Source organism: Brevundimonas sp. GW821-FHT02A10 (assembly GCF_059422025.1).
In genome coordinates, this window is record NZ_JBWKWC010000004.1 from 115343 (window position 1) to 229016 (window position 113674).

Here is a 113674-nt window from a genome sequence, read left to right on the forward strand (position 1 = left end):
TACCCTCTTGATCGAGGTCGCGTTCTAGGGCTGGTCGGAGGAGATGGCTTCGATCCTGCTCCTCGCCGTACTCCAGACCGCGTACGCCGCTCCGCCCGCCCCTACCGGTACGATGGTGGTGCGGGTGCAGGTTGCGCAGACCTGCGTCCTGTCGGCGTCCGGGGCCGCCTGCCGGGGCTCGCGAGACGCTCCGCCCCGGCTCGTGCGCGAAGCCGGGCGTGTGACCTACAGCTTCTAGCCCACCGCTCCCTTCCCCACCGGCAATCCCCTGCTCCGGGCCGGGGGTTTTCCCGGATGCCTCCCTGCGGGTCACCGCCCCAGAGTGGCGACGGACAGGAAGGGACCGCGATCGTGCGCCGCAGACAGACCCGGACCAGATGGATCGCTCCCGGCGTCGCAGCCTTCGCCGGCCTCGCGGCCCAGGCGAGTTACGCCCGGGCTTCCGATCCCGACATCGCCCCTCCTCCTGTCGTGGAGACCGCGCCTGACCCGGCCCCTCAGGCCGACGCCGCAGCCGCGCCGCTCGCCGTCAAACCCGGCTTCTTCGGCCAGTTCATCGACCCGGAAGACCGCTACCTCGACTTCTCCGCCTTCCTGTCGAAGGGCGGCTTCATCCCCGTGCCGATCATCATTACCGAGCCGGCGGTCGATGGCGGCGGCGGGATCGCCCTGGCCTTCTTCAAGGTCGATCCCGAACATCCGCGTCAGGTCACCCGGCACGTCATCGCCGCCTTCAAGACCGGCAACGGCTCGAACGGCGTCGGCTATTTCCAGAGCGGCTATGCCTTCGACGGGCGGCTGAACTACCGGTTCGGCGTCGCCCATGGCGAGATTACCCTGGACACCTACCCCGCCTTCGCTCCGGGCGGCGTCGAATACACCAGCCAGTACGACTACGGCCTCCTAGGCTCGGCGCTCTGGCATTTCCGCGACGACCGCTTCTCGTTCGGTCCGACGTTCGACTTCCGCAAGCTGACGTCCTCGATCAACACCAGCTTCCTGCCGGAGGACCTCGCGGGCGACTTCGGCCAAACCCTGCAGACCGGGGCCCTGGGCCTGGGCCTTCACTTCGACAGCCGCGACAACCCCATCACCCCGACGCGCGGCGTGAATGCCTATGTCGAGGGCAAGTTCAACCGCGAGGCCTTCGGCAGCGACCGCGACTATGACGTTTACGCCGCCGACCTGTACGTCTTCGGCAAGAGCGCCGGTCCGGTTCGCTATAGCGCCAAGGTCGAGGTCGACGCCATCCGCGACGACTTCCCCTTCTTCTACGCCCCGGCTGTCAATCTGCGCGGGGTCCAGGCCGCCGAGTACCAGGGCATGACCGCCCTCAGCACCGAGGTCGAAACGACCTGGCAGGTTTCGCCGCGCTGGGCCCTGCTCGCCTTCGCGGGATATGGCTCCGCCGACAAGGGCGACCGCCGGACCTTCTCGGACTCAGGCGACATCTGGGCCGGCGGCGTCGGCTTCCGCTACCGGCTGGCGCGCAGGCTGGGTATGGACGCCGGCGCCGACTTCGCCTGGGGTCCCGACGGCTTCATCTGGTACCTGCAGTTCGGCCACGCCTGGTCGTTCGGCATGGATTGACGCCTTAGCCTGTTCCCACCCGATTGTTCTCTTGTCGGGATGGCGCCGTTCAGGCCGACAAGGCCTCGATCAGCTGACCCATGTTGTGGATGTAGGTCCCGGTCGAGATACCCTCCTTCGGATAGTCTGTCAGATAGGGAGAGGTGTCCGAGGCGTCGCCGACGCGGGTGATGCGGAACTCCCCGAGCGCGAGCGCTGCGGTGGAGTCGGCGACGTAGGGATTGCTGGTCGAGGACAGCAGCGTCGGCCAGTAGCCCTCGGCGTTCAGGCCCGAGACCAGGGCGTCGACCTGGCCGCCGCCCGACGGCGCCGAGGCCATCAGACTGCCGCTGTTGAGATCCGAAACCCGCAGGGCCCGCGTCGTATAATACTTCGGTAGCGGCACGGAGCCCGGCGCCGAGAGAATGGCCGAGCCCTCGCTGACCTTCTCGGCCGGCATCGACATCAGGGCCGCATAGCGGGCACGCAGACCGGCGATGTCGATGGTGCGGAAGCCGCCAGCGTGGACCACCGTGTCCTTGGGATCCTTGTTCACATAGTACTCGCCATTGACGACGTTCGAACCCCGGCGGTGGACGTAGATCGGCGCGTTGGTGCCGAACTCGATATAGGTCGAGTGGGTGTGCCCGTCCCTCTGCAGGGCCTGCGGAAGGGTGACGGATTCCAGCCAGTCGATGGCCTCGGCGATCCGCGCCATATACTTCCGGTCCCCGGTCAGGACGTAGAAGTCCATCATCTGTTCGAGATTGCCCGCCGTGGCGTGGGTCGCCAGGGCCCGGGGCTCATAGGTCCGGGCGCCCGCCGGCTGCAGGTCGTCGACCGTGTATTGCATGGCCCAGCCCGGCTGGGGCGCGGCCCCTTGGGTGACGATGAAACAGTCCATGGCGCGGCGGATCGGATCCAGCACCCGCCTATCGCCCATCGACTGGTAGACGAAGGTCAGGAACTTGATGTTCTCGGCCGAGACGTCGTCGTTGAAGGTGATGTAACCGCTGTAGTCGGCATGGCCGTGCAGGCCGCCGTCCGGAACGCGCGGATAGCGCTGGGGCCAGCCGCCGATGCGGTACTGGCTTTCCAGAACGAAGTTGATCGCCTTGTCGAGCGAGGCCTTGAAACGAGCGTCCTTCTTCTCCAGCCAGACGCGCAGCATGAAGTTGGCCGCGTCCTGGGTCGTGACGTCGTCGAAGGTGGCGTTCGGATAGTGGTGCTGGAATTCCTCCATCCGCCAGGCGTTCTTCGCATAGGTGGCGTACCAGCGCTCAAGCGAGGCCTCGCCGGCGGTGTCGATGACATAGTTCCAGCCGCCGCAATCGAGCTGGCCCTTCATCAGGGCGTCGGCGACCTTGCCGGCGGCGACGTAATAGTCCTCGTCGCCCGTGGCGTGGTACGCATCGAGGAACAGGTGACCCATGGTCGCCGTGCCCGGAGGCTGGACCCAGATCATGGTCGGCGACGCTTCCAACTCACCCCAGCGCCGCGACAGGTCGGGCGTGTAGGACCAGACATAGCCGTCCCCGACCGCCACGGTCTCGGTCATGAACCGGGTCGCCCGCTTCATGGTCGCGAGGATCGCCGAGCGGTCAGCCGCGAGGGCCAGACCCGGCGCCGTCAGGGCCAGACCGGCAGTGGCGGCGCCGGCGAGCAGGACGCCCCGGCGCGAGAGTTGGGAAGCGGACATGTCGGATCCTCGGGAAGGCGAACGGAAAATCACTGAAGGACGGCCGCGCCGTCGGGACGGCGGGCATGGGAAAGCCAGTCGCCGATACGGGCGCTGATCGCGGCGCTGTTGCGCTCCAGCATGACCATATGGCCGTTGCCGGTAAGGCCCCATTCGGGCAGGCGGACGAACTGCGTCTGGACCCCGGCCTGGACCAGATACCGCGCGGTGCAGTGGTCGTAGCCGGCGTGGTAGGAGGCCTCGCCCACCAGGATCAGGATCGGCATCTTCGCCAGATGGGCCAGCCGACGCGGCGTGCCACCCTGGGACCAGCAACCGGTCAGTTCGGGGTCGTCGGACGGCGTCCAGACCTTTGTCAAATCGTCCGGCGACGACAGGGCGGGCTCATAGGTCAGGGGGGGGGTGGTCAGGCCGTAAGGCCGCGTCACCCGGTCGGGCGAGCCGTCGCCCCAGGGCTGGGCCGCGCTGGCGAAGGGCGGGCCGCTGGGTTCGACGGCGACGATCGCCCGCACCAGATCAGGGCGCAATTCGCCGATGCCCCAGCCGAAGGGGCCGGACTGGGAATGGGTGATCACCACCGCCGGCCCGATCCGGTCCAGCAGGGCCGCGCCTGCCTCGGACACCAGAACGGCGGACACCGAACCCGAGGCGTATTCGACCTGTGAGGCGAAGAACTGGTCGAAAGCGGGATCGCCGGGCTTGCCCGCGCCGGGCCACTGCGTATGCCGCCGCGCCTGGGGCCATCCGTAAGCGGCGCCGGGCGCGAGGTCGAAGGCTTCCGGCGCGGTGAAGCGCTGCTCCAGCACCAAAGGCCCCTGCCGGTCGGACGGGCCATAGGCCGCGTCATAGCCGGAGGCGCCCCGTCCCGGCTGGTCCATCAGATAGACGGTGAAGCCATGACGCACGAAGTCCATGGCCCAGCCCTCGCGCCCGTCCGGCGTGCCGAGGAAGTTGGCGATGGTCTGGCCCTGCCCCGGGATCAGCACCAGCGGCGTCCGGTGGCGCGCCCGCCGCGGGGTCAGCTTCAGGACATGGGCCTGACCCGTCATCCGGCTCTGGTCGGCGTTATAGGCGCCGCCGGCGAAGGAGACGTCGACCCGCTCCAGCCCGTCGGCCGCGCAGCCGCCGAGCAGGGCAAGAGCCCCCGCAACTGCGACCAGAAGCCGTTTCACGAGGCGGCCGCCGGCACGGGCTCACCGTTCAGGACGGCGCGGGCGCGATCGCGGTCCAGCGCCCCTTCCCACCGCGCCACCGCGACGGTGGCGACGGCGTTGCCGATCAGGTTGGTGACCGCCCGGGCCTCATTGAGGAATCGGTCGACGCCCAGCAGCAGGACCAGACCGACCACGGGGATGGTCCCCACCGCCGACAGGGTCGCCGCCAGGGTGATGAAGCCGGCCCCGGCGACGCCCGCCGAACCCTTGGAGGTCAGCAGCAGGACGCCGAGGATGACCAGCTGGTCCATCAGGGTCAGGGGCGTATTGGTCGCCTGGGCCACGAAGATCGCGCCCATGGTCAGATAGATGCAGGTGCCGTCGGCATTGAAGGTGTAGCCCGCCGGCAGGACCAGACCGACCACCGTCTTCTCGCACCCCAGCCGCTCCAGCTTCTCGACCATGCGCGGCAGCACTGCTTCGGTCGAACAGGTGCCCAGCACCACGAGGATCTCCTCGCGGAAGTAGCGAAGGAACTTGATCAGGGAGAAGCCGGCCCAGTGCAGCACACCGCCCAGCACCACGACGATGAACACCCCCGTGGTCAGATACAGGCAGATCAGCAGCCGGCCGAGCGACCACAGGCTGTCCAGCCCGTAGCGGCCGACGGTGAAGGCGATGCCTGCCCCTGCCCCCAACGGCGCCAGCTTCATGACCATGGCCACGATGCGGAACAGCATGTCCATCAGCCGGTCGGCGCCGTCCAGCAGCGGCCGCGCCCGCTCGCCCATCTGGGTCAGGGCGATGCCCACCAGAACGGCCAGCAGGATGACCTGCAGCATATGCCCTTCGACGAAGGCGCCGAGGAAGGCGTTGGGGATGATGTCGAGGAGGAAGCCGGTGACGGACTCGGCCTCGGCGGCGGTGGTGTAGCTGGTGATCGCCCCGGCATCGAGGCTGGCCAGATCGACGTTCATCCCGGCGCCCGGCCGGACCAGATTGACCACGACGAGGCCGATCAGAAGCGCGATGGTCGAGGCCACCTCGAAATAGAGCAGCGCCCGCGCGCCGATGCGGCCGACCTCCTTCATATCCCCCATACGGGCGATGCCGAGGGCGACCGTGCCGAAGATGACCGGCGCCAGCATCATGCGGATCAGCTTGATGAAGCCGTCTGCGACCGGCTTCATCGCCGCCCCGATCTCGGGCGCGAAGACACCGAGCGCGACGCCCAGCGCCATGCCGACCAGAACCTGTACGTAAAGCGGCTTCAGCCAGCGCAGGCCCGGGACGGTCATGGTGTGGGTCTCTAGGCCACGGACCGGCGGGTGGTCGCCGGCTCGCCGAGTTCGCGCATCACGGCATAGAGGGCCGACTTGGCCTCGAAGCCGACGCCGGGAATGTCGGGCAGGCCGACATAGCCGTCCTGGACGGCGGTGGTGTCGGCGAAGCCGCCGAAGGGCTGGAAGACGTCCGGGTAGGATTCATTGCCGCCCAGATGCAGGCCGGCGGCGATGTTCAGCGACATCTGGTGGCCGCCGTGCGGCACGATTCGGCGCGACGACCAGCCCTGTTCGGCCAGGACGTCGAGTGTGCGCAGATATTCCACCAGCCCGTAGGACAGGGCGCAGTCGAACTGCAGGAAGTCGCGGTCCGGACGCATGCCGCCATAACGCAGCAGGTTGCGAGCGTCCTGGTGCGAGAACAGGTTCTCGCCCGTCGCCATCGGCCCGTCATAGTGGTCGGCCAGCACGGCCTGGAGGGCGTAGTCCAGCGGATCGCCCGCCTCTTCGTACCAGAACAGACCATAGGGCTTCAGCGCCTTGGCATAGGCCACGGCCGTCTGCAGATCGAAGCGTCCGTTGGCGTCCACCGCCAGCCGATCGCCGGAGCCGACGACCTCCAGCACGGACTCGATCCGGCGCAGGTCCTCGTCGAGCGAGGCGCCGCCGATCTTCATCTTCACAACGCCATAGCCGCGATCGACATAGCTCTGCATCTCGGCCTTGAGCTTGGCGTCGTCCTTGCCGGGATAGTAGTAGCCGCCGGCGGCATAGACCCAGACCTTCTCGTCGGCGACACCGCCGCGATAGCGATCGGCCAGCAGGCGATAGAGGGGCACGCCCGCGATCTTGGCCACCGCATCCCAGACCGCCATGTCCAGGGTGCCGACGGCGACCGAGCGCTCGCCGTGCCCGCCCGGCTTCTCGTTCGTCATCAGGGTCTTCCAGATGGCGAAGGGGTCGAGGTTGTCGTTGGCCTCGTCGATCAGGCTGGCCGGCGCGGCCTCCATCAGGCGCGGCAGGAAGCGATCACGCATCAGGGCGCCCTGCCCGTACCGGCCGTTGGAGTTAAAGCCGTAGCCCACCACCGGCCGCCCGTCCCGGATCACGTCGGTGACGATGGCGACGACCGAACAAGTCATCTTGGAAAAGTCGATGTAGGCGTTGGCGATCGGGGAAGCGATCGAAACGGTCTGCTCTCGGATGTCCAGGATACGCATCAATCCTCCAGAAAAACCTGGGCGTAGAACGGCGGCGCCGGACGAGGCCAATGCTGATGCGGCAGGCTGCTATGCCGGGTCAACATCAGGCGCCGTCGCGGAAAGGCGAAGAAAAAAGACGCGGGGGCCGGGCTTCGGGCCCCCGCGTAGAAAGCGTGTCCTCGGGAGGAGAACAAACGCATTCGATCCCGCCAACCTAGTAGGTATAGCGGAGGCCGAGGGTGAACTCCCGGCCGGTGTGGTGGTAGAAGGAGCTGCGCTGGGCGACGGAGTCGTTGAACTGGTCCTGATATTCGTCGGTCAGGTTGACGCCTTCCAGGGTGACGCGGAAGTTGTCGCTGATCGTGTACTGGACCGACATGTCGACGTTCAGGGTCGCCTGGGTTCCATCCGCGTCCGTTCCCGCTTCCGAACCCAGAACCCGGCTCAGATAGTTGTCGCGATACGCCGCCGAGACGCGGGCGCTCCACTTCGTATCTTCATAGTAAAGGGTGGCGTTATAGGAGGAGCGGGACAGGCCGGTCAGGTCGCGGGTCGCGACGATCGCCCCGCTTCCGTTCAGGTAATTGATCGATGATTTCACCGAGGTGTAGTTCAGCAGCACGCCGCTGTTGCCGAGCAGGCCCGGCAGGAAGCTGAACGGCTGCTGGTAGTTGATTTCGAAGCCTTCCACCGGGCCGCCGGGCGTATTGGTCGGGGCGGTGAAGGTCCATTGCGCAGAGGGGCTGCAGCCGTTGGTGTTGCCGCAGGCCGCGATGGCCACGCTGTCCGGCAGGCCGAAGGTGTTGCCGGTGAAGGTGGTGTTGGTCTGCAGCGACTGCACAAAGGTCCCGATGTCCTTGCGGAACAGGGCGACGGACAGCAGGGCCGATTTGGCGAAATACCATTCCACCGAGAAGTCGTAGGACTTGGCCCGGAACGGATCCAGGTTCGGGTTGCCCGCACTGACGCTGCGGCCGGCGCCTGAAACGCTGACTGTCGCGCCCGGCGTCAGGCTGCCAAGGTCAGGACGAGCCATGACCTTGGCGGCGCCGAAGCGCAGCAGCAGATTCTCGCGCGGCTCCAGCACCAGGTTCATCGACGGCAGGGTGTCTTCGTATTCTCGCTCGGCCGTGACCGCGACCGGCGTGCCGCTGACGTAGGTATAGCCACGCGAGGTCTGTTCAGTCTTGACGTAGCGGACGCCGAAGTTGCCGCGGAAGGGCATGTCGAACAGGGTGGTGCTGAAGTCGGCCTGCACATAGCCGCCCGAGTCGGTCTCATCGACGCCACGGTTGTTGCCCAGCGCCGGCTCCGGCCCGAGGTGGAAGGTCCCGCCATAGGCCGTCTGGTCATAGAGGCTGAGAATGGAGGCGGCGGCCCGGGTGTTGGGGATCAGGACGTTCACGCCGCCCAGGTTCACGACCTGGCCGTAGGTGTTGCGCGCGATCGCGGTCAGGGCGGCCGGAACCGTGGGCTCGAGGTTGGTCGATGTGCCGTTCGAGCGGCGCAGCTCGGTCGTCTCGAAGCTGTACTGCTTGTAGTTCAACCCGGCCGTCAGGGTGAAGATGCCGAGGTTCTCGTACTTCCCGTCCAGCTGGGCGGCGTCATAGGTGTTGATCGCCGTCTGCGGCCGGATGCGGATCTGGGTCAGTTGCCAGGCGTTCGGATCCGTCAGGGCCGCAGAGCCGTAGTTGATCGCCGGCAGGTTCCCGCCGCTGTAGTCGTACGAATAGTTCTGAACGTTGAACATGTCGAACTGGACGGTCGTCTGAAGCGGGTTCGAGAAGTCCGACTTCGAATGACCGATCAGGCCCGAGATCGAGAAGTTGTCGGTGATCTGTTGTTCGCCGGTCAGGTTGATCTGGCTGAACTTGGTGTCCAGTTCGTCGAACCGGTTCTCGACGCGCAGGTCGACGTTGTTGAACGTGCCCGAGATCAGGGTGTTGTTGGCGTCGATGACCGACGAGACGACATGGGTCTGGGCGATGCCGCAGGAGGTGGCGACGTTGGCGGCCGTACAGGCGCCGCCGACGCTGAAGGACGGCGCCTCCAGGTACTGTTCCTCGCGGTTGCCCTTGAAGTCGGCATAGAGGACGTCGAGGTTGAGCAGGGTGCGATCCGTCGGCTTCCACTGCAGCGACAGGGTGGCCCCGAGGCGTTCCTGTTCCTGCTTGAAGATGTCGTAGCGCGGGAAGCGCGGGTGGAAGGCGCGGTTGATGGTGTCCATGGCCGGATTGACGTTCGTCGGCAGGCCAGCCCCGTTCGGAAGGGCGTCGAAGCCGGGCGAGAAGGCCAGTGTTCCGGGCGTCGAACCGGGCCCGGCCCAGCGCACGGTGCTGGCGCCTTCATCAAGAATCCTGCGCTTGTTCCATGCCACCGACAGCAGGGCGCCGAAGCGGCCGTCCGCCCAGGTGTTGGAGATCAGGAAGGCGGAGCGCGGGTTGGTCGTCTCCGCGAGGTCGTTGTAGCTGGCCTGCCCCGACGCCACGAGGGTGAAGCCGCGGTAGTCAAAGGGCCGCGCGGTGCGCAGGTCGACGGTCGCGCCCAGCGAACCCTCTTCGGTCGTCGCCTCGGCGGTCTTCCTGACCGTGATCGAGTTGAAGAGATCCGAGGCGAAGACGTTGAAGTCGAATGAGCGGCCGCGGTTGGTGCCGCCGCCGGCGTCCGAGCCGCTGGCGCTGGTCAGGGCCTCCATGCCGTTGATGCGCACGCGGGTGAACTGCGGACCCAGGCCACGCACCGAGATCTGGCGCCCCTCCCCGCCGTCGCGGGCCAGGGCCACACCCGGAATGCGCTGGATCGATTCCGAGAGGTTCAGGTCGGGGAACTTGCCGATGTCCTCGGCCAGGATGGTGTCGACGGCGCCGTTCTCGGTACGCTTGACGTTCAGGGCGCGGTCGAGGCTGGAGCGGAAGCCGACCACGACGACCTCGTCGACCTGGCTGGCGTCGTCAGGCTGGGCGGCCGGGGTCTGTGGCGCGGTCTGGGCGGACGCGGCGCCCGCCATCCCGAAAGCCAGAACTGCGGCCGAGACTCCGGCCAGCCAGACGCACCTGTGATGTTGACCCATGATGTTTCTCTCCCCATCGGCCAGCGCGCCCGTGGCGTCGCCGGTCCTTGTTTATGCTGGCGAGCTAGCGCGCATTGCGTCGATGAAACCAATGCTGTTTGCTGGAGGGGCTATGCCGAACCGGCATAGCGATGATCGCGTCGCCCCCGAGCTTTCAAAGCGCCCGGGACGCCCTGGACGAAGAGACCGTCATGGAACTGATCTGGCTCGAAGACTTCCTCGCCCTCTCCAGCCTGCGCAACTTCTCGCGGGCCGCCGAGGCGCGCCATATCACCCAGCCCGCCTTCAGCCGCCGCATCCGGTCACTGGAGCTGGAGCTCGGCGTGTCCCTGTTCGACCGGGGCGCCTCGGGAGTGGATCTGACGGCGGCGGGCGAGACCCTGCGCCCGGGCGCAGAGGAGATCGTGCGCCGGGTCCGGCAGGTGTCACAGGAAGTGCGCGCCATGCGCCTCCGAACCGAGGCCACCCTCTCCTTCGCCGCGACCCACGCCCTGTCCTTCAGCTTTTTCCCCGGGTGGATGCGTGACATCGAAACCGAGCGATCGCTGGGGCCGATCCGCCTGGTGTCTGACAGCATGCAAGGCTGCGAGAACCTGATGCTTCAGGGGCAGGTCGAGTTCCTGTTGTGCCACCACCACGCCACGACCCCGGCGCGGTTCGATCCGACGCTTCTGACCTCCGTGCGGGTGGGCGAAGACTGGCTGGAGCCCTATTCGGCGCCTGCTGCGGACGGTGCGCCGGTCTGGCCCCTGTCCGACCGGCCGAAGGGCACGCCCTATCTGGCCTACAATCCGGAGTCGGGGCTGGGCCGCATCCTTGAGACCGCAGTCTTCCACGACGGACGGGCGGCGGGGCTCGAGACAGTCTTCACCTCCCATCTCGCGGCGACCCTGCTGTCGATGGCGCGGGACGGGCGCGGGGTCTGCTGGCTGCCCCGCGCCCTGGTCGCGGACGATCTGGCCATGGGGCGGCTGGTCCCGGCCAGCAAGGCCGCCGACTGGTCGACCCCGCTCGACATCCGCCTGTTCCGCCCCGTCGTCCGACAGAGCCAGGCGGCGGAAGCCTTCTGGAAGGTGGTCCGGGACCGGTTCGGCGAGGCTCCGGCCGCGGCCTGACGGGCTTCAGGTCCCCGGCTTGACGTAGGGGGTGATGGCGAACAGCTCCCGCTCGGCGCCGCGCGGATCATCCACGACGACGGGCGCCGTATCCCAGATCATCTCGGCGCGCCGCGGCACGGTGTACTGCGGCCAGGACGGGATGCCCGGATGGTTCGGGTCCCCGCCCCGCGCATGGGCGATGAAGGCGTCGCTCATCGCTGCGGCGACCGCCCGGGCCTCGGGCCCGCTTCCCGATTTCGAACCTTCCCTGTCGACGTTATCGAACACCAGAGGGATGTCGATCGTGTGCAGGGCGCGCCGGCGGCCGCCCTCCATCGGCGAGGGGAAGTTCACCTGATAGACCCAGGTCGGGGCGCCCAGCCGCGCCCGCTCCTGGGCCAGGATGACGCTGCCGCGCCACGACCGCCCGGCGGTGGAGGCCGCGAAGAAGACGTCGCTGGGCGTATAGTCCGGATACCATTCCCGATACCGCGCGACGACATAGTCCGGGTCGATATCGGCCACCATCTCGGGCGCCAGTTTCGCCGGCAGGGTCTCCCAGGTCGGGGTGTAGTTGGCCTCGTCTCCGCCCAGGAAATAGCGGGTCTCATCGTTCACCGTGCCGATGATCAGGGGCACGTCCTTCGACTGAGCCGGGGCATCGGGATAGACCGGATGACGCGGGGTCGAGCGCATGTCGAGCACCGACCAGAAGATGATCCCGTCCCCCTCGACCAGGGGATCCCGCATGCTCAGGCCCGCCACCAGCCGCTGGAACGGCGCAGTGCGAAGCTCGTCGAGCGTCGGGATCCCCACCTCGGCCATAAAGGCCTCTGCGCGCCGGGTGGCGTGCAGAGGCCCCATGACGGTCGGGTGCTGGCCGCTCATGGTCGCGGCGCGTTGGAACAGGCCTGCGGCGGGCGGCATGGCCAGAAGGGTGACGACCTTGCCTCCCCCGCCGGACTGGCCAAAGATCATCACCCGGTCCGGATCGCCGCCGAACTCGGCGATGTTGTCCCTGACCCATTGCAGGGCGAGGATCAGATCGAGATTGCCGACATTGCCGGAGTCGGCCAGCTCGGGTCCGGCGCCCGGGATCTTCGCGAAATAGCCATAGCCGAAGACGTTGAGCCGGTGGTTCAGCGTCACCACCACCACATCGCCGCGCTTGCACAGATTGACCCCGTCATAGAGCGGGCTGGAACCCGATCCGTTGGCGTGGGCGCCGCCGTGGATATAGACCATGACCGGCCGCTTCCGGCCGTCGCGAAGCCCCCGCGTCCAGACGTTGAGGAACAGGCAGTCCTCGGACTGGTTCGGTTCGGCGCTCTTCTGCGGCGACGCCGCGCCATAGGCGAGCGCGGGCCGGATCTCGGTCCAGGGCTCGGGCGGCAGCGCCGGCATGAAGCGGCGTGGCGCGGTGTCGGCGCCGTACCGCACCCCCTTGAAGACATTGACGCCGTCCTCGACCGCCCCCCGGACCGGACCGTGGCGGGTCACGGCGATAGGGCCTTCCCGCGCGAGGACAGGGCCGGCGACCGCGCCCGCGCCGAGAGCGAGCCCGGCGGCCAGAACGGTGCGGCGATCAGGCGAAACGGGATCGATCATGACGATGTCTCCGGAACGATCGGCATCGAAGAAGAAGCGCGGGCGCCGCACGAGGACGGCGCCCGCAACCGCAAGGGAGGAGAGGCAAGGCCGAAGCCTTTTCAGCGGTTTAGTAGGTGTATCTCAGGCCGACATAGAACTGCCGTCCGGTATGGGAATAGACCCATGGCCGGTCGGTCGCGTCGACGTAGCGGTTGTCGAACTCGTCCGTCAGGTTGATGCCTTCGATCGAGACCTGAAGCTGGTCGGTGATGTCATAGCTGGCCTGCATGTCGAAGTTCAGCGTCTCGTTGGTGCCGGCCTCGGTATTGCCCCTGCTGCCTGGATAGGCGGTCAGATAGCCCGAGCGATAGGCCACCGAACCGCGAAGGCTGAAGCGGTCGTCTTCGTAGTAGAGGGTGGCGTTGGCCGCGTCCTTGGACAGGCCGACCAGGGTGTTGGTCACGGTCGACGCACCGGGCGTGGTCGAGGTCAGATAGGCGATGTCCGACTGCACATGGGTGTAGTTGAACAGGCCGCCGAGATGGGAGAACGGCCCGGGCAGGAATTTGAAGTCCTGCTGGATGTTGATCTCGATCCCCTTCAGCTCCCCGCCTTCCGAATTGACGGGCCGGGTGACATCGAAATCATCGGTCGGCAGGGCGATCGTGCCGGTCAGGAGATCCAGCGGCAGCCCCAGGGTGTTATAGGGCGCCACCGTCCGCAGGGTTTGAACGAAGGTCGAGATGTCCTTGTAGAAGACGCCCACGGACACCAGGCCGCCATCAGTCGGATACCATTCAGCCGACAGGTCCAGATTGGTCGATTCCGTCGGATCCAGATCCGGGTTGCCTGTCGAGAAGGAGCGGTTGCCGCCCTGGACCGAGATGTCCCCGCCGGGGCTGAGGCTGCCGAGGCCCGGACGGGCGATCGTCTGGGCCGCGGCGAAGCGGATGATCATCTCCGGGCTCAGTTCGAACGCCAGGTTCAGCGACGGCAGAACCTTCTCGTAGGATCGTCCGGCGCCGACCAGATCGATGCTGGTCCCGACGGCGGCGTAGCCCGTGGATTCCTGTTCGGTGTGCAGATAGCGCAGGCCCGCGTCGCCGCGGACGGGCACGCCCATCAGGCTGAAGTTGAAGTCGGCCTGGATGAAGGCCCCGGTGTTCTCCTCGGTCACCTCGCCGTTGCCGCCACGCGCTTCGGACTGGGCCGTGGCGCTGACCTCGTAGAGCCCCTGATTGCTGTAGATCGGGAACAGCTGGGCATAGGCCGCGATATTGGGCACGAGCCAGGCGGTCGGGCTGGCGCCCGTCAGGCCCAGACCCTTGCCGAAGCCGGTGATGACCTCCGAGGCCTGGACGATCTGGGCCGGTGTCAGCACCGGGATATTGGTCTCGGTCTGGGCGCGCAGGCGCTGGCTCTTCTCGAAGCCGAACTTGCGATAGTCGACGCCCCCTCGCAGCGTCAGGTGCTCGCTGAAGTCCCAGGCGGCCTCGAACTTGGCCGTATCAAAGGTGTTGATCACCCGGATCTGGTCGATGTTCAGCGCCGAGTTGCCGAGCGACGTCTCCCAGTTGGCCGGGTTGGTCGGATCGAAGCCGAGGTTGATCTCCGGCACCCGGTCGTTGTTGCGATAGTCGAAGGAATAGCCGTCCGTATCAATCCGCTCGAAGGTGACGGTGATGTTGGTCGGGGCGTCGAAGTCCGACTTCGACCGGCCGACCATGCCGCTGATCCGGAAGGTGTCCGAAAAGGCGTGCTCGAACTCGCCGGTCAGTTGAGTGAAGGTCGTCTTCAGCTCGTGGTACGAGGACTGGCTGCGCATGTCGACGTTGTCGAACAGGCCGTAGACCAGGTCCTTGTTGGCGTCGACGACGCCGTCGCGGATGATGGTGTTGGGCTTGCCCGGCGCGCCGCGCGAGAAGGAGATGGCCTGCAGCAGGTGCTCGTTCCGCGTGCCGTCCAGCGTGCCGTACATGCCATTCAGCGACAGAAGCGTGCGGTCGGTCGGCCGGAACTGCAGGCTGCCGGTCACGCCCAGCCGCTCTTCCTCGTGTTCGTAGCGGTTGAACGACGGGTTGCGTGGATGGAAGAACTGCTGGGTCCCGCTGCTCGAATTGTACTGGGCCGGGGTATAGCCCGGCAGGGTCGAGGCGGTGGAGAAGCCGTTGTTGGCGCTGCTGAGGCCCCACTGGGTGGTGCCGTGCAGTTCCTCGAGCGTGTCGCGCTGGCCGTAGGCGACGCTGACCAGCGCCCCCAGTCGCCCGTCCATCCAGGTTCGCGACCCGAGGATGGCCACCCGGGGATCCGAGTTTTCAGAGAAGTCGTTGTAGCCCGTCTGGGCCGAGACCACGAAGGTGGGCTTGCGGTAGTCGAAGGGGCGGCTGGTGCGCAGGTCGACCGTGGCGCCCAGCGAGCCTTCTTCCACATCGGCCGAGGCGGACTTGCGCACCGTCAGACGGTTGAACAGCTCCGAAGCGAAGATGTTGAAGTCGAAGCCGCGGCCGCGGTTGTTGCCGACCGCTCCGCCCGAACTGGTGCCGCCCGAAGTCGCCAGGGCTTCCATGCCGTTGATACGCACCCGGGTGTAGTCGGGTCCAAGACCGCGCACCGAGATCTGACGCCCCTCCCCGCCCACGCGGGTGATGGCGACGCCAGGAATCCGCTGCAGGGATTCCGCCAGGTTCAGGTCGGGGAAGGCGGCGATGTCCTCGGCGACGATGGCGTCGACGACCCCGGATTCCCGCTTCTTGATGTTGGTCGCGCTCTGCAGACTGGCGCGGAAGCCGGTGACGACAACCTCGCCGACCTCGGTGGCGTCGTTATCCTGATCGTCTTGCGCCTCCTGGGCCATGGCGCCGCCGGCCAGCAGCGCCGAAACCATGGCGATGGCGGACGCGCCGGCGCGCAAGCCCGTCGGACGGACCCGTTGAATCATAGACATTGGTTTTCCCTTCCTCCTGCCGCCTCTTGGGTGTGCGGCGCCCCGTTTTTGCCGCCGGGGTCGTTGCCCCGGCGGGATCAGATCAGCCCCGACCTGGGCTTGCTCACATCGGCTTTGGCGCTCCCTGTTCCCACGGGAACTCGAGTGTCGGCCTGAAGGCGTAGCGGTGCAGATTGACGGTCAGGGTCTCGCTGGACCCGGGCGTCAGCCGGACATTGAAGGCGCGGCCGCTGCACGGAACCGTCGCCGACCGCGTGCGGATCGAGACGCATTCATTTTCGCCATAGGCGCCCAGCTGGACCGTCACCGTGCGGGCGACGAGCGGGCTGGTGTTGACCAGGGTCAGGACCACCGAACCGGGCTCGATCTTCTCGACCAGGGCGGCGACGTCTTGCGGCAGGCCGGCGCGACGCGCCTCGGGGTCGAAGTGACGCACCTGGGTGTGCAGCGGCAGCGGCCCGTGGCCCGACCCGCCCGGATCGGCGCCGCCCAGCGTCAGATTGACCAGGGCCTCGGTCGCGACCGGGTTGGAGCGTTCCCAGCGGGTGATCCCGGTCGGATATTGCAGGGTGGTGTCGTCGTCACGGATGCGCTGGCCGGCCTCGCGGATCTCCTCCAGCGCCTCCTGCAGGGCCTTCATCGGATAGTCGGGGACGTCGCCCTCCAGATAGCCGACCCAGCCGGTCTTCGGCAGGCGCGCGAGGTCGTGATCCTGCAGACCCCAGATGTAGATGTCGGTCTCGACCCGGCGACGGTTGCCCAGACCGCTCGAGCGGCCATTGACGTCGAAATAGCCGTACCAGCCCTGATCCCCGTAATAGTGCGGGATCTGGACGTGGCCATCGACGACCCGCTGCTGGGCATAGAGGTTGTCGAGCTGACGGCGCAGCACACCGGTATAGGCCTGGTCTCCCGTCAGCAGCAGGGCGTCGCCGAAGGCCTCGGGCGGACCGCGGAAAACGTAGTTGCGCACGCCCTCGTCCGGCGAGTTCCAGCCGAAGACGCCGCCGTACCACTTGCCGCCCCACTCGCCGCCGATCGTGCCGTCGAGGCCGATGTTGGACGGGATGTTGCCGCCGTTCTGGGCGATCCGGTCCTTCCAGGCGTTGACGTACTCCAGCGTCCAGTCGCGATACTTCTCGTCGCCCGTCACCAGATAGGCGTGGAAGGACAGGTTGGTGGCGTTCAGGTTCAGCGGATGATCGCCGACGATGTTGCCGGAGTTCAGGAACCGGGTCCGCCGGCCGGGGGCTCCGCCGGGGATCTCCGGCCCGTCCCAGTCGGTCGCATTGGGCGGGGTCATCCGCGGCCCCTTGCTGCCGTTGAACAGGCTGCGGATGATGTGGTGGACCGGGTCGTAGTTCGGCGCGGTCGGATCCTCGTTCATATAGAGACCGGCGTAGCGGCGCAGTCGGATCGCATAGCGCGGATCGTCGGGCCGGCTCAGGCCGTAGAAGTAGAACCCGGCCATCCCTTCGGAGATATGCTCCCAGTCGAACTGGGGCATGAACTCGCGATAGTAGATGCCCTCCGACACCGAGGCGACCTCGGGCACACGGGTGCGCGAATACTGGTCGAGGTGGTTTTCCCAGACCGTCGACCAGGCCTCGATGATGGCGTCGTCGCCGCCCAAGGCGTGGGCGATCGGCCAGTTGCGGATCGGCTCGACCGCATCGTCGGCGCCGTCGGTGATGCCGTAGTGCTCAAGCCCGCGCAGATAGCCGCGGCCGTCGACATAGGTCTTGAGGAAGGTCTTCACCCCCTCGGCGTTGGCTGCCATCACCGCGCGTTCCGCCAGGGCCCAGGCCGGGATCGCGCCGGGCGCATCCACGCTGATCGTCACCGAGGCCGGAACCGGCGCGGCGGTTACCGTGGCGGCCGTCTGGGCCACGGAAAATCCGGGCGCCGCCAACAGGGCGGCAAAACCCAGCATGACGCTGCGTCGACGAAAAGCCATAGATCCTCCCATGAGGCGGATTGGCTCCGTCCTCCGTTCTTGACCTAAGGTTAGGCTTGCCTCCGCAAACGAGGCCAATGCCCTTCGTCGCGTCCGCTATGCCATTTCGGCATAAATGTGGCGGATTGTCGCGGTTAGTTTCCAAGGCCTCGGACGAGCCCTGAACATCCGGCAAGACTTTGAGTAACTTTCGTCCAGGCGCTCTACCGTAGATCTACGGTCGCAAGTCTCCGGACTGTCGGTGTGAGAAGAGCATGGCCGATGCCTGCTCACTGAAGGCTACAGGGCTTGTGCAGAGGAAGTCCGCGGCCCCCGGCGCCTTCGATCGGCACGGCCATGGCGTTGGAGGTTTCCGGCGCCAACCGCCCGATGGCGGCTCGCGGCCAAGCTGTACGCTCCTTTGCCAGCGCACGGGAACGAAACCGGCAGGCCTGGAGTCTCGGACCTACTGCGTCAGGGCCAACTGCGTCGGGGCATATCCGAAGTCGATCACGCACATGTAGGAATAGACGGGGTGAGGACCGCAGGCGACGCCGGCGCGGACGTAGCCGGGCCGGAACAGGTTCACGCGGTGGCCCCGATCCGCGATGTCGTCGTCGACAACCAGCTGGATGACGATCTCCCGCGCGGTGTCGTAGCCGTAGGATATGTTCTCGCCGCCGTAGGGCTCGCCACCCCGACGCGCGACCCGACGCGAGAAGTCCCAGCCATCGGCGCCGGGATGGCCAAACGAGCCGCTCTGGCCTTGGTCGCGAACATGGTCCGAGGCCGCGAGATCGCGCAGGCTGTCGGCGTCCAGTGGCGCCATCGCCGGCTGGCTGCGCAGGAAGGCGATGGCCTCATCGACCGCCGCCACGCCCTCACGGGTCTGGATGCTGATCCCGTTCGGGCGGATGACCAGGCTGTCCCCGCGAAACTGGGCGCGGTAGGCCTGCAGGACCCGGACATAGGCGGCCGGATCGGCGCGGAGCCTGTTCACCTCCGCGAGCACCTGGTCCGCCAGTTGCGCTTCGGCGCTCACCAGCCTGAGGCTGGCGGGCATGGCGGTCGGGCGGTCAGGCTCGGAGGCCCGCGACGCCGTCCGGCGAAAGAATTCATCGTCGAGGGACCGGGTCTCCGGAAGGACATAGACCAGGCCGGGCGTGTCCTTGAACAACGGCAGGATGACCGCCGCATAGAAGGCGACGGGGACATTGATACAGCCGTATGAAATCCGGTTGTCCGAGATCGTCAGACTGTCCAGGCGCGCCTGACGGTGTTCCGAAGCCCGGGCAGTGACGACGGGATGCAGCGAGATCGCCGCATCATAGTCGACCCACAGCACCGTCTTGCCGGCCAGGTTCTCTCCGAGCTGTACGGGGAAACGGCCCGCGGGCGTGATCCGGTCTTGCGGGCCGATACTGGCCAGGGCGCGCTCGCCGATGCCGGCGGGGGAGTCGTCGCCTTTGGCGAGACCGAGGAGAACCGGGGTCGAGGCGATCATAGCCCCTGCCCGATCGAAAGCCGCGGCCTGGGCGTTGAGCTTGTCGACGATCACGAAGGGCTGACCCTGGTTGTCGCCGGTCGCCAGCACCCAGTTGCGAAGCTCCTGGACGCCCGAAGGCGTATTGGCGAAGGCGGTCCGCCGCAGGTGACCGTCATCCGCCGCCGTTGCGACCCCGGCGAGACCGAGCGCCGCCAGGCTGGCGACAAGCGCGAGACCCAGGAGAAGCACGCCTGTCCGGCGCCGCTTTCTCGTCGCCGCTTCCCGGAGAGCCAGGGGTCCTGTTTCAAACGCGGTCATGATCAGTTCCGGTCCTGCTTGCGCGGACGGATTGGCCCGGGAGTCGTCGGCTGCGGTTGCGGCCGGTCGAAATAGGGCGTCATCGTCTCTTCGGGCGCGATCACGGAGGCCGGGGCGTTCTGAGGGACCTGCGAGACTTCATTGGGTTGCAGGACCTGCGGCGCCGGCTTCACGGGGGTCGGACTGTCCACGGTCGGAAGCAGATAGACCGGCGGCCGCACGCCCATGTCCACGACCGCGAGGTTCAGGCCCGCGACGGGCGGCACGGGCTGCCCTCCGTCCAGCCCCCGGGTCGGCAGCGGCGCGACCGGAGGCGCGATCGGAGAAACCGGCGTGACGAGGGGCGGCGTCACCACCGGCGGAACCACGACAGGGGTCGTCACGATGGGCGGAACGACAACCGGCGGAACCACGACGGGCGGCGTCACGATCACCGGAGGGGTGACGACCGGCGGCGGAACCACGACCGGCGGGACAACGATGGGGGGCGTCACCACCGGCGGGGTGACGACCGGCGTCGCGGAGATGGTGCTGCGTGTCCGGAAGCCCGCCGAGCAGCAGGGACCGGCCAAAGCGTACTGGGCGGCATTGGCCCCTGACAGAGTGTAGCCGCTGTAGGTGATGCCGACGTCCGTTGCGGCCTCGGCGCTGTCGAAGGCCGCGGTGGCGCCCGGCCCTGCGACCAGATTGACCCCGGCGGGCGCGCCGGAAACAGCGGTGGTGCGGAAGCCGGTCAGGGTCGTCGCCGTCGTGCCGTCCGCCGGGCGGCCGCCCTCGGGGAACAGCAGCATATGCTGGGTCAGGGCCGCGCCTTCGGTCAGGACGAAATGGATCCCGAAGTCGGTCGGCGCGCCATAGGACACCGGATTGTAGTTGATGGTCACCGGAGCGACAGTGACTGTCGTGGGCGGCGCCAGGGGCGCATAGATGATCGTGCCGCCGTCGACGCCGGGACCGCCGGCGTTGAAGCCGGCGATCAGGGTCAGGCCAATCGGCAATCCGAGACTTTCGGCCGGTATGGTCGTTCCCCGCGTCAGGGTCACCGCGGCGTCGATATGGACGTCATGGCCGGCGCACAGGGCGATATTGCCGTCCGTGGTGGTGATGGCGTGGAAGACGCGGATGTCCTGACCGGCGTTCAGCAGCACACTGCCGCGCGTGGTCGTGATCGGGGCATTGACGTTCACATCCCGACCGCAGCAGGCGACCAGATTGCCGTTGGTCGCCGTGATCGACGCATTGATGTTGATGTCGCGGCTGGCGTTCAGCGTCAGGGTCGTGGGCGCCCCGGACGCGGTCCATGCGATCGCGTCATTGACGTTGATATCGCCATTGCCCGGCAGAGCCGCCCCGGCGCCGGTCAGGGTGCTGATCACCACATTGGTGGTCACCAGCTGGGCCGAGAGCGTCGCCCCCGAGATGTTGCCGCCGGCCCCGATGGTGAAGTCCTGGGGGTCGATGAGCCAGGTTCCAGTCGTCCCGTTGGCGGCCTCGGTGGTGATCCGGGCGCCGTCGAGGATCCTGACGGTGGCGGCCGAGGTCTCGATAAAGCCGCCGTCACCGCCGTCGGGCGCGGTGGCGTCGAGAGACCCGCCCACGGTCGCCGTGCCGCTGCTCATATCCCCGAGCAGGAGGATGACGCCCTCACGATTGCCGATGGTCCGGGCCTGGATGACGCCGGTGTTGTTCACCGCCGTGTTCAGAAGGGCGCCGGCGCCCTGGGTGGTCATGATAACCGAGCCGCCGTCTGCCTGCAGAAGCCCGCCGTTGCGCACCAGGGCGCCGAGGGCGCCGGTATCGACGGCGACCCTGAGCAGGCCGTCGCCCGCGAAATCGAGGGTGATCGCCTCGCCGGCGGCGAGGGCGATGGTCCCCAGACGCGCCTGGATCACGCCGTCATTGGCCACCTGCCCGCCGAGCAGGGCGACATACCCTCCTCCGCTCGTGATCGCGCCCTCATTGACCACCGAACCGCCCGCTCCGGAGAAGCGAAGGTTTCCGGCCATGAAGTCCGCGTCGCTGAGCCCGAGGGTGGAGGCGACCAGACCGCCGACATTCACCTGGGCGCTGCGGCCGAACAGGATGCCGTTGGGGTTGATCAGAAAGACCTGACCGTTCGCGGTCAGCCCGCCCATGATCACCGACGGATCAGCGCCCAGCACCCGGTTCAGGGCCACGGAGGCGCTGTCGGGTTGAACGAAGACCACCTGGCTGTCCTGGCCGATGGAGAAGCTCTGCCAGTTGATCGCGACGTTCTGGCTGGACTGGTTGACCGTCAGCGTATTGCCGCCAGTAACGAGCGTCGCCGCGCCGGCGGACACCGAACCGCCGACAGGCAGGGTCTGGGCGCTCGCGCCGGTCGACAGCGACAGGACTGCGGCCAGGCCAAGAGCGGCCGGCGTGATCAATCCGGTGAGGATGGTGGAGGCCGACAGGGCGTTACGACGTCCCGATGAAGGCCCCCGTCCCGTGAGGCCGGCGAGCAGGCTTTGAAGGCGTGTCATGGCGGAATCCTTGTGGGTTTGCGGGGCGGCGGTCCGGGCGAAAACGGCCATCAGAACAGCTGCACGATCTGGAAGGAGAAGCGGTCGCGCCTGTCAGGCCCGGAGGTGATCCTCTGGTCGCCGGTTCGACGGGCCCAGGTCGTCCTGACGATCAGGTTGGAACGGCTGTTCCAGACCAGTCCCAGACCCGCGCCGCTGCGGCGTTCGTGGTTGGCGCCCGAAAACCAGGGGCTGTGTGCGACATCCACCTCGCCCCAGTCGACGAAGCCGAACGCCTGCAGACGGCCCGGTAGGCCCTGCGTCCAGCGGTCGAGGGCGAGCCGGGTCTCGACGGTGGCCACATAGCCTTCGTCGCCATAGGCCTCTCCTTCCGGATAGGCCCTGACGGCGTATGCGCCGCCGAGCTCCATCTTCTCGGTGCTGTCGAGGTTGCCGGTCGCGACCTGCCCTCGCAGCGCTCCATACAGGGACAGCGGGCCGACGAGGTTCTGGCTGCGCGCGAGACTGTATTGAAGCTTTCCGAAGCCGCCCTGGGTCTCGGCAGTCCCGGCGTCCGCGGCCCGTTCGAGCGGCGAGCGGATGTCCAGGGTTCCGGCGGTCCCGATCACCGACCAGGCCGTGGCTCCGCCGCCGCCGAAGGCGTCCAGGGCGTCGCCGCGCAGGCCGAGGCCGACCGCGTTGACCGACTTGCGCGAGGACTGGGAGACCAGACCGATGTCGTCCTTCAGGCTCTTGTGGTCGAAGCCGCCGAAGACGGAGACATTGGCCCGGCGCGAGCGCAGGATCGGAGAGCTGGCGAAGACCCCGAAGATGTCAGCCGACCCGTTGGCGTCGAGGGCGGAGAACTCCTCGGCAAGAGCGTAGTCGACGTGGGTATAGGCCGCCCCGATCGTGGCTTCGCCCAATGGCCGCTGATAGCCGGCGCGACCGTAGGCGAGTCCTTCACCGGACGTCAGGAGCCTGAGGCTGACCAGATCCCCGGCGCCGGTCGGATTGTTGAGATTGACCGAGCCGCCGAACCGGTAGCGGCCTGTGTAGCGGTCGCCGACATTGTCGGCTTCCAGGCTGCCCGAGAGCATCGGGGCGTTCGCGATCTCGACGGTCAGATCCGAGGCCCCGGGCCGAGCGCCGGGCGAAAGCGTCGAGTTCACGGTGACGCCGGGGGTATCCGACAGAAGCAGCAGAGCCCGCTCAAGCGGCCGGATCGCAACCACCTCCCCCGATTGCAACGCCGGGCGATCCAGCAGCGAGGCCGCGACGCCGTCATCCAAGCGGGACTCATTGTGAACCGCGATCTCGCCGTACCGACCTTCGGCGACGGCGATGGTCACAACGCCGCCGTTGATCTCCTGTGGCGGCAGATAGGCCCGGGCAAGGAAGTAACCCTTGCGATTGTAGAAGGCGGTGATCTCCGCGGCGGCATTGCGGAGTTCCGCAAGCGTCAGATCTCTTCCGGGCGCAACACCGGTCAGGGTGGCCAGATCCGCCTCAGGGAACAAGGTGGCGCCGGTCACCCGGATCTCCGACACATGCACCCGAGCGCCCTCCACGACGGGTTCGCGGACCTGTTCGGGAGTGACGAGATCGATCCCGCTGCGGGTTTCAGGCCGCACGACCGGAGGAATCTGTTGCAGCAAACTGCCGGCGTTGGGCAGGGATTGTTGCGCGTGCACGGATCCAGCCGCCCCCAGAAGGGCAGCCGTCAAAAGGCTCAGTCTCAACATGATTGTCTCGGAGCGCCGCCGCAGGAATCAGGGCGTGGCGGTTCTCGAGCAGCGGAGAACCCTCACGTAGCCAATGAAGTTTGCAGAGCGAATCTGACCGCTGACGCGCCACACGAATGGCTCGCGCGCGTCACGGATAATGTTTGGCATTCAAGCCAATGTTCGCTGAACCCACCCGTGACGGGACCTCCCGTCACCTGAGATAAAAGCGGCAGGGCGCGAATGGTTGCGCCTCAATACAGAATTGATTGAGTCACGACGATATTATCGGAGCAATTTTACTTAAGTTTATCGATTGTATATAGAAAAAATCCATACATTACGAAACAGTAATACGCATAACTGCGACCGAAAATGACTATTACTAAAAGAACAAGAATGTCATATGATAATTGTTGCGGGCGCAGTTTAGATAGACAGAAACAGATTCTGTTGCAGATCATCAATTCGAGAGTCGTCGGCTATTGAGAAACGGCGCGAATTAGTCATGAATTTTGTATAGTGCGCAATTTTTGGCTTATGACTTACAGCCCGGTGTAATTCTTCAGAATTAGAAATCCAAAACAGGGGCCTGAAACCGACAATTACACTCTGGGGCATCATTGATAGGCCATGTCGTTTTGTAGTTTCATATCGCCGTTATGGCGAATTTGTATGACTATTGGGAGGGGCGCAGAACACGGTTTTCCGATTGCTTGAGCAAAAGTTCGGCGCCCTGAGCATTTTGCGCCGCGACGCTGAGCCTTAACGGGTCTCGGAATCGGGCTTTTCGCAGATCCGCGCCGTTTGCGAGGATCATCGATCAGGCGGGATGGGCTGTCCCCGGACCGGGGTCAGCGCGGCGTCGACCTCCGCACGGGCCGCGTCCATGTCCCGGCGAAAGATCCCGGACGCCTGTTCAGCGCCGTAGATGACCGCTCCCGACAGGATGCCCGCCTCGGCGGCGCTGTAGCTGTGCGACCCGCAGATGTAGCGGCTCTCCGCATACTCCCGCCCCCGGGCATACAGGGCGTCGGCGCGCCGGGGCGCCAGTTCGGCCAGGATCATCGCCACATGCATCCCGTGCGCCGAATGGCCGGACGGGTAGTCGGGATTGCCGGCCAGATGGTCGCTCTTCGCTTCGCAGATCGGCTGGTCCGTACCGAGATAGGGGCGCCGGGTATCCCAGTGTGTCTTGGCGTCCCCGACCACCGACCGGTCGGCGCCCGCCCGGTCCAGCAAAGCCGTCAGCACCGGCGCGCTCTCGGCCGTGAGCCGTACGCCCAGGGCGCCGGCGAAATGATCATACATGTCGCCGCTGACATCGCTGGTCGCCAGAGCCCAACGCGGCGTGCCCTGAAGCGCACGGGTCTCCAGAAACACACCCGTGTCGGCGACGGCGCGGGGCGACCCTGGAGCCGGCGGCGGCGCCAGGACGGTCGTCAGGTCGGGCCGGGCATCGGGGGCCAGATAGCCGCGTGCCGGCGCTCCGGCGGTCATCTCGACGGCCAGACCGTCGCACCGGCCCGCGGCGCGTATGGGGTTGCAGACCGCCGCCGCCCCTCCCGCCAGCCGCACCTCATAGGTCGGGAAGCGCGGGTCGGCCCAGAGGTAGTCGGTCGACACATATTGCGCCCCGCTGGACAGGGCCGCGCTTCGGCGGGCCACGGTCGCTGCGCGGGCCTCGACCGTGTCGGCGTCGGCTCGGGTGCGCACGATGAAGCCGGCGCGGACGGCCGCCCGGATGCGGTCATGGTCGGCGACAGGGTCGTTCAGCGTCAGATAGGCCGCGGCGGGCGAAGCCTCGTCGGTGTTGACGAACAGGACACGGCCTTCCAGTGAGCGTCGGGCCCCACGATAGCTGGCCACCTTTTCCGGGCCTTCATCGAGCGCGAAGAAGACCTTGCCCCTCGCCTGCCCCAGCGCCGGCCAGCCGCCGGCCAGAACCCCTTCGCGCAGGGTCGCATGCGCGCCCTGGACCTGATCGGGGGTCAGCAGATGGGCGGCGTCGAAGACGGAGCGGATTTCCGCGTCGAGGGCGTCCCAGGCGGCGGTGTCGAAATCCAGGGGTGCAACGCCGCCCGGCATCGAGGCCGAACCGGTCTTGGCGTTCAGCATGATCAGGATCGGCGCGTGATCCGGATGGGCGCGCGACCAGTCACTGATCTCACGTAGGCAGGCGACAAAGGTCAGGCACGAACTGCGGAAGTCCACGTCCGGCATATGCAGGGTCTTGAACCCGGGCCGGGACATCACTTCGACGAAGGCCGGACTGACCAGAGCGCCAGCTCCCGGATGACCCAACGCCGACAGCGGATGGGCGTAGCGGCCGCCTTCGGGATCGTTCAGCACATCGATTTCGATCTGGCGCGCCCCGGCGTCCAGCTGTTCGGCCAACGGGCGATGGGAATAGTCGAGACCGGCCGCGGCGGGATTGACGGCTGTCATCGCCTGTAGTTCGGCTTGCGGGATGGTCAGCTTGTAGCTGTTGTGGGTGCCCACGGCAGAGAGATCGTTCATCCGCAGGCTCCGGTCCATCCAGACGGCAGCGCAAGCGTCTCCGCCCGCACTGCGGAGCTCTGCGGCAGCCGGATCGCAGGTGACCGAACCGGCCTGAAGTACGGAGGCGGCCAGCAGAATGGCCAGAGGGCTGAGCATCGTCGTCTCCGTGAATCTTGTCGGCGCGGGCCTGAAAGTCACTGCGCCCGACGATCGGGATCGTCGGGCGCAGGTCGGCGGTTAAGGTCTAGAACACATAGGTGACGCCGGCGGTGAAGGTCCGCCCGCTCTTGGTCCAGGCTGTCGGACGCTCCTCGTTGATGTCCGTGTACTGGTCGATCGCCTCGTCGGTCAGGTTAATCCCTTCGACGACCAGCTTGATCGACGGGGTGACGTTCCAGTGGGCCGCCGCATCGATGTTGTTGGTGGCGTGATAGCCCGAGCCGATGTTGCCGTTGCCGCCGATGCCGTCGAGATAGTCATCGCGCCAGGCGCTGGAGACGCGCGCGCCCCAGACGTCGGTCTCGTAGTAGAGGGTGGCGTTGGACGACCATTCCGACAGGTTCGACAGCGACAGGGTCCGCTTCACACCGTCCACCAGCGCGTCGGTCTCACCCCTGGCGTAGGTGACGTTGCCGGCGAAGCCGAAGTGGCTGAACAGGCCCGGCAGGAAGTCGAAGTCGCGCTGGAACGCCACCTCGACGCCCTGGATCGAGGCGCCCTCTCCGTTCACCGGACGGCTGTAGGAGTAGATGGTGCTGGCGTCCTGCCCCGGCCCCTGTAGCGACAGCGGATAGCCGATGGTCCCGTAAGGCACCGACGCGGTTTCCGCCGTGATGAAGCTGTCCATGTTCTTGTAGAAGGCGCCGACGGCGATGAAGCCTGCGTCGCCCATATAATATTCCCACGAGGCCTCGACCGAGTCCGCCAGGAAGGGCTCCAGGTTCGGGTTGCCGGCGTTCACGCTGCCGCCGAACGGGGTGAAGCTGACCGAACCGGCCGCACGCAGATCGCCCAGGCCCGGGCGGCTGATATTGCGGCTGGCGCCGAGGCGCAGGATCATGTCCTCGCGGAACTCCAGCGACAGGTTCAGAGCGGGCAGGAAGCCGTCGTACTTGTTCTCGATCGTCGTCGGCACCAAACCGGCGTTGGTGGCGACCGTGCCGGCCGAGGACAGCTCGGTTGAATAGTAGCGCACACCCGCATTGGCGCGGAACGGCATGCCGCCGAGGGTCGTGTCCAGGTCATACTGGACATAGGCCGCCGTGGTCTTCTCGCTGAGCTGGTAGTTGGTGCCGGCCTGATCGTTGGCGCTGGTCAGGTCGCGCAGCTGGCCGGTCCGGTCGAAGGTCGCGTCCGGATTGGCCACGATATATTTGATCAGGGAGTCGTAACCGAGCACCTCGACCACCGGCAGCGGACGCGCCGGATTGTTATACCAGTCGACGCGGTTGAAGCGCTGCCAGCCTTCGTTGGTGAAATCCTTGTACTCGACGCCGAACTTCAGGGTCGAGGACGGGCCCAGATCCCAGGCGCCGTTGATTTCGGCCGTCTTGTATTCGCTGAGGATATAGTCCTCGCGCGCGTCGGCCCGCATCAGGCCCCAGATCGATGCATCCTCGGTGTTGAAGCCGTAGGTAGTCTTCGCCGGCGTGCCACCGCGGAAGTCGTAGCTGAAATTCTGGTTGGTCGCCTGGATGAAGACCTTGTCGAAGATCGGCTCCTCGAACTCCGACCGGGCATAGCCGACCAGGGCGTGGAAGCGCAGGCTGTCGCTGACCCGGTAGTCGCCGTTCCAGACCACCTGGGTGAAGGTGGTCTCGTCTTCGGAATGCTTGGCCTCGTTACGCATGTCGACGCCCGACCAGTCGGCGTAGACGATGCTGTCGCCGCGGATCTCGACAGCGTTCAGGATCTGGGTCCCACGCACGTCGCCGGTCAGGGCGTTCACCCCGGCCGGGGCCATGGCGTATTCATGCCGGCTGTTGCTGAGCGTGCCGTAGAGCAGGTCCAGGCTCATGTCGGTCTTGTCGTTGGGCTTCCACTGCAAGGCCGCCGTCAGGCCGACGCGCTCACGTTCCGCATACCAGGTCGAAGGGCTGGTGGCCTGGGGCGCCGAGACGCGGTTCAGGCCCGTGGCGTTGATCAGACGGTCGCGATCGGCCGCCGAAACGCCCGGCCCGATGTTGGCGGCGTTGAAATTGATCTTGGTCCAGTTCCAGCTGCGCATGCCGTATTCGTTGACGTCGTTGCGCGAATACGCGGCCGACAGCAGCAGTCCGACCTCGCCGGCCCCCGTGTCCCAGCGGTTGGAGACCAGGCCGACGATCCGCGGCGTGACGCTGTCGGTGTTGGAGTTGGTCTGGGCCTTGGCGCCCAGCACGCCGCGGAAGCCAGCGTAGTCGAACGGTCGGGCGGTGGTGAGGCCGACCGTGCCGCCGATGCCGCCCTCGTCTTGCTCGGCCGCGTAGGATTTCTCGACCGTGACGCGGTTGAAGAGTTCCGAGGCGAACAGGCTGTAGTCGAAGCTGCGGCTGCGGCTGACCGAGCCGCGATTGTCGAAGCCCGACGAGGTGTTGCCCAGCACTTCCATGCCGTTCAGCTGGGTGCGGGTGAAGTCCGGACCGAGGCCGCGCAGCGAGATTTGTCGGCCTTCGCCGGCGTCGCGGGTGATGGCCACACCGGGCACGCGCTGCAGCGATTCCGCGAGGTTCAGGTCGGGAAAGGCGGCGATGTCGTCAGCGACGATCGAGTCCTGGGTGCCGACGGCGCGGCGCTTCAGATCACGGGCGGCCAGCAGGCTTTCGCGAAAGCCGGTGACGACGACCTCATCCACGTCGCTGACCTGATCGGAGCTTGCGGCCTGCACGGGCGCGACGCGGGTGGCGGTCACGAGGGCGGCGGGCCGGGCGCGCATGGGCGCCGTCGCCGCCGGGGCGGCCTCGACCAGAACCGAGCGGCCGACGATGCGGGCGCGGACGCCGCTCTCGGAAGTCATCCGGGCCAGGGCGGTCTCGGCGGTGAGCCGGCCCTCGACCGGGCGGCTGCGCCGTCCGCGCAGCACGGCGGGTTGCGCCGCGACCTGCAGGCCGGTGGCGCGCGAAAAGTCGCTGAGCGCCGCGGAAAGATCCTTGGCCGGAATGGCGAAGGTGCGCTCGGCCGTCTGCGCCGAAGCGACCATCGGCGTAGCGGCGGCAAGCGCCGCGGCGAGCGTGAATGTGGACGCGCAGAGCGTCAGGTGAGATTTCATGGTCGGTCGTCCCCGGGGAGTGGTCGGCGCCTATCGCCTGCGGGGAGAGATGTTCGGGAAGGTTCGAACCCTACCGCTTTTGTTTTGAAGTGTTGGTGACGGTTTTATCTCGGATCGTGACGACTGATCAGTATGCGGTCGGGTTCTTCGGTGACATCGACGTTATAGGCGGCCTCGATCAACTCCAGAACATCTTCGGAGCGCCCCACATTGAAACGCCCGCTGACGCGGATACGCGAGGCTGGAGCCTCGATCACGATGGGTTTGGGAGAGAAGCGATCCGCCTCCTCGACAAGCTGACCCAGGGAAGCGTCACCGGCGTCGAACCAGCCATCAAACCAGTCGGGCTGACGGCCAGCGGGGGCGCCCGGCGTCCGGTTGAGACGTCCGTTCTCCAGGGTCGCGCGATCACCCGGCCGCAGGTCCAGCGTCGGGCTGCGCCAAGGCCCGAACCGCACGGCGCCGCGATAGACCGAGACCTCGGTCCGACCTGAGGCCAATCGGTCTACGTTGAAGGCCGTGCCCATAACCCGGACCTGGCCTTCCGCGGTGGCGACGGAGAACCGGCGACCGTCGTGACGGACATCAAAATACGCCTCGCCCCGTTCGAGCGAGACCGATCGAGCCAGCAAGCCCTGGCTGACCTGGAGGCGCGCTGCACCGTTCAACCGCACTGTCGATCCGTCGGCGAGCACGACCGTCCGGCTCTCGCCGCGCGCAGTCTCGATGGTCCTGTAGTCGCTCAAAGGCGCGAAGACGCCGACACAGACGGCCAGGGCGGCCGCCATCCCGGCCGGCACCAGCAGGTTCCAAGGCAGGTCTCGGCGTCGTTTCGCCGGTTCGCTCCGGGCCATTTCCGCGACGGCCTCGCCCAAAGCGTCCGATCGCCACAGGGCCGCCAGATCGGCGAAGGCTTCCCGGTGCGCCTCGCTTTCAGCCATCCAGCGTTCGAAGGCGAGCGCCTCTTCACCGCGCGTCGCCGGTCCGCCCGCCCATTCCACCCAGGCCGCCGCCTCGGTCAGGATCCGTGTCTCGTCCGCCTTCAACGTCGCGCCTCCCGCGCCGGGCCGGTCTTTCCAAACGCCTTGTTCAAGTCCAGCAGTCCCCGGGTCACATGTTTCTCGACGGCCTTGACGCTCAGGCCCAGTTCGGCCGCGATGGCGGCGCAGCTCTGATGGCGGACGCGCCGCCGCAGGATGATCTCTCGCCGCAGCCGCGGCATCTTGCGCAGCGCCGCGGTCAGGGTCTCGACAGCCTCGCGGCCCTCGACGACCCGATCCGCCGACGGATTGGGGCTCGGCAAGGCTTCGCTGAGCTCAACCCCGCCCCAGCGCCGCTCACGCCTGTAATGCTCGTTCACGAGATTCTCCGCGATGCGCAGACCCAGGGCGAACGGACTGTCGATCCGGTTGCCGCGTTCGTATTCGACCATGCGAAGCAGAGTGTCCTGGGCGATGTCGTCGGCCAGGTCGGTCCGGCCAATCCGGCGCAGGGCGAAACGGCGAACAAGGTCGCGCACGGGCGCCCACCGCTCCTCCGCCCGTCTTTCCTCGGCATCATACGCCACGACCACGCCCGCTCCCGCTCGCCAACAGGGGCTTAGCCGCCCCCGATGAAGGTTCAGTGTCGCCTGGAACCGGTTTTGGCTTCCCGCATGATCGTCGACCGAAAATCCCGATGTTGAGGAGCCCCGCGAGCCGTGTGAGGTCTATTGACGTCGACGCAGCGCGGCGAGGCCGGCCTTGTCGAGACTAAGGGCAAGCCCGGCATTCCGGCCCGCGAGTGTCACAACGCGATATTCCGCGGCGACGCCGAGGACCATGGAGCCTTCGGAGACACTGAGGCCGTAGTCCTGCGCAAGCCACTGGATCATGGCCGCCGTCGCGGCGCGTGCGGCCTCGTCCAGCGAGGATGCCTGTCCGAGGACAGTGATCCGGTCCCGGGTCTCCACGCGAGGCGCGGCTATAGGGCGGGCGGGCAGAAGATCAACGCTGAACTCCACGTCCAACGAGGTTTCCAGCGCCCATTGAGTGGTTTCACCATCGCCCTGCAGGGCATGCCCATCGCCGAGGAACAGCATGGCGCCGGGCTGGAACACGGGCAGATAGACGGTCGCGCCCTCCCCGATCTGGTTGAAATCCATGTTGCCGCCCCAGCGCCCCGTATCGCCTGCGGACTGGGCGGCAAAGCCGAAGTCAGGCGCCACGCCCAGTCCACCCAGCATCGGTCGAACCGGAACGACATAGTTCTTCAGCTTCTCGGGCGGATTTTCCAGCCGCGCGGTTCCGGCCTCGCGATCCAGCAGCCAACGGACACGGGCGCCCAGTCCGGCGGCCTGGGAGGCAAGGCCAAGGGACATCGCCCGCCCCGTCATGCCGTCCAGACTGTCGGCATAGTCCCTGTTCAGCTTCAGGCTGCGGATGTGCACCGCGATGATATCGCCCGCCTTCGCGCCGGCGACGAAGAACGGACCCGTCTGGGGATTTCCGTAAAGGGCCGCGACCTTGCCATGCTCGTCGACGCCTCCGGAGTCGATCGTTCGCGTCACGATGACGTCGCCTGGCTGGATCACCATCACCGGCGCACGGTCGGCGGTGAAGGTGTTCGAGAAGGTCTCTGGCGAATACGACCGTCTGCCGGGAGCCCCCGTGGGCATCACAAGCCTCAGGCCTTCAAAGGCGTGCCGGACACGCGGCCCCGTGTTGCTGGTGTCCGGATAGTCGGCCCATCCGGAGAGAACGTCACCACTGAGATGGCCTTCGAGCCGGTAGGGAATACCGTGCGAATCCGTTGCGACAAAGCGGAGGGCGTCCCCGTCTTTATGGCCGGTCAGAGCCCAGTCGTTGAGCCGACCTGTCAGGGCCTCTCCGTCCACCTCAAGGCTCAGGACACTGTGTTCGGCATTGCCCCAGCGGTCGACCGAGAGCCACCAGGTCTGAGGCTCCGCTGAAGCGGCTGAAGCCCAGCACAAGCCAAACAGGGCGGCGATCAGAATTTTGCGCATGGAGAATCCTTGACGGCAGCGGCTGCGCCCGAGGTTCGAACCGGGCGGGGTCAGCAGCAAAACATGAGCGAACCTTCACTTGACGACTACAGATGTAGATGCCATTCGTCTACACCTGTAGTCGGAGAGAGTCATGGAACGGATCAGCGAAGGCGAGCACGCCGTGCTTGAGGTGCTCTGGCGCAAGGCGCCCTTGTCCGCAGCCGACATCTCCGAGCAGATTGGCTCCGCGAGAGACTGGAGCGCCAGCACGGTGAAAACACTGCTCGCCCGCCTCGTCGCGAAGGGCGCCGTCACCCACGAAGGCGAAGGCCGGCGCTTCCTGTACTCTCCCCGGCTGACGCAGGAAGCTTTCCGCGCCACCGAGTCACGACGCCTGATCGATCGGCTGTTCGACGGTCGGGCTGCGCCACTGGTCGCTCATCTGGCCGAGCAGGATCAGCTGTCAGAGGCCGATATCGCCGAAATCGAAGCCTTGCTCAGGTCCCTCAAGTCATGACGGCCTGGCTCGTTCAATCGCTCACAGGGTCCGCGCTTCTTCTGGGCGCGGTGATCGTTTTGCGGCCTCTGGCGCTTCGCCGCCTCGGGGCACGGCTGACCTATGGCCTGTGGCTGTTGCCGCTCGTCAGGCTCGCTCTTCCGGCGACGCCTGTCTGGACCCTTCCCGAAAGCGCCGTCCTCCACGGGATGGGGCAAGGCCTCCCGGTGTCGGCGACGGTGGCCGGCGTTTCCGACGCGGTCGCCACTCATGCGATTCCGGCCGATGAGATCGCCGGAGTCCTCCTTCTTGCGTGGGCGGTCGGAGCGATCGTTCACCTCGGGTGGCGACTGGCCGCCTATGTTCGTTTTGTCCAACGGGCGGAAGCCGCATCGACAGGATCGCAGACCGTCCGCGAAGGCGTCGCCATTCGAACAAGCGCCTTCGTGTCTGGCCTCTCAGCCAGCTGGGCGGCGAGTTTCTGCCCAATATGGACGAGGGCGACCTGCTCTACATGCCGTCGGCCTTGCCCGGCCTTTCGGCGGCCAAGGCGTCTGAGCTGCTGCAGCAGACCGACCGGATGATTCTGACGGTGCCGGAGGTCGAGACGGTGTTCGGCAAGGCCGGACGGGCGGAGACGGCGACCGATCCAGCGCCGCTGGAGATGTTCGAGACCACCATCCAGTTCAAGCCGCGCGATCAGTGGCGTCCAGGCATGACGCCGGACAAGCTGGTCGAGGAACTCGACCGCGCCGTCCAGGTCCCGGGACTGGCCAATGTCTGGGTGCCGCCGATCCGCAACCGCATCGACATGCTGGCGACCGGGATCAAGAGCCCGATCGGGGTCAAGGTTTCGGGCGCCGACCTCGCCCAGATCGACCGGATCGCTGCGGAGGTGGAGCGAACGGCCAAGGCCGTGCCCGGCGTGAGCTCGGCCCTGGCCGAGCGACTGACCGGCGGGCGATATGTCGATGTCGACATCGATCGCGCTGCCGCCGCCCGCTACGGCCTCAACATCGCCGATGTGCAGGCCATCGTCGCCGGCGCCATCGGCGGCGAGACCATCGGCCAGACCGTCGAGGGTCTGGCCCGCTATCCGATCAATGTCCGCTATCCGCGCGAGCTGCGCGACAGCCTTGAAGGCCTGCGCGCACTGCCCATACTGACGCCTTCGGGGCAGCAGATCACCCTGGGCGCGGTGGCTGATGTCCGGATCGCCGACGGCCCGCCCATGCTCAAGACCGAGAACGGCAGGCCGTCCACCTGGGTGTATATCGATGTGCGTGGCCGCGACCTCGCTTCGGTCGTCGCCGACCTCAAGACGGCGGTGACGCGCGACGTGCGGCTCGCGCCGGGCGTCAGCATCGCCTACGCGGGTCAGTTCGAATATCTGCAGCGGGCCGAAGCGCGGCTGATGATCGTCGTTCCGGCGACCCTGCTGATCATCTTTTTCCTGCTCTATCTGACCTTCGGTCGGCTCGACGAGGCCGCCCTGATCATGGGCACCCTGCCCTTCGCCCTGACCGGCGGCGTCTGGATCCTCTATCTGCTGGACTACCACCAGTCGGTGGCGACCGGGGTTGGGTTCATCGCCCTCGCCGGGGTTTCGGCCGAGTTCGGGGTGGTGATGCTGATCTATCTCAAACACGCCCTGGCCGACCGGGGCGCGTCGCCGTCGCCGGACCAGGTCGCTGATGCCGTGCGCGAAGGCGCGCTTCTGCGGGTTCGCCCCAAGGCCATGACGGTCGCGGTGATCCTCGCCGGCCTCTTCCCCATTCTGGTCGGCCACGGCGCCGGCTCGGAGGTCATGAGCCGCATCGCCGCGCCCATGATCGGCGGCATGCTGACCGCCCCCCTGCTCTCGATGCTGGTGATCCCCGCGGCCTACCTGCTCCTGAGACGTCGACGCTCCCCCTCCACCGCTTCAATCCAAGGAGACACACCATGAAGCCCCACCTGACCCTGACCGCCCTCATTTCAACGACCCTGCTCGCCGCCTGCGGCCAGCCCGCCGAGAAGGCCGCCGCGCCGGCGTCCGACGTCGCCGCACCGACCGAAGCGGCGGCGATGGCGCCCATGGCGCCGACCGCAGCAACGGAGACGACCGGCCACGGAACCGGCGTCGTGACCGCCGTCGACCCGGCGGCCGGAACCGTGACGCTGGACCATGGTCCGATCCCCGAGGTCGGCTGGCCGGCCATGACGATGGGCTTCAAGGCGGATCCGGCGCTGCTGGCGGCGGTGAAGACCGGCGACCGCGTCAGGTTCGACCTGGTGATGAAGGACGGCTCAAGCGAGATCACCGCCATCAGCCCGCAATAGGGCCGGCCGGTCCGCTCGCGCCGCGACATCACGGACGTCGCGGCGCGAGCGCGCCCAGCCTAGGGTCGTTCGTCTCAATCGCTCAAGGTATGCTCATGTCATCCGCCGTCGTCCTGTCGCGTCGGGCGCTGCTGGCCGTTGCGCCGGCCCTCGCTGTCGCCGGCGCCGCCCGGGCCGCGCCCCAACGCCGCCTGACCGCCTACAAGACCCCCTGGTGCGGCTGCTGCGGCGGCTGGATCGCGCACATGCGTCAGGCCGGCTGGACGGTCGAGGTGATTGAGCGCGAGGACCTCGCGCCGATCCGGGCGCAGCATGGCGTTCCGGATCGTCTGGCCTCCTGCCATACGGCGATCGCGGGCGCCTATGCGATCGAGGGCCATGTCCCGGCCGCCGACGTCGACCGTCTACTGCGCGAACGGCCCGCCGCCCGGGCTCTGAGCGCGCCCGGCATGCCCGCCGGATCGCCGGGCATGGAGGCCGCGGGGCGCGAACCGTACACCACGGTGCTGATCCTCAACGACGGCTCAACCCGCGTGTTCGGCCGTCACAACGGCGCCTGACGCCGGGGGTGTCCGGGAGGGATTGAGCCAAGTCTGAACGGGACGGTCGAAGCCGTAGCGGAAGACGGCGGCGGCGGCGAAGGCGCCCACGAAGCCGACCGACCAGAGCGCCCAACGGGCTCCAGACGACAACGCGTCCTGACCCAGGGCGTCGAGCAGGCCGAACCAGACGATGCGCGTCACCTCATTGGTGAGGAACATCGAGAAGGACATCAGCGCCAGATGCTCGATCAGGCGCGAAGGCCGGGTCACCGGCACGGCGCCCGCGGCCCAGATGATCACCGTCATCAGGCCCAGGGTCGGAAGGCTGAAGGCGCCGAAGGCCTGAAGCCCGAAGAGCCCGACGGCGGCGCCGAGGCCGATCACGCCCGCCAGGCGCGGCCCGACATAGACGCGCGAGCCATAGAAGGCCGCCGCCACCCCGAGGAGGAACAGCGGCAGGGCGCGCAGGATGCCGTAGCGCATCGGCAGGCGATAGATCGGATCCCCGAGCCAGAGCGAGGCGGCGACATCGGCGGCCAGCACAAGCGCCGTCGCGCCGATGACCACCACGACCGGCGGCCAGCGCCAGAGGGCCCGGCAGATCCAGGGCAGGAGCAGATAGCAGCCGATCAGGGCCGAGAGGGTCCAGGTCGGGGCGTTCCACCCCTGCCCGCCCGGCACGCCATAGGCCTGCACCAGCAGAACCTGCGCCGGCAGTTGCGACCAGTCGAACCAACGCGGATTGCTGGGCGTGACTCCCGCCAGGGCGGCCCCGCCGACGATGAGCACCAGCACCAGGCTGACGGCCAGATGCGCCGGAATGACCCTCAGCAGCCTCTGACGGGCATAGGCGCGGAGCGACGCCTGGCGGGCCGCGAGGCGATCGCCGTAGATGCGGGCCAGGACGTAGCCGGAGTCGATGATGAAGAAGTCGGTGAGCAGATAGCCCCGGTCGAACACCGGATGCAGTTGCGGCAGCGGGACCGGCGCGGCCTCGCGGAAATGGTAGAGGATGATCAGCGCCCCGACGATGAAACGCAGCGCGTCGAGCCAGCCGCCCCGGGCGATCCTGGCGGGACGGGGCGGCGGCGCGAGCGCGGCAGGCGCCGCCATTCAGGACGGCTCCCGACCGAAGACCATAGCCGCAGGCTTCCCGTGCTCGTGGGGGCGCAGATGAATATCGTCCCGAACGACGTAGAGGCTCGCCGTTCCCAAGACCCAGACGAGAGCCAGACCGGCCGTGATCATCACCCCTCCCCGGTCGCGCGGGCCCATCAGCAGGCTGCAGAGGGTCACGCCGGCCAGGATGACGCCATACCCCAGATGAAGGGGCAAGCCATGGGAGCCGAACAGCAGGAGGGCCATGCACAGGACGAGTCCCCCTGCGATCAGACCGGCGACGACCGCGATCACCCCATCAAGGACGGGCCGCGGCCTCGGCGGGCGGCTCAGCAGTTGCGATCGCCGTCGCTTGCCGTAGCGGCCTTCCCGCCAGCGAATGTCGCGGCTCCGGACGGTGAGGCGCTTGCCGGCCATAGTTTCAGGGCCTCCCCGCGGGGGTCGGCGCGTCCTCGTGGCGGGCGAGCATCACCTTCATCCGGACGATCTCGGCGTCCTGCGCGGCGATGATCTCCTCGGCGAGACTGCGGACGTCCCGGGCCTCGCCATGCTCGACGGCGATCTTCGCCATGGCGAGCGCGCCCTCATGGTGAGCGATCATGCCCCGCAGGAAGTCGACATCGGGATCGCCCGTGTAGTCGATGCTCATGGCCCCGTGCATCTGCGCGTTCGCCGCACGATAGGCCGCCGTCGAGGGGCTGTCGGTCGGACCGCCGGCGTGGCTCGTCCCGGTGTCGATCGGACGAGCGTCGACGGCCGGGCCCCTATCGGGAACCTCGCGGGCCTGCCGCGAGATCATGCCGAAGGCGAAGGCCGACAGGGCCAGAAAGACGGCGATAGCGGAGACCCATCCGATCCGTTTCATGTCGATGTCCTCGAGAGCGCCGGAGAGGCCGCGGGGCCCGCCGGGATTGCGGGTGAGACGGCCGTCCGGGCCGGGTCGCGGTAGGCGAGCAGACGCAGGGCGTTGAACACCACCAGCAGCGTCGAGCCTTCGTGGAGCGCCACGGCCGGACCGATGCCGAGGCCGAGGATGGTCGCCGGCACCAGGAAGGCGACGACGCCGAGGCTGACGTACAGGTTCTGGAGGATGATCCGGCGGGTTTGCCGGCTGAGGCCGACCGTGAACGGCAACTGCGACAGGTCGTCGGACATCAGGGCGACGTCGGCGGTCTCAAGAGCGACATCGGACCCGGCGGCGCCCATGGCGATGCCGACGGTCGCGGTGGCCATGGCGGGCGCGTCGTTCACGCCGTCGCCGACCATGGCGATCTTGCCGTCCGTGCGCAGCTTCTTGATGGCGTCGACCTTGTCCTCGGGCATGAGATCGCCCCACGCCTCGGTCAGACCGACCTGCTCAGCGATGGCCTGGGCCGCCTTCTGGTGATCGCCCGAGATCATGATCATGCGCCGGACGCCGAGGGCCCGCAGCGCCGCGAGCGCCGGCCCGGCCGCAGCCCGCGGCGTGTCGAGCAGGCCGATGACCCCGAGGTCCTCCGTCCCGCGCCGCACCACCATCAGGGTCCGCCCCTGCTCCCGCAGTCGCGCGACGACGGCCATCGTCTCGTCGTCGAGATCCGCCACGCCGTCGGCCCCGAACATCTCGGGCTTTCCGATCCAGATCGTCTCGTCGCCGAGCTGGGCCGTCACACCCTTGCCCGTCAGGCTCTTGAGGTCGGTCGCACTGGCCAAAGCCGTGTCGCCCAACCGTTCGGCGCCGTCCCGGGCGATCGCTTCCGCGAGCGGGTGGTCGCTGAGCCGCTCGACGGCGACGGCGGTCGCCAGGAGGTCGGCCTCCGTCGTCCCGCGCACGGGCATGACGTCCGTGATCCGGGGCCGACCCTCGGTCAGGGTGCCGGTCTTGTCGAAGGCGATGGCGTTGAGCGAGCCGAGATTCTCCAACGGCGCGCCGCCCTTGATCAGAACGCCGGCGCGCGCCGCACGGGCGACGCCGGACAGGACGGCGCTCGGGGTGGCGATGGCGAGCGCGCAAGGACTCGCGGCGACCAGCACGGCCATGGCGCGATAGAAGCTGTCGCGGAACGGCTCATCGACCACGACCCAGGCGAACAGCAGGACAAAGGCGAGCGCCAGGACCACAGGCACGAAGATGCGCTCGAACCGGTCCGTGAATCGCTGGGTCGGCGACTTCTGCGTCTCGGCCTCGCTCACCATCCGGACCACTTTGGCCAGGGTGGTGTCGCTCGATTTGCGGGTGGTCTCGATCTCGATGGCGCCCGCGCCGTTGATGGTGCCCGCGAAGACGAGGGAGGCCGATCCAACCTGGGCCGGCCGCTCGCGCGCCGCGGCGGCGTCCGGGACCGGCTGCTTGTCCACCGGCATGCTCTCGCCGGTCACCGGGGCCTGATTGATGCTCGTCGTTCCCACCACGACGAAGCCGTCGGCCGGAAGGCGCTCGTTCGGACGCACCACCACGGTGTCGCCGACCAGCAGATCCTCGACCGGCAGTTCGACGACCTGCCCGTCACGCCGCACATGGGCGGTCCGGGGGGCCAGATCGGCCAGGGCCTCGATCGCCCGTTTGGCCCGCCCCATGGCGTAGTGCTCAAGGGCATGGCCGATGCTGAACAGGAACAGCAAGAGCGCGCCTTCGGCCCAGGCGCCGAGCGCCGCCGCGCCAGCGGCGGCGACGAGCATCAGGGTGTCGATCTCGAACCGCTTCTGCAGGAGGTTCTGGACGGCCTCGCGGACGGTGAAGAAGCCGCCGAACGCGTAGGCGACGAGATAGAGCGCGAGCGGGACCCAGGTCGGGACGCCCGGCGCGAGCTTCTCCAGCGCGAACCCCAGGCCCAGGGCTGCGCCCGACGAGAACGCGAAGATCACCTCGGTGTTGGGACCGAGGATGCCGCCATGGCCGTGATCGTGGCCGTCACCGGGACCGTGGTCTGCCGCCTTGGGCTGCTCTTCGGACGAATGTGTCGACGTCATGCGCCGCTCTCCTTGTCGGATGTGGCGCGAGCAGCGTCGCGCAGGATTTCGACGCCGCCCTTGGCGGCGATGGCGGCGACGAGAACGCCGACGACCAGGTCGGGCCAGGCCTGGTCCAGCCACATGACCAGTCCTCCGGCGACGAGAATGCCGCCGTTCGAGGCGAAGTCGTTGAAGCTGAAGGTCTCCGCCGCCTTCATGTTGACGTCGCCGCTGTCCTGGCGACGGATCAGGTGCAGGCAGATGAGGTTGACGAGGGCGGCGACCACGGCCAGCCCCATCATGGTCGGGCCGATCGGCTCGGTTCCGACGAGGAACCGGCGCCCGGCGTCGAGCAGGACGCCGGCGGCGAAGATCAGCAGCATGATCCCGGACAGACGAGCCGCGCCCCGTTTCCACGACCCGGCCCGACCGATCGCCAGGAAGCTGATCAGATAGACGGCGGCGTCGGACGCATTGTCCACCGCATTGGCGAGCAAGGCGCTGGAGTCAGCCGTCACGCCGCCGACGCCGAGCGCGCCCGCCAGTCCGGCGTTGAGCGCGAGAACTGTCAGCAGGGTTCGACGCTGCTGACGGTCGGTCTGATCACGAGCCGTCAAAACCGCACTCCTAGCCGGCGTCCGCCGACGCCGGCTGGGGCCAGCGGAGAACCTCGACCGCCTCGAGCGTGACCGGCCCAAGATGTTCGAGGTCGGACAAGGTCTCCAGGAAGGCCCTCAGCCGGGACTCGTGATCGAGCAGTTCGACGATCAAGGACTGGTCGTCGTCGAGCACATGACGGCGATGTAGATGCGGCGTATGGCCGAAGCCGACGAGGGCCTGCAGAACCGTCGCCCCGGCGAGACCGGCAGCGCGGGCGCGTTCGGCCACGATTTCGAACACCTTGCGGTCGCCGAAATAGGCGGCCTCGTCGGTGTAGATGCGCATCAATTTGATGGGGTCGGACATGGACGCCTCCAAAAAAAGGATGTCCCCGCCGCCCGTCCGACGGCGGGGACCGGGACTATTCCGCCGGCAGTGGCTCCGCAGCCGGCGTGTCGACGGGTTTGGGCCGCCGTCCCTCGGTCAGGCCGAGGACCAGCCGGCTCATGGCCGGCAGGACGAGCAGCGTGAGCAGGGTGGCGGTGATCAGTCCCCCGATGACGACCATGGCCAGGGGCTTCTGCACCTCGGCGCCGGTGCCGTGGGCCAGGGCCATGGGCACGAAGCCGATGGCCGGGACCAGGCCGGTCATGATGACTGGCCGCACCCGCTCCATGCAGCCCTCGATGATGGAGCGAGAGAGCTCCATCCCGGCGTCGAGCCGTTGCCGGATCGAGGACATGACGACCAGGCCGTTCAAGACCGCGACCCCGGCCAGGCAGATGAAGCCCACCGCCGCCGAAACCGAGAAGGAGATGCCGGTCAGGGCCAGGGCGAAGACCCCGCCCGCCAGACCGAGCGGCACGGTGAGGAAGACCGCCACCGCCCGGCCCAAGGTCCCCACGGCCAGGAAGAGCACCGCGAAGATGGCCAGGAAGCAGATCGGCACGACCAGAGACAGACGGTCCGAGGCCGCCTTGAGGTTCTGGAACTGGCCGCCCCATTCGATCCAGGATCCCGCCGGCAGGACGACGGTCTCGACCTTGGGCATGGCCTCCCGGACGAACGAACCCACGTCGCGACCGCGGACATTGGCCTGGACGACGACGCGACGCTTGCCGTTCTCGCGGCTGATCTGGTTCAGCCCCTCGGCGAAGCGGAACGACGCCACTTGCCGCAAGGGCACGGACGCCCGGGTGCGGCCCTCTGCTTCCGGCAACATCACAGGGATGGCGCCGAGCGCATCGAGATCGTGCCGGCTGGCGTTGGGCACGCGCACCACCACGTCGAAGCGGCGGTCGCCCTCGAAGAGCTGCCCGGCCTCGCGTCCGCCCATGGCGGCGGCCACGGTATCCGCCACCTCCTCCACGGTCAGGCCGAAGCGCGCGATGGCGGCCCGGTCGAAGGTCACGTCCAGCGACGGCGCGCCGTCGGTCTGTTCGACCTTGACGTCGGCCGCCCCCGGGGTGGCGTTGAGCTGGGCCGCGATCCGGTTGGCCGTGGCGGTCAGCTTGTCGAGGTCGTCGCCGTAGATCTTGATGGCGACGTCCCCGCGGACCCCGGCGATCAGTTCGTTGAACCGCAGCTCGATCGGCTGGCTGAGCTCATAGCCCTGACCGACCTGGCCCGCGGCCGCGGCCTCCACCCGTTCGATCACGTCCTCCTTGGTGTTCACCCCGTCGGGCCACTCACTCTGCGGCTTCAGGATGATGAAGCCGTCAGAGATGTTGGGCGGCATCGGATCGGTGGCGACCTCGGCGGTGCCGGTCTTGGAGAACATCACCTCCACCTCCGGCAGGGCCGCAATGGCGGTCTCGACGCCGCGCTGCATGCGGATGGACTGCTCCACCGCCGTCGACGGCACCCGTTGGGAGGCCATGGCGAGGTTGCGTTCGTCCAGGGTGGGGATGAACTCCTGGCCGAGCATGGTGAAAATCACCCCGGCCACGGCGAACAAGGCCAGACCGCCGCCGACGAAGGGCCAGGGTCGGGCCACGGCCTGACGCAGCACCGGTTCGTACTTCGCCTTGATCCAGCGAATGACGAACACGTCCTTCTCCGAGACCTTGTTGCGCATCACCAGGGCGACCATGGCCGGGATGAAGGTGATGGACAGGATGAAGGCCGCGATCAGGGCCAGCATCAGGGTGATCGCCATGGGCGAGAAGGTCTTGCCCTCTACGCCCTGGAAGGTCAGCAGCGGGGCGAAGACCAGCAGGATGATCGCCTGGCCGTAGACGGTCGGCTTGATCATCTCCTGGGTGGCGATGGTGGTCTCCTCGAGCCGCTCGCGCAGGCTCAGCAGACGCCCCTCAAGATGCTGTCGTTCGGCCAGCCGCCTCAGACAGTTCTCGATGATGATCACCGAGCCGTCGACGATCAGGCCGAAGTCGAGCGCCCCCAGGCTCATCAGATTGCCCGACACCCCCATGAAATTCATGCCGATGGCGGTCATGAAGAAGGAGATCGGGATGATCGCCACCGCGATCAGGGCGGCGCGGACGTTGCCGAGCAGCAGGAACAGGGCGACGGCGACCAGGATGGCGCCCTCGATCAGGTTGCGCTGGACGGTCGAGATGGTGGCGTTGACGAGTTTGGACCGATCGAGGACGGGCGTGACCTTGATCCCCGGCGGGAGAGACCGAACGGTCGTCTCCAACTGTTCGCCGACCGAACGGGCGACCGTGCGGCTGTTCTCGCCGATCAGCATCAGGGTGGTGCCGATGACGACCTCGTGGCCGTTCATGGTCGCCCCGCCGGTGCGCAGGTCGCCGCCGAGACGGACGGTGGCCACGTCGCGCACGGCCACGGGGACGCCGCCGCGCGTCGCGACGATGGCCTCCTCGATCTGGCTCAGGCTGCGGATGCGGGCGTCGGCCCGCACCAGATAGGCCTCGCCGCCTCGCTCGACGAAGTTGGCGCCGACGGAGAGGTTGGCCGCTTCCAGGCCGGCGGCCAGTTCGCTGAACGAGACGCCGTACTGGGCCAGACGCGTGGCGTCGGGCTCGACGACATACTGTTTCTCGAAGCCGCCGATGGTGTCGACGCCGGCCACGCCGTTCACCGACCGCAGCTGCGGCGCGATGATCCAGTCCTGCACTGTCCTGAGATAGGCAGCGCGGGAGATGTCGTCGGTCAGGCGGTCGCCTTCAGGGGTGAGGAAGGACCCGTCCGACTGCCAGCCCGGCTGGCCGTTGCGCACCGTCGCGCCCCGCCCGCCCGGGTTAGTGAAGTCGATGGCGTACATGAAGACTTCGCCCAGACCGGTGGTGACGGGTCCGATCTGGGGCTGGACGCCCTCGGGCAGGCTTTCCTGGGCCTGGACGAGGCGTTCGCTCACCTGCTGGCGCGCGAAATAGAGGTCGACGTTCTCCTCGAAGATCACCGTGACCTGCGAGAAGCCGTTGCGCGACAGGGACCGGGTGGACTGCAGGCCGGGGATGCCGGCCATGGCGGTCTCGACCGGGAAGGTGACGCGCTTCTCGATCTCGACGGGCGAGAGCGAGGCGTCGGATGTGTTGATCTGCACCTGGTTGTTGGTGATGTCGGGCACGGCGTCGATCGGCAGCTGTGTCAGCTGCCAGGCGCCGTAGGTGGAGACGAGCAGCACGAGCGCGATGATCATCCATCGCGCGCGCACCGACAGGGCCATGAGGTTGGCGATCATGGGCTAGTGCTCCACTTCGCCAGCGCCGAGCGCGGCCTTCAGCAGGAAGGCGTTGCGGGTGGCGACGATCTGCCCCGCCGTCAGGCCGGAGGTGATCTGGGCCCGACCGGCGCTACGCTGGCCGACGATGACCAGCGCCGGGTTGAAGCCCGTCGCCGTCCTGACGAAGACCACTTCGCGGCCTTCGACGGTCTGGATGGCTTCCTCGGGCACCGAAACGCCGGCGGAGGTCTGAGCGTCGCGGGTGTAGATCCGCACGGCGATGGCCTGGCCGGGACGCAAGCCTCCCACGCCGGACACGGTGAGCAGAACGGTGGCGGCGCGGCTTTCCGCATCCACCCCCGGGGTGATCGACCGCACCGTGGCCTGGACCTCGCCTTCCGGCAGGGTGATGCTGGCCCGGTCGCCCGGAGCGATCCGGCCCGCGTCGTCGGCGGAGACCGAGGCCTGGACCTCGATCTGGCTGGCGTTGGCGACGCGGAACAGTTCGGTCCCGGCCGTCACGAAGGCGCCGAGCGTCGCATTGGACACGGTCACCCGCCCGCTGATCGGGCTGACGACCCCCGTGCTGCGGCCGTCTCCGGAGACCCGGGCGGCGGCGGCGGCGGACGAGGTCCGCCGCGCTTCCGCCTCCGCTTCCGCCATCACGGTCTGGGCGGCTTCGAGGTCCTGTCGCGCGGTGATCTGCGAGTCGAACAGCCGCTGCTCACGGGCGAGCGCCTGCCGGGCCGCGGTCAACCGGGCCTGGGCGGTCGCCCGTTCGGCGGCGATGGAGGAGGCTTCGCGGCTCTCGATCAGGGCCACGGTCTGGCCGGCGCGAACGCTGTCGCCGAGGCGCAGCGAGACGCCGGTGATGACGCCGTCGGCGCGGGCCGCGAGCACGGCCTCGCCCTGGGGCGTGCCCACGACGGTGCCCTGGGCCACGATCTCGGCGCTCAGCGAGCCACTGCCGACGGGCGCCAAGGTGATGCCGGCCGCCTGAATGCGGGCGGCGTCCATCTCCAGGGCCTCGCCGGCGCCGTGTTCTTCTTCGGCTTCCGCAGCGGCTTCCGTCGGCGCTTCCGGACCGCGCGTCATGCTCCAGACGGCGAACCCGCCGCCGAGGACGATCACGGCCGCCGCCGCGCCGCCGAGGAGGCGTTGCTGGTTGGTCAATCTCTTCATTGGGCGGATCCTTCGGTTTCGGTGGCGCGAGTCAGGGCGGCGACGGCTTGGGCGCGCTCCAGCTCGGCGGTGATCATGTCGGCCTGGACCGTGTTGAGCGCCTCTTCGGCGTCGAGCACGTCCAGCAGGGTGAAGCGGCCGGCCGAGAAGCCTTCGCGCGCGATGCGCACGGCCTCGATCGCTTCGGGTTCGGCCTGGGTTTCAAGGAAGGCCAGTTGAGCTTCGGCCGTGCGCAGCGCGGCCTGGGCGTCGCGGGTCCGCCGGATCGCGCCGGCAAGGGCCGCGTTGCGGCGAGCCTCGGCTCCGGTCCGCTCGGCGTTGGCGGCGGCGATATTGCCCTGGTTCCGGTCGAACAGACCGATCGGCATGGAGGCGCCGAACACCAGAGCCGTGTCGTCCGTGCCCCGGAACTGGCGGGCGCCGACGCTGACGGTCACATCGGGGCGGGACAGGGTCCGTTCCCGCTCGACGACGGCGATGGAGGTCGCAACCTCGGCTTCGGCGAGGCGCACGTCGAGCGCGCTGGCCGGGTCGATGACGGCGCCGGACGCCGTCGGGGTTTCAGCGGCGGTCGGTTCGGGCAGGTCTTCGCCGCCGCCCCACAGGGCGGCGAGCGCCCGCTGGGCTTCAGCGTATTCGGCTTCGGCCGCGCGAACTCGTCCGACCGCTTCCAGGGCGGCGGTGCGCGCCCGCAGAGCCCGCAAGGGCGGTTCGCGACCGGCGTCCACCAGTTCGGTGGCGATGGTCTGAAGGTTATCGGCGCGCAGGAACTGATCGCGGGCCAGTTCGACCCGGCGGCTGTCCGCATAGGCCTCGGCGTAGGCGTCCCGCACCTGTTGTTCCAGGTCCGCCCGCGCGACCGCGAGGCGCAACCGGGCGGCGTCCACCTCGGCCTGGGCGGCGCGCTCGCGTGCGGGCCGCTTGCCGCCGAGTTCGAACCGCTGGCCGACGCTCAGGGTGCTTTCGGCGTCATCGACGCCGGAGAAGCCGCCTGTGCCGGCGAAATTCTCGACCTCCAGGCCGAGTTCGGGGTTGGGCCGGAAACCGGCCTGCTGGGCGCGGCCGACGGCGGCGGCGACGTCGGCTTCGGCGGCTGCCAAGGTCGGCGAGGAGGCCGCGGCGCGAGACAGCGCGTCGGCCAGGGTGACGGGTTCGGCGAAGGCTGACCCTGGGGCCAGCATGGCCAGGATCGCCGCGAGGGTGATCGCGGCTCCGCCGGCCGCAGGGTGCGGCAGACGGCGTTTAGGGGATGGCATAGGTCCTGTTTCCCAGATGGTTGACGTGAAGGCGCGCGGTCGCGCGCAGTCCCGTCAGCCTCTGGGAGGGCGGTCTGGTCCGGCGGGCATGCGGGACGGCAAGCCGTCCGCAAGCGGCAGGGCGGTCAGGTCGGTCCCGGCATGGGTCACGACCGGAGCCTCAGGGCTCTGGGGCACGGCGACGCCGCCGTGGTGACAGTGACCGTGCGAACAGATGGCGTGGTTGTCCGGAGCGCCGCTGTCGCCCTGATCGACGGGAACGTCGACGATGGCGCTGGACGCCGGCGACGTCATCGCTTCGGGGCTGCAGGTCGCAGCATCGACGGCGGAGACCAGGACGAACAGGGACAGGAACGCCGCGAGCAGCGCCGTCATCAGTCCATGTCTGACCGCAGGGAATCCCATGCGGTCCCATACCATGCGTCGGCGCGACATCAATCGTCTCATCGTCGCACCGCGCGATAGAGGGAGATGGAGCCGGTCGGCGTCGGGATCACCGCGATCTCCCGCACATCTGAAAAGCCGGCCTCTGCGATCAGGACGGGGATCACGCCGTCGGCGTTCGGCTGGGTGTCTTCCCGACCGTCGAGCGTCTGGATGATGCGGAACAGGGATCGCATCGCTGCCGTGCGTTGCAGGCCGTAGTCGGCGATATGCAGGGTCCCGCCCGGCCTGAGCGCCCGCAGGCAGGCGGCGAAGCCGCTGCGCTTCTCCGCCATGGGCAACTGATGGAAGACCAGACTGGACACGATCTTGTCCGCCCCCGCGTCGCCGGCCAGCCGGTCGGCGTCCCGCGCGAACCCCTCGGCGAAGACGACCTCGAGGCCGAGCGTGCCGGTCTTGGCGCGGGCCCGCCCGAGGATGTCGGCGTCGGGATCGATCCCGAGAACCTCCGCCCCCGGCGCGCGACGCTTGATCTTGGCGGCGAGCGTGCCGGTGCCGCAGCCGATGTCGACGATGCGCTCGCCGGGTCCCGGATCCAGGTCGTCCAGCAACGCCTCGCGCCAGGTCCGCTCCCGCGTCAGCAGGGCGATCGCCGGGTCATAGAGATCGCTCAGCCAACTGTGGCCAAGGGCGGGAGTGAAGGTCGTCGTCATCCGGCGGCCTTCAACTCGGCCTGCGACTGGCGAATGATCGACCAGGCGGACTGCAGGAACACCAGGGCCAGGATGGCCCCGGCGATCAGGTCGGGCCACCGGGAGGCCGTCAGCCAGACCAGCCCGCCGGCCGCGGCCACGACGAGGCTCTCGATCAGGTCGTTGCGCGTGCACAGCCAGACAGAGCGGACATTGGCGTCGCCGTCCCGATGGCGCACCAGCAGAAGGGCCGCCACCGCATTGGCGGCGAAGCCGAACAGGCCGAGCCCGGTGATCACCGTGCCTTCCGGCGGCGCGCCGGACACGGCGCGCCAGACGGCGAAGCCGAGGATGAATACGGCCAGGAGCGCCAGGCTCGCCCCCTTCAGAAGGGCTGCGCCCGAGCGCACCTGAACCGACTTGCCGATGGCCCAAAGGCTGATGGCGTAGGTCGCGCTGTCGGCCAGGAAGTCGAGCGCGTTGGCCCCGAGGGACGCGGAGCCTTGGACCAGGGCGCCGCCCGCGACCGCGACGAACGCGACCGCATTGATGGCGATCACCGCGACCAGGATGCGACGATAGGCCGGCGAGGCGCCGTCGAACTTCACCGGCGCGCCGCAGCCGCAGCCCGAGGCGGTGGGGTTCTCCTGGATCAGAGGTTCGGTCATCAGGGGCTCCGGCGATCGTCCTGAGCCTCTTGTGCATCCTCTAGCCGCTAGAGGATCAAGCGGTTATTTTGCGATCATGTCCGCAACCCCGTCCTTCCCTGCCCCGCGCACCATCGGCAAGCTCGCCGCGGCCACCGGCGTGAAGGTGCCGACGATCCGGTTCTACGAGCAGATCGGCCTGCTGCCCGCTGCGCCGCGGACCGCCAGCGACCGCCGTCTCTATGACGACGTCGCCCTGCGTCGCCTGTCCTTCATCCGCCATGCGCGTCAGCTCGGCTTCGACATCGACTCGATCCGGTCCCTGCTCGACCTGTCGGACCATCCTGACCGACCGTGCGGCGAGGCCAATGCGATCGCCGAGCGCCACCTTCGCGAGGTCACCGAGAAGATCGCGCAGCTCCAGGCGCTGAAAACTGAGTTGTCGCGCATGACCGCGGAGTGCGCCGGCGGGCGGGTCTCCGCGTGCAAGGTCATCGAGGTGCTGCACGACCACGATCTCTGCGGCCCGGGACATGGCGGCGCGGCGGCCACGTCGATTTCGACCGCGACACCCTGACGCACCAGTGATAATGCGAGCCGTTCACAATCAGGCTCGCCATGCGTCTCCTCGTCCGACTGTTCCTTCTGACCCTGGTTCTCGGCGTCTCGACGCCGGCTTTCGCCCAAACTTCGGCCGCCTCCGAGGCCCAGGTCGCCTGGCGTCTGCTGGACTATGTCTCCGTCGACTACGCCGGTGCGGTCGCTGACGGAAAGGTGGTCAATCCGGCCGAGTACGGCGAGATGACGGAGTTCGCAGGTCAGATCCGGACCCGGATCGACGCCCTGCCGCCGAGCGCGGCCAAGGCCAACCTGAGCCGCAGCGCCGCCGCCCTTGCGGACCGCATCCGGGACAAGGCGTCGCCTGAGATCGTCGGCGCCGAAGCCAAGGCCCTCGCCGGTGCCCTGCTCGCCGCCTATCCCAGCCCGCTGGCCCCGTCGTTCCCGCCGGACCTCGCCAAAGGCCAGGCTCTCTATGAAACGCAATGTTCCGTCTGCCATGGCGCCGCCGGACAGGCCGACGGACCCGCGGCGCAAGGCCTCGATCCGGCCCCGATCGCCTTCGCTGACGTTGAGCGGGCGCGCCAACGCAGTGTGTTCGGTCTTTACCAGGTGATCGAACAGGGCCTGGACGGCACGGCCATGGCCAGCTTCTCGGACCTGCCGGCGGGCGACCGCTGGGCCCTGGCCTTCTATGTCGGGCGCTTCGCCTTCACGGACGCCGAGGCGGCCGACGGCGAACGCCTTTGGAAAAGCGATTCCTCTATCCGCACCCTCTTCCCGACCCTGGCGGCGGTGACGCAAACCTCGCCCGCCGACCTGGCGGCGCGGATCGGCGAGCCCAAGGCCCGGGCCGTCACCGCCTACCTGCGGCGTCATCCCGAAGCCGTGTCCCAACAGGCGTCCGACGGGGCGCTGACGCTCGCGCGCTCGCGTCTGGGGGAAAGTCTGACCGCCTATCGGAACGGCGACCGCAAGCAGGCGACGGATCTGGCGCTGTCGGCCTATCTCGACGGCTTTGAGCCGGTCGAACCGGCCCTGGGCGCGCGGGACGGCGCCCTGTTGCGGCGTATCGAGACGGCGATGACGGAACTGCGGGCGGCGATCGCGCGCGGGGCGCCCGTCGACGAGGTCGGATCCCAGGTCTCGCGGCTCACGGCCCTTCTCGACACCGCCGAGCGGGCGATGGCTCCGCAAGAGGCGGACAATGTCGCCAGCTTTGCCGGCGCCTTCACCATCCTCCTGCGGGAGGGTCTGGAGGCGCTGCTGATCGTCGTCGCCATGATCGCCTTCCTGCGCAAGGCCGAGCGTCCCGACGTCCTGCGCTATGTCCATGGCGGATGGGTCGCAGCTCTCCTGGCCGGCGGGGCGACCTGGGCCGCCGCCACCTTCTTCATCTCCATCAGCGGCGCGAGCCGCGAACTCACCGAAGGCTTCGGCTCACTGCTGGCGGTCGTGGTGCTGGTGTCGGTCGGCATCTGGATGCACGGCAAGTCGCACGCCGACGCCTGGCAGATCTACATCCGCGACAAGCTCACCAAGGCCCTGTCGGGCCGCTCGGCCTGGCTGCTGTTTCTGCTCGCCTTCGTGGTGGTCTATCGCGAGGTGTTCGAGACCATCCTGTTCTACGCGGCCATCTGGAGCCAGGGCGGTCACGTCGGCATGCTGACCGGCGCCCTCGCGGCGGTCGCAGTGCTCGCGGTCGTCGCGTGGGCCCTGCTGACCTACAGCAAGCGCTTGCCGATCGGTCGGTTCTTCTCGCTCAGTTCGATCCTGATGGCCGTCCTCTCGGTCATCCTCGTCGGCAAGGGGATCGCGGCTCTGCAGGAAGCGGGCTGGATCGACGTCCACCCCGTCGCCTGGCTTCCCCGGATCGAAATCCTCGGTTTCTATCCGACCCTCGAGGGCGTCGGGGTGCAGGTCCTGACCGTCGTCATCCTCGCGATCGGCTTTGCACGGGCGTCAGGGCCGAAGGCGACGGTCGCCTAACCCGACCGCCGCGCCGGGGCCGCCTGTCTCCGGGCCGTTCAAACCGACCGCGGCGCGCAGCAGGGCTCCCGCGGGGCAATGGCGATGGAAGACAGATCGGTCGCAGCGTCGACCGGGATCCCGGCCGCCTTGCGTTCGGAATAGCGGTCGACCAGCTGGACGGCGTGGGGCCGGGTCAGGATGGTGAAGCGGACCAGTTCCTCCATCACGTCGACGATGCGCTCATAGTAGGCGGAGGGCTTCATCCGCCCGGCCTCGTCGAACTCCTGGAACGCCTTGGCCACGCTCGACTGGTTGGGGATGGTGATCATCCGCATCCAGCGGCCGAGCAGCCGCAGGGTGTTGACCGCGTTGAAGCTCTGCGAGCCGCCGGAGACCTGCATGACGGCGAGGGTTCGGCCCTGGGTCGGACGCACCCCGCCCATGCTCAGGGGCAGATGGTCGATCTGCAGCTTTAGCAGACCGGAGACCTGGCCGTGCCGCTCAGGACTGCACCACACCATCCCTTCCGACCACAGGGCGTGGGCGCGCAGCTCGCGCACCGCCGGGTGGTCCTCGTCGCCCGGCGAGCCCGGAAGGGGCAGGCCCGACGGATCGAAGATACGGGTTTCGCAGCCCATCCATTGCAGGAGGCGGGCGGCCTCCTCGACGCAGAAGCGCGAATACGACCGCTCGCGCAGTGATCCGTAGAGCAGGAGGATGCGCGGCGGGTGATCGTTCGGCCCCAGACCCCGGGCCGGATCGGCCGCCAGATAGGCCTTGTCCAAGGCCGGCAGATGATCGGGATCGGACAGGGTTCGCAGGCGGTCGTAGGTCATCAGAGGTCCTTGGTCAGATAAGCCGCCGACGCCGGGCACAGACCCGCGAACTCGCGGGTCAGCCGGATCGCCTCCGGCGCCGCCTGCCGATCCGCGGCCCGATAGCCGTTGCGGGTGAAGAAGGGCTCGGCGGTGGTCGTGAGCAGATGCAGCCGCGCGGCGCCCAGGTCGCCGGCGGCGGTCTCGGCGGCGGCCAGCACCCGGCCGCCCAGGCCGCGCGCCTTCCGGTCGGCGAGCACGACCAGGGAGCGCAGCAGCAGGTCGCGCCCCTCCCCTTCCAGCCCAACGTAGCCGACGACCGCGCCGTAGTGATCGGCGCGGAAGTAGCGGCCGGCGTCGGGCGCGGGCAGGCCCTCGGCCCTCAGGGCCGCGATCAGGCCGGCGTCGCCGGCATCGATCAGATACAGGACCACCATCAACGGGCGTCCGCCGGGGGCGCCGTATCCGGGAACCAGCGGCGGCCCATCCAGAGGGCGACCGACACCAGCAGGATCAGCACCGGCACCTCGACCAGGGGACCAATGACGGCCGCGAAGGCGACCGGCGAGGTCAGGCCGAAGGCCGCGATGGCCACCGCGATGGCCAGCTCGAAATTGTTCGAGGCGGCGGTGAAGGCCAGGGCGGTGGTGCGCGGATAGTCGGCTTCGATCAGCTTGCCCATGAGGAAGCTGACCACGAACATGACGAGGAAATAGATCGTCAGCGGGAGGGCGATGCGCAGGGCGTCGAGCGGCAGGGCCACGACCTCCCCGCCCTTGAGGCTGAACATGACCACGATGGTGAACAGCAGGGCGATCAGGGTGACCGGCCCGATGCGCGGCAGGAACCGACGCTCGTACCAGTCCGCGCCCTTGCGGGCGATCAGGCTGCGCCGCGTCAGGAAGCCGGCCAGGAACGGCAGGCCGAGATAGACGAGGACGGCGCCGGCGATGGTCCAGACGCTGACGTCGACGACGCTGCCCTGCAGCCCGAACAGGGGCGGCAGCACGGTCAGGAAAAGCCAGGCGTAGAGGCTGAAGAACAGGATCTGGAAGATCGAGTTGAAGGCGACCAGGCCGGCGACATACTGGTTGTCGCCCCGCGCCAGCTGGTTCCAGACCAGCACCATGGCGATGCAACGGGCCAGGCCGATCAGGATCACGCCGGTCATGTACTCCGGCTGATCGCGCAGGAAGATCACCGCCAGGGCGAACATCAGCACCGGCCCCAGCACCCAGTTCTGAAACAGGGACAGGGCCAGCACGCGTTTGTCGGCGAAGACGCGCGGCAGCTCCTCGTACCGGACCCGGGCCAGCGGCGGGTACATCATCAGGATCAGCCCGATGGCGATCGGGATGTTGGTCGTGCCGACGGACAGGCCGTCGACCCAGGCGGACAGGCCCGGCGCGAAGGTCCCGAGCGCGACGCCCAAAGCCATGGCGGCGAAGATCCAGCCCGTCAGCCAGCGGTCGAGGAAGGACAGGCGGCGCGACGGCTCCGCAGCCGTGACGGGCGCCTCGGTCACCGGCCCACCCGCCGGCCGTCGGCGTCGATGACGACCTCGCCGTCCTCCTTGGTGAAGGGCTTGAGATCGTCGGCAGGCAGCAGGTCCAGCACGGCCTCCGACGGGCGGCAAAGCCGGACGCCCAGGGGGCTTACGACGATGGGCCGATTGAGCAGGATCGGGTGAGCCTCGATCGCGTCGAGCAACTGGTCGTCGGTCAGGTCGGGATCATCGAGGCCCAGTTCGGCGAAGGGCGTGCCCTTCTCCCGCAGCAGGTCCCGAAGCGGCGCGCCAGTGCGCTCGGCCAGCCAGGCGACCATGGCGCGCGATGGCGGGAACTTCAGATATTCGATGACGTGAGGCTCGATCCCGACATGGCGGATCAGCTCGAGGGCGTTGCGCGACGTCCCGCAGGCGGGGTTGTGATAGATGACGATGTCCACGGGATTCTCAGGGGCAGCAGGGCGCGAGTTCGGCCAGCAAGGGCTCGCAGAGGTCCGCCCTGCCCCCGCAGCAGTCCTTGAGCAGGAACAGGACCAGGTCGCGAAACCGGTCCAGGTCGGCCCGATAGATGATCGAACGGCTGCGCCGCTCTGACTTGATCAGACCCGCACGGGTCAGGACGCCGAGATGAGACGACAGGGTGTTTGCCGGAATCGCCAGATGGTTGGAGATGTCACCGGCCGGCAGACCGTCGGGTTCGTGACGCACGAGGAGACGAAACGCCTCCAGCCGCGTCGATTGCGCCAAGGCGGCGAGAGCGAGAATCGAGGCTTCGGTTTCCATAGTTCCGAAATAGTCGAACTATGGAAATGTTCAAGCCCCTCGCCCGTTCGCGCCGCAAGCCTACGGTGGAGAGGTTGCGGCTAGGCCTTCCGCAGTCTTTCGAGTTCGATTCCCCACAGCAATGTGGAGATGTCCGATGGCCCAGGCCGACCCGCCGCTGAGGCGCACGATCAAGAAGCCGCAACTCCGTCAGATGGTGCCGCTGGCCGACAGCACCATCTGGGAGATGGAGCAGCGCGGCCAGTTCCCGAGGCGGTTCCTGTTGACGCCCCGATGCGTCGTCTGGGACCTGGCCGAGATCGAAGCCTGGCTGGTTCTACGCCGCGCCAAGCCGATCAAGCGGGCTCCCGCGCCAGACGTCCGCAAGCGGATCACCCGGCCGGTCAGAGCCGGGGATCGAACCGAGGACCGGCCGTCTCCGGGATGACCAGCCCGGGCGTGAACGCCCGTCCGGCCTCCCAGGCGTCGACGGCGTTCGACCACTCCTGAGCCATATGGCGCCGCTGGGCCTCGAACTCGGCCTTGTTGTAGACGCCGCGGGACGAGCGCTCCTCGTGGGCGAGGCCCTTCTCGATCCAGTCCGAGTTGAACCCCATCTCGTGCAGCAAGGTCGAGGCGGTCCGGCGCAGGTCGTGGACCGTGAACGGCTCCAGCGGCAGATCGCGCTCCCGGGCGCGCTCGGCGATGGCGCTGGTCACCCGGTTGAAGGTGGCCCGCGACATCGGGGCGTCGGCGTCGTAGCGGGACGGCAGGATGTAGCGAGAGTTTCCGGCGCAGGTCTTCAGCGCGATCAGGATGTCGAGCATCTGGGTCGAGAGGTAGACGTTGTGCGGTCGCGACCGCTTCATCCGCTCCTTCGGGATCGACCAGACGGCGTTCTCGAAATCGACCTCCTCCCAGACCCCGTCCTGGAGCTCGCTTTTTCGGACCATGCTCAACAGGATGAACTTCAGGCCGAGGCGGATGGTCGGCAGCGTCGCCACCTCGCCGAGCAGCCCGAGCATAATCCGGATTTCCGTCGGCGACAGCGCCCGGTCCCGCGGGCGGAAGGTGGCGATCGAGGCCGGGCCGACCCCGTCCGCCGGGTTGTCGATCTTCTCCCCGTGCAGGATGGCGAAGGCGTAGATCTGTTTGACGATGTCGCGGACGTGGATCGCCGTCGCCGGCGCGCCGCGCTCGACGATCGTCTGGCAGTGGGCCCTCAGATCGCCGGGCGTGATCTCATTCAGCAACCGGTTCTCCCAGTGCGGCAGGACCTCCCGATTGAAGATAGACCGCCGCATGTTGCGGGTGCTGTCCGCCATGGGGGCATGGTCCATCCAGCGCTGGGCGACATGACCAAAGCTCCGGGCTTCTTTCAGCCGCCGCTTGGCCCGCTGCTTTTCCAGGGCGGGCGAGACGCCTTCAGCGATCAGCCGCTTGGCGTCGAGGACCTTCTCGCGGGCCTTGGCCAGCGACAGGCCGGCCGGTCCGTACGAACCCAGCGTCACCGACTCCCGCCGCCCGTTGAAGCGGTAGTCGTACTTGAACGCGATGCCGCCTTTCGGCGAAATCAGCAGGTACAGGCCGTCCCTGTCGGTCATTTTGTAAGACCTTGATTTAGGGCGGATATTTCGTAATGCGGCGTCGGTAAGCATGCCGTTTTGACTCCAAAAGACCGTCAGGCGCTTTCGGGGTCTTTCGGGGTCATTTTTCTCAAACAAGTCAGATGCTTGGTCCAAAAAAAGACCGTCAGGACCCTCCAGGCCCTCTGACGGTATGGAGCAGAATCCCGAGAGGCAACGGCGGCGGGACCGTCAGACCGACCGACACAGCCGTACGCAGCCCCTCGAAAGGTATCGAGAGACTGCGACAGCATTTTTCTTATAAGTCAGTGTTTTGGTGGGCGTTTCGGAAGCGATCTGGAAAGTTTCAGAAGGCCCAGAATTATTCCCACTCGATGGTGCCGGGGGGCTTGGAGGTGACGTCGTAGACGACGCGGTTCACGCCGCGGACCTCGTTGACGATGCGGGTCGCGCATTTGCCCAGCACGTCCCACGGGAACTCGAAGAAGTCGGCGGTCATGCCGTCGGTGGAGCTCACCGCGCGCAGGGCCAGAACCTTTTCATAGGTGCGGGCGTCGCCCATGACGCCGACCGTCTTGACCGGCAGCAGGACGGCGAAGGCCTGCCAGATCTTGTCGTAGAGGCCCGCCTTGCGGATCTCGTCGAGATAGATGGCGTCGGCTTCCTGCAGGGTCGCCACGGCTTCCGGCGTGATCTCGCCGGGGATGCGGATGGCCAGACCCGGTCCGGGGAACGGATGGCGTCCGACGAAGGCGTCGGTCAGACCCAGTTCGCGCCCCAGGGCCCGGACCTCGTCCTTGAACAGTTCCCGCAGCGGCTCGACCAGCTTGAGCTTCATATAATCGGGCAGGCCGCCGACGTTATGGTGGCTCTTGATCACATGGGCCTTGCCGCTGGACGACGACACGCTCTCGATCACGTCGGGATAGAGGGTGCCCTGGGCCAGGAACTCGGCGCCCTCGATCTTCGAGGCCTCGCGGTCGAAGATCTCGATGAAGACCCGGCCGATGGTCTTGCGCTTGGTCTCCGGGTCCGACTGACCCGCCAGCTCGCCGAGGAATTCCTTCGACGCATCAACGTGGATCAGGGGGATGTTGTAGTGCTCCCTGAACAGGGTCGTGACCTGGCTGGCCTCGTCCTTGCGCAGCAGGCCGGTGTCGACGAAGACGCAGGTCAGCTGGTCGCCGATGGCCTCGTGGATCAGCACCGCCGCCACCGAGCTGTCGACCCCGCCCGACAGGCCGCAGATGACCTTGGCCGAGCCGACCTGTTCGCGGATCTGGGCGATCTTCTCGTCGCGATAGGCGGCCATGGTCCAGTCACCCTTCAGCCCGGCGATGCCGTGGGTGAAGTTCTTCAGCATCTGATGGCCGCGCGGGGTGTGCATCACCTCGGGGTGGAACTGGACGCCGTAGAAGCGGCGAGTCTCGTCGGCGATCACCGCATAGGGCGACCCGGCCGAGGAAGCGACGACGTCGAAGCCCTCGGGGATCGCGACGATCTTGTCGCCGTGGCTCATCCAGACGGTCTCTTCCTCACCGACCGGGGCCAGGTCGGCCAGCAGGGGCGAGGCCTTCTCGACGGTGATCTCGGCGCGGCCGAACTCGCGGGTGTGGCCGCCCTCGACCTTGCCGCCCAGCTGTTCGCACATGGTCATCTCGCCGTAGCAGATGCCCAGCACCGGCACGCCCGCCTCGAACACGCCCTGCGGCGCGCGGGGGCTGCCCTCTTCATGGACGCTCTCGGGACCGCCCGACAGGATGATCGCCGCCGGCTTCATCGCCTCCAGCGCGGCTTGCGCCTTCTGGAACGGATGGATCTCGCAATAGACGCTGGCCTCGCGCAGGCGGCGCGCGATCAGCTGGGTCACCTGGCTGCCGAAGTCGACGATGAGGACCTTCTGGTGGTCGGTAGTCTGGGTCATGGCGAATCCGGGGAGAGCGAATGGGTGGGGACTTGGCTGGCCGAGCCAGCAATATCAAGCGCGGAGAGGCCGCGTTCGGTCAGAACCGCGATCAGAGCGTCGAGCGCCGCCGCCAGGTTCTCGTCAACATGGTGCAGGGTCGAGGTCCAGTCCTCCAGCGCCTTCAGCTCGACCTTGCCGTCCGAGACGCCGCGCAGGGCGATCAGGGGCACGCCGAAGGTCTGGGCCGCGCGCAGCAGGGCGAAGGTCTCCATATCGACCATCTGCGCCTCGATGAGGTCATAGGCGGCGCCCGAGATCACCCCGCCCCCGGTCGACAGGGTTGCGGTCGGCACGCCCGGGATCGGGCACGACAGGTCGAGAACGGCGGGCAGGTCCAGTAGCGGCGTGATCCCCTTGGGGAAGCCCAGCGGACTGGCGTCCATGTCGCGGTAGCTGACCGAAGAGGCCTGATAGACCGCCGCATGCTCCAGTTCGCGCGAACCGCACGAGCCCAGCGACACGATCAGGTCCGGCAGGCCGTTCGCCGCCTCCAGCCGGGCCAGGGCCGCGGTCAGGGCGACCGCCCCCTCCACCGGACCGATGCCGGTCATCAGCGGCTGGATCCGCGCCTGCAGATGGACGCCGTACTCCGCCGGAGCCGCCATGACACACAGGACCGAGACGTCGCCGTATCGTTCCATGCGCCAGGCTTGGCTCATTGCGCCTTCTCGTAGATGGCGGCGAAGAACCCGTCGGTGCCGGCGGTGGCGGGCGACAGACGCAGGCGATGACCGCCGGCGGCCAGTTCGGCCAGCTTCTCACGGCCCGCTTGGGTCAGGTCGGCGGTGTCCAGGGCCTCGGCGATGGCCACCGGGCGGAAGGACGGATGATCCTCCTCGAAGGCGGCGACGCTCATCTCGTTCTCGGCCGTCAGCATCGAGCAGGTGACATAGACCAGACGTCCGCCCGGCTTCACCAGCTTGGCGGCGCGGGCGACGACGGCCGTCTGCAGGCTGTGCATCCGGTCGACGTCCTCGGGCTTCAGCCGCCAGGCGTCCTCGGGGCGACGCCGCCAGGTGCCCGAGCCGGTGCAGGGCGCGTCGACCAGGACCACATCGGCCTGACCGACCATGTCCTCGACCCCGCCGCCGTTGGGGCCGAGCTGGTGCAATTCCGCTGCGACGCCCGCGCGTTGCAGGCGCGGCTTGATGTTGTCGAGCCGCTTCTGAACGACGTCATAGGCGACCAGCTTTCCGTCCGTCTGGACGACAGTCGCGGCCTTGGTCGTCGGTCCATCGACCCAGCCGGTCGGCGTCCAGATCTTCGCGTCTTCCGGCGCGGCCGGTTGCAGGCCCGTGGCCACGCGCATCTGCATGGCCAGACCCAGGGTCTTGCCCCCACCCCCGGCGCAATAGTCGACGACGGTCATGCCGGGCCGGGCGCCGGTCAGCCAGCAGACGATCTGGCTGCCCTCGTCCTGGATCTCGATCCGGCCCTCCTTGAAGGCTTCCAGCGCCTGGACATTCGGCGGCGGCTCGGCCGACAGGCGCAGACCCCAGGCGGACCAGGGCGTGCGTTGCGGCTCCAGACCGGCGGCGCGGAGTTCAGCCTCGACATCGGCGACGGTGGCCTTGGCCGCATTGACGCGCAGGTCGATCGGCGCGCGCGGCACCATCAGAGCCTCGGCCTCGACCGCCCAGCTGTCGCCATAGGTGGACTTGAAGTCCTCCATCACGAACTCGGGCAGGCCCGCCGCGACCCAGCCGGGCAGTTCATCTTCCGTGGCGGTGAGGCGGCTGCGCTCCTGCTTCGACAGCGGCTTGGGCCCATAGGCGTCGCCCGAGTGCAGGGCCTCGATCTCTTCCAGCGACAGGCCGTCGATCAGGCTCAGCGAGCCGATGACCAGGGCCCGGCCGTCCTCGCGCCCGCCCATGGCCCAGACCAGACGGCCACGGGCGCGCAGGACGCGATAGACGCGGTCGGCGACGGCGCGGCGGTCCTTGGAGCCGGCGTAGCGGTTCTCGGTCCCCCAGGTCTTGAGCACGGCCTCGGCCGGTTGGCGGCCCTGGGCGATGGAGTCCAGGACGGAGGCGGCGGCGGCGAGACGGGCGGCTGGGGTCAACTCAGGCTTTCAGACAAACAGGGCCCAGATGACCATGATCAAACCGGCCAGCGAGACGATGAAGGCCAGCGAGCGCAGGCCGGTCACGCCGAAGGCGTAGAGCGGCACGTACACGACGCGGGCGAGGAGGTAGAGGTGCGTGCCCCACAGGGTGAGCGCGCCGCCGTCCTTACCGGCCACATGGGCCATGATTACGGCGGCGGCGAACAGCGGCAGGGTTTCGAACAGATTGGACTGGGCCCGCATCAGACGCCCGGCCAGCTTGCCGGGCGGCGGAACGGCCTCGTCGCGCGGCCCCGCGTTCCATTTCGCCCCCAGCTCCGCCGTCCGCGCGATGGCGGCGGCGGAGATCTGGACAATGGCCAGGATCAGAACGAAGGCCAGTGCGATGAACTCGGGCGTCATGTCCATGGTCGTGTCCCCCGCGATCAGCCCTGCCGGTAGTTCGGCGCTTCCCGCGTGATCATGACGTCATGGACGTGGCTCTCGCGCAATCCCGCCCCGGTGATGCGCACGAAGCGGGCGCGTTCCTGGAACTCGGCGATGCTCGGCGCGCCTACATAGCCCATGGCGGCGCGAAGCCCCCCGACCATCTGGTGCAGAACCGGCGAGATCGGACCCTTGTAGGGGGTCTGGCCCTCGATGCCCTCGGGCACCAGCTTCTGGGTGTCCTGGACGTCTTTCTGGAAGTAACGATCGGCCGAGCCGGCGCCCATGGCCCCGACCGAGCCCATGCCGCGGTACGACTTGTAGCTGCGCCCCTGGTAAAGGAAGACCTCGCCCGGGCTTTCGTCGGTGCCGGCGAACATCGAGCCCATCATGGCGACCGAGGCGCCCGCGGCGATGGCCTTGGCCAGGTCGCCCGAGTATTTGATCCCGCCGTCGGCGATGACCGGGGTGCCCGAGGCCTTCGCCGCGCGAACCGCGTCGATGATGGCGGTCAGCTGGGGCACGCCCACGCCCGCGACGATGCGGGTGGTGCAGATGCTGCCCGGGCCGATCCCGACCTTCACGGCGTCGGCGCCGGCGTCGATCAGGGCGCGCGCGGCGTCATAGGTGGCGATATTGCCGGCGATGATCTGCAGCCGGTTGTTCTCGCGCTTGATGCGCTCGACCACGCGAGAGACCTGGGCCGAGTGGCCGTGGGCGGTGTCGATGACCACCACGTCGCAACCGGCGTCGGCCAGGGCCATGGCCCGCTCATAGCCCGCGTCGCCCACGGTCGAGGCGGCGCCGACCAGCAGCCGGCCCTGATCGTCCTTGGCGGCGTTGGGGTGGGCCTGGGCCTTCTCGATGTCCTTCATCGTGATCAGGCCGGTGGCGCGATAGGCCTCGTCGACGACGATGACGCGTTCGATCTTGCGGTCCCGCAGCAGGGCCCGGGCCTCGTCACGGCCGGCGCCTTCGCGCACCGTGATCAGGTCGCCCTGGGTCATCAGCTCGGCGGCCTTGCGGCTCGGATCGGTGTCGAACCGCATGTCGCGGTTGGTCAGGATGCCGACCAGCTTGCCTGAGGCCGGATCCACCACCGGGAAGCCCGAGATCTTGCGCTCGGCGACGATGGCGCGGATTTCGCCCAGCGTCGTGTCGGGGTTGATGGTCACCGGATTGATGACCATGCCGCTTTCATAGCGCTTCACCTGACGGACCTGATCGGCCTGTTCGGCGATAGTCATGTTGCGGTGAAGCACCCCAAGGCCGCCGGCCTGGGCCATGGCGATCGCCAGACGGCTCTCGGTCACGGTGTCCATCGCCGAGGAGGCGAGCGGGATGTTCAGTCGGATGTCGCGTGTCAGTCGTGTCGAGACATCCGCGTCTGCGGGCATGGTCTCGGACGGGCCGGGTTCAAGCAAAACATCGTCGAAGGTAAGGCCTTCGCGAATCTCCATGGGAGTCTCCGTTTTGCGGGCCGCCTATCCTCTTTCGCGGTTGCGAAGTCAACCGTTCTGAGCCCGCCGACGAGGTTCGTCACAAAGGTTTATCGCCGGACGCGCCCTGGCTCTTGCGATTTCTGCGAACGATTATCATGTTCAACGCATGGTACAGGTCATCGTCCAGTCCGTCCGCCGCCTCGCCCTCAAGATCGCCAGCTATGGCGTGATGCATCTGGTCGTCGCGATCCTTGTGGCCTTCGCCATCACCCGCGACTGGCGGCTGGCCCTTGCGGTCGGTGTGGTCGAACCCCTGTTCCAGACCGTCGCCTATTCGATCCACGACCGCGTCTGGCACCGGATCGAGCGGCGCGGGACTCTGTCCCTGCCCGAGGAGACGGTCGAGGCCGTCGGGGCCCGGCTGGACCTCATGGATCCGCAGGAGCAGACGCGTAGCCACGGCCATCCCGGACACAGCCACACCCTGCCCCGCTCGCTCGGTCGTGTCGCACTCAAGACCGTCACCTACGGCGTCATGCATTTCACCGTGGCGGTCAGCGTCGCCTTTGCCCTGACCCGCGATATCCGCGTCGCCCTGACCATCGGCACGCTGGAGCCCTTCGTCCAGACGGGCTTCTTCGCCATCCACGACCGCATCTGGAGTCGCATTGAGGCCCGCCGCGCCCGCCGTCAGGCGCTTCTGATCGCCTGATCCAACGCCGCGCTGCCAAACGCCGTCTGCGGCGTTATGGTGCGACATGCACGCCTTCGAGACGATTCTGGCGGTTCTGCTCGGCGCCGTCCTGCTGTCGCTGGTCGCCCGCAAGCTGAAGGCGCCCTTCCCGCCCTTCCTCGCGCTGGGCGGCGCGGCGGTCGCTTTCCTGCCCTTCGCGCCCGAGATGACCCTGGACCCGGAGCTGGTCCTGGCCCTGTTCGTGGCTCCGGTCCTGCTCGACTCGTCGTTCGACAGCTCCCCGCGGGACCTGAAGCGCAACATTGTGCCCATCACCTTCATGACCCTGGCCGCAGTCGGGCTGACGGTCGTCGCCGTCGCCTTCACCGCCAGACACCTGGAGCCCGAGATGGGTTGGGCCGTGGCCATCGCGCTCGGCGCCATCGTCGCCCCGCCGGACGCTGCGGCCGCCACCGCCGTCCTGCGCGCCGTGCCCGTCCCCTATCGCATCCGCACCATCCTCGAGGGCGAAAGCCTGTTCAATGACGCCAGTTCCCTGCTGACCTACCGGCTGGCGGTGACGGCGGCCGTCGGCGGCATGGCGACCGGCTGGGCCCTGGCGGCGACGATCGCCTGGGCCCTGCTCGGCAGCGTCATCTTCGCCGTCAGCGCAGCCTGGCTGATCAGCCGCCTGACCCGCGGCATCACCGACGCCCCGGCCAGTATCCTGATCCAGTTCATCTCGACCTTCGGTCTGTGGATCGCGGCGGAGAAACTCGGCCTGTCCGCCATCGTCACCGTGGTCATCTACGGCCTGACCATCGCCCGGTTCGCGGCGCGCAACGCCGCCAGCCTGCGCGCCCCGGCCTATACGGTGTGGGAGACGACGGTCTTCGCTCTCAACGCCACCGCCTTTGCCCTCGTCGGCCTGCAGATCGGCCCGATCTGGCGGCATCTCGAACCGGCCCAGCGCGGGGAATACGCCCTGTTCGCCGTCGCCGTCCTGATCGTCGCCGTCCTTGCCCGGCTGGGCTGGGTCATGGGCTACAACACCTTCCTGCGGCTCAAGAACCACTGGTTCGGTATCAACCTGCCGGAAGGCGTCAGCCCACCGACCGCCGCCAGTGGTCTGATCATCGGCTGGGCCGGGATGCGCGGCGTGGTCAGCCTCGCCGCCGCCTACGCCCTGCCGATGAGCTTCCCGCACCGCGACCTGCTGCTGCTCTCGACCTTCGCGGTGGTGATGGGGACACTGGTGGTTCAGGGACTGACGCTGGGCCCCTTGATCAAACTGCTGCGCGTCAAGGACGACGGCCTTCTGGAGCATGAGATCAAACACGCCCGTCAGGTCGTGACCCAGGCCGCCTTCGACCACCTGAAGGGCTGCAAGGGGCGCGTCGCCGACCGCCTGAAGGACGAATACGGCGAACGCCTCGACGCCGTCATGAGCGATGAAGCCGACGACGGCCGGGTCGAGCTGGAATCCGACCAGATCCGCGCCGATCTGCTGGTCACCAAGCGCGACGCCCTGATGACCCTGCGCACCTCCGGCGAGATCGGTGAAGCCGCCTATTACCAGATCGAGGAAGAGCTGGACCGCTACGAGCTCAGCTGGACGCCGGTCGTCCGCTAAGGGCTGTAGAAGCCGAAATCGGTGCAGCCCGAGCGGAGGGCCCGGCTACGTCTCCGGCCGTCGATACACAGGGCGCTGACCAGACCGAGCCCTCCGGCCGCATTGCCGTTGGCGAGCCAGACCACCCGACCGTCGCGAACCCCGATCAGGGCCGTCCGGTTTTGCCGCGACAGGTTGTTGCTCGGCTCGTCCCCCAGATTGATCGCCAGGACCTCATAACCCGGATCGACCACATCGGCGTAGCGGCGCACGCCCCGGTTCGCCCGCGCGAACCCTTGCCCGCCGCCGGGCAGGACCTGCCCCAGTTGCATCCGGGCGTACAGCGCCGGGCCGGCGACCAGGGCCTCGCGCCGTTCGGCGTTCAAACCGTTCAGCTGCCAGGCGAACGGCAACAGGGCCAGTCCCTGCATCAGGCCGGCGCTGTCGAACCCGGCCGGGTCCCTGCGTCCGGTGAACGTCGGCAAGGGAGGCATAGGCTGGCAGGCGTGAGTCAGGACGGCGTCCGCCGGGATCTTCAAATCCGGCCGGCGGCTCAGGAAGCCGTCTGCGTCGGAGAGCGGCAGGCGGCCCGGCGTGACCGAAAGCACGGGATCGTGCCCCTCGACGATGGAAGCGCGGAGATGGGCGCTAAAGCTCTCGCCGGGCGCGCGAGCGCGGCTCTCGGGCCGCCGCGCAGTGATCCAGTCGCTGACCTGACCGTTTCGAGCCACAGCAAAGACGCCGGCGATACGCTGCAGGGGCTCGCCGTCGGAGCCGACGAACCGGGTGCCGCAGCTCCAGCCCTCGGGCGTCGGCGGCATCAGTTCTTCAACGGGGTAGATGTCCATCCGCCCCTCGGCGGTCTGGAGTGTGATCGCCGGGGCGGGATCGCGGGTCGCGCCGAGCCGGGCCAGCACCTCGCCCAGCGGTCGCCCCTGCACGGCGCCGATGGGCGTCACCGCAGGATCGGCCGCCACCGCCTGAAGCGGGACGCCGGCGAAGGCGAGGACAATGGCGAGCATCGGCTTCATCACGCACCCCCTGACATCCAATCATAGCGTGCACCGTGGGGCTGACCTCGCGTCAATGCAACCGCTTCCTCGGGGCCCGGCCAGCTCCGCAGGCGCAGCATCGGGCGGCGCTCGAACCCGTCCTCCTCGGCCTCGAAGGTCAGCCAGGCCAGCGGCGCCTCGGCTGACGCCCCCGCCCCGACGGCGGCCATATGGGCGCGGATACGGTCCTGAACCTGCGGCGGGAAATACTGGAAGGCGATGGTGTGCATCACCACGCGGCAGACGCCGGGAACGGGCTCGACCGACAGCCGTGCCTCCAGCCAGTCGGCGGCGTCGGCGGCGGCGATCTCCGGCGGGCTCAGAGCGGCAAGGTCCAGCGCCGCATTCAGCCGGGCCAGCCGGTCGCGCTGATCGGTCCAGACATAGGCCGACAGGGTCCGGCGGGTTGCCGGATCGGCAGCGTCCAGCGGGCTCCGATCCACGGCCTGTCGCGAGACCACCCGCACCTCGGCCGAGGGCGGCGGCGCTCCGGTCCAGACCGGCTTCAACTGCACTGGCGAAGCCGGGTCGCCGGCCAGGGTCCCCCCGAGATCGAAACCGTAGCGGTCCAGCAGGCTGTTCAGCCCGGCGCTGGCGCCCAGCTCATAGAGGTCGAACGGCAGGCCGAAGCGGTCGGCCAGCACCAGCAGCCCGGCCATCAACCCCGCCGAGCGGCCCACCTCATTGGTCTGGGGCGGCCCATCGAGCCAAGGATCGAGGGCCTCGGCATAGGCGGCGATGGCGTCAGCCAGCACGGCCCAGACCGCATCGTCGTCTTCGGGGGCAGCGTTCGGCGGATAGATGGCGGTCAGAGCCGGATCCACGCCCGACCGCGCCAGATCGTGCAGGCCGCCGCAGAACCGCAACGGCAAGGCGTCGCCCTCGTGCGAGGCATTGCCGGGCCATTCCAGCACTCGCCGACCGATGGCTCCGGATCGATCCAGCCGCATCCCGACCAGGTCGCAGACCCGCCCCGTGAACGGCGCCCCGGCGGCGGTGCAGATCGCCGCCTGTTTGGCGAAGGCCTCGCGGACGGCGGCTTCGCTCATCGCTCAGCCAACCGGATCGGGCGAATGTACGAACATCAAGGTGCCGTCCTCACGCGCGAGGGCGATCTCGATCCCCGCCCTACTGCATCGCGTAGAGAGCCGTTTCGCCAGTTCCAGCGCTTGCGACGTGAACGGCCGAACGGCCCATTGCCTCGCACCGTCTTCCGGAAGGACCATCAACTGTCCTATCAGCTCCGAAAGGCCGCTCCGGGTGCGCGATTTGATTCCGCCATGTGTGCTGTTGATGACGCCCCCCTTGCATTCCACGATGACATTGCGCCCCCCGACAGCGGCGACGACATCCCCCATCCCCGACTTGGGATTGACGACTGCTGTGTCCGCACCGCGAGAGTAGACGCCGCCATAGGCCGTTGTTCCGACAGGGCTCGTCCGCGTGAACCCAAGCCCCATCAGGCAGCTCACTATGTCGAACTGCTTGGCGTGTTCGCCGTCCGGATGGATGGACACTTTGCCGGGCGAACCCTCTAGATGTTGCTGGGCCATCAAGTGCATGGCAACCGCGATCATCACTGCGGCCTCCGTCATCCGACGCTCGACTCCACCTTCGGCCTTGGCCGCGCGCTTCTCGGTGGTGACGAAGTCGGTGACATACACCTCGCTATCGTTTCAGCTTGTTCAGCGCCACCAGATAGACCTCCGAGGAGCCCTTCCGGCTGGCCTCGGGCTTGACGTACTTCACGTCCTGGAAGTGGGCGCGCAGGTCGGCGAGGACGTGGCCGGCGTCGCCGCCTTGGAAATTCTTGGTCACGAAGGCCCCGCCGGGACGCAGGGTCCGGATGGCGAAATCGGCCGCGATCTCGATCAGGGCGATGATCTTCAGGTGGTCCGTCTGGCGGTGACCGACGGTATTGTGCGCCATGTCCGAGATGACGAGGTCCGGCGGACCGCCGAGCGCGTCGATCAGCTGCTGGTCCACGCCGGGATCGGTGAAGTCGGCCTGGATCAGGGTCGAACCCGGAATCGGTTCGATCGGCAAGAGGTCGACCCCGACCACCGAGGCCGCGCCCCGATTGACGCAGACCTGGACCCAGCCGCCCGGCGCGGCGCCCAGGTCGATGACCCGCGAGCCCCGCTTCACCAGATTGAAGCGGTCGTCGATCTCGGCGAATTTGAAGGCGGCGCGGCTGCGCCAGCCCTCGGCGCGCGCCTTCTCCGACCAGGGATCGGCCAGCTGGCGCTTGATCCACTGGATGGAGGACATCGACTTCTTGTCCGCCGTCTTGATCTGGGTCCCCATGCCGCGGCCCTGGGCCGTGCCGCCGGTCGGCGGGCGCACCATCTTTCGACGCGCGGGGGCCGCTTCGGAGCCTTGGGGGGTCTTTTCGTCCTTACTCATGCTTCCCACATAGCCCCGACGGACTTCCCGGGCTATGACCCCCGACCGGATTAGAAGAACCGGACCAGAATAAAGGAGCGCGCCCATGGCCGACGAAACCCTGACCCTTTCCCTCGACACCGGCGACGTCGTCATCAAGCTGCGGCCCGATCTGGCGCCCGGCCATGTCGCCCGCATCACCGAACTGGCCAAGGAAGGCTTCTACGACGGCGTTGTCTTCCACCGCGTCATCCCGGGCTTCATGGCCCAGGGCGGCGACCCGACCGGCACCGGCACCTCGGGCTCCAAAAAGCCGAACCTGAAGCAGGAGTTCTCCTCCGAGCCCCACGTCCGCGGCGTCTGCTCCATGGCCCGTACCTCGGATCCGAACAGCGCCAACTCGCAGTTCTTCATCGTCTTCGACGACGCCACCTTCCTGGACCGCCAGTACACCGTCTGGGGCCAGGTGATCGAAGGCATGGAAAACGTCGACGCCCTGCCCAAGGGCGAGCCGCCCCGCGAGCCGGGCAAGATCCTCAAGGCCACCGTGGCCTGAGACTGAAAGGGCGGGTCGCAGGACCCGCCCTTTTTCGTTTCAGTCGCCCCCGTACCAGCGGAACTTCTGACCACCGAAGGCCGAGCCCCCGGCGCGGACCGTCCCGGTCAGGACCGGCGCCTCCTCGCCCAGATTGCGACGGGCCGTCGCCAGGGCGCCCTGATCCAGCGTCCCGTTGAAGGCGACATTGCCCAGACGCGGATCGGTCGCCTCGAACCGCACCCGGCCGTCGGTGACTTCATAGGTCTTCGGCAGGACGCGAATGGTCTCGGCGCCGTCCTTCTCGAACTCGATCATGACGGGGGCGAAGGTCGCGGACTTCGATCCACCCTCCCAGGCCGCGAAGTCGGCCGACTGGCCGAGGAACAGGGCCTTGACCCGATAGCCGTCCACCGAGATCGGCGCGGCGGGGATGTAATAGCCCGACAGATCGCCCGAAATCTGGTGCTTGAAGTCTGCCGCGGCCGGGGCCGAAGCCTGTCCCTTGGCCGCCGGAGCGGGCTTGAAGTCATCACAGGCCGCCAGGGCCAGCACCGCCAGCAGAATCGCACCGGATCGTTTCATCATGTCTCTCACGGCAGGTGCAGCAGCGGAGCGAGCCAGCCGATATCCTGAAGATGCTCGATCCCCTCGAAGATTGGGATCGCCAGCAGGAAGACCAGACCGTCACGCAGGGTGGTCAGGAAGAACTGGGGGCGGACTTCAAGCGACGGATTGTCCCGCCAGCGCGAGAAGTCCGGTCCGTTGCGCGGCACGCGCTGCATGTAGTCGGCATAGGGGGCGCCGAATTCGTTCAGCAGCCAGGCCTCTTCCCGCCGGACGGTGAAGTGGAAAACCAGCACCGAGATTGCGACGAACAGCAGGGCCAGGGTCAGGCTGCCTGTCTGGGCGCCGATGCCGAAGGCGCCGAGGTGGCTGAAGAGGTAGAGTGGGTTGCGGCTGATCGAATAGGGGCCGGTGTCGACGATCTCGGCCTTCTTGCGCCCGCCGATGTAGAGCGAGCACCAGGCGCGCCCGACGATGGCCACGACGATGGCGCCCAGACCGAGGCTCTCCATCCCCTCGTGGACGGCGCCGTCGCCCCATTCGGTGACAGTCACCATCGACAGGCCGACCGCGGCCAGCAGACAGCCCCCGATCGCCCATTTCCGCAGCCGCTGGATATGCTGGAGATCAAACCCCGTCGTAATCGCCATGCCCTTACCTCCCGTTTTTTCCGAGGTGAACGCCCGTGGCCGTCCGGACGCAAGGCCGAATGTTCGCTCCCGGACGAAAGTTAGCGATCCAGCGACTGGTCCAGCGCCCGGAAGGCGGCGATGGCCAGCTCGGTCGAGGAGATGAAGGCCGAGGGAGTGATCTTCTCGAAATCGTCGGACGGACGGTGATAGTCGGCGTGATCGACGACGCCCATGTAGATGAATGGCAGGCCCGCCTTGAAGAAGGGCCCATGGTCCGAGGCGTCGGTCCAGTTGTCCGAACCAGTGTCCTGGGGCGTGTCGTGGCCGAAGGCCAGCGAGATCGCGCCATTGGGGGCGACGGTGTCGAGGATGGGGCGGAAGGCCGGGTTCTGGTAGGTGCCCGAGACCCACAGATGGCCGTCGGTCTCGGCGCGCGAGGTCATGTCGAAATTCAGGTTCAGGGCGATGGACGACAGGGGCACCGGCGGCGCCTGGACGAAATGCTTCGCCCCGATCAGCCCCCGCTCCTCTCCGTCGAAGGCGACGATCAGGACGGAATGCTCGGGCGCCTGGGCCTTCAGGCGCCGCGCCAGCTCCAGCATGGTCGCCACGCCCGAGGCGTTGTCGTCGGCGCCGTTGTAGATCAGGCCGCCCGACATCCCGACGTGGTCATAGTGGGCGGTGACGACAATGTAGCGATCCGTCGCCCGCGTTCCCGGGATCAGGCCGATGATATTGGTCCCCTTGTAGCGGACCAGACCCGAACGGCTCGGAACCTCGGCCTCGAACGGCTGCAGCCGGCCGACCGGCGGGGCGGCGATGCCCATCGCCTCCAGCCGCGACACGATATAGGCCCGCGCCCGCTCGCCGCCGGGAGAGCCCGTGTCGCGCCCCTCCATGTCGTCGGCCGACAGGATGCGGACGTCGTCCAGCAGCTGTTGCGAGGCGGCCGGGATGGCGGGCGGGGTCGTGACGGGAGGCGCGGCCGGGGTCTGACAGCTCGCCAACAGGACAGCAGAGGCGAGAAGGACGAGGCGACGCGACATGACAGGCTCCGAAGGACTGGCTCGACCCTAGCCTCCGTCTCCGGGCGGGTCAGCATACGGTTCTGTCATCAGCCGCAAAAAACCGTCGCCGGGAGTGCAGTCCTCGCCTTCGCGGGTGGTATGAAACGCGCGATGGCCCAGACGAATCCGAACGCATCCCTTCCGGTCGACGACCTGAGCGAAGACCAGGCGGCCGCCGAACTGGCCCGACTGGCGGCGGAGATGCGCCGCGCCGACTTCCTCTACAACGAGGCCGCGCCCGAGCTGAGCGACGCCGAATATGACGCCCTCAAGGCCCGCAACCTGGCCATCGAGACCCGGTTCCCGGCCCTGATCCGGGCGGATTCGCCGTCGCTGAAGGTCGGCTCGCCGGCCTCCAGCCAGTTCTCGGAGGTGCGCCACGGCGTCCCCATGCTGTCGCTCGACAACGCCTTCGACGAAGGCGACGTCGCCGACTTCGTGGCCCGCATCCAGCGTTTCCTCAAGCTCCCGCACGCCGATCCGGTCGCCTTCGTCGCCGAGCCCAAGATCGACGGCCTGTCCGCCAATATCCGCTATGAGAAGGGCGTGCTCGTTCAGGGCGCCACGCGCGGCGACGGCCGCACCGGCGAGGACATCACCGCCAATCTGAAGACCATCGCCGACATTCCGGTGAAACTCTCCGGCTCCGGCTGGCCCGACCTGATCGAAGTCCGCGGCGAGGTCTATGCGCCCAACGAGGGCTTCGCGGCCTTCAACGCGGCGGCCGAGGCCGAAGGCAAGCGCACCTACGCCAACCCCCGCAATTTCGCCGCCGGCTCCCTGCGCCAGATCGATCCCAAGGTGACGGCGGCCCGCCCCCTCGCCTATTTCGCCTATGCCTGGGGCGAGACCTCCGCGCCGTTCGCCAGGACTCAGGAAGAGGCGCTGGCCGCCTTCAAATCCTGGGGCTTCAAGGTCAATCCGCGCTCGGTCCGGGTCGAGGGCGTCGACGGGCTGATGGACGTCTATCGCGGGCTGGAGACCGACCGCGCGGGCCTCGGCTATGACATCGACGGCGTGGTCTACAAGGTCGACCGGCTGGACTGGCAGGAGCGGCTCGGCTTCGTCTCGCGCAGCCCGCGCTGGGCCATCGCTCACAAATTCCCGGCCCAACAGGCGACGACCGTGCTGGAAGGCATCGACATCCAGGTCGGCCGCACCGGCTCCCTGACCCCCGTGGCCCGACTGCATCCGGTGACCGTCGGCGGGGTCGTGGTCCGCAACGCCACCCTGCACAATGAAGACGAGATCGCGCGCAAGGACGTCCGTATCGGCGACACCGTCGTCCTGCAACGCGCCGGCGACGTCATCCCCCAGATCGTCGAGGTGGTGCTCGACCGCCGCCCCACAGATGCTGTCCCCTACGTCTTCCCCACCCACTGTCCGGTCTGCGGATCGGAGGCGGTGCGGCCCGAGGGCGAGGTGCGCCGGCGCTGCACCGGCGGCCTGATCTGCAACGCCCAGCTGGTCGAGCGATTGAAGCATTTCGTCTCGCGCCGCGCCTTTGACATCGAGGGTCTGGGCGAGAAGCAGTTGATCGCCTTCCATGAGCGCGGCTGGATCCACGAGCCCGCCGACATCTTCCGTCTGGCCCGCGACGCCGAGAAGCTGGACCTGCTCCGCGCCGAGGACGGCTATGGCGACACCAGCGTCAGGAACCTGATCGCGGGCATCGATGCGCGCCGGACCATCGCCCTCGAACGGCTGATCTTCGGCTTGGGCATCCGCGACATCGGCGACCAGACCTCCCTGCTGCTGGCCCGGCATTTCGGCGGCTGGACCGAATTCCACAAGGCCGGGCTGGAAGCCGCATCGGGCATTCCGTCGCCTGAGTGGACCCGACTGGCCGATGGCCACGGCGTTTCCCAGCGGACCCTGTCGGTGATGGCCGCCGCCGAGCTGTCGCCCGCCGATCCCTGGCCCGAGGCCCCGATCGACCAGAAGCTGGCCCTCGCCTTCCCCGGCGTCGCCACCCCTGCCCGCCGCGCCTTGGCTGAACTAGCGCCCGACTGGTCCGCCGTGCTGGAGCTGGCCCGCATCGCCCGCGAGGACGGGCCGTCGGAGACATTGGGCCAGATCGCCGGGATCGCCGGGGTCGGCCCCGTCGCCGCCCGCGCCGTCGCCGAGTTCTTCCATGAGGCCCACAACCGCACGGTCGTGGACGCCCTCATCAATGAGTTGACCGAGGTCGTCGACGCCGAGAAGCCGAAGACCGACAGCCCGGTCGCCGGCAAGACCGTCGTCTTCACCGGCTCGCTGGAGAAATTCACCCGCGACGAGGCCAAGGCCCGCGCCGAGAGCCTGGGCGCCAAGGTCAGCGGATCGGTGTCGAAGAAGACCGACTATGTCGTCGCCGGTCCCGGCGCCGGCTCCAAGCTGAAAGACGCGGAAAAGCACGGGGTTACGGTCCTCAGTGAGGACGACTGGCTGGAGATGATCGGATGAAAACTTGACCTAAGGTCCGGTTTTTTATCGACAATCAAGGAACCGTGATCGACGGATCGGCCTTGTTTCCAACGGAAACGCGGGTCAGTCTGACCTCAACGGGCCGACACGGCCCGAACCAAGGAAACGACCATGAAAGCCTCCCTGTTCGCCGCCGCCGCATTGGCGGTCTCCGCCCTCGCCGCCGCTGCCGTCGCCGCGCCGCCTCCCGGCGACCCGACCGGCCTGTGGCAGACCCCGACCAACGGCGGTCAGGTGCGCATCAGCCACTGCGGCCAGGCCCTGTGCGGCGTGCTGGTGACCTCGGACCACATCCGGGCCAACCCGAACATGACCGACAGCCACAACCGTGATCAGGCCCAGCGCGGCCGCACCCTGCGCAACCTGCCGATGCTGAACGGCTTCACCGGCGGCCCGACCGAATGGCGCAACGGCTCGGTCTACAATCCCGATGACGGCGGCACCTATCGCGGCACCATCACCCTGACGAGCCCCAACACCCTGCGCCTGCGCGGCTGCATCGTCGCGCCCCTGTGCAAGACGCAAACCTGGACGCGGGTTCAGTAGTCAAAGAATCTCCTCCCCCTTCTGGGGGAGGTGTCGCGGCGTCCTTCGCGCCGTGACGGAGGGGGAGCCGCAGATCGCATCTGCTTCACCCCCTCCACCCCTTCGGGGTCCCCCTCCCCCAAGAGGGGGAGGAGATTTTCTCTAGCGATTCAACGCCGCCTGCCCTGCCGGGGCGTAGCGGTCGCCGGACGCCGCATCCTTCGGGAAGACCGCCTCGATGGCGGCGAGGTCTTCCGGCGTCAGGACCACATCGGCCGCCGCCGTATTGTCCTCCAGCGTCGCGATCCGGCGCGTGCCAGGGATCGGAATCAGATCGTCTCCCTGCGCCAGCACCCAGGCCAGGGCCAGTTGCGCCGCCGTCAGCCCCTTGGTCGCGGCCAGCGCCTTCACCGCCTCGACCAGATCGAGGTTCTTCTGGAAATTGTCACCGAGGAAGCGCGGGTTCGAGCGGCGGAAGTCGTCGGGCGCCAGGTCGTCGATCGACCTGATCTCGCCCGACAGAAAGCCCCGGCCCAGCGGGCTGTAGGGCACGAACCCGATGCCGAGTTCGCGCACGGTCGGCAGGATTTCCGCCTCGGGCTCCCGGCTCCACAGGGAGTATTCGGTCTGCAGGGCGGTGATCGGATGGGTGGCGTGGGCCTTGCGGATGGTCGCCGGCGCGGCTTCCGACAGGCCGAGGAAGCGGACCTTGCCCTCCTTGACCAGCTCGGCCATCGCCCCGACCGTCTCCTCGATCGGCGTGTCCGGATCGACCCGATGCAGATAGTAGAGGTCGACGTGGTCCATGTTCAGCCGTTTCAGGCTGCCCTCGATGGCGCGGCGGACATTGGCGGGTGAGCCGTCGATCTTCAGCGCCGTGCGGTCCTCGTTCCAGTTGATGCCGAACTTCGTGGCGACGAAGGCCTTGTCGCGTTTGCCGGCGAGGGCTTTCCCGACCTGGATCTCATTGGTGTGGGGGCCGTACATCTCGGCCGTGTCGAACAGGGTGACGCCGAGCTCGAGCGCGCGGTGGATCACCGTTGTCGCCTGATCCTCGTCGAGGCCCTGCCCGTAGAAGGCGGCCATCCCCATGCAGCCGAGACCGACGGCGCCGACCTCCGGGCCGGACTTTCCAAGCGTACGGGTCTTCATGGGGCGCTCCTTTTCGGTGGGAGCCTCAATTCGTCACGACGCCGCCGAACCGCAAGGCTGGATCAGAGCGGCGCTGCCTGATTTTTCAGCCACTCCAGGGCCTCGCCATCCAGCAGCGGCCCGACCTTGGCCAGGGTCTCGGCGTGGTAGGCGTCGACATATTCGCGCTCGGCCTCGGTCAGCATCGTCACGTCGATCAGGCGGCGGTCCAGAGGCGCGAAGGTCAGCTGTTCGAAGCCGTGCATCGGCCGCTCGCCGCCCGGGATGGGCTCAGGCGCGGTGACGACCTGCAGGGTCTCGATGCGGATGCCCCAGTGGCCCTCGCGGTAATAGCCGGGCTCGTTGGACAGGATCATGCCGGTCAGCAGAGGCTGGGTGTTCACCGCCTTGGCGATGCGCTGCGGGCCTTCGTGGACGCCCAGATAGCTGCCCACGCCGTGGCCGGTGCCGTGATCATAGTCGAGGCCCGCCATCCACATCGGAGCCCGCGCGACGGCGTCCAGCTGGTGCCCCGTGGTGCCGACCGGGAAACGGATCACGGCCATGGCGATATGGGCCTTGAGCACCAGGGTGAACATGCGGATCTGGTCCGCCGTCGGCTCGCCGATGGCCATGGTCCGGGTCACGTCAGTAGTGCCGTCCAGATACTGGCCGCCGCCGTCGACCAGCAGCAGGGAGCCCTTCTCGATGCGGCGGATCTTGTCGCCGACGGGCTTGTAGTGCGGCAGGGCGCCGTTGGGGCCGGCCCCGGCGATGGTGTCGAACGACAGGTCCTTGAGCGCGCCCGTGGCCTCGCGGAAGCCTTCCAGAACGCCCGCGATCTCGCGCTCGTCCGGCAGGGTGTTCTGGGCGGTCGTCCCGACCCAGTGCAGGAAGCGGGTCAGGGCCGCGCCGTCGCGGATATGGGCCTGACGCGTGCCCTCGATCTCGACCGGATTCTTGGCCGCACGCGGCAGGGCGCAGGGGTCCATGGCGCGCACGATGCTCGCTCCCGCCCCTTCCAGCCGGTCGAAATACCAGGCGGACGATTGCGCCGGATCGATCAGGACCTTCCGACCCGACAGCTCACCCAGCGCCTCGTCGAGGTGACCAGAGGGCTTGAGCGCGACGTCGTCGCCGAGCCAGCCGGGCAGTTCGTTGGTGACCTTGGCCGGGTCGAGGAACAGCTGGGCCGAGCCGTCGGCGGCCACGATGGCCTGGCCCAGCGGCAGGGGCGAACGGATCACGTCGCCGCCGCGCACATTGAACAGCCAGGCGATGGAGGACGGATCGGTCAGGACGGCGACGTCCGCGCCGGCGTCGGCGATGGCCCGGCCAATGCGGGCGCGCTTGGACGCACTGCTCTCGCCGGAATAGCGGTCTTCATGCGGGACCACCGGCGCCTGGGGCTGGCCCGGGCGGGCGTCGCCCCAGGCCTGGTCCAGCGGATTGACGTCGACCGGCTTGAGTTCGGCGCCCGCGCGCGCGGCCGCGCGGCTCAGGCTCGCCAGGGCGTCGGGGCTATGCAGCCGGGCGTCATAGCCGATGACCGCCCCCTTCGGCGCACCGGCCAGATAGGCCGGCACCCCGCCTTCGACCAGATCCAGGATCTCGAACTGGCCCGGATCCACCTGGGCGCGGACCTGCACCGTATAGCGGCCGTCGGCGAAGACGGCGGCGCGGTCCGTCAGCACGACGGCGGCCCCGGCCGAGCCGGTGAAGCCGGTCAGCCAGGCCAGACGGTCGTTGGCCTCGGGCAGATATTCGTTCTGGTGCTCATCCTCGTGCGGGACCAGCAGGCCGTCGAGACCCTGTTCAGCCAGACGGGCGCGAACGAGCGGAAGGTGCTTGGCCCCGAAGGACGGATCGGTGGTTTCATCGAAGGACTGGCGCATGGCGCAGACCTAAGCCCGGACGGGCGTCGGCTCAAGGCTCGCGTTTGCCGCTTTGGCCGTGTCCGTAACCCTGAGGATGTCCTTTGCCAGCGCCTTCCTGCTTGGCCGCCAGGGCCTCGGCCCGCTCGCCCCATTCTGTCAGCCGGGTTCCGAACGCCATCATCTCGCCGGCGCAGCGTTCGCCCTGGGTCTTGAACTCTTCCTCGATATCACCCTCGGCATAGGCCTGCATCTGGTCCAGCCAGTTGACCTCGGGCGCGCGCGTTTCGAGCCGGCCGAGATAATAGGTCATGGCAGCGACCAGACCCAATTGCTCGACGCTGCCTTCCTCGACCTGCCCCACAGCAGCCGCCGCCACCGTCATACAGGCCAGATCGGCGCGATTGACCGGATCGCGAGCCGATGAGGCCGACTGGGCCGAGGCGGCCCCGGCCATGGCGAACAATACAAGGCCGGACAGGGCTGGAAGACAGCGGAAGACGCGCATCCTCAATGCCCCGCCATCTCGTTGAAGGCCAGGTAGAGCCACAGCAGGGCCAGCATGCTGAAGGTGAAGGTGGTCATGATGAACAGGGCGGTCATCCGCATGATGGTGCCGAACCGGCTGCGCTCATAGGCGCCCTTCATGTGCTTGTAGAGATGAACCGGCATGATCAGGATCAGCCACCAGGCCCAGCCGCCGATCAGCATCGACAGCAGCAGGATCACCGTCACCAGCAACATCTGGAACGATAGCGAATGCATCGAGAAGACCAGGTGATCGAAGACGTAGAAGCGCCGGTTGAAGATGAACAGCAGGGTCAGCATCAGGGCGGACACCGGCAGGGCCAGGATGGCGACGCGGTGCAGCCAGATTTCCATGATCAGGGCGAAGCGTTCCGGGTCCTCGCGGATCGCCTTCACCCGGACCTCGGCCCAATGCTTGAACGACTTCATCCGGGCGCTGTCCCCGTCCCCGACATCAATCAGGTGGTCCTCGCCGTCGCCCTGGGCCGCCTTCTGTTCAGCGACCGCCTGACCGAATTTCGCCCAGTCGCCGTTGACCGCCAGCAGCGCCGTCCGCTTCTCCGCGGCGGTCATGGTCGGATCCATCGCGATCTCGGCCCGCGCCTCGTCCAGCGCGGCCCGGGTATGCGGGGTATTCGGCAAGCCGGTCAGACCCGTGGGGCGCACGACCGAGGCAGGGGCCGCCGAGCCGGGGGCGGCCGAACCGGGGGCGGCTGTATCGTGAGCGGCCGAGGTCCCCTCAGCGCCCGCGACATTCACCGCTTCGTGGTGTTCGGCCTTCTTCGAAGCCAGATGGCTGACGAACAGCACGACCAGCAGGATCACCAGGAACATCCGGAACGGCTGCACCTGCGAGGCGCGCTTGCCGTCCAGGAAGTCGCGGGTCAGCTGCCCGGGGCGCCGGAGCAGGTTGGGCAGGGTCTTGAACAGCCGGCCGTCGAGGTGAAGCAGGCTCTCCACCGCCTCGACCAGCAGATGCCAGGAGTTGCGGTGGAAGTCCTCGGCCAGCTGGCCGCAGTTGTGGCAGTAGGTGCCCTGCAGCGGCGTCTCGCAGTTGGCGCAGGGCGTACCGATCGGAATGTCAGCGTGCTTGCGCTTCCACTTCAACCATCCCCCGGTCGAGGCCAGCGCCGCGACTTCGAGTTCTCCTGACATCACGCGCCCCCGCGTCTAGAATCTACACAGCCCAGACGGGTTTACGTTTTTCGAGGAAGGCGCGCACCCCCTCCTGCCCTTCTTCGGAAACACGAGCACGTGCGATGCGCTTGGCCGTGTCTTCCATGAGACTGTTGTCCAGCTTGTGAGCGGCCACATGGTGCACCAGGGCCTTGGCGTCGCCCATGGCGCCCGGGGCGCTGCCGGACAGGCTGTCGGTCAGCATGCTGACGAAGGCGTCGATCGATGCCGTGTCCGGCAGGACCATGTCGATCAACCCCAGATGGGCGGCATAGTCGGCGTCGAAGGTGTTTCCGGTCAGGAACAGGGCCCGGGCCCGGCGCGCGCCCACGGCCTCGACCACATAGGGGGCGATGGTCGCGGGGATCAGGCCCAGCTTGACCTCGGAGAAGGCGAACTTCGCGCCGTCCACGCCCACGGCCATGTCACAGGCGGCGACGATGCCCGCCCCACCGCCCATGGCCGCGCCCTCGACCACAGCGACCGTCAGGGCCGGAACGTCGTGCAGGGCCTTCAGCATCTTCGCCAGACCCATGGCGTCGTCGCGGTTGTCGCTCTCGGACCAGTCGGCGGCCGAACGCATCCACGACAGGTCGGCGCCCGCGCTGAACGTTCCGCCCGCGCCACGGATGAAGACCACCCGAACCGTGTCGGCGCCGTGCAGGGTCAGGAAGGCCTCGTGCAGGGCGGCGATGGTCTCGGCGTTGAAGGCGTTCTTCTTCGCCGGCCGGTTGATGGTCAGGAAGACCACGCCGTCGGTCGTCGACTCGATCAGGACCAGATCGTTGTCCGCGTCCGGCGCCGGATCGATGACCAGGGGCTGGGCGATCGGATTGGAATCGGCGACGGCATTGGCCGCGTCGCTGGCGTTGAGGTCGGTCTGGGGGGAGTTGGCGTCGGTCATTGCAGGTCCTCGTTCTCCCGGTCTGAACGCCCGGGCGCGGCTTTGGTCCGCCTTAGTCCCAAAGATCGCGACGGCAAAGCTCCTCAGGCGCCGCACCCGTCTGCTATCACGGGGCGGCACACAGAATCCGCCGACGGAGACGACCATGAGCCTGACGGGCGCCTATGACCCCGAGAACATCTTCGCGAAGATCCTGTCGGGCGGCATTCCCTCGGTGAAGGTGTGGGAGGACGAAGACGTCCTCGCCTTTATGGACGTCTTCCCCCAGTCCGAGGGCCATGTGCTGGTGATCTCGAAAACCTCGCACGCCCGCAACCTGCTGGAAGTCGAGCCCGAGGTGCTGGCCAAACTGACTGCCGCCGTCCAGCGCACCGCCAAGGCGGTCACGAAGGCGCTCGATCCCGAAGGCTTCAGCGTCATGCAGTTCAACGGCGAGGCCGGCGGCCAGACCGTCTACCACCTGCATTTCCACATCATCCCCCGCTGGGCGGATCGTCAGATGAAGGGCCACGGCCATGCGCCGATGGCCGACGCGGCAGTGCTCAGGGGGCTGGCCAAGCGGATCGCGGCGGCGCTGGAGTAGTAGCCGGATCCGCCTGAACGTCACGAAACAGTGGTTTGGCCGCTCCATTCACGCATAGGATGAGTCATCCGAACGGTGTGGAGTGGGGACTATGATTCTGGCGATCCTGTTGCTGGCGGCCCAAACCGACGAAGTGGTTGTCTCCATCCGCGAGCCCCGCCCGGCCAATCCCTGGGCGGAAACCTTCACCGCGACCTGCGGCCGTCAGCGGCTGGAGATCACGCGGTCGATGCGCCCCCTTGAGACTCCGCCGCGGGTGACTATCAACGGTCGGCCCGCGCGCGGCGACCTGCAAGCCTTGCAGCGGGACCTGGGTGAGGTGCGCGCAGCCTACCGGATGTCCTTCCGGTGCGCGGCCGGCCTGGAAACGCTGCAGCTGATCTGGGTCAGCGGTCTGGCGGACGAACAGGATCAGGTTCGCTATCGCGCAGGCTCGGCAATGTTTCAGGGCGGCGCGCTTCTGGAGTCCCGCTCGGAAGACGCCACCGAAGAGACCTTCTGGTATCGCTGACCGGCCCGGTCAGAAAATCCCCACTGCCCCCTGCGCCCAGAAGAACAGCACCACCGCCAGAATGCCGAGGCCGATGGCCACCCGGGCCTGAAGGCCGCGCACGCGCCAGAAGACCAGCTCGAAGGCCAGACCCGCGCCGATCAGCAGGACCCCGGCGTAGATGAAGTCCAGCGCCGTCCAGTTGACCTCATGTGTGAAGCGCATGGCGATCGCCGGGGTCAGCATCAGGGCGGCGATCACACCCCAGCCGACCAGCCGCACGGGGTTGAGGAAGGGCTTTCCGGCTTTGGAGCCGGCGGTTTGCGAAGAGAGGTGGGTCATGGGGTTCGTCCCTGTTCGTCTGTCCCCTCCCCTATGCCGCGCCGCCGTCGGAAAGGCATGTGGAGGTTCGAAGGATTTTCCCTGCACGGAAAATCCTTACGCCCCGAACGGCCCGCGGAAGATGAACCAGGCGCCGCCGAAGATCATGGCGAAGCCGACCGCATGGTTCATGGTCAGCTTCTCGCCCAGCACCGTCACCGAGAAGACGGCGAAGACCAGAAGGGTGATCACCTCCTGCATCGTCTTCAGCTCGGCCGCCGAATAGACCGTATGGCCGATGCGGTTGGCGGGCACGGCCAGGCAGTATTCGAAGAAGGCGATGGCCCAGCTGACCCCGACCACGATCCACAACGGCTTGGAGCCGAACTTCAGGTGGCCGTACCAGGCGAAGGTCATGAAGACGTTCGACAGCACCAGCATCAGGACGGGGGCGATATAGGGAAAAGACAGTCGCATCGCGTCAGGATGCTTGCCCGCGACGCTTTCCGCCAGCATAACCCGCGCCGGACGCGGCCCGACCGCGTGCTCCTTCGCTGAAGGGCCGGCTTAGCTCAGTTGGTAGAGCGCCAGTTTTGTAAACTGGATGTCGCGGGTTCGATTCCTGCAGCCGGCACCAGCCCCTCCACCGACAGGCCAGATGTCCCGTTCACCGGTGCGATCGAGGTCCACTGGAAGCCCGGCACGATCGGGTCGGCGCGACTTCACAGGGTCGCAGGCAGCGAAAACACGCAACCGGCCCCTGCGCGGTTCGTTGATGCGACCCTCGCAACAAGCCGGAGCTACCGATGAAACTTCCCAAAGGCGCCCTCGTGGCTGTCGTCGACGGCGAGAAGATCGCCCTGTTCGAGAACTCTGGTCAGCAAGACGTTCAGCTGACCGCCCGGCCGACACCGGCCATCGAGGAGCGGGCGTCGGGCGCGGCGGGCCGCATCTCGAGCGAAGCCAATCCCGACAACGACACCCAGGCGGAAGACGGCTTCGCGATGGGCGTGGCTGACGTGCTCAACAAGATGGTTTTGACCAACAAGGTCGAGCATCTGCTCGTCATCGCGGCGCCCAAGACCCTGGGTCAGCTGCGCAAGGGCTGGCACAAGGAAACCGAAGCCAGACTGGTCGGCGAGATCGCCAAGGACCTGACGGGCCATTCAACGGATCAGATCGCCGCCGCCATCGACAAGGCCTGACCGGTCACAGCGGTATGCCGCCAAAACGAAAACGGCCGGTGCGTTTCCGCACCGGCCGTCGTCGTTTCGAGCCTTGCGGCCTTGAGGCTTAGAAGCTGACGGTGGCTTCCAGGCCGAAGGTGCGCGGGGCGTTGAAGTTGCCGTAGTCGCCCATGACGTTGCCGATGCTGCCCGTGGTCAGGCTGGTGGTCGGCGCGGCGGGCAGGCTGTTGGACGGGTCGCGGCGGAAGACGTACTGTTCGTCGAACAGGTTGCGGCCCCAGATGCTGACCGTCAGGTCCTGGGTGTCGCCGACGCGGATGTCGGCGAGCGAGATGCGACCGTTGAAGATCAGCGACGAGTCGTTCTTCGTTTCGAACTGGTCGAACGCCTGGGTGGCGTCGGCGTAGTTGCCGTCGAAGTGGAAGCGCAGGTTGGCCGCGCCGCCGAACACGCCGTGCTCATAGTCGATCGAGGCGCTGACAGCGTTCTTCGGCGTGAAGACGATGTAGAAGCGCTGGTCGACCGGGGCGCCGCAGGTGGTGACCGGCGGGGTGCCCGTGGTGATGCAGTTGGTGATCGGCACCAGCGGGATTTCCGTGTCCGTATAGGCGTAGGACGCGTTCAGGGTCAGGCCTTCGATCGGGCGCAGGGTGAACTCGGCCTCGAAACCACGGATTTTCGTGGTGCCGGGGGCGTTGATCGTGACCAGGTTGTTGAAGCTGGTCGCCGAGCCGCCCGACGACGCGAACTGGATGTTCGAGATGTCGACCTGGCTGTCGTCGCGATCCATGGCGTAGGCGGCCAGGTTCACGCGAGCGCGGTGATCCATGAAGTCGCCCTTGAAGCCGGCTTCATACGAACGGACGTCTTCCGGACCGAAGGCCTGGTAGTTGGCCGTCCGCGAGCTGGCGCCGCCCGAGCGGTAGCCCGTAGCGTATTTGGCGTAGACGTGAACGTCGTCCGAGACGTCATAGGCGACGGTTGCGGTCGGGTTGAAGCGCTCCCAGGTCTCGTCCAGCGGCGTGTAGCCGTTCAGGGCGGCGATGGCCGGGTTGGCGGCGTAGTTGACGTTACGCGAGATCGTCAGGGCGCCGTCCTTGTGGTCGCGGGTGTAGCGACCGCCGGCCGTCAGGTGCAGCTGGTCGGTCACGTTCCAGGTCACCTGGCCGTAAGCGGCGTAGCTGGTCGATTCGACTTCCGAGGCGCGGTCGATCGAGCGGCAGCCCGGTTGCGAGCCGAAGCCGCCCGAACCCGTGCAGGGGTCGATCACGACGTAGGAGTAGCCCGTGGTCTGACCGGCGGTGGTGTAGCCCTGGATGGCCATCGAAGCCGGGGTCGCGGCGTCGTCCTCGACGTTTTCCTTGAAGTAGAAGAGGCCGGCGACGAAGTCGAACGAACCGGCCGAACCCACAGCCTGGAACTCCTGGCTGAACTGGGTCTGGTGCAGGTCGGCCAGCGAGTAGCGGCTGAAGTTACAGGCGGTTCCGGTGCAGCCCGGGACCACGACCGGCGGACGGTGGGCGCCGCCCGAGTTGTCCCACTGGGTCGCATCGACGCCGCGGTAGGCGGTGATCGAACGCAGCTGGATGTCGTCGGTGATGTCGTAGCGCAGGGTGTTGGTATAGCCGAAGGTCTCATCGACGCTGGGCTGTTGCGGCACGCCGATGTCAGCGACCTTCATGCGGCTGTCGCCATTGACGACCACGCCGGGGAGCAGCGGGCGCACGGTGCCGGTCAGGCCGGTGTAGCTGGTGCCCGGCAGGGTGCAGGCCGGTTGCGAGGCCTGGGTGCCGGTGGCGCAGCCGTTCGGGTTGTAGTTCAGCAGCTGGCTGTAGAACGGCGTGTTCTCATCCGTCGCGGTGTCGTACGAGAAGATGTTCGTCAGCTTCGCGGTCGGGGTCCAGCGCAGGGCGGCGCGGATGCCTTGACGGTCGTAGTAGTTCCAGCCCGTCTGACCCGCGAGCGGGTTCTTGGTGGTGGCGTCCTGGTGCTGGATCACGCCGTCGATCTTGAAGGCGAAGTTGTTGTATTCCGGCAGGTCCAGGTGGACTTCCTGGCTGTAGGAGCCGTAGTTGCCGACGCCGCCGCCGACCCGGCCGCCGAACACGCCGGTGGGCTCGCGGGTGACAATGTTGAGGGCGCCGCCCTCGGTGTTACGGCCGAACAGGGTGCCTTGCGGACCGCGCAGGACTTCGATGCGCTGGGTGTCGAACAGGGCGGCGTTCAGGCCGTGCTGGCGAGCCAGATAGACGCCGTCGACATAGATGCCGACGCCCTGCTCACGGGCGGGCTGGTTGGCGTCGAGGGGCACGATGCCGCGGATGCCGACGGTCAGGGCCGACTGGCGGGCTTCGAAGGTGGCGACGCGCAGCGAGGGGACGGCGCCGTCGGCCAGGTCGTACAGGCTCTGGACGTGGCGGTCCTTCAGGATTTCCGCGCTGACCACCGAGACGGCGATCGGGGTGTCCTGCAGGTTGGTCTCGCGACGCGTGGCGGTGACGACGATGTCGTCCAGGGCCGTCGACTGCTCTTCGGGAGCGACCGGAGCGACGGTTTGGGCCTGGGCCAGAGCCGGCATGGCGGCAGCCATGATAGCGCTCCCCAGCAGCAGCTGGAGGCGCAGTTTGTTTTGGCGGTTCATTATTGTCCCCTGAGTGAGGACCCGGAACCTAGGACCGAATTGTATTGGTCAGTTCACAGCATTGATACGGCCAAATGTATTCTGCGTGACGCAAGAATGTAGGCTGAGTGACACCGACATGTCCCGATCATGTCGGTTTTGATACATGGCGCGACACCTGTCCGCCACGGCCGCCCGACTTTCCCCGACGGCGCCTGCGCGGTCAAATCCAGTGGCGACCGGACTTTCACCGACCCTACGGCGAGTTCATGTCGCCGCCTCAATCCCGACCCAATTCGCTACGCATGTAGCGCTACATATGTAGCGACACTTGCCGAGGAACCGTCATGATCGAGGCTCTCCCCCGCCGGGAACGCGAGGTGTTTGAGACACTGTGCCGACTCGAAACGGCGGCCGTCGCCGATGTTCGCGACGCCCTGGCCGATCCGATCAGTGATTCCGCCGTCCGCACCCTGCTGGCGCGGCTCGAAGCCAAGGGTCTCGTGGCCCGCGGTCAGGGCGCTTCGGGGGTGACCTATCGCCCCGTCCCCCGCACCGATACGGTCGCGGCCGGCGCGCTGCAGAAGATGATCGACACCTTCTTCGCCGGGTCGGCGGCCAGCGCCGCCACGGCCCTGCTGGGCCTTGGCCAGAGGCTGACCCCGGATGAGGCCGCCGCCCTTGAGCGCGCCATCGACGACGCGACCGAACGGGCCACCGGGCGCAAGGACGACCGCCGATGACCCTCGCCCTCTTCCTGTCCCTGCTGATCAAGTCTGGCCTGGTCGCCGGAGCCGGTCTGGCGGCAGCCCATTGGGTCGCGCGTCGGGCCGCCGACCGCGTCGACATCCTGCGCGCCACGGTCTGCGTGCTGCTTCTGCTGCCCGTGATCGCCGCCCTGCTGCCGTCGCTGCAACTGGCCATCCTGCCGGCGGCGCCCGTTCCCGCCGTCGCCGCAGATCCCTTGTGGGCCGGCGAGATCGGCCCCGTCGCCGGGATGGAGGTCTCGGGCGCCCTGCCCCCGCCCTCGCTCGCCCTGATCGCCGCCGTGGTCTGGATCTTCGGCGCCGTGGCCATCGTCGGCCGGTTCATCGTCGGCCTGGTCACCCTCGATCGCTGGACCCGTGAGGGTCGGGCCGTGACCACTCCGGCCTGGCTGACGCCCCTGGCCCGGCTGTCGCCCACGCCCCGCCCGCGACTGGTCAGCAGCGACCGCCTGTCCAGCCCGCTGAGCTGGGGCGTCTCGCCCGGTGTCATCGTCGTCGATCCCGCCAGCCTGAGTGCGCCCGACACCGCCCCGGCCGTCCTCGCCCACGAACTCGCCCATCTGCGGCGGCGCGACTGGGTCTTCCTGATCCTCTCGCGGCTGGCGGTGGCCCTGTTCTGGTTCAACCCGCTGGTCTGGCGGCTGCACATCGTCCTGGCCGCCCGCTCAGAGGAAGCCGCCGACGCCGCCGCGGTCGAGACCATCGACGCCTCGACCTACGCCCGCGCCCTGGTTCGCCTCGCCGCCTGCCCGCCGTCTCTCTCGCACGCCGCCACCCCTATGGCCGCGAACGCCCGCACTCTCAAAAGAAGGATCGCCTGCATCATGAGCGCCTCTCCCAACCGCCGCCCTCTCACCGTCGCCCTGACCGTTGCCGCCCTGGCTGTCGTCGCCACCCCTCTGGCCGCGCTGGAAATCCGCGAGCATGGTTTCGAAGCCGCGCCCCTGCCGCCGCTGCCTCCGATCCCGGCGATGAGCGCCGTCATCGCCCCCCTCGCTCCTCTGGCTCCGCTCCCGCCTCAGGCGTCTTGGTCGGATCAGGACGGCGACCTGCCGGCCCCGCCCGCGCCCCCGGCTCCTCCGGCTCCCCCGGCGCCGCCCCCGACTCCGGCGGCGTCCGACGACTGGTCGATGAGCGCGCCCCCGGCCCCGCCGGCGCCGCCTGCCCCCGCGGCCATGCCCGCCCCGCCTGCGCCGCCTGCGACCACCACCTACAGCTACGGCTACGGCTATACGGTCACCCGCGAGGCCACGCCCGAGGAGCAGCGCGCCGCCGCCGCCGCCCGCGCCGAGGCCGCACAGGCTCGCCAACAGGCCAATGTCGCGCGTCAGGCCGCCGCCTCCGCCCGCGCCAGCGCCGCGCCCCGGGCCGAGGCTCGCGCCCAGGCCGACGCCGCGCGCGTTCAGGCCGATCAGGCCCGCGCTCAAGCCGAGGTTTCTCGCCAACAGGCCACCCGCGCCCGCGCCGATGCCCGTGTTCAGATGGGCAACGGCGCGCGCCAGATGCACAACGGCGCCGACCAGATGCGTGCAGAGGCCGCGCGTCTGCGCGACCCCGCCTACCGCGCTCGCCAGATCGCCGAGGCTCGCGCACAGGGCCGCACGGTCACCGACGAACAGCTTCAGGAGGTGTCGCGCACCCTTCCGGGTCGCGCCGATGAACTGGACCGCCGCGCCGACGAGCTTCAGCGCCGTGCGGCTGAACCGGCCTGATCAGCCCCGTCTGACTAGAAGGCCGTCGGAGAACGGTCGGAGATCGCGTTGCGGGCCTGGGTCTGGGCCAGGTCCTGGTTCGGCGCCAGGCCCGTGACGATCTTGCGCCCGTCCTCGTCGATCACCGCCCAGACCCAGGGCCCGACGCCGGGCGAACCCGCGTCCTCGGGCTGGATCGAATAGGACAGCGGGGTATCGACGGGCAGATCCATCGCTCAGCCTCTTTCGAGCGCAGACGGCGAGGTCGCCGCCGGAGACGGCGGGCACGATAGCGCCGGTCCGCAGCCGTTACCAAGTCGTAAATATCTGCAGGCCGCCGCTTCGCGACTGCAACCACATCATACGCTGCGCGTTGACGCGCCGCAGCAAATCTGGCGAAACAACTGGAAGGTCCGCAAACGGCCCATTTCCCGCGCTTCGCCAGACGACACCTCCCCATGGCCCCGACCAATATCAACAAGCTGGGACACCGGATCGGCGCCCGCGGCGGCCGCACCCGGTCCTCCATCCTGGCCGCGACGCGCCGCCTGCTGGACAGCCGGCATCTGGGAGAGATCCGGGTCGCCGACGTCGCCGCCGAGGCCGGTCTGTCGCCGTCGAATTTCTACACCTACTTCAAGACCGTGGAGGAGCCGGTTCTGGCCCTGTGCGAGGACTGCGCCACCGACTTCCAGGTTCTGGCCCGTCATCTGGACGGCGACTGGTCGGGCGAACAGGCGTTCAACGCCGCCCGCGCCTATGTCGTCGACGTCCTGGCCTTCTGGCAGGCGCACGGGCCGGTGCTGCGCATCGAGCACATGCTGGCCGACAAGGGCGAGGCGGGCTTCATCGAGAGCCGGGTCAAGCGCCTGCGCCGCGTCCACCTGGCCTTCGAACGTCGCATCGCCCAGGCCCACGCCACCGGCTATCACGCCAAGGGGCTGGACCCGCGCCTGACCTCCTATCAGGTCGCCAACCTGGTCGAGGCCATGGCCGACGGCTTCGAACTGCTGCGGCGCGGCGACACCGCGCCCGAGGCCATCATCGACACGACCGCCCATATCGTCGTGAAGGTCGTCACCGGCCGCTAGTTCTGGCCGCTAGAGGCCCAGCGGTCCGTACAGCCAGGTCAGCCAGACGCCCAGCGCCAGCAGGGTTCCGAACGGCATCCGGTCCTCGCCGCGCACCGGACGGCGCCGCAGCAGCCGCCACAACACCATGCAGAGCCCTGTCGCACAGGCCCACAGCAGCACACTGGGCAGGCCGGTCCAGCCGACCCACGCCCCCGCCCCCGCGAACAGGATGGGATCGCCGCCGCCCAGGCCGTTGCGCCCGCGCACCCGCCGGTACAGCCAGGCCAGCAGCCACAGCAGGCCGAACCCCATGACGGCGCCGAAAATCTGCAGCCACGGCAGGCCGCCCGCCAGCAGACCCGTAGCGACCAGCCCGGTCCCGATCAGCGGCAGGGTCAGGATATCCGGCAGCCAGAAATGTTCGGCGTCGATGACCGCGATCAGCAGCAGTTGCCAGCCCAGCAGGGCGCTCACAACGGCGAACAGCCAGCCCTGCCCGGTCAAGCCGCCGGCCAGCGCCGCCCACACCCCGATCCCGGCCGCGGCCAGGCTGAAGAGAAGATGCCGACGCGACAGGCCCCGTCGTAACCACGGGGCGGCCTCGACGGCGACGCCCTCCTCCCGCGGCAACCGCACGCTGATCACGGCCAACGCCTGTCCAACGGCCAGTCCGAGAAGACCCAGCAGAACGGCCGTGACGACGGGAAGCGGCATGGACGAATCCGGCGCCGCGCCCTGTGCGGCCGTCCGGGCTTAGCCCCCGACCGCGCCGCCGCCAAGGGCGACCGCCACGTGGTAGGTGATGAAGGAGGCCAGATAGGCCAGGCCGAACATGTAGGCGACCATCACCCACATCCAGCCCCAGCTGTTGGTCTCGCGCTTGACCACGCCCAGGGTCGCCACGCATTGGGGCGCAAAGATGTACCAGGCCAGGAAGCTGAGCCCCGTCGCCAGCGACCATTGGGCGGCCAGGGTCGCACCCAGCAGGCTGCCCGCGCTGTCGGCGTCGGCGATGGCGTAGACGGTGCCGAGCGCAGCCACCGCCACCTCGCGCGCGGCCATGCCGGGCACCAGGGCGATGACCATCTGCCAGTTGAAGCCGATGGGCCGGAAGATCGGCTCCAGCGCATGGCCCACCATCCCTGCGAAGGAATAGTCGATGGCCGGCCCGGTCGCGCCCTCGGGCGGATAGGGGAAGGTCCCCAGCACCCAGATCAGGATCATCAACGGCAGGATGATCCGCGCCGCCCGCTCCATGAAGATCCGCGCCCGGACCCACAGGTTGAACAGGACGCTCTTCAGATCGGGCATCTTGTAGGTCGGCAGCTCCATCATGAAGGGCTCGACCGCGCCCCTCCAGAAGATCTTGCGGATGACGAAGGAGACGATCAGGGCCGACAGAATCCCGGCGGCGTAGAGGCCGAACATCACCAGACCCTGCAGATTCACGAAGCCCCAGACGGTTTCCTGCGGAATGAAGGCGCCGATGATCAAGGTGTAGACCGGGATGCGCGCCGAACAGGTCATCAGGGGCGCGACCAGAATGGTGGTCATCCGGTCGCGCTTGGCGTCGATCACCCGCGCGGCCATGACCCCGGGAATGGCGCAGGCGAAGCTGGACAGCAGCGGAATGAAGGCCCGGCCGTGCAGGCCGGCGCCGCCCATGATCTTGTCCATCAGGAAGGCGGCCCGGGCCATATAGCCGAAGTCTTCCAGCAGGATGATGAAGGCGAACAGGATCACGATCTGCGGCAGGAAGACCATTACGGCGCCGACCCCGGCGATGACGCCGTCGACCAGCAGGCTCTGCAGCAGGCCCCAGGAGCCCTCGTCCGGGATCACCGCCCCGACCAGGCCGCCCAGCGCCGCGAAGCCCGCGTCGATGCCGTCCATCAGGGGCGTGGCCCAGCTGAACACGGCCTGGAACATCACGAACAGAATGGCCAGCAGGATGACGAGACCGGCGACCGGGTTCAGCAGCACCGCGTCGATCTTGCCCGTCAGGGTGTCGGGCCGCTCGGGCGGACGCACGCAATCGCGCATGATCTGCTCGGCCCGGCGGTGGGCGGCGCGAATTTCCGACGCATCGGGGGCGTGCCAGCCGCCGGTCGCCGTTTCGTCACGCGCGGCGCTCAGGGTCAGGCTCTCGACCTGCGAAATCAGTTCGTCGACGCCCCTCTTGCGCGTCGCGACCGTGGTCACGATCGGCAGGCCCAACTCGGCCTGGAGCTTCTCCAGATCGATGCGCAGCCCCTGACGCTGGGCGATGTCGTACATGTTGAGGGCCAGCACCATCGGCCGCCCGACCTGCTTCAGCTCCAGCACCAGACGCAGCACGAGGCGCAGATTAGTGGCGTCGGCGACGCAGATGATGGCGTCCGGCTCGGCCTCTCCGGCCAGCTTGCCGAGGACGGCGTCGCGGGTGACCTCCTCGTCCGGGCTGCGGGCGCGCAGGGAATAGGTGCCCGGCAGGTCCAGCACCGACAGGCTGCGGCCCGAGGCGGAGCGGATGATCCCCTCCTTCCGCTCGACGGTGACGCCGGCGTAGTTGGCGACCTTCTGATGGGCGCCGGTCAGGGCGTTGAACAGGGCGGTCTTGCCCGAGTTGGGATTACCGACCAGGGCGACCCGGGCCGGACGAACGGCGATGTCCATTATTCAGCGGCTTCCGCGATGTCGTCGCCGAGGCGAAGGGTCAGGCTGGCGGCCTCTTTCCGGCGCAGGGCCACGCGCATGTCGTCGACCTTGACCGCGATCGGGTCGCGCCCGAACAGGCCCTGATGGATCAGCTCGATCCGCGCCCCCTCGACCAGCCCCAGCTCCAGCAGGCGGCGCTCCAGCTCGGTCTCCGCCGCCTCGTGATGGTCGTGGGTCCCCACGGAGGTGATGACGCCGCGATCGCCCAACCGGGCCTCGCTCAGCTTGATGACATTTGAGGGCATTCAGGATCACTCGGACGCGAAGGCTGGCGACAGGGTAAAGGTCGCCGTAGCTGTGACTGATTATCAGGTGCGATACGGCCCCGTCCAGAGTGAAGCCCCGTTTCAGCCCGCGATTGCACCCGGCCGCGCTTGCGCTATCAGGGTTTCCGACAGGCGGGAGACGGCGATGCGGCGATGGGTCTTGGCGGGAATGGCGGTCGCGACGCTCTCAGGCTGCGGATCGGGCGAAAGCACGCCCGCAGCGCCGCCTGTGCCGGTCCCGCCGCCCCTGACCGACGCCCAGCGCGCGACCATGCTGGCCGCCCTGCCCGCCCCCTACAACACCGCCGATCTCGAACACGGGGCGAAGGTCTTCGCCCGCTGCAAGGCCTGCCATACGGCGACCGCCAACGGCCCGAACATGACCGGACCCAACCTCTATGGCGTCATCGGCCGGGTCGCCGGGACCCATCCGGGCTACAACTATTCCAAGGCCGTGAAGGGCGCCGGCTTCGCCTGGGACGACGACCATATCGACCACTGGCTGGCCAATCCGCGCAACTTCCTGCCCGGCAACAAGATGACCTTCCCCGGCCTGCCCGACGCCACGGACCGCCGCGACGTCATCGCGTACCTCAGCGTCGAGGCGGCCAGGAGATAGTGGCCGCCCATCCCGCGAAAGCGGGGACTATTCCGCTGCGTGCGGGACCTTGTCGTTGGCCGTGGCTTCCTGGGCTTCCCACTGTTCGATCTTGCGGGCCGTCCATTCGGGCGACTTGGTGAAGCGGGCGAGCGCGCCGTAGATCACCGGCACCACGAACAGGGTCAGCAGGGTCGAGAACATCGCCCCGGTGAAGATCACCACCCCGATGGTCTGGCGGCTGCCCGCCCCCGCCCCGTGCCACAGCACCAGCGGCAGGGCGCCGAAGGCCGTGGCGATCGAGGTCATGATGATCGGGCGCAGACGCAGGGTCGAGCTTTCGATGATCGCCTCGCGGATCGACCGGCCCTGATCGCGCAACTGGTTGGCGAACTCGACGATCAGGATGCCGTTCTTGGCCGCGACCCCGATCAGGATGATCAGGCCGATCTGCGAATAGATGTTCAGGCTGGACCCGGCCATCAGCAGGCCGAACAGACCGCCGGCCGCCGCCAGAGGCACCGTCAGCATGATCACCGCCGGGGTGATCCAGCTTTCGAACTGGGCCGCCAGGACGAGGAAGACCAGCAGCAGCGCCAGACCGAAGGCCGCGCCCACAGCGCCGCCGGCTTCCGCCTGATCGCGCGCCGCCCCGCCCCACTGGATCGCCACCACGCCCTGCGGCTGCTTGGCGGCTTCCGCGTTCAGGAAGGCCACGGCGTCGGCGATGGTTTCGCCAGGGTTCAGGTCGGCCTGAAGGCTGATCGACCGCTGCCGGTCCAGACGACGACGGTCCGGGGTGTCGCCCGAGGTCTTGGTGTCGACCACCGACGACAGGGGCACCAGCGTCCCCGATCCGGTCGAGACATACAGCCCCTCCAGATCGGTCACGCCGGCCCGGTTGGCGCGGTCCGTCTGCAGGATGACGTCATACTCCTGACCACCGCGGATATAGGTCGTGGCGCGGCGTGAGCCGAACATGGTCTCTAGCGTGCGGCCGATCTCTTGCGAGGAGACGCCCAGAGCCGCCGCCTTCTCCGGATCCACATCGACCAGCAGACGCGGGGCGTTGGGCTCGTAGTTCAGGCGCGGACGCGAAAAGCCCGGATGCTCCAGCGCGGCGGCCAGCACAGGCTGCAGCCAGCGATAGATGTCCTCGTATTCCGGTCCGGTGACGATCATCTCGACCGAGTTGGAGTTACCGCCGCCCCCGCCGCCGCCGCGCTGGAAGGCGCCGGGGATCGAGGCGTTGACCTGGGCGCCCGTCTGGCCGCGCAGCTTGCCGTTCAGCTCCTGGGCGATCTGGTCGGCGGCGCGCTTGCGCTCGGACCAGTCCTTGAGGATCAGGGTGGCGTTGCCGGAGTTATAGCTGCCGCCGCCGAAGCCGGGCGAGGAGATCAGATAGCTCTCGACCTCGCCGTCTTCCTTGTACTGGGCCAGGATCGGCTCGAGGCCGAGCATGATCTTCTTCGTATAGTCGAAGCCTGCGCCTTCCGGCCCCTGCACCCGCACCTGCACCCGGCCACGGTCTTCCTGGGGCACCAGCTCATTGGGCAGGACGAAGAACATCCCGACGGCCCCGCCCCCGACCACGAGGATCAGGGCGACCACGCCGATGACCGCGACGCGGCTGCCGACCAGCAGGTCCAGCGAGGCGCCGTAGCTGTTCTTGAGCCCGTCCATCGCCTTGTCGACATTGCGGGCCACCCAGCCCGAACCGGACGCGGGCTTGAGGATCTTGGACGCCAGCATCGGCGACAGGCTCAGCGCCAGGAAGGCCGAGAAGGCCACGGCCGCCGCGATCGCCGCCGCCAGTTCGACGAACAGACGGCCGACGTATCCGGGAAGGAACAGCAGCGGCGCGAACACCGCCAGCAGCACGATGGTCGTGGCCACGACGGCGAAGAAGACCTGACGGGCGCCGCGCTCGGCGGCGACCAGCGGCGGTTCGCCATGGTCCAGACGGCGCTGGATGTTCTCGGTCACCACGATGGCGTCATCGACCACCAGGCCGATGGCCAGAACCAGCGCCAGCAGGGTCAGCAGGTTCAGCGAAAAGCCCAGCGGCGCCAGAACGATGAAGGTCGCCAGCAGACAGATCGGCGCCACGATCGACGGGATCAGGGCCGCGCGAAGGCTGCCGAGGAAGATGAAGTTCACCAGCGCCACCAGCGCCAGCGAAATCCCGATGGTGATCCAGACCTCGGAAATGGCGTGGGAGGTGAAGACCGAGTTGTCGGAGCCGACGACCAGTTCGGTCCCCGGCGGCAGGCTGGCCTGCATCTCGACCAGGGCCTTGCGCACGCCGTCGGAGATGGCGAGGTCGTTCGACTGGGCCTGACGGGTGACGCCCAGACCGATCTGGTCCAGGCCGTTGCCGCGGAACAGGCGCCGCGCCTCGGCGGGGGCTTCCTCAACCCGCGCGATGTCGCCCAGACGGGTGACATAGCGGTTGGCGCCGATGATCGCCCCCGTCGTGCCCGAGGTCGAAGGCTGGGTGGTGTTCGTATTGGTGTTGGTCGCCGCCGTCGGGGCCGAACCCGCCGTGCCGATGGGCAGCAGGGCGAAGTCCTCGGCCCGGGCGTAGGTGCGGGCCACCCGGACCGTATAGTCCTTGTCGGTCGATTCCAGCGACCCGGCCGGCAGTTCGACGTTCTGGGCGTTCAGGGCGTTCTCGACCTGGGTCACGGTGATGCCGCGCGCGGCCATGGCGCCGGCATTGAGCCAGATGCGCATGGCGTAGCGCTGCTCGCCGAAGATCTGGGCCTGGGCCACGCCGGGCACGGTCGCCAGACGGTCCAGCAGATAGCGGTCGGCGTAGTCGGTCAGCTCCAGCCGGTTCATCGTCGACGACCGCAGGAACAGGATCATGATCGGCGAGCTGTCGCTGTCCGCCTTGGACACTTCCGGCGGGTCGGCCTGTTCGGGCAGACGGCCGACGACCCGGGCGACGCGGTCGCGCACGTCATTGGCGGCGTCGTCGATATTGCGGTCCAGCGAGAACTCGATGGTCACGTTCGACCGGCCGTCGCGGCTGGACGAGGTGATGCGATCGACGCCCTGGATGCCGGCGATCTGCTGCTCCACCGGTTCGGTGATGCGGTTCTCGATGACCTCGGCCGAGGCCCCGGCATAGCTGGTGCTGATCGAGACGACCGGCGGATCGACGTCCGGCAGTTCGCGCACCGGCAGGAAGAAGAAGGCCGCCGCGCCGATGACGCACAGCACGATGGCGGCCACCGCCGCGAAGACGGGCCGCCGGACCGCGACGTCGGAGAGCATCATCGTGCGGCGCCCTGACCAGCAGCTTGGGCGGGAGCCTGACCGCCCGCGCCGCGACCGCCGCCACGTCCGCCGCCCACGGTGACCGGGGCGTTGGGCTGGATGCGGTTCAGACCGCCGCCGACGACCTTGTCGCCGACGCTCAGGCCCGAGACGATCTCGACGAAGCCGCCCTCGACGGCGCCGGTCTCAACCTCGACGCGCTGGGCAGTGGAGCCCTTCTCGCCCCTGGCGATGCGATAGACGAAGGCGCCCTGGCCTTCATACTGGATGGCGGCCTCGGGCACGGCGGCGCTCTGACGCTGGCCCTGGGCCACCGCGACGCGCATCAGCATGCCGGGGCGGATACGGCCGCCGGGATTGGGGAACTCGGCCCGGGCGGTGACGGCGCGGGTGGTCTCGTTGATGCGGGTGTCGATCAGGGCGATCCGGCCCTGGAAGGCCTCGCCGCCGAAGGCGTCGGCGGTGGCGGTCAGGGGCAGACCCGTCCGCAGCACGCCCAGATACCGCTCCGGCACCGGGAAATCGACGCGGATGACGTCGGTGTCGTCCAGGGTCGCGATCACCGCGCCCGGGTTGATCAGGGTGCCCGCCGTGACCGTGGTCAGGCCCAGGACGCCGGCGAAGGGCGCGCGGATCATCCGGTCGCCGCGACGCGCCTCGGCCGCCGCCAGCGAGGCGCGCGCCGTCGCCAGCGCCGTCTCGGACTGTTCGGCGGTCACGCGCGGCGCGATGCCCTTCTCGGCCAGGGCGCTGTAGCGTTCGTATTCGCGCTGGGCCTGGGTCACCTGGGCCCGGGCCTCAATGATCCCGGCGTCTTCCTCGCGCGCCTGCAGCTGCACCAGAGGCGCGCCGGCGGCGACGCGCTGGCCGTCGCGGAACAGGACGGCGGTGATCAGTTCGGTCGAGTTGGAGGTGATGTTCACCGACTTCAGGCCCCGGGCCACGCCCAGCACCCGGATATTGTCGCTGAACGACCGCGAGGCGACCGTCGCTTCCGACACCTGCTGGCCCCGTCCGCCGCGACCGCCGCCGGGGGCGGCCTTGGCCGATCCCTCGTCCTTGGCGAAAGCGATATGCAGCACCGCCGCCAGGACCATGAGGCCGAGCATGACGCCTGCGGCGACAAGGAAGAAGTGGCGTTTGATCACGCGGGTACTCTCGGGAGCCGTGGGGGACGGACGTCTGAAGACTTTTCAGGCGGGGTCGGACATAGCCGGTCCTGCCGTCGAGGCAACTAAAGTCTCTGTAACGCTCGCCGTTCGTAACTCCGTCGGTCGCGAATGTCGCAGTCGCGGCTTTTTCCGGGCGATTTCAGAACCGGCGCCAGACCGCCAGAACCGGTCCGCCCGAGATCGGCGTCTCCCGCCCTGCCGCCGTCTGTCGCCAGCCCGCCTGCAGGCTCCAGTCGCCCAGCCGACGCACGACGGAGGTCTCCACCGACAGCCAGCGCGCGCCGTCTCCGCCGGCCCCGTCGTGGTCCGCCGCCCCGCCGAAGGCCTGGGCCAGCACCATCCAGTCTTCGCCGAAATGCCCGCCGACGGTGAAGTCCACCCGGGTCTCGTCCGGCAGGCCGTCCCGCATCCGCCGCGCCGCCTGAAGCTCGACGAACGACCGGTCGGGCCCCCATCGCACAGGGACGCCGCCGAACGACCGCCCGACCGAGACCCGGGCCTCGAAATCATGGTCGCCGACGCCGGGAGCCGCATATCCGGCATTCCTCCCCTCCCCCGCCGACGCATAGCCGCCGTAGAGGCTGACGGCGGTCTTGTCGTCGCGCCAGACCTGCCAGGTCAGACCCACCTCCAGCGGCCCTCGCCCCTCATAGTCGACGAACTGGTCCGCTCCGTCCTGCCAATCGCCCTTGAGCTGCACCGTCAGCCGGTCGGTCAGTCCGTATTCGGCGAAGACGCCCGCGGAACCGTCGCGCCACTCCTGGGGCAGGTCGACGCGATCGCCGTTCGGGTCGAAGCCCTGATCGGCGCGCATATCCTCATATTTGACAATGACCTGACCCTTGCCCTTCGGCTGGGTCCAGGCGCCCCCAAAGGCCGGAGTGACGGCCACGGAAGGCAGAAGGACCGCGACGCCTGCGAGAAGCGTCGCGGCCGACTTCAAGCGTCGTAGCCCGGGGATTTGCGGTCCAGCAGGCGCAGCGCGCCCGGCCAGGCCAGGGCCGCGACGAAGGGCAGACCCCCGCCCTGCTGTTTCGTCTCTTCCTGCGCCGCATCAGGGGCGATCAGCACATGCTCGCGGCCGCCCGACAGGGCCGCCACCTGCTGTGCGCAGGCCCGCTCGAGGAAGAACATGCCGATCCAGGCCGCCGCCGCCGTCTGACCGACCGCCAGCGTCCCGTGATTGCGCAGCAGCATCAGCGGTTTGTCGCCCAGATCCGCCACCAGCCGCTCGCGCTCGTCGTGGTTCAGGGCGAGGCCCTCATAGCCGTGATAGGCGACCTGGTGCTGCAGCAGGCAGGCGTTCTGGCCGATCGGCAGCAGACCCTCCTGCTGCGCCGCCACGCCCACGCCTGCCGTGGTGTGCAGGTGGATGACGTAGTGGGCGTCCTCGCGCGCCGCATGAACGGCCGAGTGGATGGTGAAGCCCGCCGGATTGATGAAGCTCTGGGTCTCCTGAACGATGTTGCCGTCCAGATCGACCTTCACCAGCGCCGAGGCCGTCATCTCCTCGAAATACCAGCCGTACGGATTGATCAGGAAATGATGTTCGGGTCCCGGCACACGCGCCGAGATATGGGTGAAGATCATGTCGTCCCAGCCGTGCAGGGCGACCAGCCGGTAGAGGGCGGCCAGATCGACCCGGGCCTGCCATTCGGCCTCGGAAACGCGGGACTTCAGACTTTGCGGGGCGGCGCCGTCGGCCATGGGGGATATCCTTCCTGTCGCCTCTCCGGGCGTGAAGGCCACCGTCCTCCCGCGACGAAGGCCCGTCAAGCATCACGCAAGGTAAGGTTGATGGCCGGTTAACCGAGTTTTCATGACCGGTACCGCACCTTGCGATCCAGAATCGGACCTGATCCGACCGGAGTTCGCCGTGACCGCTGTCGCCTCGTTGCAAACCTTCGCGCCCACGCGGCCCGCGAGCTTCTCGCCCGCCGACCTGCTGACGCTGGCGAAGAGTCGGACGACGGACGACCGGCAACGACTTCTTCTGGGCATCGCCGCACTGTGCGACTCGACTCCGGCCGGCGCCGAGGTGTCGCCGGTCCTGACCGAAATCTTCCTGACCCTGGCCCGTCAGGCCGAACACGACATTCGCAAATCCCTGGCCGAGAGCCTGGCCGGCGCCGAATGGGCGCCACTTGCCCTCGTCAACATGCTGGCGCTCGACGAGATCGAGATCGCCCGTCCGATCATCGCCAACAGCCCCCTGCTCAAGGATCACGACCTGATCCGCATCCTGGTCGAGGCCACGGTCGAGCATCATATCGAGGTCGCCCGCCGCCCGATGCTGAGCGGCGCCGTCGCCGACGCCATCATCGACGCCGCCGAGCCCGCGACCATGACGGCGCTGGCCTCCAACCGCACTGCCGAGATCAGCGAGAGCGGCCTCAGCCGGCTGGTCGAACAGTCGCGCCGCGTCGCCGCCCTGCGCGCGCCCCTGACCCGCCACCCGCGCCTCAATGACGTCCTGGCCCGCGAGCTCTACGGCCTGGTCGGCCAGGCCCTGCGTCAGGCCATCGGCGAACGCTTCCGCGTCGACGACGCCTATCTGGCCAAGGCGATCGAAACGGCCGTGATCAACGTCGGCCCCGGCCGCGCCCCCAGCCCCTCGACACCCCAGCCCAGCCACTCCGAGCGTGAGGAGATGGAGCGCCGCCTGGTCGCCAAGCTGCAGAGCGCGGGCCAGCTGCGCCCCGGCTTCCTGATCCGCGCCATCCGCGAAAAGCGCCTGAGCCTGTTCGAACATTCGCTGGCGGCGCTCGGCGGCTTCAGCGTGACCCAGATCCGCAGCGCTGTCTCGCGCCCTTCGCCCCAACCCCTGTTCCTGGCCTGCAGCGCCGTCGGCATCGACCGCGCCGTCTTCCCGGCCGTTCTGGACGAGATCCGCAAACTGACCAACGGCCTGCCCGGCTGGGGCGGAGACTGGGGCATGGGCAGCCTGTCACAGGCCGACGCCGCCCGCGAATTCCGCGCCATGGTCGCCGACGTCGCCGCCTGACGTCACACTTCGGTATTTGACTTCGCGGCCCGGCTCGGCTTGCGTGCCGCCGTGACTGAAACCGCCCCCTCCCCCCAGATGGCTCTCGCCTTCACCGCCAGCGAGCGGCCCGAGGCCCAGTTCGCGCGCGCCCTGCTGGCCAAACGCTACGGCTCGGTCCCGATCGAGGAAGCGGACGTCATCGTGGCCCTGGGCGGCGACGGCTTCATGCTGGAGACCCTGCACAGCGATCTGACCCGCCGCACGCCCGTCTACGGCATGAATCGCGGCTCTGTCGGCTTCCTGATGAACGACTACGAGGAGGACGACCTGCCGGCCCGCATCGCCGCCGCCGGCCGCGCCGTCATCCACCCGCTGCAGATGGACGCCTGGAACGAGGCCGGCGAGGTCTCCAGCGGTCTGGCCATCAACGAAGTCTCCCTGCTGCGCCAGACGCGCCAGAGCGCCAAGCTCAGGATCACCATCGACGGCAAGGTGCGGCTGGACGAGCTGACCTGCGACGGCTGCATGGTCGCCACCCCGGCCGGCTCGACCGCCTACAACCTCTCGGCCCACGGCCCGATCATTCCCCTCGACGCCCGGATGCTGGCCCTCACCCCGATCAGCGCCTTCCGTCCCCGCCGCTGGCGCGGGGCCCTGCTCTCGCACGAGGCCAAGGTGACCTTCGAGGTGCTGGAGCACGACAAACGCCCGGTCAGCGCCGTCGCCGACAATCTGGAAATCCGCCGCGTCGCCCGGGTCGATGTGCGCGAGCGCCGCGACATCAGCCTGACCATGCTGTTCGAGGCCGGCCGTTCGTTCGAGGAACGCGTCCTGCTGGAACAATTTACAGGTTAACCCGAAAGGTCACCGTTCCTTAAGCAGGTCCGGCGCAAGCTGAGCCTGCACGTCCCGAGGAGTCACCGTGAGCAACCCGGCCCAGGTCATTCGCCCGCCCAACACCCTGCGCCTCAAGGTCGGCGGCGGGTTCGGCGGTATCGACGCCAACGCCATCGCCAAGGCCGAAGAGGCCCTGAAGGCGATGTCGGCCCAGTTCGGCCAGTGGCTGCAGGACGAAATCAACAAGCTGGACGCCGCCCAGGCCGCCATCCGCGCCGAAGGCCTGAACGCCCAGACCGCCGAGGGCCTGTACTTCCGCGCCCACGACCTCAAGGGTCTCGGCGCCACCTATCAATATCCGCTGGTCACCCGCCTGGCCGGTTCGCTGTGCAAGCTCTTGGACGACCCGGCAAAGCGCGCCAGCGCTCCGGTCCGTCTGCTCGACGCCCACATCGACGCCATCAAGGCCGTGGTCCGCGACCAGATCCAGACCGACGACCATCCGGTCGGTCGCGCCCTGGCCGAGACCCTCGAAGCCGAGGTCGCCGCCTACCGCGCCTGAGCCAGCACTCAAGCCGCGAGGCTTCGCGAGCCGAGCATAGCGCTCAAAACAACAACGCCCGCTCTCTCGAGCGGGCGTTTTTCGTTTCCGGAAGGCCTCAGGCCGCCGAGGCGTTGCGGCCCGCGGCCGGCAGCGGCGGCTGGTCCAGCCGCTCCATCAGATAGGCCAGGTCGTCGCGCGGGGTGTTGGGACGCTGGGTCAGGAACCGCTCCAGCATGCGCTCGCGGAACTCCTCGCCCGAGGTGTCGGCGCCCTCGGCCTGCAGCGCACGCCAGGTGTCGACCCCGGCGCGGAAGGCCTGGAACAGACGCGGCGGCAGGCCGGCCCGGTCATAGATGGCCTTGAGCCCCAGCGGACCGGCGTCGTGCACCATCAGCCAGGCGCGAGAATGCGGCGTCGAGGCCAGTTCGGCGACGGCGTGCTCGAACAGCACCATCTGACCCCGCGCCAGCGCCCGCAGCAGCAGGGAGGCAGTCAGGGCCTTGCGGGTGTTCAACTGGGCCACGAAGCGCGGCAGGTCGGCGCTGGCCGCCGCCTGATCGACCAGATCGATGGTCGAACGCTCGCGGGCGAAGGTGGCCAGTCGGATCGCGGTCTCGGGCGCCACGGCGTGACGGCTGATCAGATGCTCGCGCACCGCGTCGCTGGCCAGGGCGATGAGCTTCTCGGTGACGTCCAGCGGCAGGACCTGACGATAGGACAGGGCCGCGACCACTTCCGGCGTGTCGCCGAACCGGTCGATCGAGCGCAGCATCGCCTGTTCGGAGAGGTCGGCGTTGTCATTCGAGGCCAGGGTGCGCACGGCCATCTCGCAGCCGTCGATGCTCAGGGCGTCGGCGACGTCGCGCGACACCTTGGGGCGACCGGCGATGGCCACCTGACGCACGGCCGAGCCGGCGCGGACGATCTCGATCAGGTCGTCATCGGTGAAGACCGGCGAGGCGCCGATGATGGGCAGGGCCACGCTGTCGACGTCCGCCGCCAGCCGGCGCGCCACGTCGTGCGGCAGAAGGTCCGAAGACTTCAGCGTTACGGCCAGCGACCGGCGCACCAGTTCGGCGGCGTCATTGGCCAGGACGCGCAGTATCTTCTGGGCCGCCTCGCGGTCAGCCTCGTCCAGCTCGGCCCGATCCATGCTGCGGCACAGTTTGTGGGCGGCCGAGGCGCGCTCATCCTCGTCCGACGCCTTGATCAGACGGCGGATGTCGAACTCGGTCAGGCGGGCGCGAAAGGCGGTCATGCGGCGGCTCTTGAGAAGGGCGGACAGAGAATCGGCCCCCGGTTCATCCTCAGCTTGCCATGCTTAACGTCTGGTTTACCAACCCTGCCTTCGCCTGCCCCGGCCTCGCATTCCCCTCGCCCCTTTCGCGTTGAAATCACGCGCCCTTCCGGTCGCGATCGCGGCTCGATCCAGCAGGCGGTCGGGCGGGTGTAGACTGGCTTCGGGTCTTTGACATCGCAGACGACGAACGACACGCGGCGGCTCCGGTTTGGCGCCCGGGTGCACGCGCGAGTGCAACGGGACGTCGCGGCGTCTCAGCCGTCAAATCAATGACTTGCCCGCCACCTCTTCAACCAGCACTTTCAGAATTGCACTTTTTGCACTCGCCTTTTTTCGGGTGCACACCGGCCTCAGACGGAGTCAGGCTCCGGTCCATAGGCGCCGCCGAAGCCGCTGCTCGATCCCTTGCCGTCCTGCCCCAGCAGCAGGGCCAGCAGGCTCTCGTTCTGCTTCAGCCGGTCCAGCCGCGCAGCCATCATGATGTCCCGCTCCTGATCCGTCGGCGGCGCCATCGGCGTGCGGCTGATCGAGGCCGGAGAACCCTCCCCCGCGGTCTTCTGCAGGTTGGCGTGGACCTCGGCGACCGTCGCCGGACGGCCGTCGCGATAGAAGATCGAGCGATTGGCCTGGGCCGCGTCGGGGAACATGGCCGCCGCGCTGCCGCCGGGGTGCGAGACCATGGCCTCCATCAGCCGGGCCGCGCCTGCGGGGCCGAGGAAGTGGGCGGCGTACAGGTCGCCGGCGCCCGGCTCCTGCCCCGTGCGGCCGCGCAGATAGGCGGCGTTGGACGCCGTCAGCTCCGCCGCCATGCTTGAGGCCGCCTGCGGGTCGAACCTCAGGTCCATGACCACATTGCGGGCCGAGCCCTCGACGTGCCAGCGCCCGTCCCGGCCCTGATGGATCAGGTCGGCGTACTGGCCATAGCCGTGCTTGGCGCCCGACTGTTTGACCGTCGACAGCCAGGTCTGTTCGATGAACTGGAACAGACCTGCCGCCGACGACGTCCGGGCCTGGGCCGAGGGGTTGAAGGCGCTCTCCCGTCGGGCCGTCTTCATCAGGAAGTCGAAGTCCACGCCGGTCGCCGTCGAGGCGCGCCGGATGGCCGCCTCCACGCCGCCAGATGAGGGAATCGATCCAACTGTCATAACGTCCGGGACGCTGGCGGAACGTGGTTAACGAAAGGTAAATCCGCCACCTTCGCGCGTGTCGCGGCCAGGTGAGCATTGATAAGCTTGGCCTTGCCCCAAAGCCGACACAAGCCTGGCGCGAACTTCATCTGTGGGCGGCTGGGGAGCGGCCACGGGAGTGACTGCCATGATGATGAAGACAGCCGGCGGACCGGGTCTGGTCAGCCCTCTGGACTACGGCGAACGCAAGAAGCCACTTCCGCGCGCGACAGTGATCGCGGTCGGGGTGGTGGTCCTGGCCCACGTCGGGGTCGGCGCCGCCCTCTACTATCAGAAGTTCGAACTGACGCCGACCGAGACCGCGCCCGAAGACCGCAGGATCATCCTGACGATGGAACGGCCGATCATCCCGCCCGAGCCGCAGAAGCCGCAGCCCGACCAGCCACGGCCGGCGACCAACACCCTCCATCCGACGCCGACGCCGACCCAGCCGACCGACACCTTCACGGCCGAGACCGCGATCAAGCCGCTCGGCGAGCAGGGTCTGGTGATCAACTTCAATGAGCCCAAACCCGTCGAACAGCCGGGCACGGCGGTGGAGCCGCCGCGTCCTCCGGCGGTGATCACCCGCCCGCAGTGGGCCAGCCAGCCCTCGGCGGCGCAGATGAGCCGGGCCTATCCGGAGCGGGCGCTGGATGTCGGCGTCTCGGGCTCGGCCGCCCTGCTCTGCACGGTCAGCGCGGCGGGCACTCTGAGCAACTGCTCGGTCACGTCGGAGACGCCTTCCAACCGCCGCTTCGGCAATGCGGCCATGGGCCTGACCCGCTACTTCCGGATGCAGCCCGGCGCGGTCAACGGCCAGGCGATCGACGGTGCCCGGGTCTCCTTCACCGTCCGCTTCAACGCAGGGGAATAGGCTTCAGGCGAACCTGAGCGGGTTCAGGGCGGCGGCGTGCTCCAGTGCGTCGCCGCCCGCTACTGCATCGGCCACGACCCGCCCGACCAGCGGCCCCAGCAGCCAGCCGTTCCGCCGCGGGGCCAGAGCCAGATACAGCCCCGTCTCCCCGCTCGCCCCGGCCATGGGCAGGCCGTCCGGCGTCGCCCCGCGCACCCCGACGCGCCAGTAGACGCCATCCTCGATCTCGCACTCGATCAGCGCCGCCGCCATGGCCGCCAGCTGCGCCCCGACGTCGGCGTCGGGCTCCAGATCGCGCCGCCCCGGCTCCATGGTCGCCCCGATCAGGGTCCCGCCCTCGGTCGGCGCCACATAGCCCCCTGCCCCGCGCGTCACCGTCTCCGCCAGGGTCTGGGCGGTGAAGCCGATCTGGCCCCGGATGGGCGCGATCTGGCGGACCAGTCCAGCAACCGTCTCCGGCAGGCCCGCGAGAGGTTCGGCCGCGCCGGTGGCCAGGACCACGGTCGTCGCCGTGATCCGCCCCACGTCGGTCTCCACGGCCCAACCCGTGTCCGTCCGCTCGATACGTCGGGCCGAGGCCGCGACCGGCGATGTCTTCAGCAGGGCGCGCAGTCCCGCCAACGCAGCGACGGGATCGACCTGAACGTCATCGGCCGCATGCACCTGCCCCCGGTCGTCCAGCGACGCCTCGAAGCCCAGCGCCCGCAGCGTCGCCACCGTCCGCTCGCCGTCGGCGCCGCGCCAGATGGCGGGCGCGGGCTTCAGCCGGATCTCGGGAATGTCCGCCCACAGCCGCCCCGCCTCGCGCAGCAGACGCGCGTGCTCCGGCGTCGCCCCGTCGACGAAGGACTCGATCGCGGGCGCGATCATCCCGGCCGCCACGGAAGAGGCATTGCCGCCGCCTGGATCGAGCACCAGCACCTGCCGGCCGCGCCGGGTCAGCTCCACGGCGGTGCAGAGGCCCAGTACGCCGGCGCCGATGACGATCACGTCGGGGGGGATGTCGGTAGTCAGGGGAGGAAACGAAGAAGGCACGGACCGTCCTTCGACCGCCCGCGCCTCCTTTTCAAGTCGTCAGAGGCGTGACTTACGCCGAAACGGCCAGTCCGCCCTCGGCGTTCAGACGCTCGACCAGCGCCTCACGCTGGGCCCACAGGGCCTTGGGCAGGCGGTCGCCGAACCTGTCGTAGAAGGCCGGGATCAGCGAGGCTTCCTCGCTCCACACCTGGGTGTCGACGTCCAGCAGCAGCTGCAGGTCGGCGTCCGACAGGTCGAGACCTTCGAGGTCCAGTGCGGACGCCGGGGGCACGCGGCCGACCGGGGTCTCCGTCGCCGTCGCCTTACCGTCCAGACGCTCGGAGATCCACTTCAGGACGCGGGCGTTCTCGCCGAACCCCGGCCAGACGAACTGGCCGTCCTCGTTCTTGCGGAACCAGTTGACGAAGTAGATGCGCGGCAGCTTCGACGCGTCGGCGGCCTTCTCGCCCAGGCCCAGCCAGTGCTTGAAGTAGTCGCCCATGTTGTAGCCGCAGAAGGGCAGCATGGCGAACGGATCGCGGCGCAGCTCGCCGATGGCGTTCTCGGCGGCGGCGGTGCCTTCCGAGGCGACGGTCGAGCCGAGGAAGACCCCGTGCTCCCAGTCGAAGGCCTCGGTCACCAGCGGCACGGCCGAGGCGCGGCGGCCGCCGAACAGGATGGCCGAGATCGGCACGCCCTTCGGGTCTTCCCACTCGGGCGCGATGGTCGGGCACTGCGACGCCGGCGAAGCGAAGCGGGCGTTTGGATGGGCCGCGGGCTCGCCCGAGGCGGCGTCATAAGCCGCGCCCTTCCAGGTCGTCATGCCTTCCGGGGCGTCCTTCGACATCCCTTCCCACCAGACGTCGCCGTCGGCGGTCAGGGCGGTGTTGGTGAAGACCGTGTTGGTCGCCAGGGTCGCCATGGCGTTGGTGTTCGATGAATGGCTCGTGCCCGGCGCGACGCCGAAGAAGCCGGCCTCGGGGTTCACGGCGTACAGGCGGCCGTCGTCGCCGAAGCGCATCCAGGCGATGTCGTCGCCGATGGTCTCGGCCTTCCAGCCCGCCAGCGTCGGCTGCAGCATGGCCAGGTTGGTCTTGCCGCAGGCGCTCGGGAAGGCGGCGGCGACGTACTTCGCTTGCCCTTCCGGGTTGGTCAGCTTGAGGATCAGCATGTGCTCGGCCAGCCAGCCCTCGTCGCGGGCCATGACCGAGGCGATCCGCAGGGCGTAGCACTTCTTGCCCAGCAGGGCGTTGCCGCCGTAGCCCGAGCCGTAGGACCAGATCTCGCGCGTCTCCGGGAAGTGGACGATCCACTTGTCGGCGTTGCAGGGCCAGGCCACGTCCGACTGGCCGGGCGCGAGCGGGGCGCCCAGGGTGTGGACCGCCGGCACGAAGACGCCGTCGTCGCCCAGCACGTCCAGCGCCGGCTTGCCCATCCGGGTCATGATACCCATCGACACGGCGACATAGCCGCTGTCGGTGATCTCGACGCCCAGGGCCGAGATTTTCGAGCCCAGCGGGCCCATCGAGAACGGCACGACATACATCGTCCGGCCGACCATGCAGCCGTCGAACAGGCCGTCCAGCCGTTCGCGCATCTCGATCGGATCGGACCAGTTGTTGGTCGGACCGGCGTCGGCCTCGTCTTCCGAGCAGATGAAGGTGCGGCTCTCGACCCGGGCCACATCGCGCGGATCGGAGGCGGCGTAGTAGCTGCCGGGGCGTTTGACCGGGTCCAGCGCCTTCAGCGTGCCCTTGTCGATCAGGTCGGCGACGATGGCGGCCTTCTCTGCCTCCGAGCCGTCGCACCAGTGCACCCGGTCCGGCCGCGTCAGCGCCGCGATCTGCTCCACCCAGGCGACCAGCCGGGCGTGACGTGTTGGCGCAGGGTGAAGGCCCGGTACAGATACCGGTTCGATCTCGAGTGCGGACATGGGATAGCTCCTGAACCACCGGCCGCGGCGCTCATTTCGAAGCGGCGCCGCTGACCTCTAGACGTAACATGACGTGATGTTTCAGTTACAAAGACAGCCTGCGGACCCTGCGTCAACTGTGGCAAGTTTCCACCGCGCGCGCCCGCTATGTTGTTCATCATGAAGTGATTTTTGACCTCTGCGATGACACCGGTATCATTCGAATGAAGACGATGGATACGCTTGAAAACCTTCCGTCCGGAGCGATTTCCTCGCCGGCGGCGCGACGCAATATTGAACCTATCCGACAGGTGCTTTGCGCGCACTTTCCGACCCGTGGACGGGTCTTGGAGATCGCAGCGGGCTCCGGAGAACACGCCGTAGCCTTCGCCGAGTCGTTCCCGGGCCTCGACTGGACCCCGGCCGACCCCAGCGAGGAGGCGCGGATCAGCATCGGCGCCTGGATCGGCCTGCACGGCCCGCAGAACCTGCGCCCGCCTCTCGATCTGGACGCCTCCGAGCCAGACAGCTGGCCTGAAGGCCCGTTCGACGCGGTCGTCTGCATCAACATGATCCACATCAGCCCCTGGTCCGCGACCGAGGGGCTGATGGCCGGCGCCGGGCGGGTTCTGGCCAATCCCGGCGGCCTTCTGGCCCTCTACGGCCCATATCGCGAGGCCGACGTCCCGCTGGCCCCGTCCAACGCCGCCTTCGACGACAACCTGAAGTCCCGTAACCCCGCCTGGGGCCTGCGTGATCGCGACGCCGTCGCCGCCGAGGCCCGCAAACACGGCCTGCATCTGACCCTCAGGGTCGCCATGCCAGCCAACAACCTGATGCTCCTGTTCCGCCGCGCCTGACCCACAACCAAGATCAAGGAAACGCCCATGAAGACCGCTCTCGTCGCCCTCGCCTGCCTGGCCCTCGCCGGTCCCGCCCTCGCCCAGACCGCAGCACCTGCACCCGCCCCTGCCCCCTCGCCGCAGGCCCCAGCCTATGGCGCGCCGATCGGCATGGAAGCCGCACAGGCCCTGATCGCCCGCGCGGTCGCCGCCGCCGAGGCCCGTCACTTCCGCATGGCCGTGGCCATCGTCGAGCCCTCGGGCGAACTGGTCGCCTTCGTGCGCATGGACGACACCCAGTACGGCTCGATCTTCGTGGCCCAGAAGAAGGCCACCACAGCGGCGCGCTACCGGCTGGCGACCTCGGTAATGGAGGAACGCACTTTGGCCGGCCGCACGGTGACCCTCGCCAACGAGGACAGCCTGCCCATCGCCGGCGGCATCCCGATCGTGGTGGACGGCAGGATCGTCGGGGCCATCGGCGTCTCAGGCGCGGCGGCGTCCGAGGACAATGAGATCGCGAAGGCCGCGCTTGGTCAGTAGTTGGGGCCAGTAAGCCTTTGCGGTCCGGGAGCCATGGCCTAGAGGAGCGCCATGGCTTTCACCCGCACCTATGACGGCGACGAACCGATCCGGCTCAACAAGTGGATGGGCCAGACCGGAGTCTGCTCCCGCCGCGAGGCCGACGCCCTGATCGCACAAGGTCTGGTGTCCATCGACGGGACCGTAGTCACCGATGCCGGACGCAAGATCGAGACCGGCCAGACCCTGACCCTCGCGGATCAGGCCACCGACGCCCTGGCCGCCGGGGTGACGATCCTGATCCACAAACCGGTCGGCTATGTCTCGGGCCAGCCCGAACCGGACAAGCGCCCGGCCGTGCGCCTGATCACCGAGGGCAACCGCATCGGTGAGGGCGAAGTCCCGGCGGACGACGTCTCCCTGCCCCCGATCGGCCGGCTGGACGAGGACTCGCGCGGGCTGCTGATCCTGTCTTCGGACGGGGTGGTGGCCAAAGCGGTGATCGGGCCCGACAGCGACCTCGACAAGGAATACCTCGTCCGGGTCGTCGGCGACGTGACCGAGAAGAAGCTCAAGATCCTGCGCCACGGCCTGATGCTGGACGGGCGTCAGCTTCGGCCCGCCTATGTCAGCCGGATGGAGTCCTTCCGGCTCAAGTTCATCCTGCGCGAGGGCCGCAATCGCCAGATCCGCCGGATGTGCGAGATGGTGGACCTCGAGGTCGTCGATCTGATCCGCGTCCGCATCGGCCCGATCCGGCTGGACGGCATCCCCGAGGGCAAATGGCGGATGGCGACGGCGGAGGAACGCGCCGCCCTGCTGGGCCAGACGCCCGCCGCCTAGCGCCTGAACACCCCGACCAGTTCGACGTGGGCCGACCACAGGAACTGGTCGACCGGGGTCACCGTCTCCAGCCGGAAGCCGGCGTCGATCAGGACCCTGGCGTCGCGGGCGAAGGTGGTCGGATTGCAGGACACGCCGACCACGACCGAGGCCTTGGTCCCGGCGATCTGCTGGACCTGATCAATGGCCCCGGCGCGGGGCGGGTCGAAGACGATGGCGTCGCAGCCCTTGAGGTCGAACGGTGAAAGGGGGCGGCGGAACAGGTCGCGGGCCTCGGCCGTGATCTGGCGCAGGCCCGAGGTCGAGCTGATCCCCGCCTTGAGGGCCGCGATCCCCGGCGCCGAGGCGTCGGCGGCCAGCACCGGAGCCACGGTCGCCAGAGGGAAGGTGAAGCTGCCCGAACCACAGAACAGGTCGGCGACCTTCCTGGCGCCTTTCACGGCGGCGACGGCGCGGGAGGTCATGGCAGCTTCCGCCTCCGGCACGGCCTGAAGGAAGCCGCCGGGCGGCAGGGGCACGTTGGCCGGGCCGAACATGACGCGGGGCTGGCGGGCCATGACCAGGGTCTCGCCGGCCATGCTCAGTCGGGCCAGATCGGCCTCGCCGGCGGCGCGGATGGCCTGCATCTGGCGATCGCGCGACAGGCCGCCCGACTTGCGCTCCACCCCGGTCACATCGACGTCGAGGCCGGCGTCGGTCCAGGTCACATGCAGCGTGGGCGCCGACTTGGGGTGTTCGAGGAAGGCCCCGGCGACCCTGGCCAGCGAGGGGAAGGCGCGGACCAGACGCGGATCGGCGACCGGGCATTCGGTGATCTCGACCAGCCGCCAGCTCTTCCTCGCCTTGAAACCGAGGATAACCTTGCCCTCTGGCGTGCGGCGGGCGTGCAGGGCCACGCGGCGGCGCGAGGCCATGGGCACGGCGACCGTCGCCTCGATCTCGGTCTCGATGCCTTCGCGGGCCAGGGCCAGCCGGACCTGCTCTTGCTTCCACTCCAGATAGGGGCCGGTCGCCCAGTGCTGCAGCGAACAGCCGCCGCAGTCGCCGTACTGGGGCGAGACGGGCGCGATGCGGTCGGGGCTCGCGGTCAGGATTTCCACGCCCTCGGCGCGACCTTCCTTGATCGTCTCGGCGCGGATGGTCTCGCCCGGCAGGGTCAGGGGCGCGAACACCAGTCCGCCCGGCGTCTGGGCGATCCCGTCGCCCTGTCCGCCGACACGGGCGATCGTCAATGTTTCCATCAGCGGGTCTCTATCCTCTAAAGCCCCCGGCGCTCAAGCCACGCGCTTCTTCCAAACCTGAACGAAGATGAACGGCGCGCTCAAAGGCCGTTCAGCTTCGGGGTCGTAAACCCTGATGCAACAGACAGGGAGCTGATCCGTTCAGCGGCCAGATCTGCAACAGGGACCAAGGTACACACGATGTTCGCCTCCATCTCCAAACCCGTTCTGGCCGCCGTCGCCGTTGCGACCGCCGCCGCTTCGCTGCCCGCCGCGGCCAGCGCCCAGACCTATGTCCAGGGCTATGGCGGCGCGACCTACGGCCAGCCGCAGTACGACTACGGCTCGCAACGCTACTACGATCCCTGCGACCGTGAGCGTCAGGGCCGCACCGGAGCCGGGGCCGTGATCGGCGCGGGCGCGGGCGCCGTCGTCGGCTCCCAGCTGGCGGCGCGTGGCCGCCGCACCGAGGGCTCGATCCTCGGTGGGGTGCTCGGCGCCGTCATCGGCGGCAGCGTCGGCCGCAGCTCGAGCGACCAGTGCTACCAGAACCAGGGCTACGGCCAGCCGGCCTACAGCAACCAGGGCTATGGTCAGCCGGTCTATCAGGGCTACGACCAGCGCGGTTACGACAACCGCAGCTACTCGCAGTCGTCGTCGGTCTATTACGACGAAAACGGCTACGGCCCGTACAGCACCGCCCCCTCCTACTCGGGTCCGTCCAGCAGCTACGGCTCCTATAACCAGGGCTACACCGACGGCCGTCAGGACGCTCGCCGCGACCGTCGGGACGGCTATGACCGTCGCGACGACGCCCGTGGCGTCCAGTACAGCGCCGACGGCCGGTACTGGTACGACCCCCAATACGGCTGGCGCCCGCGCTAAGCCGAACAGAGATCGCGGCGTCGATTCTTTTCAGCCCCCCTGTCGGTCGACGACGTGACGGGAGCCCCCGGTGGAGCAATCCATCGGGGGCTTTCTTTTTGGTGTCGCTAACGCTCGCCGCGCGGCGGCTCGCTGCTTGAGCGACGTCGGTTGGTGTCGCTAACCCTCGCGACGGTCGCTCGCTGCTTGAGCGACATTGGCTGGTGTCGCTAACGCTCGCGACGGGTTGGTTCAGCCTCCCTTTGTGGCCCAGAGCAGGAACTCGACATTGCCGTCGCCGCCGGTGATGGGGCTTTCCGTGGTTTCCCTGACGGTCCAGCCGATGCCTTCGAGCCAGTCGCGAACACCGGTCACGGCGGCGGCGTGGGCCTCGGGATCCTTGACCACCCCCTTCTTGCCGGCGCTGGAGGGGCCGGAGCCTTCGAACTGGGGTTTCACCAGCGCGATCAGGTCGGCCCCCTGCCCCGCCAGATCCAGCGCAACCGGCAGGACCTTGGCCAGGCCGATGAAGCTGGCGTCACAGACGATCAGGCCGGGCGCCTCGGGGATCAGGTCGGTGTCGAGGGTGCGGGCGTCGGTCTTCTCGAGATTGATCACACGCGAGTCGCCCGCGATCCGCTCATGCATCTGACCAGAGCCGACATCGACGGCGAAGACCTTCACGGCGCCCCGCTCCAGACAGACCTCGGTGAAGCCGCCGGTCGAGGCGCCGACGTCCAGAGCCACCCTGCCCTCGACCGTCACCGGCCACAGGGTCAGGGCGTGATCCAGCTTGAGGGCGCCACGGCCGACGAAGCGGTGGGCGTCGACGGCGGTGACCACGGCGTCGCGATCCACCTTCTGCGAGGCGGATTTCGCGGGCTGGCCGTTGACGGTGACCCCGCCCGCCTCGATCGCCGCCCGCGCCCGCGAGCGGCTCTCGGACAGGCCACGATCGACGAGGAGTTGGTCCAGCCGGTCTCTCATCATCGTCTCAACTCCAGGCCGGACGGGTCCGACGAAAAACACACTGACAGACTGCCAAAAACTGCCAAACGCCCCGAAGCGGCCGTTTGAAAACAGGGCGCCAAACCGTGCCAAACCGTGCCACTTCGAATGAGGCGGCCGGGCGCGATCAGCCGTTCAGGCAGTCTAGCACGGGCGCGGACGGCGCCGGGTTGGAGAGGCGAAACAGGGCGCCGGGTCAGGCTTGGCCGCGTTCAGCCATGCTGACCCGGATGTCCCGGGCGCCCTTCAGCCCATCGCCTCGATCCGCTCCAGAGCGGCGACCAGCTTGGCGTGGGCCTCTTCGGCCTCGGCCAGTTTGGCGCGCTGTTCGTCGATGACGGCGGGGGCCGCCTTGGCGACGAAATTGGGGTTGCCGAGCTTCTTGTTGATGTGGGCGACGTCGTCGACGGCGGCCTTGATCGCCTTGGCCAGACGCGCCTTCTCGGCGGCGACGTCGATGGTCCCGGCGAGCGAGATCGCGGCCGTGGCGCCGCCGATGACGAAGCTGACGGCGCCCGCGGGCGCGGCCTCGGCCGTCGCGACCTCGGACACCCGGGCGAGGGTCAGGATCAGCGGCTGATGCAGGGCGATGCGGCCGGCGGTGACGGCGTCTGGCGTGACGAAGGACAGCGGCGGCTTGGCGGCCGGCGGGACGTTCATCTCGGCCTTCAGCTGGCGCACCTCGGTGACCAGATCGACCAGCCAGCCGATCTCGGCCTCAGCCTCGGCATCGACGAAGGCGTCGGGCAGGACCGGCCATTTCGAGCCGATCAGCATGGGCTCGTCACGGGCGGGGCCTTCCTTGCCCAGCTCGTCCCACAGCTCTTCGGTGATGAAGGGCATCACCGGATGCAGCAGCTTCAGTGTCTGGTCGAGCGTCCAGGCGGTCATGGCGCGGGTCTCGGCCTTCGCCGCCTCGTCCGAGCCCTGCAGGACGGGCTTGGACAGTTCGACATACCAGTCGCAGAAGACGTTCCAGACGAAGCGGTAGAGGGCCGAGGCGGCGTCGTCGAAACGGCCGCCCTCGATGGCTTCCGAGACCTGACGCTCGGCTTTGGTCAGCTCGCCACGGATCCAGCGATTGATGGTCTGGGTCACGGTCGCGGGATCGAAGCCCTCGACACGGACGGCCTCGTTCATCTGGCTGAAGCGCGCGGCGTTCCACAGCTTGGTGCCGAAATTGCGATAGCCTTCAATGCGCTCCTTCGACAACTTGATGTCGCGGGTGCCCGACAGAATGGCCATGGTGAAGCGCAGCGGGTCGGCGCCCAGCTCGTCAATGATGACCAGGGGGTCGATGACGTTCCCCTTGGACTTCGACATCTTCTGCCCCTTCTCGTCGCGAACGAGGCCGTTGATGATGACACGCTTGAACGGGACCTCGTCCATGAAGTGCAGACCCATCATCATCATCCGGGCGACCCAGAAGAAGATGATGTCGGCCGCGGTAACCAGGTCCGAGGTCGGGTAGAATTTCTCCAGATCCGCCGTCTTCTCGGGCCAGCCCATGGTCGAGAAGGGCCACAGGGCCGAGGAGAACCAGGTGTCGAGGACGTCCTCGTCCTGGGTGATGGGCTTGTTGCCGGCGAGGGCGCGGGCTTCAGCCTCGGTCTCGGCGACATAGATCTGGCCGTCGGCGTCATACCAGGCCGGGATGCGGTGCCCCCACCAGAGCTGGCGCGAGATGCACCAGGGCTCGATGTTGCGCAGCCATTCGAAATAGATCTTGGAATAGCTGGCGGGCTCGAAGACCGTCGCGCCGGTCTCGACCGCCTTGATCGCCGGTTGCGCGAGCGTGTGGGCGTCGACGTACCACTGGTCCGTCAACCAGGGCTCGATGACAACGCCCGAACGGTCCCCGTGCGGGACCACATGCTTCGTCTTCTCGATCTCTTTCAGCCAGCCTTCGGCCTCGGCGCGGGCGACGATGGCCTTGCGCGCAACGAAGCGGTCCTGACCGGCGTATTCGGCAGGGACGTCGGGGGTGTCGACGTCGGTGATACGGGCGAAGGCGTCGAGGATGTTCAGCGACGGCAGACCGGCGCGCTTGCCGACCTGGAAGTCGTTGAAGTCGTGGGCGGGCGTGATCTTGACCGCGCCCGAGCCCTTGGTCGGGTCGGCGTACTCATCAGCGACGATGGGGATGCGGCGGCCGGTGATGGGCAGGATGACCGACTTGCCGACGATGGACGCATAGCGTTCGTCGGTCGGGTGGACCGCGACGCCGGTGTCGCCCAGCATGGTCTCGGGCCGGGTGGTGGCGACAACGATATAGTCGCGGGTTTCGAACTCGGTGGCCTTGCCATCTTCGTTGAAGGCGGTCGGGTATTCGAAGGTGACGCCGTCAGCCAGCGGATAGGCGAAATGCCAGTAGGCGCCGTCGACCTCGCGCTGCTCGACCTCGAGGTCCGAGATGGCCGTCTGGAACTGCGGGTCCCAGTTGACCAGCCGCTTGTCGCGGTAGATCAGCCCTTCCCTGTGCAGCTGGACGAAGACCTTGCGAACGGCGGCGTTCAGCCCCTCGTCGAGGGTGAAGCGTTCGCGCGACCAGTCGCAGGAGGCGCCGAGGCGACGCAGCTGCTGAACGATGGCGCCGCCGCTCTCGGCCTTCCATTCCCAGACCTTATCGACGAAGGCGTCGCGGCCCATGT

98 protein-coding genes, 1 tRNA gene and 2 pseudogenes (2 of these 101 cut by a window edge) are annotated in these 113674 nt (G+C 68.1%); 32 read left to right on the top strand and 69 right to left on the bottom strand.

What is annotated here, in order from left to right:
• Both AC07U0_RS12650 and AC07U0_RS12655 read left to right on the top strand, forming a co-directional pair.
• Nucleotides 1-28: the 3' end of a spore coat protein U domain-containing protein gene (locus AC07U0_RS12650; RefSeq protein ID WP_494720367.1), read on the top strand. Its footprint begins 434 nt before the window's first position; 28 of the gene's 462 nt are visible here — the last part of the coding sequence; its start codon lies beyond the left edge, outside the window; it ends in the stop codon at nucleotides 26-28.
• A 323-nt stretch (nucleotides 29-351) separates the two neighbouring features.
• A complete protein-coding gene (locus AC07U0_RS12655; RefSeq protein ID WP_494720368.1) occupies nucleotides 352-1590 on the top strand; it encodes a BamA/TamA family outer membrane protein in 1239 nt (412 codons plus the stop codon).
• Nucleotides 1591-1639: 49 nt separating this feature from the next.
• Here AC07U0_RS12655 and AC07U0_RS12660 read toward each other — a convergent pair whose 3' ends face one another.
• The 5 genes from AC07U0_RS12660 to AC07U0_RS12680 form a co-directional block, all read right to left on the bottom strand.
• Nucleotides 1640-3268, bottom strand: coding sequence for a pectate lyase (locus tag AC07U0_RS12660; RefSeq protein ID WP_494720369.1), 1629 nt, complete (start codon nucleotides 3266-3268; stop codon nucleotides 1640-1642).
• 29 nt (nucleotides 3269-3297) lie between these two features.
• Nucleotides 3298-4440, bottom strand: coding sequence for an alpha/beta hydrolase (locus AC07U0_RS12665; RefSeq protein ID WP_494720370.1), 1143 nt, complete (start codon nucleotides 4438-4440; stop codon nucleotides 3298-3300).
• Nucleotides 4437-5705, bottom strand: a complete 1269-nt coding sequence (dctA, locus tag AC07U0_RS12670) for a C4-dicarboxylate transporter DctA (RefSeq protein ID WP_494720585.1) — start codon at nucleotides 5703-5705, stop codon at nucleotides 4437-4439. The genes AC07U0_RS12665 and dctA overlap by 4 nt, the downstream gene beginning before the upstream one ends.
• 26 nt (nucleotides 5706-5731) lie before the next feature.
• Complete coding sequence (locus AC07U0_RS12675; protein ID WP_494720371.1) at nucleotides 5732-6925, bottom strand: mandelate racemase/muconate lactonizing enzyme family protein; 1194 nt, start codon at nucleotides 6923-6925, stop codon at nucleotides 5732-5734.
• A 196-nt stretch (nucleotides 6926-7121) separates the two neighbouring features.
• Nucleotides 7122-9977 carry a TonB-dependent receptor gene (locus AC07U0_RS12680; RefSeq protein WP_494720372.1) on the bottom strand — a complete coding sequence of 952 codons (2856 nt, stop codon included), beginning with the start codon at nucleotides 9975-9977 and terminating at the stop codon, nucleotides 7122-7124.
• 191 nt (nucleotides 9978-10168) lie between these two features.
• On the opposite strand from AC07U0_RS12680, the gene AC07U0_RS12685 reads away from it, so the two are divergent.
• Nucleotides 10169-11092 (top strand): LysR family transcriptional regulator, encoded by a 924-nt coding sequence (locus AC07U0_RS12685; protein WP_494720373.1) that lies wholly within the window; start codon nucleotides 10169-10171, stop codon nucleotides 11090-11092.
• Nucleotides 11093-11098: 6 nt separating this feature from the next.
• On the opposite strand, the gene AC07U0_RS12690 is transcribed toward AC07U0_RS12685, so the two are convergent.
• From AC07U0_RS12690 to AC07U0_RS12740, 11 genes are all read right to left on the bottom strand, one after another.
• Complete coding sequence (locus AC07U0_RS12690; RefSeq protein ID WP_494720374.1) at nucleotides 11099-12682, bottom strand: carboxylesterase/lipase family protein; 1584 nt, start codon at nucleotides 12680-12682, stop codon at nucleotides 11099-11101.
• A gap of 109 nt (nucleotides 12683-12791) precedes the next feature.
• Nucleotides 12792-15608, bottom strand: a complete 2817-nt coding sequence (locus AC07U0_RS12695) for a TonB-dependent receptor (protein ID WP_494720375.1) — start codon at nucleotides 15606-15608, stop codon at nucleotides 12792-12794.
• A gap of 103 nt (nucleotides 15609-15711) precedes the next feature.
• Entirely contained in the window at nucleotides 15712-17565 is a 1854-nt protein-coding gene (locus tag AC07U0_RS12700; protein WP_494720376.1) for a DUF8034 domain-containing protein, read from the bottom strand.
• Nucleotides 17566-18010: 445 nt separating this feature from the next.
• Complete coding sequence (locus tag AC07U0_RS12705; protein ID WP_494720377.1) at nucleotides 18011-19279, bottom strand: CAP domain-containing protein; 1269 nt, start codon at nucleotides 19277-19279, stop codon at nucleotides 18011-18013.
• A gap of 71 nt (nucleotides 19280-19350) precedes the next feature.
• Nucleotides 19351-21852 carry a two-partner secretion domain-containing protein gene (locus AC07U0_RS12710; protein WP_494720378.1) on the bottom strand — a complete coding sequence of 834 codons (2502 nt, stop codon included), beginning with the start codon at nucleotides 21850-21852 and terminating at the stop codon, nucleotides 19351-19353.
• Nucleotides 21853-21902: 50 nt separating this feature from the next.
• Complete coding sequence (locus AC07U0_RS12715) at nucleotides 21903-23525, bottom strand: ShlB/FhaC/HecB family hemolysin secretion/activation protein (protein WP_494720379.1); 1623 nt, start codon at nucleotides 23523-23525, stop codon at nucleotides 21903-21905.
• Nucleotides 23526-24371: 846 nt separating this feature from the next.
• Nucleotides 24372-26213, bottom strand: coding sequence for a Ca2+-dependent phosphoinositide-specific phospholipase C (locus AC07U0_RS12720; RefSeq protein ID WP_494720380.1), 1842 nt, complete (start codon nucleotides 26211-26213; stop codon nucleotides 24372-24374).
• 88 nt (nucleotides 26214-26301) lie between these two features.
• A complete protein-coding gene (locus AC07U0_RS12725; RefSeq protein ID WP_494720381.1) occupies nucleotides 26302-29304 on the bottom strand; it encodes a TonB-dependent receptor in 3003 nt (1000 codons plus the stop codon).
• 104 nt (nucleotides 29305-29408) lie between these two features.
• A complete protein-coding gene (locus tag AC07U0_RS12730) occupies nucleotides 29409-30350 on the bottom strand; it encodes a FecR family protein (protein ID WP_494720382.1) in 942 nt (313 codons plus the stop codon).
• Complete coding sequence (locus AC07U0_RS12735) at nucleotides 30347-30823, bottom strand: RNA polymerase sigma factor (RefSeq protein ID WP_494720383.1); 477 nt, start codon at nucleotides 30821-30823, stop codon at nucleotides 30347-30349. The genes AC07U0_RS12730 and AC07U0_RS12735 overlap by 4 nt, the downstream gene beginning before the upstream one ends.
• A gap of 189 nt (nucleotides 30824-31012) precedes the next feature.
• Nucleotides 31013-32368 carry an acetamidase/formamidase family protein gene (locus AC07U0_RS12740; RefSeq protein WP_494720384.1) on the bottom strand — a complete coding sequence of 452 codons (1356 nt, stop codon included), beginning with the start codon at nucleotides 32366-32368 and terminating at the stop codon, nucleotides 31013-31015.
• Nucleotides 32369-32441: 73 nt separating this feature from the next.
• Between AC07U0_RS12740 and AC07U0_RS12745 the strand changes: the two genes are divergently transcribed.
• The 5 genes and pseudogenes from AC07U0_RS12745 to AC07U0_RS12765 all read left to right on the top strand — a co-directional run bounded on the left by AC07U0_RS12745 (nucleotide 32442) and on the right by AC07U0_RS12765 (nucleotide 35668).
• A complete protein-coding gene (locus AC07U0_RS12745; RefSeq protein ID WP_494720385.1) occupies nucleotides 32442-32807 on the top strand; it encodes a BlaI/MecI/CopY family transcriptional regulator in 366 nt (121 codons plus the stop codon).
• Nucleotides 32804-33160 (top strand): annotated as a pseudogene (locus AC07U0_RS12750) (M56 family metallopeptidase); the annotation flags it as partial. The gene AC07U0_RS12745 and the pseudogene AC07U0_RS12750, both read left to right, overlap by 4 nt.
• A 77-nt stretch (nucleotides 33161-33237) precedes the next feature.
• A pseudogene (locus AC07U0_RS12755) lies at nucleotides 33238-34734 on the top strand (efflux RND transporter permease subunit); the annotation flags it as partial.
• A complete protein-coding gene (locus AC07U0_RS12760) occupies nucleotides 34731-35108 on the top strand; it encodes a copper-binding protein (RefSeq protein ID WP_494720386.1) in 378 nt (125 codons plus the stop codon). The pseudogene AC07U0_RS12755 and the gene AC07U0_RS12760, both read left to right, overlap by 4 nt.
• A 95-nt stretch (nucleotides 35109-35203) precedes the next feature.
• Nucleotides 35204-35668, top strand: coding sequence for a DUF411 domain-containing protein (locus AC07U0_RS12765; RefSeq protein WP_494720387.1), 465 nt, complete (start codon nucleotides 35204-35206; stop codon nucleotides 35666-35668).
• On the opposite strand, the gene AC07U0_RS12770 is transcribed toward AC07U0_RS12765, so the two are convergent.
• The 12 genes from AC07U0_RS12770 to AC07U0_RS12825 form a co-directional block, all read right to left on the bottom strand.
• A complete protein-coding gene (locus AC07U0_RS12770) occupies nucleotides 35633-36763 on the bottom strand; it encodes an acyltransferase family protein (RefSeq protein ID WP_494720388.1) in 1131 nt (376 codons plus the stop codon). The genes AC07U0_RS12765 and AC07U0_RS12770 overlap by 36 nt on opposite strands.
• Nucleotides 36764-37186, bottom strand: a complete 423-nt coding sequence (locus AC07U0_RS12775; RefSeq protein ID WP_494720389.1) for a hypothetical protein — start codon at nucleotides 37184-37186, stop codon at nucleotides 36764-36766.
• A gap of 4 nt (nucleotides 37187-37190) precedes the next feature.
• Nucleotides 37191-37634 carry a CopM family metallochaperone gene (gene copM, locus AC07U0_RS12780; protein ID WP_494720390.1) on the bottom strand — a complete coding sequence of 148 codons (444 nt, stop codon included), beginning with the start codon at nucleotides 37632-37634 and terminating at the stop codon, nucleotides 37191-37193.
• Entirely contained in the window at nucleotides 37631-39718 is a 2088-nt protein-coding gene (locus tag AC07U0_RS12785) for a heavy metal translocating P-type ATPase (RefSeq protein ID WP_494720391.1), read from the bottom strand. Before AC07U0_RS12785 ends, copM begins: the two co-directional genes overlap by 4 nt.
• On the bottom strand, nucleotides 39715-40317 hold the full coding sequence (locus tag AC07U0_RS12790; RefSeq protein ID WP_494720392.1) for a cation efflux transmembrane domain-containing protein: 603 nt from the start codon (nucleotides 40315-40317) through the stop codon (nucleotides 39715-39717). Before AC07U0_RS12790 ends, AC07U0_RS12785 begins: the two co-directional genes overlap by 4 nt.
• A 10-nt stretch (nucleotides 40318-40327) precedes the next feature.
• Complete coding sequence (locus AC07U0_RS12795) at nucleotides 40328-40666, bottom strand: DUF190 domain-containing protein (RefSeq protein ID WP_494720393.1); 339 nt, start codon at nucleotides 40664-40666, stop codon at nucleotides 40328-40330.
• 55 nt (nucleotides 40667-40721) lie between these two features.
• Nucleotides 40722-43967, bottom strand: coding sequence for an efflux RND transporter permease subunit (locus AC07U0_RS12800; protein ID WP_494720394.1), 3246 nt, complete (start codon nucleotides 43965-43967; stop codon nucleotides 40722-40724).
• Nucleotides 43968-43970: 3 nt separating this feature from the next.
• Entirely contained in the window at nucleotides 43971-45131 is a 1161-nt protein-coding gene (locus AC07U0_RS12805) for an efflux RND transporter periplasmic adaptor subunit (protein ID WP_494720395.1), read from the bottom strand.
• Entirely contained in the window at nucleotides 45128-46387 is a 1260-nt protein-coding gene (locus AC07U0_RS12810) for a TolC family protein (protein WP_494720396.1), read from the bottom strand. The genes AC07U0_RS12805 and AC07U0_RS12810 overlap by 4 nt, the downstream gene beginning before the upstream one ends.
• Nucleotides 46388-46441: 54 nt before the next feature.
• Nucleotides 46442-46762 (bottom strand): hypothetical protein, encoded by a 321-nt coding sequence (locus AC07U0_RS12815; protein ID WP_494720397.1) that lies wholly within the window; start codon nucleotides 46760-46762, stop codon nucleotides 46442-46444.
• 68 nt (nucleotides 46763-46830) lie between these two features.
• Entirely contained in the window at nucleotides 46831-47484 is a 654-nt protein-coding gene (locus AC07U0_RS12820) for a class I SAM-dependent methyltransferase (protein ID WP_494720398.1), read from the bottom strand.
• Nucleotides 47481-48131, bottom strand: coding sequence for a cation efflux transmembrane domain-containing protein (locus AC07U0_RS12825; RefSeq protein WP_494720399.1), 651 nt, complete (start codon nucleotides 48129-48131; stop codon nucleotides 47481-47483). The genes AC07U0_RS12820 and AC07U0_RS12825 overlap by 4 nt, the downstream gene beginning before the upstream one ends.
• Nucleotides 48132-48207: 76 nt before the next feature.
• Here AC07U0_RS12825 and AC07U0_RS12830 point away from each other — a divergent pair, with 76 nt between their 5' ends.
• Nucleotides 48208-48687: a MerR family transcriptional regulator gene (locus AC07U0_RS12830; RefSeq protein ID WP_494720400.1), complete on the top strand. Its 480-nt coding sequence runs from the start codon at nucleotides 48208-48210 to the stop codon at nucleotides 48685-48687.
• A gap of 41 nt (nucleotides 48688-48728) precedes the next feature.
• Complete coding sequence (locus AC07U0_RS12835; protein ID WP_494720401.1) at nucleotides 48729-50657, top strand: FTR1 family protein; 1929 nt, start codon at nucleotides 48729-48731, stop codon at nucleotides 50655-50657.
• 38 nt (nucleotides 50658-50695) lie between these two features.
• On the opposite strand, the gene arsH is transcribed toward AC07U0_RS12835, so the two are convergent.
• Genes arsH through AC07U0_RS12860 form a run of 5 tightly spaced genes read right to left on the bottom strand, consistent with a single transcriptional unit; the run spans nucleotide 50696 to nucleotide 53744 of the window.
• Nucleotides 50696-51475 (bottom strand): arsenical resistance protein ArsH, encoded by a 780-nt coding sequence (gene arsH / locus AC07U0_RS12840; protein ID WP_494720402.1) that lies wholly within the window; start codon nucleotides 51473-51475, stop codon nucleotides 50696-50698.
• Nucleotides 51475-51891, bottom strand: coding sequence for a GNAT family N-acetyltransferase (locus AC07U0_RS12845; RefSeq protein WP_494720403.1), 417 nt, complete (start codon nucleotides 51889-51891; stop codon nucleotides 51475-51477). Before AC07U0_RS12845 ends, arsH begins: the two co-directional genes overlap by 1 nt.
• Nucleotides 51891-52979: an ACR3 family arsenite efflux transporter gene (gene arsB, locus AC07U0_RS12850; protein ID WP_494720404.1), complete on the bottom strand. Its 1089-nt coding sequence runs from the start codon at nucleotides 52977-52979 to the stop codon at nucleotides 51891-51893. The genes AC07U0_RS12845 and arsB overlap by 1 nt, the downstream gene beginning before the upstream one ends.
• The gene (gene arsC, locus AC07U0_RS12855) at nucleotides 52976-53401 is read right to left on the bottom strand and encodes an arsenate reductase (glutaredoxin) (RefSeq protein WP_494720405.1); all 426 of its coding nucleotides are present in this window, start codon (nucleotides 53399-53401) and stop codon (nucleotides 52976-52978) included. Before arsC ends, arsB begins: the two co-directional genes overlap by 4 nt.
• Nucleotides 53402-53408: 7 nt before the next feature.
• Nucleotides 53409-53744 carry an ArsR/SmtB family transcription factor gene (locus AC07U0_RS12860; RefSeq protein ID WP_494720406.1) on the bottom strand — a complete coding sequence of 112 codons (336 nt, stop codon included), beginning with the start codon at nucleotides 53742-53744 and terminating at the stop codon, nucleotides 53409-53411.
• Nucleotides 53745-53880: 136 nt separating this feature from the next.
• Here AC07U0_RS12860 and AC07U0_RS12865 point away from each other — a divergent pair, with 136 nt between their 5' ends.
• A complete protein-coding gene (locus AC07U0_RS12865) occupies nucleotides 53881-54171 on the top strand; it encodes a helix-turn-helix transcriptional regulator (RefSeq protein ID WP_494720407.1) in 291 nt (96 codons plus the stop codon).
• Here AC07U0_RS12865 and AC07U0_RS12870 read toward each other — a convergent pair.
• From AC07U0_RS12870 to guaB, 6 genes are all read right to left on the bottom strand, one after another.
• Nucleotides 54128-55381: a tyrosine-type recombinase/integrase gene (locus AC07U0_RS12870; RefSeq protein WP_494720408.1), complete on the bottom strand. Its 1254-nt coding sequence runs from the start codon at nucleotides 55379-55381 to the stop codon at nucleotides 54128-54130. The genes AC07U0_RS12865 and AC07U0_RS12870 overlap by 44 nt on opposite strands.
• 289 nt (nucleotides 55382-55670) lie before the next feature.
• Entirely contained in the window at nucleotides 55671-57233 is a 1563-nt protein-coding gene (guaA, locus tag AC07U0_RS12875; protein ID WP_494720409.1) for a glutamine-hydrolyzing GMP synthase, read from the bottom strand.
• Nucleotides 57230-57934, bottom strand: a complete 705-nt coding sequence (locus tag AC07U0_RS12880) for a 5'-methylthioadenosine/S-adenosylhomocysteine nucleosidase (RefSeq protein WP_494720410.1) — start codon at nucleotides 57932-57934, stop codon at nucleotides 57230-57232. Before AC07U0_RS12880 ends, guaA begins: the two co-directional genes overlap by 4 nt.
• Nucleotides 57931-59337, bottom strand: coding sequence for an RsmB/NOP family class I SAM-dependent RNA methyltransferase (locus AC07U0_RS12885; protein ID WP_494720411.1), 1407 nt, complete (start codon nucleotides 59335-59337; stop codon nucleotides 57931-57933). The genes AC07U0_RS12880 and AC07U0_RS12885 overlap by 4 nt, the downstream gene beginning before the upstream one ends.
• A 9-nt stretch (nucleotides 59338-59346) precedes the next feature.
• Nucleotides 59347-59748 (bottom strand): MAPEG family protein, encoded by a 402-nt coding sequence (locus AC07U0_RS12890; protein ID WP_494720412.1) that lies wholly within the window; start codon nucleotides 59746-59748, stop codon nucleotides 59347-59349.
• A gap of 17 nt (nucleotides 59749-59765) precedes the next feature.
• Nucleotides 59766-61226, bottom strand: coding sequence for an IMP dehydrogenase (guaB, locus tag AC07U0_RS12895; protein WP_494720413.1), 1461 nt, complete (start codon nucleotides 61224-61226; stop codon nucleotides 59766-59768).
• A 148-nt stretch (nucleotides 61227-61374) separates the two neighbouring features.
• On the opposite strand from guaB, the gene AC07U0_RS12900 reads away from it, so the two are divergent.
• A complete protein-coding gene (locus AC07U0_RS12900) occupies nucleotides 61375-61920 on the top strand; it encodes a DUF2061 domain-containing protein (protein ID WP_494720414.1) in 546 nt (181 codons plus the stop codon).
• Between the two features lie 46 nt (nucleotides 61921-61966).
• Entirely contained in the window at nucleotides 61967-63514 is a 1548-nt protein-coding gene (locus AC07U0_RS12905) for a cation:proton antiporter (RefSeq protein ID WP_494720415.1), read from the top strand.
• On the opposite strand, the gene AC07U0_RS12910 is transcribed toward AC07U0_RS12905, so the two are convergent.
• The 4 genes from AC07U0_RS12910 to AC07U0_RS12925 are packed head-to-tail and all read right to left on the bottom strand — an operon-like array spanning nucleotide 63511 to nucleotide 66951.
• Nucleotides 63511-64524, bottom strand: a complete 1014-nt coding sequence (locus AC07U0_RS12910) for a hypothetical protein (RefSeq protein WP_494720416.1) — start codon at nucleotides 64522-64524, stop codon at nucleotides 63511-63513. The two genes, AC07U0_RS12905 and AC07U0_RS12910, sit on opposite strands and share 4 nt — an antisense overlap.
• Nucleotides 64524-65594, bottom strand: coding sequence for a DUF2332 domain-containing protein (locus AC07U0_RS12915; protein WP_494720417.1), 1071 nt, complete (start codon nucleotides 65592-65594; stop codon nucleotides 64524-64526). Before AC07U0_RS12915 ends, AC07U0_RS12910 begins: the two co-directional genes overlap by 1 nt.
• A gap of 3 nt (nucleotides 65595-65597) precedes the next feature.
• Complete coding sequence (locus tag AC07U0_RS12920; protein WP_494720418.1) at nucleotides 65598-66209, bottom strand: hypothetical protein; 612 nt, start codon at nucleotides 66207-66209, stop codon at nucleotides 65598-65600.
• 4 nt (nucleotides 66210-66213) lie between these two features.
• On the bottom strand, nucleotides 66214-66951 hold the full coding sequence (locus tag AC07U0_RS12925) for an RlmE family RNA methyltransferase (RefSeq protein WP_494720419.1): 738 nt from the start codon (nucleotides 66949-66951) through the stop codon (nucleotides 66214-66216).
• Between the two features lie 85 nt (nucleotides 66952-67036).
• On the opposite strand from AC07U0_RS12925, the gene AC07U0_RS12930 reads away from it, so the two are divergent.
• Nucleotides 67037-67486, top strand: a complete 450-nt coding sequence (locus AC07U0_RS12930) for a peptidylprolyl isomerase (RefSeq protein WP_494720420.1) — start codon at nucleotides 67037-67039, stop codon at nucleotides 67484-67486.
• Nucleotides 67487-67525: 39 nt separating this feature from the next.
• Here the strand turns inward: AC07U0_RS12930 and AC07U0_RS12935 are convergent, their stop codons facing one another.
• The 3 genes from AC07U0_RS12935 to AC07U0_RS12945 all read right to left on the bottom strand — a co-directional run bounded on the left by AC07U0_RS12935 (nucleotide 67526) and on the right by AC07U0_RS12945 (nucleotide 69710).
• Entirely contained in the window at nucleotides 67526-68053 is a 528-nt protein-coding gene (locus tag AC07U0_RS12935; RefSeq protein WP_494720421.1) for a hypothetical protein, read from the bottom strand.
• Nucleotides 68054-68058: 5 nt separating this feature from the next.
• Nucleotides 68059-68682 (bottom strand): methyltransferase family protein, encoded by a 624-nt coding sequence (locus tag AC07U0_RS12940; RefSeq protein WP_494720422.1) that lies wholly within the window; start codon nucleotides 68680-68682, stop codon nucleotides 68059-68061.
• A gap of 80 nt (nucleotides 68683-68762) precedes the next feature.
• Nucleotides 68763-69710, bottom strand: a complete 948-nt coding sequence (locus tag AC07U0_RS12945; RefSeq protein WP_494720423.1) for a M28 family peptidase — start codon at nucleotides 69708-69710, stop codon at nucleotides 68763-68765.
• Between the two features lie 132 nt (nucleotides 69711-69842).
• Between AC07U0_RS12945 and ligA the strand changes: the two genes are divergently transcribed.
• Complete coding sequence (gene ligA / locus AC07U0_RS12950; RefSeq protein WP_494720424.1) at nucleotides 69843-72176, top strand: NAD-dependent DNA ligase LigA; 2334 nt, start codon at nucleotides 69843-69845, stop codon at nucleotides 72174-72176.
• A 132-nt stretch (nucleotides 72177-72308) separates the two neighbouring features.
• On the top strand, nucleotides 72309-72743 hold the full coding sequence (locus tag AC07U0_RS12955) for a DUF2147 domain-containing protein (RefSeq protein ID WP_494720425.1): 435 nt from the start codon (nucleotides 72309-72311) through the stop codon (nucleotides 72741-72743).
• Between the two features lie 141 nt (nucleotides 72744-72884).
• On the opposite strand, the gene AC07U0_RS12960 is transcribed toward AC07U0_RS12955, so the two are convergent.
• From AC07U0_RS12960 to AC07U0_RS12980, 5 genes are all read right to left on the bottom strand, one after another.
• The gene (locus AC07U0_RS12960; protein WP_494720426.1) at nucleotides 72885-73874 is read right to left on the bottom strand and encodes an aldo/keto reductase; all 990 of its coding nucleotides are present in this window, start codon (nucleotides 73872-73874) and stop codon (nucleotides 72885-72887) included.
• A 62-nt stretch (nucleotides 73875-73936) separates the two neighbouring features.
• Nucleotides 73937-75748 (bottom strand): aminopeptidase P family protein, encoded by a 1812-nt coding sequence (locus AC07U0_RS12965; protein WP_494720427.1) that lies wholly within the window; start codon nucleotides 75746-75748, stop codon nucleotides 73937-73939.
• A 31-nt stretch (nucleotides 75749-75779) separates the two neighbouring features.
• On the bottom strand, nucleotides 75780-76235 hold the full coding sequence (locus tag AC07U0_RS12970; RefSeq protein WP_494720428.1) for a hypothetical protein: 456 nt from the start codon (nucleotides 76233-76235) through the stop codon (nucleotides 75780-75782).
• Nucleotides 76236-76237: 2 nt separating this feature from the next.
• Nucleotides 76238-77410 (bottom strand): DUF3667 domain-containing protein, encoded by a 1173-nt coding sequence (locus AC07U0_RS12975; RefSeq protein ID WP_494720429.1) that lies wholly within the window; start codon nucleotides 77408-77410, stop codon nucleotides 76238-76240.
• A 22-nt stretch (nucleotides 77411-77432) separates the two neighbouring features.
• Nucleotides 77433-78335, bottom strand: a complete 903-nt coding sequence (locus AC07U0_RS12980) for an enoyl-CoA hydratase-related protein (RefSeq protein WP_494720430.1) — start codon at nucleotides 78333-78335, stop codon at nucleotides 77433-77435.
• Nucleotides 78336-78480: 145 nt separating this feature from the next.
• Here AC07U0_RS12980 and AC07U0_RS12985 point away from each other — a divergent pair, with 145 nt between their 5' ends.
• Both AC07U0_RS12985 and AC07U0_RS12990 read left to right on the top strand, forming a co-directional pair.
• Nucleotides 78481-78918, top strand: coding sequence for an HIT family protein (locus AC07U0_RS12985; RefSeq protein ID WP_494720431.1), 438 nt, complete (start codon nucleotides 78481-78483; stop codon nucleotides 78916-78918).
• Nucleotides 78919-79009: 91 nt separating this feature from the next.
• A complete protein-coding gene (locus AC07U0_RS12990) occupies nucleotides 79010-79429 on the top strand; it encodes a hypothetical protein (protein ID WP_494720432.1) in 420 nt (139 codons plus the stop codon).
• Between the two features lie 9 nt (nucleotides 79430-79438).
• Here AC07U0_RS12990 and AC07U0_RS12995 read toward each other — a convergent pair whose 3' ends face one another.
• Both AC07U0_RS12995 and AC07U0_RS13000 read right to left on the bottom strand, forming a co-directional pair.
• Nucleotides 79439-79750, bottom strand: coding sequence for a hypothetical protein (locus AC07U0_RS12995; RefSeq protein ID WP_494720433.1), 312 nt, complete (start codon nucleotides 79748-79750; stop codon nucleotides 79439-79441).
• Between the two features lie 96 nt (nucleotides 79751-79846).
• Nucleotides 79847-80206 (bottom strand): DMT family protein, encoded by a 360-nt coding sequence (locus tag AC07U0_RS13000; protein WP_494720434.1) that lies wholly within the window; start codon nucleotides 80204-80206, stop codon nucleotides 79847-79849.
• Nucleotides 80207-80290: 84 nt separating this feature from the next.
• Here AC07U0_RS13000 and AC07U0_RS13005 point away from each other — a divergent pair.
• Together AC07U0_RS13005 and AC07U0_RS13010 are read left to right on the top strand one after the other, a co-directional pair.
• A tRNA-Thr gene (locus tag AC07U0_RS13005) sits at nucleotides 80291-80366 on the top strand.
• Between the two features lie 169 nt (nucleotides 80367-80535).
• Complete coding sequence (locus AC07U0_RS13010; protein WP_494720435.1) at nucleotides 80536-80934, top strand: host attachment family protein; 399 nt, start codon at nucleotides 80536-80538, stop codon at nucleotides 80932-80934.
• A gap of 88 nt (nucleotides 80935-81022) precedes the next feature.
• Here AC07U0_RS13010 and AC07U0_RS13015 read toward each other — a convergent pair whose 3' ends face one another.
• Nucleotides 81023-83557, bottom strand: coding sequence for a TonB-dependent receptor (locus AC07U0_RS13015; RefSeq protein ID WP_494720436.1), 2535 nt, complete (start codon nucleotides 83555-83557; stop codon nucleotides 81023-81025).
• Nucleotides 83558-83883: 326 nt separating this feature from the next.
• On the opposite strand from AC07U0_RS13015, the gene AC07U0_RS13020 reads away from it, so the two are divergent.
• A complete protein-coding gene (locus AC07U0_RS13020) occupies nucleotides 83884-84279 on the top strand; it encodes a BlaI/MecI/CopY family transcriptional regulator (RefSeq protein ID WP_494720437.1) in 396 nt (131 codons plus the stop codon).
• A complete protein-coding gene (locus tag AC07U0_RS13025; RefSeq protein WP_494720438.1) occupies nucleotides 84276-86015 on the top strand; it encodes a M56 family metallopeptidase in 1740 nt (579 codons plus the stop codon). Before AC07U0_RS13020 ends, AC07U0_RS13025 begins: the two co-directional genes overlap by 4 nt.
• A gap of 14 nt (nucleotides 86016-86029) precedes the next feature.
• Here the strand turns inward: AC07U0_RS13025 and AC07U0_RS13030 are convergent, their stop codons facing one another.
• Nucleotides 86030-86227, bottom strand: coding sequence for a hypothetical protein (locus AC07U0_RS13030; protein ID WP_494720439.1), 198 nt, complete (start codon nucleotides 86225-86227; stop codon nucleotides 86030-86032).
• 225 nt (nucleotides 86228-86452) lie between these two features.
• On the opposite strand from AC07U0_RS13030, the gene AC07U0_RS13035 reads away from it, so the two are divergent.
• Nucleotides 86453-87085, top strand: a complete 633-nt coding sequence (locus AC07U0_RS13035) for a TetR/AcrR family transcriptional regulator (protein WP_494720440.1) — start codon at nucleotides 86453-86455, stop codon at nucleotides 87083-87085.
• Nucleotides 87086-87094: 9 nt separating this feature from the next.
• Here the strand turns inward: AC07U0_RS13035 and AC07U0_RS13040 are convergent, their stop codons facing one another.
• Genes AC07U0_RS13040 through AC07U0_RS13050 form a run of 3 tightly spaced genes read right to left on the bottom strand, consistent with a single transcriptional unit; the run spans nucleotide 87095 to nucleotide 90009 of the window.
• Nucleotides 87095-87781, bottom strand: coding sequence for a prepilin peptidase (locus tag AC07U0_RS13040; protein WP_494720441.1), 687 nt, complete (start codon nucleotides 87779-87781; stop codon nucleotides 87095-87097).
• Nucleotides 87782-87820: 39 nt separating this feature from the next.
• Complete coding sequence (gene feoB, locus AC07U0_RS13045) at nucleotides 87821-89722, bottom strand: ferrous iron transporter B (RefSeq protein WP_494720442.1); 1902 nt, start codon at nucleotides 89720-89722, stop codon at nucleotides 87821-87823.
• Nucleotides 89722-90009: a FeoA family protein gene (locus AC07U0_RS13050; protein ID WP_494720443.1), complete on the bottom strand. Its 288-nt coding sequence runs from the start codon at nucleotides 90007-90009 to the stop codon at nucleotides 89722-89724. Before AC07U0_RS13050 ends, feoB begins: the two co-directional genes overlap by 1 nt.
• A 166-nt stretch (nucleotides 90010-90175) precedes the next feature.
• Here AC07U0_RS13050 and AC07U0_RS13055 point away from each other — a divergent pair, with 166 nt between their 5' ends.
• Nucleotides 90176-90649, top strand: coding sequence for a c-type cytochrome (locus tag AC07U0_RS13055; RefSeq protein ID WP_494720444.1), 474 nt, complete (start codon nucleotides 90176-90178; stop codon nucleotides 90647-90649).
• Nucleotides 90650-90676: 27 nt separating this feature from the next.
• Here the strand turns inward: AC07U0_RS13055 and AC07U0_RS13060 are convergent, their stop codons facing one another.
• The 4 genes from AC07U0_RS13060 to AC07U0_RS13075 all read right to left on the bottom strand — a co-directional run bounded on the left by AC07U0_RS13060 (nucleotide 90677) and on the right by AC07U0_RS13075 (nucleotide 96792).
• A complete protein-coding gene (locus AC07U0_RS13060; RefSeq protein ID WP_494720586.1) occupies nucleotides 90677-93910 on the bottom strand; it encodes an efflux RND transporter permease subunit in 3234 nt (1077 codons plus the stop codon).
• Nucleotides 93910-95061 carry an efflux RND transporter periplasmic adaptor subunit gene (locus AC07U0_RS13065; RefSeq protein ID WP_494720445.1) on the bottom strand — a complete coding sequence of 384 codons (1152 nt, stop codon included), beginning with the start codon at nucleotides 95059-95061 and terminating at the stop codon, nucleotides 93910-93912. The genes AC07U0_RS13060 and AC07U0_RS13065 overlap by 1 nt, the downstream gene beginning before the upstream one ends.
• A gap of 163 nt (nucleotides 95062-95224) precedes the next feature.
• On the bottom strand, nucleotides 95225-96028 hold the full coding sequence (locus tag AC07U0_RS13070; protein WP_494720446.1) for a hypothetical protein: 804 nt from the start codon (nucleotides 96026-96028) through the stop codon (nucleotides 95225-95227).
• Nucleotides 96025-96792, bottom strand: a complete 768-nt coding sequence (locus AC07U0_RS13075; protein WP_494720447.1) for a class II aldolase/adducin family protein — start codon at nucleotides 96790-96792, stop codon at nucleotides 96025-96027. Before AC07U0_RS13075 ends, AC07U0_RS13070 begins: the two co-directional genes overlap by 4 nt.
• A 169-nt stretch (nucleotides 96793-96961) precedes the next feature.
• On the opposite strand from AC07U0_RS13075, the gene AC07U0_RS13080 reads away from it, so the two are divergent.
• The 3 genes from AC07U0_RS13080 to AC07U0_RS13090 all read left to right on the top strand — a co-directional run bounded on the left by AC07U0_RS13080 (nucleotide 96962) and on the right by AC07U0_RS13090 (nucleotide 99470).
• The gene (locus AC07U0_RS13080) at nucleotides 96962-98089 is read left to right on the top strand and encodes a DUF2336 domain-containing protein (protein ID WP_494720448.1); all 1128 of its coding nucleotides are present in this window, start codon (nucleotides 96962-96964) and stop codon (nucleotides 98087-98089) included.
• Nucleotides 98090-98167: 78 nt separating this feature from the next.
• Entirely contained in the window at nucleotides 98168-98926 is a 759-nt protein-coding gene (locus AC07U0_RS13085) for an NAD kinase (protein WP_494720587.1), read from the top strand.
• A gap of 67 nt (nucleotides 98927-98993) precedes the next feature.
• The gene (locus tag AC07U0_RS13090; RefSeq protein ID WP_494720449.1) at nucleotides 98994-99470 is read left to right on the top strand and encodes an Hpt domain-containing protein; all 477 of its coding nucleotides are present in this window, start codon (nucleotides 98994-98996) and stop codon (nucleotides 99468-99470) included.
• Between the two features lie 97 nt (nucleotides 99471-99567).
• On the opposite strand, the gene spbR is transcribed toward AC07U0_RS13090, so the two are convergent.
• Both spbR and AC07U0_RS13100 read right to left on the bottom strand, forming a co-directional pair.
• On the bottom strand, nucleotides 99568-100710 hold the full coding sequence (gene spbR, locus AC07U0_RS13095) for a SpbR family protein (RefSeq protein WP_494720450.1): 1143 nt from the start codon (nucleotides 100708-100710) through the stop codon (nucleotides 99568-99570).
• Nucleotides 100711-101102: 392 nt separating this feature from the next.
• Entirely contained in the window at nucleotides 101103-101897 is a 795-nt protein-coding gene (locus AC07U0_RS13100; protein ID WP_494720451.1) for a transglycosylase SLT domain-containing protein, read from the bottom strand.
• Nucleotides 101898-102066: 169 nt separating this feature from the next.
• Between AC07U0_RS13100 and AC07U0_RS13105 the strand changes: the two genes are divergently transcribed.
• Nucleotides 102067-102795, top strand: a complete 729-nt coding sequence (locus tag AC07U0_RS13105; RefSeq protein WP_494720452.1) for a TonB family protein — start codon at nucleotides 102067-102069, stop codon at nucleotides 102793-102795.
• 3 nt (nucleotides 102796-102798) lie between these two features.
• Here the strand turns inward: AC07U0_RS13105 and AC07U0_RS13110 are convergent, their stop codons facing one another.
• Both AC07U0_RS13110 and AC07U0_RS13115 read right to left on the bottom strand, forming a co-directional pair.
• Nucleotides 102799-103830 carry an NAD(P)/FAD-dependent oxidoreductase gene (locus AC07U0_RS13110; protein WP_494720453.1) on the bottom strand — a complete coding sequence of 344 codons (1032 nt, stop codon included), beginning with the start codon at nucleotides 103828-103830 and terminating at the stop codon, nucleotides 102799-102801.
• Between the two features lie 52 nt (nucleotides 103831-103882).
• Entirely contained in the window at nucleotides 103883-105745 is a 1863-nt protein-coding gene (locus AC07U0_RS13115) for a phosphoenolpyruvate carboxykinase (GTP) (protein WP_494720454.1), read from the bottom strand.
• A gap of 212 nt (nucleotides 105746-105957) precedes the next feature.
• Here AC07U0_RS13115 and AC07U0_RS13120 point away from each other — a divergent pair, with 212 nt between their 5' ends.
• Genes AC07U0_RS13120 through AC07U0_RS13130 form a run of 3 tightly spaced genes read left to right on the top strand, consistent with a single transcriptional unit; the run spans nucleotide 105958 to nucleotide 107931 of the window.
• The gene (locus tag AC07U0_RS13120; RefSeq protein ID WP_494720588.1) at nucleotides 105958-106584 is read left to right on the top strand and encodes a DUF938 domain-containing protein; all 627 of its coding nucleotides are present in this window, start codon (nucleotides 105958-105960) and stop codon (nucleotides 106582-106584) included.
• A gap of 27 nt (nucleotides 106585-106611) precedes the next feature.
• Nucleotides 106612-107109, top strand: a complete 498-nt coding sequence (locus AC07U0_RS13125; protein WP_494720455.1) for a GlcG/HbpS family heme-binding protein — start codon at nucleotides 106612-106614, stop codon at nucleotides 107107-107109.
• 51 nt (nucleotides 107110-107160) lie between these two features.
• Nucleotides 107161-107931 (top strand): pseudouridine synthase, encoded by a 771-nt coding sequence (locus AC07U0_RS13130; RefSeq protein WP_494720456.1) that lies wholly within the window; start codon nucleotides 107161-107163, stop codon nucleotides 107929-107931.
• Here AC07U0_RS13130 and AC07U0_RS13135 read toward each other — a convergent pair.
• Nucleotides 107928-109172 (bottom strand): class I SAM-dependent RNA methyltransferase, encoded by a 1245-nt coding sequence (locus AC07U0_RS13135; RefSeq protein WP_494720457.1) that lies wholly within the window; start codon nucleotides 109170-109172, stop codon nucleotides 107928-107930. The two genes, AC07U0_RS13130 and AC07U0_RS13135, sit on opposite strands and share 4 nt — an antisense overlap.
• 180 nt (nucleotides 109173-109352) lie before the next feature.
• Between AC07U0_RS13135 and AC07U0_RS13140 the strand changes: the two genes are divergently transcribed.
• The gene (locus tag AC07U0_RS13140; RefSeq protein WP_494720458.1) at nucleotides 109353-110036 is read left to right on the top strand and encodes a YMGG-like glycine zipper-containing protein; all 684 of its coding nucleotides are present in this window, start codon (nucleotides 109353-109355) and stop codon (nucleotides 110034-110036) included.
• Between the two features lie 231 nt (nucleotides 110037-110267).
• Here the strand turns inward: AC07U0_RS13140 and AC07U0_RS13145 are convergent, their stop codons facing one another.
• The gene (locus tag AC07U0_RS13145; RefSeq protein WP_494720459.1) at nucleotides 110268-111005 is read right to left on the bottom strand and encodes a TlyA family RNA methyltransferase; all 738 of its coding nucleotides are present in this window, start codon (nucleotides 111003-111005) and stop codon (nucleotides 110268-110270) included.
• Nucleotides 111006-111269: 264 nt separating this feature from the next.
• A protein-coding gene (locus AC07U0_RS13150) for a valine--tRNA ligase (RefSeq protein WP_494720460.1) crosses the window boundary here: on the bottom strand, nucleotides 111270-113674 show its 3' portion. 310 nt of this gene lie beyond the right edge of the window; the window shows 2405 of its 2715 coding nt (coding positions 311-2715); its start codon lies beyond the right edge, outside the window; its stop codon occupies nucleotides 111270-111272.

Excerpts from the sequence above, each read along its gene's own strand:
- AC07U0_RS12660 (WP_494720369.1), bottom strand. The coding sequence starts at position 3,268 with ATGTCCGCTTCCCAACTCTCGCGCCGGGGCGTCCTGCTCGCCGGCGCC.
- AC07U0_RS12675 (WP_494720371.1), bottom strand. The coding sequence starts at position 6,925 with ATGCGTATCCTGGACATCCGAGAGCAGACCGTTTCGATCGCTTCCCCG.
- AC07U0_RS12680 (WP_494720372.1), bottom strand. The coding sequence starts at position 9,977 with ATGGGTCAACATCACAGGTGCGTCTGGCTGGCCGGAGTCTCGGCCGCA.
- AC07U0_RS12685 (WP_494720373.1), top strand. The coding sequence starts at position 10,169 with ATGGAACTGATCTGGCTCGAAGACTTCCTCGCCCTCTCCAGCCTGCGC.
- AC07U0_RS12690 (WP_494720374.1), bottom strand. The coding sequence starts at position 12,682 with ATGATCGATCCCGTTTCGCCTGATCGCCGCACCGTTCTGGCCGCCGGG.
- AC07U0_RS12695 (WP_494720375.1), bottom strand. The coding sequence starts at position 15,608 with ATGTCTATGATTCAACGGGTCCGTCCGACGGGCTTGCGCGCCGGCGCG.
- AC07U0_RS12700 (WP_494720376.1), bottom strand. The coding sequence starts at position 17,565 with ATGGCTTTTCGTCGACGCAGCGTCATGCTGGGTTTTGCCGCCCTGTTG.
- AC07U0_RS12710 (WP_494720378.1), bottom strand. The coding sequence starts at position 21,852 with ATGACACGCCTTCAAAGCCTGCTCGCCGGCCTCACGGGACGGGGGCCT.
- AC07U0_RS12720 (WP_494720380.1), bottom strand. The coding sequence starts at position 26,213 with ATGCTCAGCCCTCTGGCCATTCTGCTGGCCGCCTCCGTACTTCAGGCC.
- AC07U0_RS12725 (WP_494720381.1), bottom strand. The coding sequence starts at position 29,304 with ATGAAATCTCACCTGACGCTCTGCGCGTCCACATTCACGCTCGCCGCG.
- AC07U0_RS12745 (WP_494720385.1), top strand. The coding sequence starts at position 32,442 with ATGGAACGGATCAGCGAAGGCGAGCACGCCGTGCTTGAGGTGCTCTGG.
- AC07U0_RS12760 (WP_494720386.1), top strand. The coding sequence starts at position 34,731 with ATGAAGCCCCACCTGACCCTGACCGCCCTCATTTCAACGACCCTGCTC.
- AC07U0_RS12765 (WP_494720387.1), top strand. The coding sequence starts at position 35,204 with ATGTCATCCGCCGTCGTCCTGTCGCGTCGGGCGCTGCTGGCCGTTGCG.
- AC07U0_RS12770 (WP_494720388.1), bottom strand. The coding sequence starts at position 36,763 with ATGGCGGCGCCTGCCGCGCTCGCGCCGCCGCCCCGTCCCGCCAGGATC.
- AC07U0_RS12775 (WP_494720389.1), bottom strand. The coding sequence starts at position 37,186 with ATGGCCGGCAAGCGCCTCACCGTCCGGAGCCGCGACATTCGCTGGCGG.
- copM (WP_494720390.1), bottom strand. The coding sequence starts at position 37,634 with ATGAAACGGATCGGATGGGTCTCCGCTATCGCCGTCTTTCTGGCCCTG.
- AC07U0_RS12785 (WP_494720391.1), bottom strand. The coding sequence starts at position 39,718 with ATGACGTCGACACATTCGTCCGAAGAGCAGCCCAAGGCGGCAGACCAC.
- AC07U0_RS12795 (WP_494720393.1), bottom strand. The coding sequence starts at position 40,666 with ATGTCCGACCCCATCAAATTGATGCGCATCTACACCGACGAGGCCGCC.
- AC07U0_RS12800 (WP_494720394.1), bottom strand. The coding sequence starts at position 43,967 with ATGATCGCCAACCTCATGGCCCTGTCGGTGCGCGCGCGATGGATGATC.
- AC07U0_RS12805 (WP_494720395.1), bottom strand. The coding sequence starts at position 45,131 with ATGAAGAGATTGACCAACCAGCAACGCCTCCTCGGCGGCGCGGCGGCG.
- AC07U0_RS12810 (WP_494720396.1), bottom strand. The coding sequence starts at position 46,387 with ATGCCATCCCCTAAACGCCGTCTGCCGCACCCTGCGGCCGGCGGAGCC.
- AC07U0_RS12815 (WP_494720397.1), bottom strand. The coding sequence starts at position 46,762 with ATGACGGCGCTGCTCGCGGCGTTCCTGTCCCTGTTCGTCCTGGTCTCC.
- AC07U0_RS12820 (WP_494720398.1), bottom strand. The coding sequence starts at position 47,484 with ATGACGACGACCTTCACTCCCGCCCTTGGCCACAGTTGGCTGAGCGAT.
- AC07U0_RS12825 (WP_494720399.1), bottom strand. The coding sequence starts at position 48,131 with ATGACCGAACCTCTGATCCAGGAGAACCCCACCGCCTCGGGCTGCGGC.
- AC07U0_RS12830 (WP_494720400.1), top strand. The coding sequence starts at position 48,208 with ATGTCCGCAACCCCGTCCTTCCCTGCCCCGCGCACCATCGGCAAGCTC.
- AC07U0_RS12835 (WP_494720401.1), top strand. The coding sequence starts at position 48,729 with ATGCGTCTCCTCGTCCGACTGTTCCTTCTGACCCTGGTTCTCGGCGTC.
- arsH (WP_494720402.1), bottom strand. The coding sequence starts at position 51,475 with ATGACCTACGACCGCCTGCGAACCCTGTCCGATCCCGATCATCTGCCG.
- AC07U0_RS12845 (WP_494720403.1), bottom strand. The coding sequence starts at position 51,891 with ATGGTGGTCCTGTATCTGATCGATGCCGGCGACGCCGGCCTGATCGCG.
- AC07U0_RS12860 (WP_494720406.1), bottom strand. The coding sequence starts at position 53,744 with ATGGAAACCGAAGCCTCGATTCTCGCTCTCGCCGCCTTGGCGCAATCG.
- AC07U0_RS12865 (WP_494720407.1), top strand. The coding sequence starts at position 53,881 with ATGGCCCAGGCCGACCCGCCGCTGAGGCGCACGATCAAGAAGCCGCAA.
- AC07U0_RS12870 (WP_494720408.1), bottom strand. The coding sequence starts at position 55,381 with ATGCTTACCGACGCCGCATTACGAAATATCCGCCCTAAATCAAGGTCT.
- guaA (WP_494720409.1), bottom strand. The coding sequence starts at position 57,233 with ATGACCCAGACTACCGACCACCAGAAGGTCCTCATCGTCGACTTCGGC.
- AC07U0_RS12880 (WP_494720410.1), bottom strand. The coding sequence starts at position 57,934 with ATGAGCCAAGCCTGGCGCATGGAACGATACGGCGACGTCTCGGTCCTG.
- AC07U0_RS12890 (WP_494720412.1), bottom strand. The coding sequence starts at position 59,748 with ATGGACATGACGCCCGAGTTCATCGCACTGGCCTTCGTTCTGATCCTG.
- guaB (WP_494720413.1), bottom strand. The coding sequence starts at position 61,226 with ATGGAGATTCGCGAAGGCCTTACCTTCGACGATGTTTTGCTTGAACCC.
- AC07U0_RS12900 (WP_494720414.1), top strand. The coding sequence starts at position 61,375 with ATGGTACAGGTCATCGTCCAGTCCGTCCGCCGCCTCGCCCTCAAGATC.
- AC07U0_RS12905 (WP_494720415.1), top strand. The coding sequence starts at position 61,967 with ATGCACGCCTTCGAGACGATTCTGGCGGTTCTGCTCGGCGCCGTCCTG.
- AC07U0_RS12910 (WP_494720416.1), bottom strand. The coding sequence starts at position 64,524 with ATGAAGCCGATGCTCGCCATTGTCCTCGCCTTCGCCGGCGTCCCGCTT.
- AC07U0_RS12915 (WP_494720417.1), bottom strand. The coding sequence starts at position 65,594 with ATGAGCGAAGCCGCCGTCCGCGAGGCCTTCGCCAAACAGGCGGCGATC.
- AC07U0_RS12925 (WP_494720419.1), bottom strand. The coding sequence starts at position 66,951 with ATGAGTAAGGACGAAAAGACCCCCCAAGGCTCCGAAGCGGCCCCCGCG.
- AC07U0_RS12930 (WP_494720420.1), top strand. The coding sequence starts at position 67,037 with ATGGCCGACGAAACCCTGACCCTTTCCCTCGACACCGGCGACGTCGTC.
- AC07U0_RS12935 (WP_494720421.1), bottom strand. The coding sequence starts at position 68,053 with ATGATGAAACGATCCGGTGCGATTCTGCTGGCGGTGCTGGCCCTGGCG.
- AC07U0_RS12940 (WP_494720422.1), bottom strand. The coding sequence starts at position 68,682 with ATGGCGATTACGACGGGGTTTGATCTCCAGCATATCCAGCGGCTGCGG.
- AC07U0_RS12945 (WP_494720423.1), bottom strand. The coding sequence starts at position 69,710 with ATGTCGCGTCGCCTCGTCCTTCTCGCCTCTGCTGTCCTGTTGGCGAGC.
- ligA (WP_494720424.1), top strand. The coding sequence starts at position 69,843 with ATGGCCCAGACGAATCCGAACGCATCCCTTCCGGTCGACGACCTGAGC.
- AC07U0_RS12955 (WP_494720425.1), top strand. The coding sequence starts at position 72,309 with ATGAAAGCCTCCCTGTTCGCCGCCGCCGCATTGGCGGTCTCCGCCCTC.
- AC07U0_RS12960 (WP_494720426.1), bottom strand. The coding sequence starts at position 73,874 with ATGAAGACCCGTACGCTTGGAAAGTCCGGCCCGGAGGTCGGCGCCGTC.
- AC07U0_RS12965 (WP_494720427.1), bottom strand. The coding sequence starts at position 75,748 with ATGCGCCAGTCCTTCGATGAAACCACCGATCCGTCCTTCGGGGCCAAG.
- AC07U0_RS12970 (WP_494720428.1), bottom strand. The coding sequence starts at position 76,235 with ATGCGCGTCTTCCGCTGTCTTCCAGCCCTGTCCGGCCTTGTATTGTTC.
- AC07U0_RS12975 (WP_494720429.1), bottom strand. The coding sequence starts at position 77,410 with ATGTCAGGAGAACTCGAAGTCGCGGCGCTGGCCTCGACCGGGGGATGG.
- AC07U0_RS12980 (WP_494720430.1), bottom strand. The coding sequence starts at position 78,335 with ATGACCGACGCCAACTCCCCCCAGACCGACCTCAACGCCAGCGACGCG.
- AC07U0_RS12985 (WP_494720431.1), top strand. The coding sequence starts at position 78,481 with ATGAGCCTGACGGGCGCCTATGACCCCGAGAACATCTTCGCGAAGATC.
- AC07U0_RS12990 (WP_494720432.1), top strand. The coding sequence starts at position 79,010 with ATGATTCTGGCGATCCTGTTGCTGGCGGCCCAAACCGACGAAGTGGTT.
- AC07U0_RS12995 (WP_494720433.1), bottom strand. The coding sequence starts at position 79,750 with ATGACCCACCTCTCTTCGCAAACCGCCGGCTCCAAAGCCGGAAAGCCC.
- AC07U0_RS13000 (WP_494720434.1), bottom strand. The coding sequence starts at position 80,206 with ATGCGACTGTCTTTTCCCTATATCGCCCCCGTCCTGATGCTGGTGCTG.
- AC07U0_RS13010 (WP_494720435.1), top strand. The coding sequence starts at position 80,536 with ATGAAACTTCCCAAAGGCGCCCTCGTGGCTGTCGTCGACGGCGAGAAG.
- AC07U0_RS13015 (WP_494720436.1), bottom strand. The coding sequence starts at position 83,557 with ATGAACCGCCAAAACAAACTGCGCCTCCAGCTGCTGCTGGGGAGCGCT.
- AC07U0_RS13020 (WP_494720437.1), top strand. The coding sequence starts at position 83,884 with ATGATCGAGGCTCTCCCCCGCCGGGAACGCGAGGTGTTTGAGACACTG.
- AC07U0_RS13025 (WP_494720438.1), top strand. The coding sequence starts at position 84,276 with ATGACCCTCGCCCTCTTCCTGTCCCTGCTGATCAAGTCTGGCCTGGTC.
- AC07U0_RS13030 (WP_494720439.1), bottom strand. The coding sequence starts at position 86,227 with ATGGATCTGCCCGTCGATACCCCGCTGTCCTATTCGATCCAGCCCGAG.
- AC07U0_RS13035 (WP_494720440.1), top strand. The coding sequence starts at position 86,453 with ATGGCCCCGACCAATATCAACAAGCTGGGACACCGGATCGGCGCCCGC.
- AC07U0_RS13040 (WP_494720441.1), bottom strand. The coding sequence starts at position 87,781 with ATGCCGCTTCCCGTCGTCACGGCCGTTCTGCTGGGTCTTCTCGGACTG.
- feoB (WP_494720442.1), bottom strand. The coding sequence starts at position 89,722 with ATGGACATCGCCGTTCGTCCGGCCCGGGTCGCCCTGGTCGGTAATCCC.
- AC07U0_RS13050 (WP_494720443.1), bottom strand. The coding sequence starts at position 90,009 with ATGCCCTCAAATGTCATCAAGCTGAGCGAGGCCCGGTTGGGCGATCGC.
- AC07U0_RS13055 (WP_494720444.1), top strand. The coding sequence starts at position 90,176 with ATGCGGCGATGGGTCTTGGCGGGAATGGCGGTCGCGACGCTCTCAGGC.
- AC07U0_RS13060 (WP_494720586.1), bottom strand. The coding sequence starts at position 93,910 with ATGCTCTCCGACGTCGCGGTCCGGCGGCCCGTCTTCGCGGCGGTGGCC.
- AC07U0_RS13075 (WP_494720447.1), bottom strand. The coding sequence starts at position 96,792 with ATGGCCGACGGCGCCGCCCCGCAAAGTCTGAAGTCCCGCGTTTCCGAG.
- AC07U0_RS13085 (WP_494720587.1), top strand. The coding sequence starts at position 98,168 with ATGGCTCTCGCCTTCACCGCCAGCGAGCGGCCCGAGGCCCAGTTCGCG.
- spbR (WP_494720450.1), bottom strand. The coding sequence starts at position 100,710 with ATGACCGCCTTTCGCGCCCGCCTGACCGAGTTCGACATCCGCCGTCTG.
- AC07U0_RS13100 (WP_494720451.1), bottom strand. The coding sequence starts at position 101,897 with ATGACAGTTGGATCGATTCCCTCATCTGGCGGCGTGGAGGCGGCCATC.
- AC07U0_RS13105 (WP_494720452.1), top strand. The coding sequence starts at position 102,067 with ATGATGATGAAGACAGCCGGCGGACCGGGTCTGGTCAGCCCTCTGGAC.
- AC07U0_RS13115 (WP_494720454.1), bottom strand. The coding sequence starts at position 105,745 with ATGTCCGCACTCGAGATCGAACCGGTATCTGTACCGGGCCTTCACCCT.
- AC07U0_RS13120 (WP_494720588.1), top strand. The coding sequence starts at position 105,958 with ATGGATACGCTTGAAAACCTTCCGTCCGGAGCGATTTCCTCGCCGGCG.
- AC07U0_RS13125 (WP_494720455.1), top strand. The coding sequence starts at position 106,612 with ATGAAGACCGCTCTCGTCGCCCTCGCCTGCCTGGCCCTCGCCGGTCCC.
- AC07U0_RS13130 (WP_494720456.1), top strand. The coding sequence starts at position 107,161 with ATGGCTTTCACCCGCACCTATGACGGCGACGAACCGATCCGGCTCAAC.
- AC07U0_RS13135 (WP_494720457.1), bottom strand. The coding sequence starts at position 109,172 with ATGGAAACATTGACGATCGCCCGTGTCGGCGGACAGGGCGACGGGATC.
- AC07U0_RS13140 (WP_494720458.1), top strand. The coding sequence starts at position 109,353 with ATGTTCGCCTCCATCTCCAAACCCGTTCTGGCCGCCGTCGCCGTTGCG.
- AC07U0_RS13145 (WP_494720459.1), bottom strand. The coding sequence starts at position 111,005 with ATGATGAGAGACCGGCTGGACCAACTCCTCGTCGATCGTGGCCTGTCC.